Source organism: Streptomyces sp. NPDC031418 (genome assembly GCF_055581605.1).
Genome location: NZ_JBVIJC010000002.1, coordinates 197,267 through 308,784 on the forward strand (window position 1 = coordinate 197,267; position 111,518 = coordinate 308,784).

At 72.6% G+C, this 111,518-nt stretch carries 105 protein-coding genes and 8 tRNA genes; 72 read left to right on the forward strand and 41 right to left on the reverse strand.

What is annotated here, in order from left to right; all coding sequences use genetic code 11:
- Positions 1-425: 425 nt before the first annotated feature.
- Together ACZ5CZ_RS02980 and mycP are read left to right on the forward strand one after the other, a co-directional pair.
- Entirely contained in the window at positions 426-1,223 is a 798-nt protein-coding gene (locus tag ACZ5CZ_RS02980) for a hypothetical protein (protein WP_468938630.1), read from the forward strand.
- Positions 1,220-2,383, forward strand: coding sequence for a type VII secretion-associated serine protease mycosin (gene mycP, locus ACZ5CZ_RS02985; protein WP_385844504.1), 1,164 nt, complete (start codon positions 1,220-1,222; stop codon positions 2,381-2,383). The genes ACZ5CZ_RS02980 and mycP overlap by 4 nt, the downstream gene beginning before the upstream one ends.
- A gap of 25 nt (positions 2,384-2,408) precedes the next feature.
- Here mycP and ACZ5CZ_RS02990 read toward each other — a convergent pair whose 3' ends face one another.
- Positions 2,409-3,590 carry an alpha/beta hydrolase gene (locus tag ACZ5CZ_RS02990; RefSeq protein WP_468938633.1) on the reverse strand — a complete coding sequence of 394 codons (1,182 nt, stop codon included), beginning with the start codon at positions 3,588-3,590 and terminating at the stop codon, positions 2,409-2,411.
- A gap of 163 nt (positions 3,591-3,753) precedes the next feature.
- On the opposite strand from ACZ5CZ_RS02990, the gene ACZ5CZ_RS02995 reads away from it, so the two are divergent.
- Entirely contained in the window at positions 3,754-4,485 is a 732-nt protein-coding gene (locus ACZ5CZ_RS02995; RefSeq protein WP_468938636.1) for an SseB family protein, read from the forward strand.
- Positions 4,486-4,488: 3 nt separating this feature from the next.
- Here the strand turns inward: ACZ5CZ_RS02995 and ACZ5CZ_RS03000 are convergent, their stop codons facing one another.
- Positions 4,489-4,863: a DUF1844 domain-containing protein gene (locus ACZ5CZ_RS03000; RefSeq protein WP_385844501.1), complete on the reverse strand. Its 375-nt coding sequence runs from the start codon at positions 4,861-4,863 to the stop codon at positions 4,489-4,491.
- Positions 4,864-5,218: 355 nt separating this feature from the next.
- Between ACZ5CZ_RS03000 and infC the strand changes: the two genes are divergently transcribed.
- The 10 genes from infC to ACZ5CZ_RS03050 all read left to right on the forward strand — a co-directional run bounded on the left by infC (position 5,219) and on the right by ACZ5CZ_RS03050 (position 15,946).
- Complete coding sequence (gene infC, locus ACZ5CZ_RS03005; RefSeq protein ID WP_030654735.1) at positions 5,219-5,881, forward strand: translation initiation factor IF-3; 663 nt, start codon at positions 5,219-5,221, stop codon at positions 5,879-5,881.
- Positions 5,882-6,005: 124 nt separating this feature from the next.
- Entirely contained in the window at positions 6,006-6,200 is a 195-nt protein-coding gene (rpmI, locus tag ACZ5CZ_RS03010; protein ID WP_004933563.1) for a 50S ribosomal protein L35, read from the forward strand.
- Between the two features lie 97 nt (positions 6,201-6,297).
- The gene (gene rplT / locus ACZ5CZ_RS03015; protein ID WP_003989074.1) at positions 6,298-6,681 is read left to right on the forward strand and encodes a 50S ribosomal protein L20; all 384 of its coding nucleotides are present in this window, start codon (positions 6,298-6,300) and stop codon (positions 6,679-6,681) included.
- A 123-nt stretch (positions 6,682-6,804) separates the two neighbouring features.
- On the forward strand, positions 6,805-7,668 hold the full coding sequence (locus ACZ5CZ_RS03020; protein ID WP_385844583.1) for a TrmH family RNA methyltransferase: 864 nt from the start codon (positions 6,805-6,807) through the stop codon (positions 7,666-7,668).
- 50 nt (positions 7,669-7,718) lie between these two features.
- Positions 7,719-8,873 (forward strand): sensor histidine kinase, encoded by a 1,155-nt coding sequence (locus ACZ5CZ_RS03025; protein ID WP_468938642.1) that lies wholly within the window; start codon positions 7,719-7,721, stop codon positions 8,871-8,873.
- 159 nt (positions 8,874-9,032) lie between these two features.
- Positions 9,033-10,154, forward strand: a complete 1,122-nt coding sequence (gene pheS, locus ACZ5CZ_RS03030) for a phenylalanine--tRNA ligase subunit alpha (protein ID WP_385844499.1) — start codon at positions 9,033-9,035, stop codon at positions 10,152-10,154.
- On the forward strand, positions 10,154-12,667 hold the full coding sequence (gene pheT / locus ACZ5CZ_RS03035; RefSeq protein WP_468938644.1) for a phenylalanine--tRNA ligase subunit beta: 2,514 nt from the start codon (positions 10,154-10,156) through the stop codon (positions 12,665-12,667). Before pheS ends, pheT begins: the two co-directional genes overlap by 1 nt.
- Positions 12,668-12,808: 141 nt before the next feature.
- Positions 12,809-13,903: a PP2C family protein-serine/threonine phosphatase gene (locus ACZ5CZ_RS03040; protein WP_468938647.1), complete on the forward strand. Its 1,095-nt coding sequence runs from the start codon at positions 12,809-12,811 to the stop codon at positions 13,901-13,903.
- Between the two features lie 100 nt (positions 13,904-14,003).
- Positions 14,004-15,344 (forward strand): transcriptional regulator, encoded by a 1,341-nt coding sequence (locus ACZ5CZ_RS03045; RefSeq protein ID WP_468938649.1) that lies wholly within the window; start codon positions 14,004-14,006, stop codon positions 15,342-15,344.
- Between the two features lie 65 nt (positions 15,345-15,409).
- Positions 15,410-15,946, forward strand: a complete 537-nt coding sequence (locus ACZ5CZ_RS03050; protein WP_385844495.1) for an NUDIX hydrolase — start codon at positions 15,410-15,412, stop codon at positions 15,944-15,946.
- Positions 15,947-15,949: 3 nt separating this feature from the next.
- Here the strand turns inward: ACZ5CZ_RS03050 and ACZ5CZ_RS03055 are convergent, their stop codons facing one another.
- Both ACZ5CZ_RS03055 and ACZ5CZ_RS03060 read right to left on the reverse strand, forming a co-directional pair.
- Complete coding sequence (locus ACZ5CZ_RS03055; protein WP_385844494.1) at positions 15,950-16,207, reverse strand: hypothetical protein; 258 nt, start codon at positions 16,205-16,207, stop codon at positions 15,950-15,952.
- Positions 16,208-16,402: 195 nt separating this feature from the next.
- The gene (locus tag ACZ5CZ_RS03060; RefSeq protein WP_385844493.1) at positions 16,403-17,263 is read right to left on the reverse strand and encodes a 3-hydroxybutyryl-CoA dehydrogenase; all 861 of its coding nucleotides are present in this window, start codon (positions 17,261-17,263) and stop codon (positions 16,403-16,405) included.
- A 169-nt stretch (positions 17,264-17,432) separates the two neighbouring features.
- On the opposite strand from ACZ5CZ_RS03060, the gene ACZ5CZ_RS03065 reads away from it, so the two are divergent.
- Positions 17,433-18,656 (forward strand): glycoside hydrolase family 10-like protein, encoded by a 1,224-nt coding sequence (locus ACZ5CZ_RS03065; protein ID WP_468938654.1) that lies wholly within the window; start codon positions 17,433-17,435, stop codon positions 18,654-18,656.
- A 1-nt stretch (position 18,657) separates the two neighbouring features.
- Here ACZ5CZ_RS03065 and ACZ5CZ_RS03070 read toward each other — a convergent pair whose 3' ends face one another.
- Both ACZ5CZ_RS03070 and ACZ5CZ_RS03075 read right to left on the reverse strand, forming a co-directional pair.
- The gene (locus ACZ5CZ_RS03070) at positions 18,658-18,855 is read right to left on the reverse strand and encodes a DUF1918 domain-containing protein (RefSeq protein WP_385844491.1); all 198 of its coding nucleotides are present in this window, start codon (positions 18,853-18,855) and stop codon (positions 18,658-18,660) included.
- Positions 18,856-18,873: 18 nt separating this feature from the next.
- On the reverse strand, positions 18,874-19,785 hold the full coding sequence (locus tag ACZ5CZ_RS03075; protein ID WP_385844490.1) for a DMT family transporter: 912 nt from the start codon (positions 19,783-19,785) through the stop codon (positions 18,874-18,876).
- On the opposite strand from ACZ5CZ_RS03075, the gene ACZ5CZ_RS03080 reads away from it, so the two are divergent.
- Entirely contained in the window at positions 19,784-21,217 is a 1,434-nt protein-coding gene (locus tag ACZ5CZ_RS03080; protein WP_468938657.1) for an aminotransferase-like domain-containing protein, read from the forward strand. The genes ACZ5CZ_RS03075 and ACZ5CZ_RS03080 overlap by 2 nt on opposite strands.
- On the opposite strand, the gene ACZ5CZ_RS03085 is transcribed toward ACZ5CZ_RS03080, so the two are convergent.
- Positions 21,214-21,828 (reverse strand): DUF6461 domain-containing protein, encoded by a 615-nt coding sequence (locus ACZ5CZ_RS03085; protein ID WP_468938660.1) that lies wholly within the window; start codon positions 21,826-21,828, stop codon positions 21,214-21,216. The genes ACZ5CZ_RS03080 and ACZ5CZ_RS03085 overlap by 4 nt on opposite strands.
- Positions 21,829-21,925: 97 nt before the next feature.
- Between ACZ5CZ_RS03085 and ACZ5CZ_RS03090 the strand changes: the two genes are divergently transcribed.
- Entirely contained in the window at positions 21,926-22,519 is a 594-nt protein-coding gene (locus tag ACZ5CZ_RS03090; RefSeq protein ID WP_385844487.1) for a histidine phosphatase family protein, read from the forward strand.
- On the opposite strand, the gene ACZ5CZ_RS03095 is transcribed toward ACZ5CZ_RS03090, so the two are convergent.
- The 3 genes from ACZ5CZ_RS03095 to ACZ5CZ_RS03105 are packed head-to-tail and all read right to left on the reverse strand — an operon-like array spanning position 22,501 to position 23,816.
- The gene (locus tag ACZ5CZ_RS03095) at positions 22,501-22,971 is read right to left on the reverse strand and encodes a DUF6314 family protein (protein ID WP_468938664.1); all 471 of its coding nucleotides are present in this window, start codon (positions 22,969-22,971) and stop codon (positions 22,501-22,503) included. The two genes, ACZ5CZ_RS03090 and ACZ5CZ_RS03095, sit on opposite strands and share 19 nt — an antisense overlap.
- Positions 22,972-22,980: 9 nt before the next feature.
- The gene (locus ACZ5CZ_RS03100) at positions 22,981-23,394 is read right to left on the reverse strand and encodes a carboxymuconolactone decarboxylase family protein (RefSeq protein WP_385844485.1); all 414 of its coding nucleotides are present in this window, start codon (positions 23,392-23,394) and stop codon (positions 22,981-22,983) included.
- A complete protein-coding gene (locus ACZ5CZ_RS03105) occupies positions 23,391-23,816 on the reverse strand; it encodes a MerR family transcriptional regulator (RefSeq protein ID WP_385844484.1) in 426 nt (141 codons plus the stop codon). Before ACZ5CZ_RS03105 ends, ACZ5CZ_RS03100 begins: the two co-directional genes overlap by 4 nt.
- Before the next feature lie 265 nt (positions 23,817-24,081).
- Here ACZ5CZ_RS03105 and ACZ5CZ_RS03110 point away from each other — a divergent pair, with 265 nt between their 5' ends.
- The 10 genes from ACZ5CZ_RS03110 to ACZ5CZ_RS03155 all read left to right on the forward strand — a co-directional run bounded on the left by ACZ5CZ_RS03110 (position 24,082) and on the right by ACZ5CZ_RS03155 (position 34,362).
- Positions 24,082-26,616, forward strand: coding sequence for a YfhO family protein (locus ACZ5CZ_RS03110; protein WP_468938668.1), 2,535 nt, complete (start codon positions 24,082-24,084; stop codon positions 26,614-26,616).
- Between the two features lie 24 nt (positions 26,617-26,640).
- On the forward strand, positions 26,641-27,591 hold the full coding sequence (locus tag ACZ5CZ_RS03115) for a glycosyltransferase family 2 protein (RefSeq protein ID WP_385844482.1): 951 nt from the start codon (positions 26,641-26,643) through the stop codon (positions 27,589-27,591).
- A complete protein-coding gene (locus ACZ5CZ_RS03120; RefSeq protein ID WP_385844481.1) occupies positions 27,588-27,962 on the forward strand; it encodes a GtrA family protein in 375 nt (124 codons plus the stop codon). The genes ACZ5CZ_RS03115 and ACZ5CZ_RS03120 overlap by 4 nt, the downstream gene beginning before the upstream one ends.
- Positions 27,963-28,007: 45 nt before the next feature.
- Positions 28,008-29,036 carry an N-acetyl-gamma-glutamyl-phosphate reductase gene (gene argC, locus ACZ5CZ_RS03125; protein WP_468938671.1) on the forward strand — a complete coding sequence of 343 codons (1,029 nt, stop codon included), beginning with the start codon at positions 28,008-28,010 and terminating at the stop codon, positions 29,034-29,036.
- An 88-nt stretch (positions 29,037-29,124) separates the two neighbouring features.
- Complete coding sequence (gene argJ, locus ACZ5CZ_RS03130; protein ID WP_468938673.1) at positions 29,125-30,276, forward strand: bifunctional glutamate N-acetyltransferase/amino-acid acetyltransferase ArgJ; 1,152 nt, start codon at positions 29,125-29,127, stop codon at positions 30,274-30,276.
- The gene (gene argB, locus ACZ5CZ_RS03135) at positions 30,273-31,178 is read left to right on the forward strand and encodes an acetylglutamate kinase (RefSeq protein ID WP_385844478.1); all 906 of its coding nucleotides are present in this window, start codon (positions 30,273-30,275) and stop codon (positions 31,176-31,178) included. The genes argJ and argB overlap by 4 nt, the downstream gene beginning before the upstream one ends.
- Positions 31,175-32,383: an acetylornithine transaminase gene (locus tag ACZ5CZ_RS03140; RefSeq protein ID WP_468938676.1), complete on the forward strand. Its 1,209-nt coding sequence runs from the start codon at positions 31,175-31,177 to the stop codon at positions 32,381-32,383. Before argB ends, ACZ5CZ_RS03140 begins: the two co-directional genes overlap by 4 nt.
- 7 nt (positions 32,384-32,390) lie before the next feature.
- Entirely contained in the window at positions 32,391-32,936 is a 546-nt protein-coding gene (locus tag ACZ5CZ_RS03145; RefSeq protein ID WP_385844476.1) for an arginine repressor, read from the forward strand.
- Between the two features lie 108 nt (positions 32,937-33,044).
- The gene (locus ACZ5CZ_RS03150) at positions 33,045-33,632 is read left to right on the forward strand and encodes an RNA polymerase sigma factor (RefSeq protein WP_467543742.1); all 588 of its coding nucleotides are present in this window, start codon (positions 33,045-33,047) and stop codon (positions 33,630-33,632) included.
- The gene (locus ACZ5CZ_RS03155; RefSeq protein WP_385844474.1) at positions 33,622-34,362 is read left to right on the forward strand and encodes a zf-HC2 domain-containing protein; all 741 of its coding nucleotides are present in this window, start codon (positions 33,622-33,624) and stop codon (positions 34,360-34,362) included. The genes ACZ5CZ_RS03150 and ACZ5CZ_RS03155 overlap by 11 nt, the downstream gene beginning before the upstream one ends.
- 9 nt (positions 34,363-34,371) lie before the next feature.
- On the opposite strand, the gene ACZ5CZ_RS03160 is transcribed toward ACZ5CZ_RS03155, so the two are convergent.
- From ACZ5CZ_RS03160 to ACZ5CZ_RS03195, 8 genes are all read right to left on the reverse strand, one after another.
- On the reverse strand, positions 34,372-35,211 hold the full coding sequence (locus ACZ5CZ_RS03160; protein WP_468938680.1) for a serine/threonine-protein kinase: 840 nt from the start codon (positions 35,209-35,211) through the stop codon (positions 34,372-34,374).
- Positions 35,208-37,019, reverse strand: coding sequence for an ABC transporter ATP-binding protein (locus tag ACZ5CZ_RS03165; protein ID WP_468938683.1), 1,812 nt, complete (start codon positions 37,017-37,019; stop codon positions 35,208-35,210). Before ACZ5CZ_RS03165 ends, ACZ5CZ_RS03160 begins: the two co-directional genes overlap by 4 nt.
- Before the next feature lie 6 nt (positions 37,020-37,025).
- Entirely contained in the window at positions 37,026-37,172 is a 147-nt protein-coding gene (locus ACZ5CZ_RS03170) for a hypothetical protein (RefSeq protein WP_385844471.1), read from the reverse strand.
- 92 nt (positions 37,173-37,264) lie between these two features.
- Complete coding sequence (locus tag ACZ5CZ_RS03175) at positions 37,265-38,005, reverse strand: FAD:protein FMN transferase (RefSeq protein WP_385844470.1); 741 nt, start codon at positions 38,003-38,005, stop codon at positions 37,265-37,267.
- A 55-nt stretch (positions 38,006-38,060) separates the two neighbouring features.
- Positions 38,061-39,071 (reverse strand): FMN-binding protein, encoded by a 1,011-nt coding sequence (locus tag ACZ5CZ_RS03180; protein ID WP_468938687.1) that lies wholly within the window; start codon positions 39,069-39,071, stop codon positions 38,061-38,063.
- Between the two features lie 17 nt (positions 39,072-39,088).
- Entirely contained in the window at positions 39,089-40,471 is a 1,383-nt protein-coding gene (locus tag ACZ5CZ_RS03185) for a ferredoxin reductase family protein (RefSeq protein WP_468938690.1), read from the reverse strand.
- An 85-nt stretch (positions 40,472-40,556) separates the two neighbouring features.
- Positions 40,557-41,033, reverse strand: a complete 477-nt coding sequence (locus ACZ5CZ_RS03190; protein WP_385844466.1) for an FMN-binding protein — start codon at positions 41,031-41,033, stop codon at positions 40,557-40,559.
- Positions 41,034-41,051: 18 nt separating this feature from the next.
- The gene (locus ACZ5CZ_RS03195) at positions 41,052-42,410 is read right to left on the reverse strand and encodes a ferredoxin reductase family protein (RefSeq protein WP_468938694.1); all 1,359 of its coding nucleotides are present in this window, start codon (positions 42,408-42,410) and stop codon (positions 41,052-41,054) included.
- Positions 42,411-42,617: 207 nt separating this feature from the next.
- Here ACZ5CZ_RS03195 and ACZ5CZ_RS03200 point away from each other — a divergent pair, with 207 nt between their 5' ends.
- Positions 42,618-43,364: a response regulator transcription factor gene (locus ACZ5CZ_RS03200; RefSeq protein ID WP_385844463.1), complete on the forward strand. Its 747-nt coding sequence runs from the start codon at positions 42,618-42,620 to the stop codon at positions 43,362-43,364.
- Entirely contained in the window at positions 43,361-44,866 is a 1,506-nt protein-coding gene (locus ACZ5CZ_RS03205; RefSeq protein ID WP_468938697.1) for a sensor histidine kinase, read from the forward strand. The genes ACZ5CZ_RS03200 and ACZ5CZ_RS03205 overlap by 4 nt, the downstream gene beginning before the upstream one ends.
- A 27-nt stretch (positions 44,867-44,893) precedes the next feature.
- Here ACZ5CZ_RS03205 and ACZ5CZ_RS03210 read toward each other — a convergent pair whose 3' ends face one another.
- The 6 genes from ACZ5CZ_RS03210 to ACZ5CZ_RS03235 all read right to left on the reverse strand — a co-directional run bounded on the left by ACZ5CZ_RS03210 (position 44,894) and on the right by ACZ5CZ_RS03235 (position 53,058).
- On the reverse strand, positions 44,894-45,505 hold the full coding sequence (locus tag ACZ5CZ_RS03210; protein ID WP_468938699.1) for a hypothetical protein: 612 nt from the start codon (positions 45,503-45,505) through the stop codon (positions 44,894-44,896).
- On the reverse strand, positions 45,505-45,870 hold the full coding sequence (locus ACZ5CZ_RS03215) for a hypothetical protein (RefSeq protein ID WP_385844459.1): 366 nt from the start codon (positions 45,868-45,870) through the stop codon (positions 45,505-45,507). The genes ACZ5CZ_RS03210 and ACZ5CZ_RS03215 overlap by 1 nt, the downstream gene beginning before the upstream one ends.
- Entirely contained in the window at positions 45,863-50,767 is a 4,905-nt protein-coding gene (locus tag ACZ5CZ_RS03220) for an HD domain-containing protein (RefSeq protein ID WP_468938702.1), read from the reverse strand. The genes ACZ5CZ_RS03215 and ACZ5CZ_RS03220 overlap by 8 nt, the downstream gene beginning before the upstream one ends.
- Positions 50,768-50,820: 53 nt before the next feature.
- The gene (locus ACZ5CZ_RS03225) at positions 50,821-51,525 is read right to left on the reverse strand and encodes a L,D-transpeptidase family protein (protein WP_468938705.1); all 705 of its coding nucleotides are present in this window, start codon (positions 51,523-51,525) and stop codon (positions 50,821-50,823) included.
- A gap of 3 nt (positions 51,526-51,528) precedes the next feature.
- Positions 51,529-52,116 (reverse strand): pyridoxamine 5'-phosphate oxidase family protein, encoded by a 588-nt coding sequence (locus ACZ5CZ_RS03230; protein WP_468938707.1) that lies wholly within the window; start codon positions 52,114-52,116, stop codon positions 51,529-51,531.
- 108 nt (positions 52,117-52,224) lie between these two features.
- Positions 52,225-53,058, reverse strand: a complete 834-nt coding sequence (locus tag ACZ5CZ_RS03235; RefSeq protein ID WP_468938710.1) for a hypothetical protein — start codon at positions 53,056-53,058, stop codon at positions 52,225-52,227.
- Between the two features lie 203 nt (positions 53,059-53,261).
- On the opposite strand from ACZ5CZ_RS03235, the gene argH reads away from it, so the two are divergent.
- The 4 genes from argH (at position 53,262) to ACZ5CZ_RS03255 (ending at position 58,057) form a co-directional block, all read left to right on the forward strand.
- Positions 53,262-54,695 (forward strand): argininosuccinate lyase, encoded by a 1,434-nt coding sequence (gene argH / locus ACZ5CZ_RS03240; RefSeq protein ID WP_468938712.1) that lies wholly within the window; start codon positions 53,262-53,264, stop codon positions 54,693-54,695.
- A 159-nt stretch (positions 54,696-54,854) separates the two neighbouring features.
- Positions 54,855-55,826 carry an aldo/keto reductase gene (locus ACZ5CZ_RS03245; protein ID WP_468938715.1) on the forward strand — a complete coding sequence of 324 codons (972 nt, stop codon included), beginning with the start codon at positions 54,855-54,857 and terminating at the stop codon, positions 55,824-55,826.
- 86 nt (positions 55,827-55,912) lie between these two features.
- Positions 55,913-56,461: a TetR/AcrR family transcriptional regulator gene (locus ACZ5CZ_RS03250; protein WP_385844449.1), complete on the forward strand. Its 549-nt coding sequence runs from the start codon at positions 55,913-55,915 to the stop codon at positions 56,459-56,461.
- 69 nt (positions 56,462-56,530) lie between these two features.
- Positions 56,531-58,057, forward strand: a complete 1,527-nt coding sequence (locus ACZ5CZ_RS03255; RefSeq protein ID WP_385844447.1) for an MFS transporter — start codon at positions 56,531-56,533, stop codon at positions 58,055-58,057.
- 64 nt (positions 58,058-58,121) lie between these two features.
- Here the strand turns inward: ACZ5CZ_RS03255 and ACZ5CZ_RS03260 are convergent, their stop codons facing one another.
- Positions 58,122-59,750 carry a multicopper oxidase family protein gene (locus tag ACZ5CZ_RS03260; RefSeq protein WP_468938719.1) on the reverse strand — a complete coding sequence of 543 codons (1,629 nt, stop codon included), beginning with the start codon at positions 59,748-59,750 and terminating at the stop codon, positions 58,122-58,124.
- 156 nt (positions 59,751-59,906) lie between these two features.
- Positions 59,907-60,659, reverse strand: coding sequence for a lysophospholipid acyltransferase family protein (locus tag ACZ5CZ_RS03265; RefSeq protein WP_468938721.1), 753 nt, complete (start codon positions 60,657-60,659; stop codon positions 59,907-59,909).
- A gap of 270 nt (positions 60,660-60,929) precedes the next feature.
- On the opposite strand from ACZ5CZ_RS03265, the gene ACZ5CZ_RS03270 reads away from it, so the two are divergent.
- The 3 genes from ACZ5CZ_RS03270 to ACZ5CZ_RS03280 all read left to right on the forward strand — a co-directional run bounded on the left by ACZ5CZ_RS03270 (position 60,930) and on the right by ACZ5CZ_RS03280 (position 63,262).
- Positions 60,930-62,108: a glycerophosphodiester phosphodiesterase gene (locus ACZ5CZ_RS03270; RefSeq protein WP_468938724.1), complete on the forward strand. Its 1,179-nt coding sequence runs from the start codon at positions 60,930-60,932 to the stop codon at positions 62,106-62,108.
- 104 nt (positions 62,109-62,212) lie between these two features.
- On the forward strand, positions 62,213-62,719 hold the full coding sequence (locus tag ACZ5CZ_RS03275) for an RNA polymerase sigma factor (RefSeq protein ID WP_385844444.1): 507 nt from the start codon (positions 62,213-62,215) through the stop codon (positions 62,717-62,719).
- A 45-nt stretch (positions 62,720-62,764) separates the two neighbouring features.
- On the forward strand, positions 62,765-63,262 hold the full coding sequence (locus tag ACZ5CZ_RS03280; protein WP_385844580.1) for a GNAT family N-acetyltransferase: 498 nt from the start codon (positions 62,765-62,767) through the stop codon (positions 63,260-63,262).
- A gap of 28 nt (positions 63,263-63,290) precedes the next feature.
- Here the strand turns inward: ACZ5CZ_RS03280 and ACZ5CZ_RS03285 are convergent, their stop codons facing one another.
- Together ACZ5CZ_RS03285 and ACZ5CZ_RS03290 are read right to left on the reverse strand one after the other, a co-directional pair.
- The gene (locus ACZ5CZ_RS03285) at positions 63,291-63,710 is read right to left on the reverse strand and encodes a hypothetical protein (protein ID WP_385844443.1); all 420 of its coding nucleotides are present in this window, start codon (positions 63,708-63,710) and stop codon (positions 63,291-63,293) included.
- 1 nt (position 63,711) lies between these two features.
- Positions 63,712-64,071: a hypothetical protein gene (locus tag ACZ5CZ_RS03290; RefSeq protein ID WP_385844441.1), complete on the reverse strand. Its 360-nt coding sequence runs from the start codon at positions 64,069-64,071 to the stop codon at positions 63,712-63,714.
- Positions 64,072-64,605: 534 nt separating this feature from the next.
- Here ACZ5CZ_RS03290 and ACZ5CZ_RS03295 point away from each other — a divergent pair.
- The 8 genes from ACZ5CZ_RS03295 to ACZ5CZ_RS03330 all read left to right on the forward strand — a co-directional run bounded on the left by ACZ5CZ_RS03295 (position 64,606) and on the right by ACZ5CZ_RS03330 (position 76,090).
- Positions 64,606-65,640, forward strand: coding sequence for a methionine ABC transporter ATP-binding protein (locus tag ACZ5CZ_RS03295; protein WP_468938729.1), 1,035 nt, complete (start codon positions 64,606-64,608; stop codon positions 65,638-65,640).
- Positions 65,637-66,374, forward strand: coding sequence for a methionine ABC transporter permease (locus tag ACZ5CZ_RS03300; protein WP_385844438.1), 738 nt, complete (start codon positions 65,637-65,639; stop codon positions 66,372-66,374). Before ACZ5CZ_RS03295 ends, ACZ5CZ_RS03300 begins: the two co-directional genes overlap by 4 nt.
- 65 nt (positions 66,375-66,439) lie before the next feature.
- Positions 66,440-67,270 (forward strand): MetQ/NlpA family ABC transporter substrate-binding protein, encoded by an 831-nt coding sequence (locus ACZ5CZ_RS03305; RefSeq protein ID WP_385844436.1) that lies wholly within the window; start codon positions 66,440-66,442, stop codon positions 67,268-67,270.
- Between the two features lie 180 nt (positions 67,271-67,450).
- Positions 67,451-68,089, forward strand: coding sequence for a GNAT family N-acetyltransferase (locus ACZ5CZ_RS03310; RefSeq protein WP_467543777.1), 639 nt, complete (start codon positions 67,451-67,453; stop codon positions 68,087-68,089).
- A 76-nt stretch (positions 68,090-68,165) separates the two neighbouring features.
- Positions 68,166-69,377, forward strand: coding sequence for a precorrin-6y C5,15-methyltransferase (decarboxylating) subunit CbiE (gene cbiE, locus ACZ5CZ_RS03315; RefSeq protein ID WP_385844434.1), 1,212 nt, complete (start codon positions 68,166-68,168; stop codon positions 69,375-69,377).
- Positions 69,378-69,721: 344 nt separating this feature from the next.
- Entirely contained in the window at positions 69,722-73,813 is a 4,092-nt protein-coding gene (gene cobT / locus ACZ5CZ_RS03320) for a nicotinate-nucleotide--dimethylbenzimidazole phosphoribosyltransferase (RefSeq protein ID WP_468938735.1), read from the forward strand.
- A gap of 152 nt (positions 73,814-73,965) precedes the next feature.
- Positions 73,966-75,198 (forward strand): uroporphyrinogen-III C-methyltransferase, encoded by a 1,233-nt coding sequence (gene cobA / locus ACZ5CZ_RS03325; protein WP_385844431.1) that lies wholly within the window; start codon positions 73,966-73,968, stop codon positions 75,196-75,198.
- A 73-nt stretch (positions 75,199-75,271) separates the two neighbouring features.
- Positions 75,272-76,090 (forward strand): TrmH family RNA methyltransferase, encoded by an 819-nt coding sequence (locus ACZ5CZ_RS03330; RefSeq protein ID WP_385844429.1) that lies wholly within the window; start codon positions 75,272-75,274, stop codon positions 76,088-76,090.
- Positions 76,091-76,201: 111 nt separating this feature from the next.
- Here ACZ5CZ_RS03330 and ACZ5CZ_RS03335 read toward each other — a convergent pair whose 3' ends face one another.
- On the reverse strand, positions 76,202-77,632 hold the full coding sequence (locus ACZ5CZ_RS03335) for a serine/threonine-protein kinase (protein WP_468938740.1): 1,431 nt from the start codon (positions 77,630-77,632) through the stop codon (positions 76,202-76,204).
- Between the two features lie 603 nt (positions 77,633-78,235).
- On the opposite strand from ACZ5CZ_RS03335, the gene ACZ5CZ_RS03340 reads away from it, so the two are divergent.
- Positions 78,236-78,412 carry a hypothetical protein gene (locus tag ACZ5CZ_RS03340; RefSeq protein ID WP_023552040.1) on the forward strand — a complete coding sequence of 59 codons (177 nt, stop codon included), beginning with the start codon at positions 78,236-78,238 and terminating at the stop codon, positions 78,410-78,412.
- Positions 78,413-78,601: 189 nt separating this feature from the next.
- On the opposite strand, the gene ACZ5CZ_RS03345 is transcribed toward ACZ5CZ_RS03340, so the two are convergent.
- From ACZ5CZ_RS03345 to ACZ5CZ_RS03370, 6 genes are all read right to left on the reverse strand, one after another.
- Positions 78,602-78,673: transfer RNA gene (locus tag ACZ5CZ_RS03345), tRNA-Val, on the reverse strand.
- A 29-nt stretch (positions 78,674-78,702) separates the two neighbouring features.
- Positions 78,703-78,774: transfer RNA gene (locus tag ACZ5CZ_RS03350), tRNA-Val, on the reverse strand.
- Positions 78,775-78,808: 34 nt separating this feature from the next.
- Positions 78,809-78,880 (reverse strand) — tRNA-Val (locus tag ACZ5CZ_RS03355).
- 10 nt (positions 78,881-78,890) lie between these two features.
- Positions 78,891-78,962, reverse strand: a tRNA-Val gene (locus ACZ5CZ_RS03360).
- Between the two features lies 1 nt (position 78,963).
- Positions 78,964-79,037, reverse strand: a tRNA-Cys gene (locus ACZ5CZ_RS03365).
- A 38-nt stretch (positions 79,038-79,075) separates the two neighbouring features.
- A tRNA-Gly gene (locus ACZ5CZ_RS03370) sits at positions 79,076-79,148 on the reverse strand.
- Positions 79,149-79,325: 177 nt separating this feature from the next.
- Between ACZ5CZ_RS03370 and ACZ5CZ_RS03375 the strand changes: the two genes are divergently transcribed.
- The 3 genes from ACZ5CZ_RS03375 to ACZ5CZ_RS03385 all read left to right on the forward strand — a co-directional run bounded on the left by ACZ5CZ_RS03375 (position 79,326) and on the right by ACZ5CZ_RS03385 (position 82,111).
- A complete protein-coding gene (locus ACZ5CZ_RS03375) occupies positions 79,326-80,393 on the forward strand; it encodes a chorismate-binding protein (RefSeq protein ID WP_468938743.1) in 1,068 nt (355 codons plus the stop codon).
- Entirely contained in the window at positions 80,390-81,211 is an 822-nt protein-coding gene (locus ACZ5CZ_RS03380; protein ID WP_468938746.1) for an aminotransferase class IV, read from the forward strand. The genes ACZ5CZ_RS03375 and ACZ5CZ_RS03380 overlap by 4 nt, the downstream gene beginning before the upstream one ends.
- A 75-nt stretch (positions 81,212-81,286) precedes the next feature.
- On the forward strand, positions 81,287-82,111 hold the full coding sequence (locus tag ACZ5CZ_RS03385) for a GNAT family N-acetyltransferase (protein ID WP_468938750.1): 825 nt from the start codon (positions 81,287-81,289) through the stop codon (positions 82,109-82,111).
- A 41-nt stretch (positions 82,112-82,152) separates the two neighbouring features.
- On the opposite strand, the gene ACZ5CZ_RS03390 is transcribed toward ACZ5CZ_RS03385, so the two are convergent.
- Positions 82,153-82,677, reverse strand: coding sequence for a DsbA family protein (locus tag ACZ5CZ_RS03390; protein WP_467543787.1), 525 nt, complete (start codon positions 82,675-82,677; stop codon positions 82,153-82,155).
- A 287-nt stretch (positions 82,678-82,964) separates the two neighbouring features.
- Here ACZ5CZ_RS03390 and ACZ5CZ_RS03395 point away from each other — a divergent pair, with 287 nt between their 5' ends.
- Both ACZ5CZ_RS03395 and ACZ5CZ_RS03400 read left to right on the forward strand, forming a co-directional pair.
- On the forward strand, positions 82,965-83,399 hold the full coding sequence (locus ACZ5CZ_RS03395; protein ID WP_385844422.1) for a hypothetical protein: 435 nt from the start codon (positions 82,965-82,967) through the stop codon (positions 83,397-83,399).
- A gap of 154 nt (positions 83,400-83,553) precedes the next feature.
- Positions 83,554-83,709 carry a hypothetical protein gene (locus ACZ5CZ_RS03400; RefSeq protein ID WP_385844421.1) on the forward strand — a complete coding sequence of 52 codons (156 nt, stop codon included), beginning with the start codon at positions 83,554-83,556 and terminating at the stop codon, positions 83,707-83,709.
- Positions 83,710-83,831: 122 nt separating this feature from the next.
- On the opposite strand, the gene ACZ5CZ_RS03405 is transcribed toward ACZ5CZ_RS03400, so the two are convergent.
- Together ACZ5CZ_RS03405 and ACZ5CZ_RS03410 are read right to left on the reverse strand one after the other, a co-directional pair.
- A complete protein-coding gene (locus ACZ5CZ_RS03405; RefSeq protein WP_467543790.1) occupies positions 83,832-84,392 on the reverse strand; it encodes a CGNR zinc finger domain-containing protein in 561 nt (186 codons plus the stop codon).
- A 289-nt stretch (positions 84,393-84,681) separates the two neighbouring features.
- Complete coding sequence (locus ACZ5CZ_RS03410) at positions 84,682-85,095, reverse strand: SsgA family sporulation/cell division regulator (RefSeq protein WP_004002642.1); 414 nt, start codon at positions 85,093-85,095, stop codon at positions 84,682-84,684.
- A 191-nt stretch (positions 85,096-85,286) separates the two neighbouring features.
- Between ACZ5CZ_RS03410 and ACZ5CZ_RS03415 the strand changes: the two genes are divergently transcribed.
- From ACZ5CZ_RS03415 to ACZ5CZ_RS03435, 5 genes are all read left to right on the forward strand, one after another.
- A complete protein-coding gene (locus ACZ5CZ_RS03415) occupies positions 85,287-85,814 on the forward strand; it encodes a TIGR02611 family protein (RefSeq protein ID WP_385844418.1) in 528 nt (175 codons plus the stop codon).
- Positions 85,815-85,866: 52 nt separating this feature from the next.
- Positions 85,867-85,938, forward strand: a tRNA-Val gene (locus ACZ5CZ_RS03420).
- A 699-nt stretch (positions 85,939-86,637) separates the two neighbouring features.
- On the forward strand, positions 86,638-87,678 hold the full coding sequence (locus tag ACZ5CZ_RS03425; protein ID WP_468938756.1) for an alpha/beta hydrolase: 1,041 nt from the start codon (positions 86,638-86,640) through the stop codon (positions 87,676-87,678).
- Between the two features lie 225 nt (positions 87,679-87,903).
- Entirely contained in the window at positions 87,904-88,353 is a 450-nt protein-coding gene (locus tag ACZ5CZ_RS03430; RefSeq protein ID WP_385844416.1) for an SRPBCC family protein, read from the forward strand.
- Positions 88,354-88,392: 39 nt separating this feature from the next.
- Positions 88,393-88,464: transfer RNA gene (locus ACZ5CZ_RS03435), tRNA-Val, on the forward strand.
- A gap of 60 nt (positions 88,465-88,524) precedes the next feature.
- Here ACZ5CZ_RS03435 and ACZ5CZ_RS03440 read toward each other — a convergent pair.
- Positions 88,525-89,250, reverse strand: coding sequence for a 3'-5' exonuclease (locus tag ACZ5CZ_RS03440; protein ID WP_450785045.1), 726 nt, complete (start codon positions 89,248-89,250; stop codon positions 88,525-88,527).
- Positions 89,251-89,418: 168 nt separating this feature from the next.
- Between ACZ5CZ_RS03440 and ACZ5CZ_RS03445 the strand changes: the two genes are divergently transcribed.
- The 4 genes from ACZ5CZ_RS03445 to ACZ5CZ_RS03460 all read left to right on the forward strand — a co-directional run bounded on the left by ACZ5CZ_RS03445 (position 89,419) and on the right by ACZ5CZ_RS03460 (position 94,000).
- Complete coding sequence (locus ACZ5CZ_RS03445; protein ID WP_385844413.1) at positions 89,419-89,985, forward strand: DUF4365 domain-containing protein; 567 nt, start codon at positions 89,419-89,421, stop codon at positions 89,983-89,985.
- On the forward strand, positions 89,982-91,214 hold the full coding sequence (locus ACZ5CZ_RS03450) for a hypothetical protein (RefSeq protein ID WP_468938760.1): 1,233 nt from the start codon (positions 89,982-89,984) through the stop codon (positions 91,212-91,214). Before ACZ5CZ_RS03445 ends, ACZ5CZ_RS03450 begins: the two co-directional genes overlap by 4 nt.
- A gap of 98 nt (positions 91,215-91,312) precedes the next feature.
- The gene (gene thrS / locus ACZ5CZ_RS03455) at positions 91,313-93,289 is read left to right on the forward strand and encodes a threonine--tRNA ligase (protein WP_468938762.1); all 1,977 of its coding nucleotides are present in this window, start codon (positions 91,313-91,315) and stop codon (positions 93,287-93,289) included.
- 147 nt (positions 93,290-93,436) lie between these two features.
- Positions 93,437-94,000, forward strand: a complete 564-nt coding sequence (locus ACZ5CZ_RS03460) for an HIT family protein (protein ID WP_385844409.1) — start codon at positions 93,437-93,439, stop codon at positions 93,998-94,000.
- 23 nt (positions 94,001-94,023) lie between these two features.
- On the opposite strand, the gene ACZ5CZ_RS03465 is transcribed toward ACZ5CZ_RS03460, so the two are convergent.
- Both ACZ5CZ_RS03465 and ACZ5CZ_RS03470 read right to left on the reverse strand, forming a co-directional pair.
- A complete protein-coding gene (locus ACZ5CZ_RS03465) occupies positions 94,024-95,670 on the reverse strand; it encodes a hypothetical protein (RefSeq protein ID WP_385844408.1) in 1,647 nt (548 codons plus the stop codon).
- Positions 95,671-95,880: 210 nt separating this feature from the next.
- Positions 95,881-98,082 carry an elongation factor G-like protein EF-G2 gene (locus ACZ5CZ_RS03470; RefSeq protein ID WP_468938766.1) on the reverse strand — a complete coding sequence of 734 codons (2,202 nt, stop codon included), beginning with the start codon at positions 98,080-98,082 and terminating at the stop codon, positions 95,881-95,883.
- 294 nt (positions 98,083-98,376) lie between these two features.
- Between ACZ5CZ_RS03470 and pgsA the strand changes: the two genes are divergently transcribed.
- The 14 genes from pgsA (at position 98,377) to ACZ5CZ_RS03540 (ending at position 111,445) form a co-directional block, all read left to right on the forward strand.
- Positions 98,377-99,042 (forward strand): phosphatidylinositol phosphate synthase, encoded by a 666-nt coding sequence (pgsA, locus tag ACZ5CZ_RS03475; protein WP_468938769.1) that lies wholly within the window; start codon positions 98,377-98,379, stop codon positions 99,040-99,042.
- Positions 99,039-99,947 (forward strand): phosphatidylinositol mannoside acyltransferase, encoded by a 909-nt coding sequence (locus tag ACZ5CZ_RS03480; RefSeq protein ID WP_468938772.1) that lies wholly within the window; start codon positions 99,039-99,041, stop codon positions 99,945-99,947. Before pgsA ends, ACZ5CZ_RS03480 begins: the two co-directional genes overlap by 4 nt.
- Positions 99,944-101,107 carry a glycosyltransferase family 4 protein gene (locus ACZ5CZ_RS03485; RefSeq protein WP_468938774.1) on the forward strand — a complete coding sequence of 388 codons (1,164 nt, stop codon included), beginning with the start codon at positions 99,944-99,946 and terminating at the stop codon, positions 101,105-101,107. The genes ACZ5CZ_RS03480 and ACZ5CZ_RS03485 overlap by 4 nt, the downstream gene beginning before the upstream one ends.
- A 712-nt stretch (positions 101,108-101,819) precedes the next feature.
- Positions 101,820-102,362: a LemA family protein gene (locus tag ACZ5CZ_RS03490; RefSeq protein ID WP_385844401.1), complete on the forward strand. Its 543-nt coding sequence runs from the start codon at positions 101,820-101,822 to the stop codon at positions 102,360-102,362.
- Between the two features lie 114 nt (positions 102,363-102,476).
- Positions 102,477-103,382 (forward strand): pyridoxal 5'-phosphate synthase lyase subunit PdxS, encoded by a 906-nt coding sequence (gene pdxS, locus ACZ5CZ_RS03495; protein WP_360744865.1) that lies wholly within the window; start codon positions 102,477-102,479, stop codon positions 103,380-103,382.
- A gap of 13 nt (positions 103,383-103,395) precedes the next feature.
- Positions 103,396-104,001: a pyridoxal 5'-phosphate synthase glutaminase subunit PdxT gene (pdxT, locus tag ACZ5CZ_RS03500; RefSeq protein ID WP_385844400.1), complete on the forward strand. Its 606-nt coding sequence runs from the start codon at positions 103,396-103,398 to the stop codon at positions 103,999-104,001.
- Between the two features lie 48 nt (positions 104,002-104,049).
- The gene (locus tag ACZ5CZ_RS03505; RefSeq protein WP_385844398.1) at positions 104,050-104,802 is read left to right on the forward strand and encodes a YebC/PmpR family DNA-binding transcriptional regulator; all 753 of its coding nucleotides are present in this window, start codon (positions 104,050-104,052) and stop codon (positions 104,800-104,802) included.
- Between the two features lie 137 nt (positions 104,803-104,939).
- Complete coding sequence (gene ruvC / locus ACZ5CZ_RS03510; protein ID WP_385844397.1) at positions 104,940-105,479, forward strand: crossover junction endodeoxyribonuclease RuvC; 540 nt, start codon at positions 104,940-104,942, stop codon at positions 105,477-105,479.
- Positions 105,476-106,081 (forward strand): Holliday junction branch migration protein RuvA, encoded by a 606-nt coding sequence (ruvA, locus tag ACZ5CZ_RS03515; protein WP_385844396.1) that lies wholly within the window; start codon positions 105,476-105,478, stop codon positions 106,079-106,081. Before ruvC ends, ruvA begins: the two co-directional genes overlap by 4 nt.
- Positions 106,082-106,106: 25 nt before the next feature.
- Entirely contained in the window at positions 106,107-107,177 is a 1,071-nt protein-coding gene (gene ruvB, locus ACZ5CZ_RS03520; RefSeq protein ID WP_385844394.1) for a Holliday junction branch migration DNA helicase RuvB, read from the forward strand.
- Positions 107,178-107,354: 177 nt separating this feature from the next.
- Positions 107,355-107,867 (forward strand): preprotein translocase subunit YajC, encoded by a 513-nt coding sequence (yajC, locus tag ACZ5CZ_RS03525; protein ID WP_385844393.1) that lies wholly within the window; start codon positions 107,355-107,357, stop codon positions 107,865-107,867.
- Between the two features lie 141 nt (positions 107,868-108,008).
- A complete protein-coding gene (gene secD / locus ACZ5CZ_RS03530; protein WP_468938944.1) occupies positions 108,009-109,796 on the forward strand; it encodes a protein translocase subunit SecD in 1,788 nt (595 codons plus the stop codon).
- A gap of 3 nt (positions 109,797-109,799) precedes the next feature.
- Positions 109,800-110,909 carry a protein translocase subunit SecF gene (secF, locus tag ACZ5CZ_RS03535; RefSeq protein WP_385844392.1) on the forward strand — a complete coding sequence of 370 codons (1,110 nt, stop codon included), beginning with the start codon at positions 109,800-109,802 and terminating at the stop codon, positions 110,907-110,909.
- Positions 110,906-111,445, forward strand: a complete 540-nt coding sequence (locus tag ACZ5CZ_RS03540; RefSeq protein ID WP_385844390.1) for an adenine phosphoribosyltransferase — start codon at positions 110,906-110,908, stop codon at positions 111,443-111,445. Before secF ends, ACZ5CZ_RS03540 begins: the two co-directional genes overlap by 4 nt.
- Positions 111,446-111,518 lie beyond the last annotated feature (73 nt).

The window sequence follows — 111,518 nt, forward strand, 5'->3', positions numbered from 1 at the left end:
CCACCCCCGGCAGGGCGCCTGTCGGGCATCCGGCCTCTCCGTCCACCCCCGGTGGTCCGGCTGGCGGACGGTCGGCTTCCGCGGCTGCCCCCGGTACGTCGACAAGCCGTCACCCGGCCTCTCCTGCTGCTGCCCCCGATGCCTCGGCGAGCCGGCACCCGGCCTCTGCTTCCACCCCCGGCAGGGCGCCTGTCGGGCATCCGGCCTCTCCGTCCACCCCCGGTGGTCCGGCTGGCGGACGGTCGGCTTCCGCGGCTGCCCCCGGTGCTCCGGCAAGCCGACACCCCGCCCCTGCTGCCCCCGGCGCTCCGGCAAGCCGACACCCGGCCTCTGCTGCGAGCGTTCCGGGTGAGGCCTGGAGTCCCATGGTCGTGCCGGATCCGGCGTTCGCCTGGGGTGGTGTTGGGCGGCCCGATCGGCCTGTCGTGGTGTTCGCCGAGCCCGAGAGGTTTCGGGAGCGGCCGCGGGCCCGGGTCGCGGCCCGTACCGCCGTGGCCGCCGTATGCCTGATGCTCGGGCTCGGACTCGTCGGCGGGGCCGCGGCCGGGACCTGGCTCACCGAGGACGGCGCGGACGACACGGCCGGCACCGGCTTCGCCGCCGCCGCTCCGCTCTGGCACAGCGTGCCCGTCGACCAGCTCTTCCCGCCCACCGTCCAGGGCCCCGGCGCCGGACCCGGCGGCGCCGACCGCACCTGGACCCGGATCGCCGTCGCCCCGGACAGCGGCTGCACCGGCGCCTTCGACCCGCTGCTGTCCAAGGTGGTGGCCCCCCTCGGCTGCGGCCGGCTGCTGCGCGCCACCTACACCGACGCCACCCAGACCTATGTCACCACCGTCGGCCTGCTGTTCACCAAGGCCGACCCCGCCGCCATGTCCGCGCTCGCCACCCGCTTCCGCCGCGAGCACCTGGACCGGCGCGCCGACCTGATGCCCCGGCCGTACGCCGCGAAGGGCACCGCGGCGGCCGGGTTCGGCAACGGCCAGCGCGCGTCCTGGACCATCTCCGTGCTCACCGACGCCCCCGTCGTCGCCTACGCCGTCTCCGGCTGGGCCGACGGCCGTACGGTCGACAGCCCGCAGCCCGCCGCGGACGCCCTCCGCGCCGGCGCCACCACGGCGCAGGCCCAGGCCGGCCTGGGCAACGAGGCCCAGGGCCTGGCCGACCGCATCGAACGCCGGCTGCGCCAGACCGTGCGCGCGGCCACGGAGAAGCCCTCATGACGCACGCCCGCGCCGCCGCGCTGAGCCTGCTGCTCGCCGGCGCCCTCGCCCTGCTGCCCGCCACCGCCCGGGCCGACGCCATCCGCGCCCAGGAGTGGGGCCTGTCCGCGCTCCACCTGGACCAGGCCTGGCGGACCACCAAGGGCCGGGGAGTCACCGTCGCCGTCCTGGACACCGGGGTCGAGGCCGGCCACCCGGACCTGGCCGGGAACGTCCTGCCCGCCAAGGACATGATCGGCTTCGGCGCCCGGCAGGGCGACCGCACCTGGGCCCGGCACGGCACCGCCATGGCCGGCATCATCGCCGGACACGGTCACGGCCCGGGCCACACCGACGGGGTGACGGGGGTCGCCCCGGAGGCGAAGATCCTGCCCGTACGGGTCATCCTGGAGGACGGCGACCCGGCCCGCGCCAAGGCCCGTACCGCCCGGGGCGACGCCCTCGCCGACGGCATCCGCTGGGCCGCCGACCACGGCGCCGACGTCATCAACCTCTCCCTCGGCGACGACTCCGCCTCCGCGCACCCCGAGCCCAGTGAGGACGAGGCCGTGCAGTACGCCCTGAAGAAGGGGGTGGTCGTCGTCGCCTCCGCGGGCAACGGCGGCGACAAGGGCGACCACGTCTCCTACCCGGCCGCCTATCCGGGGGTCATCGCCGCCACCGCCGTCGACCGCTACGGCACCCGCGCCACCTTCTCCACCCGCCGCTGGTACTCCGCGGTCAGCGCCCCGGGCGTCGACGTCGTCATCGCCGACCCCGATCACAAGTACTACGTGGGCTGGGGCACCTCCGCCGCCTCCGCCTTCGTCTCCGGCGCGGTCGCGCTGATCAGGTCCGCGCACCCCGAGCTGAGCCCGGCCCAGATCAAGACGCTGCTGGAGAAGACCGCCCGGGACGCGCCGGCCGGCGGCCGGGACGACTCCCGCGGCTTCGGCATGATCGACCCGGCCGCGGCGCTGAAGGCGGCCGACCGGATCAAGCCGCAGGCCCTGAGTGCCCCGGCGTACCACAGGGAGTACTTCGGCACCGGCCCGGACGCCCCCAAGGCCACCCCCACCGCCACCGACTGGGCCGGCCCGCTGGCCGGCAGCGTCGGCGGAGTGCTCCTGGTGGCCGGCGGCGTGCTGTGGCGCGGCCGCAGGCAGCCGGAGACCGGCTGAACGCGTCGCGGCCGCGCCGCTGCCGCTATCCGGCGATGTACCCGATCTCCGGGTAGCGCGCCGACGCGCCGCGCAGCAGTCGCCCGGTGTCCGGCCGGCCGCACAGCTGGAGGTCGAAGAAGGCCCGCAGCACGGCCCGTACGGCGGCCACCGCCCTTTCCGCGGGGATCGTGCCCACCTCCAGCCCCTGCCGGACCGGCGCGGGCAGCTGCGGTGCGACGGACACGAGGTCGGTGAAGGAGAGGTGTCCGGCGTCCGCGAGCCGCAGACAGCGCCGCCAGCCGCGCAGGTTCCGCCAGAACTCGGGCCAGTACGGGTCCTTCTCCAGTCCGTCGTGGACCGCGGTGTCCATCAGCAGGAACGGCCGGTCCAGCCCTCGCCCGACCACCGGTCCGAACACCGTGCCGTCCAGGTCGGCGCCGGCCCGCACCCGGTCGTCCAGGTCCATGACGGCCGCCGCCGCGGCACCGCCCCGGGAGTGGCCGAAGGCGCCCACCCGCGCGAGATCGAGGGTGCCGCGCAGTCCGCGGGGGAGCGGGCGCCGTCCGGCGTCGGGGTTGCCGCCCCGGTCCAGGACCGCCAGGCAGTCCAGCACGAACCGCAGGTCGGCGGCGCGCACCGCGACCGCGGCCGCGGGGTCCTCGGTCCCGTCGTTGCGGGTGACCACCACCCGGCCGTCGGGGAACTCCACCTCGCCGGAGTCGTAGGGGTGGTCGACGGTGACCACCGCATGGCCCCACGACACCAGCTCCTCGACCACCAGCGTGTTGAAGGTGCGGTCCGAGCCGGCGCCCGGCGAGTACAGCAGCACCGGCCGGCGGTCCGGGCGGGCCGGGGCGCCGGCCGCCGTGTGTGTCGAGGGCAGCGCGTAGTCGTCCAGCGCACCCCCGTACCGCGCCTTCAGCGCCTGCGCGGCGCCGGCGGGCAGCCAGGGCAGCAGCGGGCGGTCCCGGACGTCGGCCGCCGGATAGGCGAGGGTCGCCATCAGCTCGCGCGGCCCGCCCGACCAGGGGTCGGTCCGCGCCCGGTCGACCAGGTGCAGCTCCACCGCGCCGACGGGCGCCGGCCCGGTCGGTCCGGCCAGGGTGATGGAGAGCAGACCGGCCGCCGACGCGGGCGCGGGCAGGGACAGCGGGACGGCGGCGGCGACCACGGCGCCGAGGCCCCCGGCCAGGAGGGTACGGCGAGTCGGGCGTACGGGAGGCACTGCGCTCCTTCCGCGGCCGGACCCCGGGCCCTCACGGAGGACCCCGTGCCGTCCGGCCTGCTCTGCGTCAACTTCCGCGCAGCCTAGATCACTTGACCGGGGTGGGTGCCCTTCGCCCGGGTGGCCCGCGGGACAGCGGCCCGCGGCCTATAGGGTCGGGACCGTGGCGAACAAGAACATTCCCGACTCCGGCTTCTCCGACGACGACGGCTCCGCCGACCCCCGGCTGAGCGCCGCGCTCGCCGCCTGGGCCGAGGACCGCGGCGCCCTGGGCCCGGTGCTGGCGGCGCTGAAGGGCGCCCGGCTGCTCGTCCCGGTCGTCGCCGTGCTCGGCGAGGTCGAGGAGGACGAGAACGGCTTGCGCCGCGAGAAGACCAGCGACATGGCCGTACCCACCCTGAAGGCCGGCGGCCGGGTCGCGCTGCCCGCGTTCACCTCCACCGAATCCCTGGCCCGCTGGGACCCGGCGGCCCGGCCCGTCGCCGTACCGCTGCACCAGGCGCTCCAGGCGGCCGCCCACGAGAAGGCCGACACGATCGTGCTGGACATGGCCGGACCGGTGCCGTTCGAGCTGACCGGCCCGGTGCTGCTCGCCCTCGCCGAGGGCCGCACCAGCACCGACCCGCTCACCGACCCGGCCGTGCGGGAGGCGGTGCGTACGGCGGTGGCGGCGGAGCCGGCCGTGCTCCGCGCCCACCTCGGGCCCGGGCAGGCCGACGGCACCCTGGCCCTGGTCCTGGACCCGGCCGCGGCGCCCGCCCCGGCCGCCCGCGCGGTCGCCGAGCGGCTCGCCGCCGACGAAACGCTGAGGGCCCGCCTGGTGCGCGGCCTCGACCTGGCACTGCTGCCGGCCGGAACCACGCCCCCGGGCGAGCCCCTGTACGTCCGTGGATAGTGCTCAGCGGGCCTGGCCGTAGACCGGGCCGGTGTACTTCTCGCCCGGCCCCTGGCCCGGCTCGTCCGGCACCAGCGACGCCTCGCGGAACGCCAGCTGGAGCGACTTCAGGCCGTCGCGCAGCGGGGCCGCGTGGAAGGAGCTGACCTCGGTCGCGCTCGCGTCCAGCAGACCGGCGAGGGCGCTGATCAGCTTGCGGGCCTCGTCCAGGTCCTTGTACTGCTCGCCCTCCTCGCTCAGCCCGAGCTTCACGGCGGCGGCGCTCATCAGGTTGACGGCGACCGTCACGATCACTTCGACGGCGGGGACCTCGGCGATGTCGCGGGTCATCGCGTCGAAGTCGGGATTCCCGGGGTTCTCAGGAGGGGTCTCACTCATGCCCCACACCCTAAGCGGTTCCGGGTTACGCCTTTCCGATTAGGCCTTGTCAAGGGGATCCTGCTAGTCTGATTGACGACCGGCCGGACATGCCCTGTGCGAACAGAGCGCCCGGCCCACAAGTGGAGGCTCCGATCTCCCACCCGACCGTCCTCCGGGATGGCGGGTCACCCGGTCAGGCGGCCACCATCGTTCCGTACGGACGATGGAGCCGCCCGATAGCGCCCCGCGGTCTCCGCGGCGGTGCTCCGGTTGTTGTTGGAGCCCCGCCTGTGATCGTCCGGGGCATTTTTTCTGCGCCGGCGCGGTTAGGTCTAACGAACACAGACGTTACGCGGCTGTCCGCCAGACCGCCGTGTGGTGCTACCGAGGAGGATCCATCAGCGCCGAGCCCCGCATCAACGACCGGATTCGCGTTCCCGAGGTGCGACTTGTCGGTCCCAGTGGCGAGCAGGTCGGCATCGTGCCGCTCGCGAAGGCACTGGAGCTTGCTCAGGAGTACGACCTCGACCTGGTCGAGGTAGCGGCGAACGCCCGTCCGCCCGTGTGCAAGCTCATGGACTACGGGAAGTTCAAGTACGAGTCGGCCATGAAGGCCCGTGAGGCGCGCAAGAACCAGGCGCACACGGTCATCAAGGAGATGAAGCTCCGGCCGAAGATCGACCCGCACGACTATGACACCAAGAAGGGTCACGTCGTCCGGTTCCTCAAGCAGGGCGACAAGGTCAAGATCACGATCATGTTCCGTGGTCGCGAGCAGTCCCGGCCCGAGCTGGGCTACCGACTGCTTCAGCGCCTCGCGGAGGACGTCCAGGACCTCGGTTTCGTGGAGTCGAACCCGAAGCAGGACGGCCGCAACATGATCATGGTCCTCGGTCCGCACAAGAAGAAGACCGAGGCGATGGCCGAGGCCCGTCAGGCGCAGGAGGCCCGCAAGGCCGAGGCGAAGGCGAACCCCGGCAAGTCGCAGAACCCTGCCGAGGCTGAGGCGCCCTCCGAGGAGCCCGCCGAGGCGTGATCCCCGGGGGAGGTACGACCTCGTACGTCCCCGTGGATGTAACCGAAAGATCAGAGCGACGCTCCACCGTGCCCGGTTTCGCGACCGGGCACCGGAGCGCCACCGACGAGGAGAGAACGGCGCTATGCCGAAGAACAAGTCGCACAGCGGTGCCAGCAAGCGCTTCAAGGTCACCGGCTCCGGCAAGGTGCTCCGTGAGCGCGCCGGCAAGCGCCACCTGCTCGAGCACAAGTCGTCCCGCGTCACGCGTCGCCTCACCGGCAACGCCGAGATGGCCCCGGGCGACGCCGCGAAGATCAAGAAGCTTCTCGGCAAGTGACCTGCGGCGCCCTCTGAGCGCCGTACGTCTGGACCGGGACCGAATCGTTTCCGGGTCGTGTGAAGACCACCACGACCCCGCTACAAGGAGTTAACAAGTGGCACGCGTCAAGCGGGCAGTCAACGCCCACAAGAAGCGCCGGGCGATCCTCGAGCAGGCCTCCGGCTACCGCGGTCAGCGTTCGCGCCTGTACCGCAAGGCCAAGGAGCAGGTCACCCACTCGCTGGTCTACAACTACAACGACCGCAAGAAGCGCAAGGGCGACTTCCGTCAGCTGTGGATCCAGCGCATCAACGCCGCTGCCCGCGCCAACGGCATGACCTACAACCGCTTCATCCAGGGTCTGAAGGCTGCCAACGTCGAGGTCGACCGCAAGATCCTCGCCGAGCTGGCGGTCAACGACGCCGGTGCGTTCGCCGCGCTGGTCGAGGTGGCCCAGAAGGCGCTGCCGTCGGACGTCAACGCCCCCAAGGCCGCGTGACGCCGCTCCGGCTCTGAGCCGACGCTCACTTCGGGACCCGCAGGCTGTGATGGCTTGCGGGTCCTGCTGTTGCCGCCCGCCGTCCACGCCGCCGTCGACACTCTCCTGAAGGTGAAGAAGAGGATGCCCCCCGCCACCCCCGAGCTGATCTCCCCCCGTTCCGCGCGCGTCCAGGCCGCCCGGCGGCTCGCCAAGCGGAACTTCCGGGGCAAGGACCGGCTGTTCCTCGCGGAGGGACCGCAGGCCGTGCGGGAGGCCGCCGGGCACCGGGGCGCGGACGGCACGGCGACTCTCGTCGAACTCTTCGCCACGGTCGAGGCCGCGGAGCGGTACGCCGACATCGTCGGCGCGGCCCGGGACGCCGGCGCCCGCGTGCACCTCGCCTCCGAGGACGTCATCGCCGACATCTCCACCACCGTCACCCCGCAGGGCCTGGTCGGCGTCTGCCGCTTCCTGGACACCCCCTTCGAGGAGATCCTCGCCGCCCGGCCCGCACTGGTCGCCGTGCTCGCCAACGTCCGCGACCCGGGCAACGCCGGCACCGTGCTGCGCTGCGCGGACGCCGCCGGCGCCGAGGCCGTGGTGCTCACCGACGCCTCCGTCGACCTGTACAACCCCAAGGCCGTACGCGCCTCCGTCGGCTCGCACTTCCATCTGCCCGTCGCCGTCGGCGTCCCCGTCGAGCGGGCCGTCCAGGGGCTGAAGGACGCCGGGGTGCGCATCCTCGCCGCCGACGGGGCCGGCGACCGCGACCTGGACCAGGAGCTGGACAAGGGCACCATGGGCGGGCCGACCGCCTGGGTCTTCGGCAACGAGGCCTGGGGGCTGCCGGAGGAGACCCGCGCCCTCGCCGACGCCGTCGTCCGGGTGCCCATCCACGGCAGGGCCGAGAGCCTGAACCTGGCCACGGCCGCCGCCGTATGTCTGTATGCGTCAGCCCGTGCGCAGCGCGCCTCCGGAGGGTGCCGCTCCGTCACCCACAGCTAGTAGGGTGACCAGCTCGGGGCCCTGCGCCGTCTGAGAGGTGGGGTACGGGGATGAGTGTGGCCGGCAGGAGCACCGCGCCGGAGGAACGGGACGCGCCGCGCACGGCCGTGCCCGGGTACGGCGACCCCGCGGACTGCGACCCCGACCAGCTGCCCGACGGCCTCGTCGTCGCCGACGCGCGCGGCCGGGTCGTCTGCTTCAACCGCGCCGCCGCCCGCATCACCGCCCTGTCCGCCGCCGACGCCCTCGGGCAGCCGCTGGAGAAGGCGCTGCCGCTCGAGGACCTGGAGGGGCGGCGCTGGTGGCAGCTCACCGACCCCTACGGCGGGCTCGCGATCCGCACCCGGCAGCCGGAGCGCAATCTGCTGCTGCCCGGCGGCAGGGAGGTGCTCGTCACCGCGCGGTACGTGCGCGACGAGCCGCTCGGGCCGGTGCGCCGGGTCGTCGTCTCCCTGCGCGACACGGAGGCCCGCCGGCGCACCGAGCGCAGCCACGCCGAGCTGATCGCCACCGTCGCCCACGAGCTGCGCTCCCCGCTGACCTCGGTGAAGGGCTTCACCGCCACCCTGCTCGCCAAGTGGAACCGCTTCACCGACGACCAGAAGCGGCTGATGCTGGAGACCGTCGACGCCGACGCGGACCGGGTCACCCGGCTCATCGCCGAGCTGCTCGACATCTCGCGGATCGACTCCGGGCGGCTCGAGGTGCGCCGGCAGCCGGTGGACATCGGGGCCGCCGTCTCCCGGCACATCCAGGCCTATGTCGCCGCCGGGCAGCCCGCCGACCGCTTCCTGCTCCGCATCGAGCAGCCGCTGCCCGCCCTGTGGGCCGATCCCGACAAGGTCGACCAGGTGCTCAGCAACCTCATCGAAAATGCCGTGCGGCACGGCGAGGGAACCGTCACCATTGACGTCACGCCCACCGCATCCCCGCGCGAGGGCGAGGAAACCGGCACATCCGTCACGGTGAGCGACGAGGGGCCCGGCATCCCGGAGGAGTCCATGAACCGCGTCTTCACTCGCTTCTGGCGAGGCAGCAAGCGCGGTGGCACCGGCCTCGGGCTGTACATCGTCAAGGGCATCGTGGAGGCCCACGGCGGTACGATCACGGTCGGCCGCACCGCGGCCGGCGGCGCCGAGTTCCGATTTACGTTGCCCGTGGCGGCCCCGGCCTTTGTATCGGAGGGGGCGCGCAGCGTCGTATAGGGCGGTGGTGGGCGACGGGCGGGCCTGAGCGCCCCCGCGGGCGCATTCGTCTGTCTCCACCCCGTTAGACTCGGCCTTTGGCACCTTTGTGTCCTTCACACGGCCCGCTACGCCGGTCACCGGGGACCATCCGCCAGCTATTCGGAAGCACGGGAAGAGATGTCGGCACCCAATAAGTCGTACGACCCTGTCGAGGTCGAGGCGTTGAAACCGGAAGAGATCGAGCGCATGCGGGACGAGGCGCTCGCCGCCTTCGCCGCCGCGGACTCCCTCGACGCGCTCCACGAGGCCAAGGTCGCCCACACCGGCCCGGCCTCCCCGCTGGCCCTCGCCAACCGGGAGATCGGCGCCCTGCCGCCGCACGCCAAGGCCGAGGCCGGCAAGCGCGTCGGCATGGCCCGCGGCGCCGTGAACAAGGCGCTCGCCGCCCGCCAGGTGGAGCTGGAGGCCGAGCGGGACGCCCGCGTGCTGGTCGAGGAGGACGTCGACGTCACGCTGCCGTACGACCGCGTCCCGGCCGGTGCCCGGCACCCGCTCACCACGCTGTCCGAGCGCATCGAGGACGTCTTCGTGGCCATGGGCTACGAGGTCGCCGAGGGCCCGGAGGTCGAGGCCGAGTGGTTCAACTTCGACGCCCTCAACATCGGCCCGGACCACCCGGCCCGCGGTGAGGCCGACACCTTCTTCGTGCAGGGCCCCAAGGGCGGCAGCGAGTCCGGTGTCGTGCTGCGCACCCACACCTCGCCGGTCCAGATCCGCTCGCTGCTCGACCGCGAGCTGCCGGTCTATGTGATCTGCCCCGGCCGGGTGTACCGCACCGACGAGCTGGACGCCACCCACACGCCCGTCTTCCACCAGGTCGAGCTGCTCGCCGTGGACGAGGGCCTGACCATGGCGGACCTCAAGGGCACCCTGGACCACATGGTCCAGTCGCTGTTCGGCGAGGGCATGAAGACCCGGCTGCGGCCGAACTTCTTCCCCTTCACCGAGCCGAGCGCCGAGATGGACATGCTCTGCTACGTCTGCAAGGGCGAGTCCGTCGGCAACCCCGACCGGCCCTGCCGCACCTGCTCCAGCGAGGGCTGGATCGAGCTCGGCGGCTGCGGCATGGTCAACCCGCGGGTGCTCACCGCCTGCGGCGTCGACCCGGAGAAGTACAGCGGCTTCGCCTTCGGGTTCGGCATCGAGCGGATGCTGATGTTCCGCCACAACGTCGAAGACATGCGAGACATGGTCGAGGGTGACGTCCGGTTCACCCGGCCGTTCGGGATGGAGATCTGATGCGGGTCCCGCTTTCTTGGCTGCGGGAGTACGTCGAACTGCCGGCGACGGAGACCGGGCGCGACGTCCAGGCCAAGCTCATTTCGGCCGGCCTGGAGGTCGAGACCGTCGAACAGCTCGGCGCGGACCTGACCGGCCCGCTCGTGGTCGGCCAGGTGCTGACCATCGAGGAGCTGACGGACTTCAAGAAGCCCATCCGCTTCTGCACCGTGGACGTCGCCCAGGCCAACGGCACCGGTGAGCCGCAGGAGATCATCTGCGGTGCCCGCAACTTCGCCGTCGGCGACAAGGTCGTCGTGGCGCTGCCCGGCGCCGTGCTGCCCGGCGACTTCCGGATCGCCGAGCGCAAGACCTACGGCCGGATGTCCCGCGGCATGATCTGCTCCAGCGACGAGCTGAACATGGGCGACGACGGCACCCACGGCATCATCGTGCTGCCGCCGGAGACCGAGGTCGGCAAGGACGCCGTCGAACTGCTCGAGCTGGTCGACGAGGTCCTGGACATCGCCGTCACCGCCAACCGCGGCGACTGCCTGTCCATCCGCGGCGTCGCCCGCGAGACCGCCATCGCCTACGGCCTGCCGCTGCGCGACCCCGCCCTGATCGACGTACCGGCGCCGAACGCCTACGGCTACCCGGTCCAGGTCACCGACCCCTCCGGCTGCGACCGCTTCACCGCCCGCACGGTCACCGGCCTGCGCCCCGAGGCCCGCTCCCCGATCTGGCTCCAGCGCCGGCTCCAGAAGGTCGGCATGCGCCCGATCTCGCTCGCCGTCGACGTCACCAACTACGTGATGATGGAGCTGGGCCAGCCGCTGCACGCCTACGACCGCAGCCTGGTCCAGGGCACCATCGGGGTGCGCCGCGCCCAGGAGGGCGAGAAGCTCGTCACCCTGGACGGCGTCGAGCGGACGCTGCACGCCGAGGACCTGGTCATCACCGACGACCGCGGCCCCATCGGCCTCGCCGGGGTCATGGGCGGCGCCAACACCGAGATCGCCGACCACGAGGACGTGGAGAACGCCACGGCCGACGTGGTCATCGAGGCGGCCCACTTCGACGCCGTCGCGATCGCCCGTACCTCCCGCCGCCACAAGCTGATGTCGGAGGCGTCCCGCCGCTTCGAGCGCGGTGTCGACCCGCAGGCCGCCGCTGCCGCCGCGCAGCGCACCGTGGACCTGCTGGTCCTCCTCGCGGGCGGTACGGCGGAGGCCGGCGTCACCGAGATCATCGCGCCCTCGGCCCCGCACACCATCACCATCCCCGCGGACCACCCCGACCGGGTCGCGGGCGTGCACTACGGCCGCGAGACCGTCGTACGCCGTCTCCAGGAGGTCGGCTGCGACGTCTACGGGCAGGACGAGCTGATCGTCACCGTCCCGTCCTGGCGGCCCGACCTGGCCGACCCGAACGACCTCGCCGAAGAGGTCATCCGCCTCGAGGGCTACGAGAACCTGCCCTCCACGCTGCCCAAGCCGCCCGCCGGCCGCGGTCTGACCGCCCGCCAGCGGCTGCACCGCCGGGCCGGCCGGGCCCTGGCCGGGGCCGGCTATGTGGAGGCGCTGAACTACCCCTTCCTCGGCGAGCAGGTCTTCGACCAGCTCGGCCTGGACGCGGACGACCCGGCCCGCCGTGTCGTCAAGCTGGTCAACCCGCTCAGCGACGAGGAGCCCGCGCTCCGTACGACGCTGCTGCCGGGTCTGCTGGGTGCGCTGCGGCGCAACGACGGGCGCGGCTCGCACGACCTGGCCCTGTTCGAGACCGGTCTGGTCTTCCGCCCCCGGGCGGAGCACTCCGCCGCCACCCACCTGCCGGTGGACCGGCGTCCCACCGACGAGGAGATCGCCGCGCTGGACGCCGCGCTGCCGGAGCAGCCGCGGCATGTGGCCGTCGTCCTCGCCGGGGCCCGGGAGCAGGCCGGCTGGTGGGGCGAAGGCCGCCCGGCCGGCTGGGCCGACGCGATCGAGGCCGCGCGCGCACTGGCTCGTGAGGCCGGCGCCGACCTGGTCGTCCGCAAGGGCCAGTACGGCCCCTGGCACCCCGGCCGCTGCGCCGAGCTGGTGGTCTCCGCCGACGGCACGGAGCAGGTCATCGGGCACGCCGGTGAGCTGCACCCGCGGGTGGTCAAGGCCCTGGGTCTGCCCGAGCGCACCTGCGCGATGGAGCTGGACCTGGACCGACTGGAGGAGGTCGGCGAGGGCACCCCGCAGGCGCCGGGCATCTCCGCGTTCCCGGTCGCCACGCAGGACGTCGCCCTCGTGGTCGACCGGCCGGTGCCCTCGGCGGAGGTCGAGGCGGCGCTGCGTGCGGGCGCGGGTGAACTGCTGGAGTCCATCCGGCTGTTCGACGTGTACGAGAACGCCGAGCAGCTCGGCGAGGGCAAGAAGTCCCTCGCGTACGCGCTGCGGTTCCGGGCGCAGGACCGGACGCTGACGGTGGACGAGGCCTCGGCCGCGCGGGACGCGGCGGTCGCGCTCGCCGGCGAGCGCACGGGCGCCGTGCTGAGGGGCTGAGCCCCGCGCCTTCGGTATCACTCTTTTGAGTGGGAACTGTTGGTCACCTGGTCCTCCCGGGCCATGGCGTCGACAGAATCGGACCGGCCTTTCGGGGTCGGTCCGTCTGTCTTTCTGGGCCAGCATGGGGGAACCAGAGGCATGATCCGCATCAAGGCACGGGCGCCCACCGCGCGAGGAGCAGTGCTCCCCACCCTCTGGGGCGCCATGGCGGTCGGCTACAAGTTCGGCTGGCCGCTCGCCCAGCAGAACTCGCTCGGTGCGCGCATCGTCACCAGCGCGGTGTTCTTCGCGGTCGGTACCGGGCTCATATTCCATGTCCGGCGTGCGCTGCTGCGCGAACTCCGGCAGGCGCGCCGGGTGGCGCGGGCGGCGCAGGGCGTCGTGCTGCGGCCGCTGCCCCCGCGCCTCGACGGGCTGAACGTCGCCGCGGCCCAGCTCTCCGCGGACCGGGGCGCGAGCGTCGGCGGGGATCTGTACGAGGTGATCGCCACCGAGTACGGGGTCCGGGTGGTGATGGGCGATGTGCGGGGACATGGGCTGGCCGCCCTCGGGACCGTCGCCGCCCTGCTCGGCAGTTTCCGCGAGGCCGCCCATGACGAACCCGAACTGGGCCGGGTGCTCGGCCGGTTGGAGCGTGCGCTGGCCCGGCATCTGCGGGAGCGGGCCCGAGCCGAACATCCCGCGCACTGTTCCGCCGACCCGGTCCACCCGGTCGCCGAGGAGTTCGTCACCGTCCTGCTCCTGGAGATCGGCGGCGACGGCGAGCTGCGCGCCCTCAACTGCGGTCATCCATGGCCGTACCGGATCAGCGGCACCAGCGTCGAGCCGCTCCCCGGAGCCGAACCGCTGCCCCCGCTCGGGCCGTTCCCGCTGCCCGCCGGACTGGCCGCGGAGCCCTGCGGCCGGTTGCTGCCCGGCGAGTCGCTGGTCCTCTTCACGGACGGTGCCGAGGAGGCCAGGGACTCCCGCGGCCGGTTCTTCTCGCTGCCCGCCATGCTGGAGGAGGTCGTACGCGACGGGCCGGTCTCGCCGCAGTCCGTGCTGCGCACCCTCTTCGCGGCGCTGCTGCACCACACGGCCGGCCGGCCGTCGGACGACATCGCGCTCCTGGTGCTGCGCAACGACCGGACCGGCTCCGCGGCGGCGGGTGGCCAAGCCGCCGCTGTTCGAGGGGGAGCCGGCGGCTTGGCCGGTCTCTCGCGAGGCCCTCAGTCAACCGGTGGAACACCCTGAGCGACACCGTGCACACGCCCCGGATACGCGCACTCCGTTCACACCCCGTGTGAAGGCGGAGCCACTACGCTGAGCGCACCAGGCAACTCGGGGGCCACCCATGCAGCCCAACACTCTGCTCGACGCGATCCTGGACGAGGCGGGGATCTCGCACGCCGGTCTCGCCGCCCATGTCAACCAGGCCGGCCGCAGACGGGGCCTTGCGCTCCGGTACGAACACACCGCGGTCGCCCGCTGGTTGAAGGGGCAGCGGCCGCGCGGTCAGGTCCCCGACCTGATCTGCGAGGTGCTCGCCGCCCGGCTGCACCGCCCCGTCACCCTCGACGACATCGGTCTGGGCGTGCCCGGCGAGCCCGGCGCCGCGCACACCGGTTCGCTGAGCGGCTTCGTGGAGCGGGCCACCGCCCTGTGGCGGTCCGACGAGCAGCAGCGGGCGCATGTGCTGGGCGCTCCGGCCGTCACCGGCACCCCGGCCGTCATGCCGGTGTGGGAGTGGGAGAACCCACCGGAGGACGTGGACGTCTCCCGCGGCGGCCGGAACCGGGTCACCACGGCCGACATCGAGATGCTGCGGGCCGCCCGGACGCACTACGAGCAGATGTACCGCAAGGCCGGCGGGATCGCGACCCGGACCCGGATCGTCGGCTTCCTGAACGCCGAGGCGGCGCCGCTGCTGCGCGGCAGCTACACCGACGCGACCGGCCGCCAACTGCACCGGGCCACCGGCGGGCTGGTGGCCATCGCGGGGATCTGCGCGTACGACTCCGACGCCCATGGACTCGCCCAGCGCTACTTCCACCAGGCGCTGCGACTGGCAAAGGCCAGCGGGGACCGGGGACTCGGGGCGTATGTGATAGCGCTGCTGGTCAACCAGGCGCTGTTCCTGCGGGAGTACCGGCAGGCCGTCGCCTTCGCCGAGGCCGCGCTGCGCGCCGCCGGCCCGCACATCACCCCGGCGCTCGCCTCCGACCTGTACGCGATGCAGGCCAAGGCGTACGCCCATCTCGGCGACGGTGGCAGCGCCCTGTCCTGCATCCGGCGGGCGGAGACCGCCGCCGAGCGGATCCGGCGGGGACACGAGCCCGACGAGACCGGTTACGTCCAGCCGGGCCTGGTCAATGTGCAGGTGGCCGAGGCGCTGCTCAGCCTCGGCGAGCTGGCGGCGGCCCGGGAGCACGCGGCGGCGGCCGTGGACAACCCGGCGCACGACCGGGGGCGGGTGCACCGGCTCGCCATGCTCAGCACCATCGAACTGTGCCAGGGCAACGCCGACCGGGCGGTGGCGATCGCCCTTCAGATGGCCGAGCAGGCGCGCGGGATGGAGTCGCAGCGGCTGCGGGACCGGCTCCGCGCGGTGCGCGACCATCTGGTGCGCTGTGGCTCGGCCGGTACCGCCGAGGCCGCCGAACTCATCGACGGTGCGCTGAGGGTGCCCCTGTAGGACCACTGTGGGTACACCGTCCCTGCTGCCATATTGCCACTTACTCGGCGGAAGGTGGCAGAACCGTGCAGTGGACGAAACAAAGCGAACAAACCGTGTATGAGAACCGCTGGTTCAGCGTCAATCTCGCGGATGTCGAGCTGCCCGACGGACAGCACCTCGACCACTTCCTGATCCGGCTGCGGCCCGTGGCCGTGGCCACCGTGGTCAACGACGCCAACGAGGTGCTGCTGCTGTGGCGGCACCGCTTCATCACCGACAGCTGGGGGTGGGAACTGGCCGCGGGCGTCGTGGAGGACGGCGAGGACATCGCGAGCGCGGCAGCCCGGGAACTGGAGGAGGAGACCGGCTGGCGGCCGGGACCCCTGCACCACCTCATGACCGTGGAGCCGTCCAACGGCCTCACCGACGCCCGGCACCACATCTACTGGTCCGACCGGGGCGAGTACCTCGGACACCCCGTGGACGACTTCGAGTCGGACCGGCGGGAATGGGTGCCCCTCAAAGTCGTCCCCGACCTGATCGCCCGTGGGGAGGTCCCGGCCGCCAACATGGCGGCCGCGTTACTCCTCCTGCACCACCTCAGGCTCGCCCAGGACTAGCGCCTAGCGCCCCAGCGCCTGCCAGGCGGTGACGACGAGTGCGCCCAGGGCCGTGAGCGCCGCGATCGAGGGCAGCGGCCAGCGTGCGTGTTCCAGCGAGATCATGCGGGCGTTCAGCTCGTCCAGCTCCTTGGCGGTCTCCTCGGTGCGGTGCCTGAGCAGGTCCAGCCCGCCCTCGACGCGGACACAGGCCACGTCGAGGCGGCGCCGTAACTCTGCGAGTTCTCCATGGACCACGGGGTGCTCCGGATCGACGGCCACGGGTCCACTCCCTTCGGTAGTCGAAATGGATGGTTCCGCTTCTCTTGCATGCGCATGAGAAGTCAACTCGCCTGGTGGGCGCAGGGGGAGCGTGTGCGCGGTGCATATGCGTGCCCGGCGTGCACACGGGGTGTGAAACGCACGGGCCCGGCACCGTGGTGCGGTGCCGGGCCCGTAGCGCGTCGCTCTTCGTAATCAGCCGTAGGTGTAGAACCCCGACCCGGTCTTCCGTCCCAGCCGGCCCGCCTCGACCATGCGCTGCAGCAGCGGGGGAGCGGCGTAGAGCGGCTCCTTGTACTCGGCGTACATCGAGTTGGCGATGGAGACGATGGTGTCCAGGCCGATCAGGTCGGACAGCTTCAACGGGCCCATCGGGTGGGCGCAGCCCATCTCCATGCCGTTGTCGATGTCCTCGCGGCTCGCGATGCCCGACTCGAACATCCGGATCGCGGAGAGCAGATACGGCACGAGCAGCGCGTTCACCACGAAGCCGGAGCGGTCCTGGGCGCGGATGGCGTGCTTGCCGAGCACCTTCTCGGCGAAGACCTGGGCACGGCTGAGGGTGCCCTCGGAGGTGGTGAGCGCCGGGATCAGCTCGACCAGCTTCTGCACCGGAGCCGGGTTGAAGAAGTGGATGCCGACCACATGGTCGGGGCGGGAGGTGGCGACCGCCAGCTTCACCAGCGGGATGGAGGAGGTGTTGGAGGCCAGGATCGCGTCGGGCCGGGTCATCACCTGGTCGAGCACCTGGAAGATCTCGGTCTTGACCTGCTCGTTCTCGACGACGGCCTCGATCACCAGGTCACGGTCGGCGAACTCGCCGAGGTCCGTGGTGAAGCTCAGCCGCGCCTGGGTGGCGTCCCGCTCCGCCTCGCTGATCTTGCCGCGTTCGGCGGCCTTGGCCAGGGAGTTGAGCAGCCGGGTGCGGCCGAACTCCAGGGCCTCGCCGGTGGTCTCGGCGACCTTCACGTCCAGTCCCGCCCGGGCGCACACCTCGGCGATACCCGCGCCCATCTGGCCGCAGCCCACGACTCCGACGCGCTCGATGTCGGTCACATCGTTCCCTTCGCTGGTTCTGTCGGCTCCTGGCAGGACCCCCGGGTTTCGGCGCCTGCTCCGATCGTGCACGTTACCGCCAAGTATCGATGATCGATCGGCCGGGTGGGGGCATCCTGGGCCCGGAACGATCCGCGACGAGACGGATCCGGAGCGTAGGGATGTGCGGATGGGGCGTCTGTCACGGCGGGCCTTCACCCTGGCGGCGCTGTCGGCCCTGGTCACGGCCGAGGACGCGGCGGCGGCCGGAGGTGCGGCGCGGGCCACGGTCGAGATGCGGGGCGTGTGGGTGGCGACCGTCGGCAACCGGGACTGGCCCGCCGAGCCCGGAAGCACCGCCTCCGCCCAGCGCAAGGAGCTGACCGCACTCCTGGACAAGGCGGTACGCGACCGGCTCAACACGGTGTTCCTCCAGGTGCGGCCCGCGGCCGACGCGCTGTGGCCGTCGCCGTACGAGCCGTGGTCCGAGGTGCTCACCGGCACCCAGGGCAAGGACCCCGGCTGGGACCCGCTGGACACCGCCGTCGCGGAGGCCCACGCCCGGGGGCTGAGTCTGCACGCCTGGTTCAACCCGTACCGGATCGCCAACCACACCGACCCCGGGCGGCTCGCCGCCTCCCACCCGGCCCGCAGGCACCCGGACTGGGTGGTGCCGTACGGCGGGAAGCTCTACTACAACCCCGGTCTGCCCCAGGTCCGGTCCTTCGTCCAGCAGACGATGCTCGACGCGGTCGCCCGCTACCCGGTCGACGGGGTCCACTTCGACGACTACTTCTACCCCTATCCGGTCGCCGGGCAGACCTTCGACGACGACGACGCCTACGACCGCTACGGCGGCGACTTCGGCAGCCGGGCCGCCTGGCGGCGGGACAACATCGACAGGCTGGTGCAGGAGACGGCCGCCGCGGTCCGGCGGATCCGGCCCGGCACCGCGTTCGGGATCAGCCCCTTCGGGGTGTGGCGCAACGCCGCCACCGACTCCCGGGGCTCGGACACCCGGGCGGGCGTGCAGACGTACGACGATCTGTACGCGGACACCCGGAAGTGGGTCCGGAAGAACTGGATCGACTACATCGTCCCGCAGCTGTACTGGCACATCGGCTTCGCCGCCGCCGACTACGCGGAGCTGGTCGACTGGTGGGCGTCGGTCGCGAAGGGCACCGCCACCCGGCTCTACATCGGCGAGGCGCTCTACAAGGCGGGTGCCTCCGGGCAGCCCTCGGCGTGGCAGGACCCGGTCGAGCTGTCCCGCCACCTCACCCTCGCCGCCCGCTACTCCCAGGTGCGCGGGCATGTCTTCTTCGCCGCCAGGGACCTGGCGGCGGACCCTGTCGGGGCGATGGCGCGCGTGGTCGCCGATCACTACGGGCGACCGGCGCCGCCGCCGCGCTGAGCTACCGCTGTGGTTCGCCCTTGTGCTTGACCTGGCAGTCGGGACCGGGGGACATGATCGCCTCGTGCCCGTCCTGGAACCGGACGCGGTAGGGCGGGTTGCCCTCGGGGCCCAGCACCTCGACCACTTCCGAGACCTGGTCGTGCTGTCCGACCACCCTGCCGTGCTGGACCAGCTGGTCCCCCTTGGTAGCACGCATGTCAGGCCCTCCTCACGATCACGACCGTTGCGTGACGGCGATGCACACGAGCACCGCCACAGCGGTCAGCGGGGCGGCCGCCGTGAAGTGCTCGCCCAGCAGCAGCGCCGACCACACCAGTGTGAGCAGCGGCTGGGCCAACTGCAACTGGCTCGCGCGCGGGATGCCGATGGCCGCCATGCCCCGGTACCACACCACCAGGCCGAGGAACTGCGAGCCCGCCGCCAGCCACAGCAGTCCGGCGATGCCGTGCCCGGTGAGGTGGACGGGCTCCTGGGCCAGGGCCACCGCGGCGGCCGGCACGCTCAGCGGCAGGCACATCACCAGCGCCCACCCGATCACCTGCCAGCCCGGCATCACCCGGGCCAGCCGGCCGCCCTCGGTGTACCCGGCCGCGCACACCAGCAGGGCCGCGAACAGACAGCCGTCGGCCGCCGTGACCGCGCCTCCGCTCTGGCTGATCGTGAAGCCGGCCACCGCAGCCGCTCCGGCCAGCGCCGCCAGCCAGAACCGGCGCGAGGGCCGGCTGCCCATGCGCAGGGCCGAGAAGACGGCGGTCGTCAGCGGCAGCAGCCCCACCACGACGGCGGCATGGGCGGTGGTGGAGGTCTGCAAGGCGAGTGTGGTCAGCAGCGGGAAGCCCAGCACCACCCCGGCCCCGACGACGGCCAGCCCCGGCAGATGGCGCCGCTCGGGCAGCCGTACGCCGAGCGCGAGCAGACAGCCGCCCGCGATGAGGGCGGCCAGCACCGCGCGCACGGCCACCAGGGACCAGGGGCCGAAGCTCTCCAGCCCCCAGGCGGTGGCCGGGAAGGTCAGCGAGAAGGAGGCCACGCCCAGGGCGGCCTGGGCGGTGCCGAGGCTACGGTGCTTGGCGGGGACGCTGACTGCTATCGGTGTCGCGGTAGTAGCGCTACTCTGTGTCCTCATGCAGCAGAGTAGCAGTGTGGCTGAACTCGCGGAACAGCTCCGGCGCGAGCTGGACCGCTACTCCCCGGGAGGAAAGCTCCCGTCGAGCCGGGCGCTGGTGGAGCGGTTCCGGGTGAGTCCGGTGACCGTCTCCCGGGCCCTCGCCCAGCTCGCCGCCGAGGGGCTGGTGGTCACCCGCCCCGGCGCCGGCGCCTTCCGGGCCCGGCCGCGGACGGCCCCGACACCGGCCGGGGACACCTCCTGGCAGGAGGTCGCGCTGAGCGCCGACGGCACCGGCGACCTGGTCCCGCGCACGGTGGACGCCTCCGGGGTCACCGTCTCGCTCGCCGTACCGCCGCCCGGGGTGCTGGAGTTCAACGGCGGCTATCTGCACCCCTCGCTCCAGCCCGAGCGGGCCATGGCGGCGGCCCTCGCCCGGGCCGGGCGGCGCCCCGGTGCCTGGGGGAGACCGCCGCTGGAGGGGCTGCCGGAGCTGCGGGAGTGGTTCGCCCGGGGGATCGGCGGGGCCGTCACCGCGGCCGAGGTGCTGATCGCGGCGGGCGGCCAGTCCGCGCTGGCCACCGCCCTGCGCGCGGTCGCCCCGCCCGGCGCCCCGGTGCTCGTCGAGTCGCCGACCTACCCGGGGATGCTCGCCCTCGCCCGGGCGGCCGGGCTGCGGCCGGTGCCGGTCCCGGTGGACCCCGACGGCGTACGGCCCGAGCTGCTCGCCGACGCCTTCCGGGCCAGCGGCGCCCGGGTGTTCGTCTGCCAGCCGCTGTTCCAGAACCCGACCGGTGCGGTCCTCGCCCCGCAGCGGCGCGGCGAGGTGCTGCGCATCGCCCGCGAGGCCGGCGCCTTCGTCATCGAGGACGACTTCGTCCGCCGCCTGGTGCACGCCGACGCCGGACCGCTGCCCCGCCCGCTGGCCGCCGACGACCCGGACGGCGTCGTGGTGCACGTCGGGTCGCTGACCAAGGCCACCTCGCCCAGCTTCCGGGTGAGCGCGCTGGCCGCGCACGGACCGGTGCTGGAGCGGCTGCGCGCCATCCAGGTCGTGGACAGCTTCTTCGTCCCCCGGCCGTTGCAGGAGGCCGCCCTGGAACTCGTCGGCTCCCCGGCCTGGCCCCGCCATCTCCGGGCACTCTCGGCCGCCCTGAAGGACCGCCGCGACGCCATGACCGGCGCGCTCGCGCTGCATGTGCCGGAGCTGACCCTCCCGTACATCCCGTCCGGCGGCTACCACCTCTGGGTGCGCCTGCCCGACGGCGCCGACGAGGCGGCGCTGGCCGCCGCCGCCCTCCGCGCGGGCGTCGCCCTCACCCCCGGCCGCCCCTACTTCAGCGCCGAACCCCCCGCGGCCCACCTCCGCCTGAGCTTCGCGGCGGTCGCCGGGACCGGGGAGATCGCGGAGGGGGTCCGGCGGCTGCGGACGGTCTGCGACGAGGTGCTCTAGGCTCCCGGCACCAAGGCGGTGGTGAACTCCAGGGAGGCGAACAGTTCACGGGTCAGCCGGACGCCCGTGATGCGTTCGGCGAGGGCGAAGGCGGCCTCGGTGTGCAGCTCGATGTCCCGCTCCCCGTCCTCCCGCAGATCGAAGCCGGACTCCCGCATCTGCGGCACGAGTTCGTCCGGGTGGGTGCCGTGGCGCTGGGTCGGGAACAGCGGCTCGAACTGGAGCCGTATCTCGCCGTCCTCGAACCAGTAGAAGTGGTCCACCGCGTTGATGTTCCGGAAGTGCGAGACGGCCGTACGGCCACGGGACACCGGCAGCATCACGTCCGCGAGCGTGCCCAGGAACCCGTTGTACTCGACCATCAGCGTCCAGTCGCCGAGCGCCGCGACACCGACCAGCACGCTCAGGCCGTCGTGCTCGTCCCAGGCGTCGTAGCACGGCTCCTCCAGCTCGGCCACGCCGGTGACGCTGCCCTCCTTCTCCGCCTTCAGCTCCTTCAGCAGCTGCTCGGGCGCGAGCCCCTTCACCAGCGTGACGCAGTAGGCCTCGAGCAGGGGCGCGTGCTCCTCGCGGAGCCACCGGTAGTCCGCGGCCGTCGTGATCTCTGTCATGGCCGCCAGCATGCCACCCCCCACTGACACCCCGTCACGGGTCACTCATCGGTAACACCCCCTTGACCGGTCACCTTCCGCGGCCCACCATCACCGCATGCCACTGAGGGTGACGTTCGTCGCCGCCGCACGCAGCGCACCCCTGCTCGCGGAGCGCTTCGACGACGACCGGCCGCTGGACGGGGCCGGCTGGGACGAGGTGCAGCGGGTCGCCGGAGAGCTGCTGCCGCTGGCCGCGGCCGAGCTGCGCTACTGCTCGCCGACCCCGCGCAGCCGCGCCACCGGCGACGCCCTGGGGTACGCCCCACTGGTGCAGCCGGCGCTGCGCGACTGCGACATGGGCCGCTGGCGCGGGCTGACCCTGGGCGAGGCGATGGCCCGCGAGCCGGAGGCGGTGGACGCCTGGCTGGCCGACCCGCGCGCCACCCCGCACGGCGGCGAGTCGCTGCTGGGCTTCATCTCCCGGGTCGGCGGCTGGCTGGAGACCCGGCCGACCACGGACGGCGGCCGGATCGTGGCGGTCGCCGAGCCGTCCGTGATCCGGGCGGCCCTCGTGTACGCGCTGAAGGCGCCGCCGTCGAGCTACTGGAACATCGATGTCCGGCCGCTGAGCACGAGCACCGTCTCCGGCCGGGGCGGCCGCTGGAACCTCTGCCTCGACGCCGTCCCCGCTCAGCGCACGCGTGTGTAGTCGGTGACGAGCAGCAGGTCCTTCGCCGGGCCGCCGACCCGCCACACCGTGCGCCAGTGGTCGGCGTCCGCGACGGTGAACTCCCCCCGGTAGAGGTCCGCCGCGCACGGGTGCTCGGCGACATACCGCCCGGTGGTCAGGTCCAGCGCGTGGAAGGGGCGGCCGTCGGCGAACCGGACGTCCGCCGTGCCCGGCGCGGACCCCGGCAGGAACCGCAGCGTCCGGCTGGCCGGCCTCGTCACGCCCTGCCAGGTGAAGGTGCCCGACTCCGTGTGCAGCAGCCCGCCCCCGTCCGCCGCGCCGAACTCGGTGCGCCCCTCGAAGCGCCCCTCGTCCCCGCTCGCCAGATCCCGCACACTCCGCTCGACCCGCCAGCACCCGGCCAGGTACGCGAGCACATCCGGGACGGGCCACGGGGCCTGGGGGTCGAGCGGCGGCCGGGGGGTGTCCATGGGCCGAGCTTATGCGTGCTGTCCGAGCGGCAGCAGCCCGCGCTCGGCGAAGACCTTCTTCGCCGCGAAGGTCGCGTTCAGCGCCTTCGGCATGCCGCAGTAGACGGCGGAGTGCAGCAGCGCCTCCACGATCTCCTCCGGCGTGAGCCCCACGTTGAGGGCCGCGTTCACATGCACGTCCAGCTGGGCCTCGCAGCCGCCGAGCGCGGTGAGCATGCCGAGGGTGACCAGCTGGCGGTCGCGCGGGGCCAGCCCGGGCCGGTCGTAGATCTCCCCGAAGGCCCAGGAGACGACCTGGTGGCCCAGCTCCGGGCTGATGTCGGCGAGCGAGTCCACGACTCGCTGCCCGGCCTCCCCGTCGACCCTCTTCAGGACCTCCAGGCCGTGGGCGAAGCGCTCGTCACGGGTGGTGCTCTTGCTCATCTCTCGCCGTCCGTCTCCGGCTGCGGGGCGTCCAGCAGCCGTTCGTAGTGTTCGATCTTGTCGTCCAGCGCGGACGCGTTGCGCCGCAGCGCCCGGATCCGCACGGCCAGCTCGGCGCGGTGCGCCCGGAGCAGCTCCAGCCGCTCGGCGACCGTCGCGTCCCCCGCCGCCCGCAGCCGTGCGAAACGCTGCATGTCGGCGATCGACATGCCGGTCTCGCGCAGCCGCAGCAGGAACTCCAGCCAGAGCAGGTCCGCGGCCTGGTACCGCCGCTGGTTGCCGGTGGTCCGGCCGACCCGCTCGATCAGGCCGGACTTCTCGTAGTAGCGCAGCGTGTCGTGCGACAGGCCAGTGCGCTCGGCCACCTGGGCGATGGTCAGGGAGGTGTCCCGGTCCTGCGGGAGGGGCTGTCCGCTGGTCATGACAAGAACGGTAGAACCTGGAGTGCGCTCCAGGTCAAGCCGCGGGCCGGCGGCCGGCTCCGGCGGTCGCACCGCCCGTACGGCCGGTGTTTTCCGGCGCGTCATTTAATTCACTCCGTGTTTCCCGAATTCCCTGGCTGTCGCACCAATTTTCGGTGAGCGCACAACCAACCGGAATCAGTGCCCGTCTAGGACGGCGAAAAGACCCGGAGATATCTGCCGAGGGGGCGCCGGAAATGCATCGACACCCGGACGGGAACAGGGCGTGAAAGCGGTATCGCGTCCGAAAGGAGCCGCCGCGCTGCTCGCGGCGGCCGTGGCCGTCACGGTGTTCTGCGCCGCCGACGCCCTCGCCCGCAGCTACCCCTTCGGCCCCCGCACCCGCAGCGTCAACGACCTGGGCAACCAGTACGTGCCCTTCCACGCCCACCTCTGGGACCTGCTGCACGGGCGCGCCGACGGCGGTCTCCTCGTCAACTGGCAGTCCGGCTACGGCTCCTCCTTCCTGCCCGACCTCGGCACCTACCTCGGCAGCCCGTTCGCCCCGCTCGTGGCGCTCTTCCCGCGGGACGAGATCGACCTCGCCGTCTACACCGTCACCGTCCTGAAGACCGCCTGCGCCGCGGCCGCCATGGCCTGCCTGCTGCTCACCCTGCGCTCCGGCCGCTGGTGGGCGGCCGCGCTGCTCGGCGCCTCCTACGCGCTGTGCGGCTGGACCGTCGCGGACGCCGACTACAACCCCATGTGGCTCGACGGCCTGATCGCCCTGCCGCTGCTGTGCCTGGCCGGGGAGCGCGCTCTGGCGGGGCGCCGGTGGCTGCCCGGGGTGCCGCTCGTCGCGCTCGCCTGGACCGCCAACTTCTACACCGCGTACATGGCCACCCTGGGCGCCGGTCTGGTCGTCCTGCTGCGTCTGCTGCTCGCCCGGCCGCCCCGCGGGCAGGCACTGCGCGCCGCCGGACGCGCCCTGCTCACCCTCGCCCTCGGCGTCGGCCTGGCCGCCCCGCTCGTCACGGTCGTCTACTTCGGCACCCGGCACGCCTACCCGGGCGCGGTGCGGCAGTTCGGCCCGGTGCCCACCGAGGACCTGCTCGCCCGGCTGCTGCCCACGACCTACGGTTTCGGCTCCCCGGCCCTCTACGTGGGCACCACCGCCCTGCTGCTCGCCCTCGCCCTGCCCTTCCACCGGGCGGTGCCCGCCCGGGTCCGCGCGGGCTGGACCGGGCTGGTGCTCGCGGTGACCCTCTCCCTCCAGTGGGCGCCCACCCACCTCCTCTGGCACGCCTTCGCCACCCCGCAGGGCAGCCCCTACCGGCAGACCTTCGTCCTGTGCGGGCTGCTGGTCCTCGCCGCCTGGCACGCCCTGGCCTACGGCCCGCCGGACCGGCGCGCCCTGGCGGCCGGGACCGCGCTGCTCGTCCTGCTCGCCGCCGTCGCGGCCCGCAGCCCGCTGGTACGGCCGCACACCTGGCCGGTGCTGCTGCTCGCCGCCGCCGGCACCCTCGGCGGCCTCGCCCTGCTGCGCCGCGCCGGGCACCGCACGGCCCTGACCGCCCTGGCCGCCGTCCTCCTGCTCGGCGCGCAGGCCGGGGAGACCGCCGCCACCTCCGCCGTCGCCACCGGGCTGCGGCTGCGCCACCTGGACCACTACGCGCCCTGGGGGCAGCGGCAGGCCCGGCAGGCGGCCGCGGTCGCCGCGGCCGACGACTGGCCCCGCCACCGCACCGACCCCGGCCGCGAACAGACCACCGGCAACGACCCGCTGCTGGTCGGCGGCCAGGGCGCCGCCTACTACAGCAGCCTCACCTCCGACGTCCTCAGCCGCACCCTCACCGCGCTGGGCGGCGGCTGGACCTCGCGCGGGCGCAGCGTGCAGAGCCTGGACAACGCGGTCACGGACGTCCTCTTCTCCGTCGGCGCCCGGGTGCACAGCCCGCCGCCGGGCCAGGCCGGTCCGGTGCGCGTCACCCGCCGGGACGTCCCGCCCCTGGTCACGGTGCGGGCCGCGCCGGAGCGGCGGCCGTTCGGCCGCTCGCCGTACCGCAACCAGGAACTCCTGCTCGGCAGCCGCGTGTACACCGTGCCCCGGCTCACCGTGGCGGACGACACCGGACGGCAGGTGAGGTCCGGCCGGGTCGGCTCGGGTACCGCGGCGGCCCGCCCGGTGGTCACCGCCCGCTGCCCGGCCGGGACCGAGGTGCACCTGTGGGCGCCGTACTACTCCGGGACCGCCCGGCTCGCGCGCGGCGGCGCCGGGCCGGCCCGCTTCCACGCCGCGTATCCGCGCAACCGCGCGGCCATGGCACCGCTGGGCACCGCGCCGGCCTCCGGGCGGGTGCGGATCGAGCTGAGCCCGGACCGGCCCGGCAGTATCCCGTCCGGCGCGGTCGGCTGCCTGGACACCGGGCGGCTGCGCGCCGCCGCCGCCCGGCTGACGGCGGGCGGGGCCACCCGCGTCACCGTCTCGGACGGCACCCTGCGGGCCCGGCTGCCCGCCGGCAGCGCCGGGATCGCGGTCGTCGCGGCCCCCCGGATCGCCGGCTGGCGCTGCGCCACCGGCGCCGGGCCCGAGCGCCCCGCCGGGCGGTACCACGGTCTGATCGCCGTGCCGCTGGAGCCCGGCACCACCACGCTGACCTGCACTTTCCATCCGCCCGGCGAGCGGCTCGGGCTGACCGTCGGGGCCGGTTCGCTGCTCGCCCTCGGGCTGCTCGCGGCGCCCGCCGCGCTCCGCCGCCGACGCGCCCCTGCGCCGCCCGCGACCACACCGCCGCGCGAGCGCCTGACCACCGCCCGCTGACCGCGTCCCTGGGGGGAACCCGCCATGCTGATCTCGATCGTCGCGCCCTGCTACAACGAGGAAGCCGTCCTCGCCCGCTTCCACGAGGAGGTCCAGAAGGTCGCGGAGGAGCTGCTTCCGCTCGGCCACGACATGGAGTTCGTCTACGTCGACGACGGCAGCCGGGACGGCACCCTCGCCGTCCTGGAACGCCTCGCCGGCCTCGACGCCCGCGTCCGGTACGTCTCCTTCAGCCGCAACTTCGGCAAGGAGGCCGCCCTGCTGGCCGGTCTGCGGCACGCTGCCGGCGACTCGGTGATCGTCATGGACGCCGACCTCCAGCACCCGCCGGAGCTGATCAAGCGGATGGTGGCGCTGCGCGAACAGGGCCACGACCAGGTCATCGCCCGCCGCGACCGCACCGGCGACGGCGTCACCCGGACCCTCACCGCGCGGCTGTACTACCGGCTCGTCAACCGCCTGGTCGACGTCGAGCTGGTGGACGGCGTCGGCGACTTCCGGCTGCTGTCGCGCCGGGTGGTGGACGCCGTGCTCGCGCTGACCGAGTACAACCGCTTCTCCAAGGGCCTGTTCGCCTGGGTGGGCTTCCCGAGCGTCACCTTCGACTACCCGAACGCCGCGCGCGAGGGCGGCCGCAGCTCCTGGAACCTGCGCGGCCTGCTCAACTACGGCATCGACGGCCTGCTGTCCTTCAACAACCGCCCGCTGCGCGCCGCCCTCTGGCTCGGCATGGCCCTGCTGCTGTGCGCCGGGCTCTACACGGCCTGGATCGTGGGCGCCGCCCTCGTCCACGGCGTCCAGACACCCGGCTATGTGACCATGATCACCGCCGTGACGGCCCTCGCGGGCGTGCAGATGGTCATGCTGGGAGTGATCGGGGAGTACACGGGACGCATCTACTACGAGGTGAAGGGCCGCCCGCACTTCCTGGTGAAGGCGACCAACGTGGAACGGACGAAAGACCTCATCCCTTGATCCCCAGGCAGATATTCACCTTCGCCGCGGTAGGCGTCGTCAATACGGCCGCCTATTACCTGCTGTACCTGCTGTTCCTCACCTGGCTGCCGTATCTGGCCGCGCATGTGCTGGCCTTCGCGATCAGCATGGTCGGCTCCTTTTTCCTGAACGCGCGCTTCACCTACCGGGTCCGGCCCACCTGGCGGAAGTTCCTGCTGTTCCCGCTGACGAACCTGGCGAACTTCCTGATCACCACCGCGGGGGTCTACGTGATCGTGGACGTCCTGCACGCCGGCAGCCGCTTCGCCCCCCTCGTCGCCTCGGCGGCCGCGATCCCGATCACCTTCCTGGTGTCCCGCTGGGTGATGCTCCCCAAGTCGATTGCATAAACGTGCAGCGATACGTATAGTCATGCCATCCAGAGGAGGGTGGACATGGCGGTACGTGCGGCGGTGGCCGGAGCGAGCGGATACGCGGGTGGAGAGGTCCTGCGCCTGCTCCTCGCGCACCCCGAGGTCGAGATCGGTGCCCTGACCGGCAACACCAACGCCGGCCAGCGGCTCGGCGCGCTCCAGCCGCACCTGCTGCCGCTGGCCGACCGGGTGCTGACCGAGACCACGGCCGAGGCGCTCGCCGGGCACGACGTGGTCTTCCTCGCGCTGCCGCACGGGCAGTCCGCCGCCGTGGCCGAGCAGCTCGGCCCGGACGTCCTCGTGATCGACATGGGCGCCGACTTCCGGCTGAAGGACCCGGCCGACTGGGAGAAGTTCTACGGCTCCCCGCACGCCGGCACCTGGCCCTACGGCCTCCCCGAACTTCCGGGTGCCCGCGCCGCGCTGGAGGGGTCCAGGCGCATCGCGGTACCCGGTTGCTACCCCACCGCCGTCACCCTCGCCCTGTACCCCGCCTACGCGGCCGGACTCGCCGAGCCGGAGGCGGTGATCGTCGCCGCGTCCGGCACCTCCGGCGCGGGCAAGGCACCCAAGCCGCACCTGCTCGGCAGCGAGGTCATGGGCTCCATGTCGCCGTACGGCGTCGGCGGCGGCCACCGGCACACCCCCGAGATGATCCAGAACCTCAGCGGGGCGGCCGGGCAGCGGGTCGCCGTCTCCTTCACGCCGACCCTGGCGCCGATGCCCCGCGGAATCCTGGCCACCTGCAACGCCAAGGCCGTCCCCGGGGTGACGGGGGAGTCGCTGCGCGCCGTCTACCAGAAGGCCTACGCCGACGAGCCCTTCGTGCACCTGCTCCCCGAGGGCCAGTGGCCGGCGACCGCGTCCGTGTACGGCTCCAACGCCGTCCAGGTGCAGGTCGCGTACGACGGGTCCACCGACCGCATCATCGTGATCAGCGCCATCGACAACCTGACCAAGGGCACCGCGGGCGGTGCCGTACAGAGCATGAACATCGCCCTGGGGCTTGACGAGAGCACCGGGCTTTCCACGATCGGAGTCGCTCCGTGAGCGACGCACGTGCAGCCACCGGGCCGCAGACAACGACGAAAGCCGCACCGGCGCGCTGCGCGGGCGGAGAAGCGAACGAGGAGATGCAGTGAGCGTCACGGCAGCCAAGGGATTCGCGGCGGCGGGTATCGCCGCCGGGATCAAGGAGAACGGCAACCCCGACCTGGCCCTCGTGGTCAACAACGGGCCGCGCCGTGCCGCCGCGGGCGTCTTCACCTCCAACCGTGTGAAGGCCGCGCCGGTGCTGTGGTCGGAGCAGGTCCTCAAGAGCGGCCAGGTCTCCGCCGTCGTCCTCAACTCGGGCGGCGCCAACGCCTGTACGGGCCCCCAGGGCTTCCAGGACACCCACGCCACCGCCGAGAAGGTCGCCGAGGTGCTGGGCCGGGGCGCCATCGAGGTGGCCGTCTGCTCCACCGGTCTCATCGGCGTCCTGCTCCCCATGGACAAGGTCCTCACCGGCGTCGAGACGGCCGCCGCCCAGCTGTCCGAGCACGGCGGCGAGAAGGCCGCCATCGCCATCAAGACCACCGACACCGTGCACAAGACGTCCGTCGTCACCAAGGACGGCTGGACCGTCGGCGGCATGGCCAAGGGCGCCGGCATGCTCGCCCCCGGCCTCGCCACCATGCTGGTCGTCCTCACCACCGACGCCGACCTCGACAGCGAGACCCTGGACCGGGCCCTGCGCGCCGCGACCAGGGTCACCTTCGACCGGGTCGACTCCGACGGCTGCATGTCCACCAACGACACCGTCCTGCTGCTCTCCTCCGGAGCCTCCGGCGTCACCCCGGAGTACAGGGAGTTCGCCGAGGCCGTACGCGAGGTCTGCGCCGACCTCGGCCGCCAGCTCATCGGCGACGCCGAGGGCGCCAGCAAGGACATCAAGGTCGAGGTGGTGGGCGCGGCCAGCGAGGAGGACGCCGTCGAGGTGGGCCGCTCGATCGCCCGCAACAACCTCCTCAAGTGCGCGATCCACGGCGAGGACCCCAACTGGGGCCGCGTGCTGTCCGCCATCGGCACCACCTCCGCCGCCTTCGAGCCGGACCAGCTCAACGTGGCCATCAACGGCGTCTGGGTGTGCAAGAACGGCTCCGTCGGCGAGGACCGCGAGCTGGTCGACATGCGCTACCGCGAGGTGCACATCGTCGCCGACCTGGCCGCGGGCACCGAGACCGCGACCATCTGGACCAACGACCTGACCGCCGACTACGTCCACGAGAACAGCGCCTACTCGTCATGAGCACTCGTAAGCACACGGCCCTGCCGAAAGCGCAGATCCTCATCGAGGCGCTGCCCTGGCTGACCCGGCACCACGGCAAGATCGTCGTCATCAAGTTCGGCGGCAACGCCATGGTGAACGAGGAACTGAAGGCCGCCTTCGCCCAGGACGTCGTCTTCCTGCGGCACGCCGGCCTCAAGCCGGTCGTCGTCCACGGCGGCGGCCCGCAGATCAGCGCCGCCCTCGACAAGCACGGCATCGTCAGCGAGTTCAAGGCGGGCCTGCGCGTCACCACCGAGGACGCCATGGACGTCGTACGGATGGTGCTGGCCGGACAGGTCCAGCGCGAACTGGTCGGCCTGCTCAACCAGCACGGCCCGCTCGCCGTCGGTCTGACCGGCGAGGACGCGCACACCATCACCGCCGTCAAGCACCAGCCGGAGATCGACGGCGAACTGGTCGACATCGGCCGGGTCGGCGAGATCACCGGCATCGACACCGGCGCGATCGAGGCGCTGCTGGCCGACGGCCGGATCCCGGTCGTCTCCTCGATCGCCCGCTCCGAGGACGACCACCATGTCTACAACGTCAATGCTGATACGGCGGCTGCGGCACTCGCTGCGGCACTGGGCGCCGAGACCCTCATGGTCCTCACCGACGTGGAGGGCCTCTACGAGGACTGGCCGAACTCCGACGAGGTGATCAGCCGTCTCACCGCCTCCCAGCTGGAGAAGCTGCTGCCGGAGCTCAGTGCCGGCATGGTGCCGAAGATGGAGGGCTGCCTGCACGCCGTGCGCAACGGCGTGACCACCGCCCGGGTGATCGACGGCCGGGTCCAGCACTCGATCCTGCTGGAGATCTTCACCGACGAGGGCATCGGCACCATGGTCGTGCCCGACGAGCACAAGGGGGACGCGCAGTGACGGGCAACCAGGAGCTGACCCAGCGGTGGCAGGGCTCGCTCATGAACAACTACGGCACCCCGCGGCTGCCCCTGGTGCGCGGTGAGGGCACGAAGCTGTGGGACGCCGACGGCCGCGTCTACCTCGACTTCGTCGGCGGTATCGCCACCAACGCCCTCGGCCACGCCCACCCGGCGATCGTCGAGGCCGTCGGCAGGCAGATCGGCTCCCTCGGCCATGTCTCCAACCTCTTCATGGCCGAGCCCACCATCGCCCTCGCCGAGCGGCTGCTGACGCTGTTCGGCCGGGAGGGCCGGGTCTTCTTCTGCAACTCCGGCGCCGAGGCCAACGAGGCCGCCTTCAAGATCGGCCGGCTGACCGGGCGCACCCATATGGTCGCCACCAACGGCGGCTTCCACGGCCGGACCATGGGCGCCCTCGCGCTCACCGGCCAGCCCGGCAAGCAGGAGCCCTTCCTGCCGCTGCCCGGCGAGGTCACCCACGTCCCCTACGGTGACGCCCAGGCCCTGGCCGCCGCCGTCACCGAGGACACCGCCCTCGTCATCATCGAACCCGTCCAGGGCGAGAACGGCGTCGTCGTCCCGCCCGCCGGCTACCTCAAGGCCGCCCGCGCGATCACCGCCGCCACCGGTGCCCTGCTGGTCCTGGACGAGGTGCAGACCGGCATCGGCCGCACCGGCACCTGGTTCGAGTACCAGGCCCACGAGGGCGTCCTGCCCGATGTCGTCACCCTCGCCAAGCAGCTCGGCGGCGGACTCCCGCTCGGTGCGACCGTCGCCTTCGGCCGCGCCGCCGAACTGCTCCAGCCCGGCCAGCACGGGACGACCTTCGGCGGCAACCCGGTCGCCTGCGCGGCCGGCCTGGCGGTGCTCGACACGATCGCGGCCGAGGGACTGCTGGAGAACGTCAAGCGGCAGGGCGAGAAGCTCCGCCAGGGAATCGAGGCCCTGGGCCACCCGCTGATCGATCACGTCCGTGGTGCCGGCCTGCTCCTGGGTATCGTGCTCACCGGGCCGTACGCAGCGCAGGTGCAGCAGACGGCCCAGGAGGCCGGGTTCCTGGTGAACGCGCCCGCCCCCGACGTCGTGCGGCTCATGCCGCCGCTGAACCTCCGCGACGACGAGACGGGCGCGCTGCTCCAGGCACTGCCCGGCATCCTCGACGCAGCGAACCCGGTGGACGGGGACGGACGATCCGGAGAATGAGACGACGATGAGCCAGGCGCAGGACCAGGAGCAGGCGGCGGGGGCCGGACCGGCCGTACCGCAGACCCGCACCGCACGGCACCGCCGGATCGTGGACATCCTCAACCGGCAGCCGGTGCGCTCGCAGAGCCAGCTGGCCAAGCTGCTCGCCGACGACGGGCTGAGCGTCACCCAGGCGACGCTCTCCCGGGACCTCGACGAGCTGAACGCGGTCAAGATCCGCAACAACGACGGCGACCTGATCTACGCGGTGCCGAGCGAGGGCGGCTTCCGCACCCCGCGCGCTCCGCTGGGCGAGTCGGCGAAGGAGGAGCGGATGCGGCGCCTGTCGCAGGAGCTGCTGATCTCCGCGGAGGCCTCCGCCAACCTCGTGGTCCTGCGCACCCCGCCGGGCGCGGCCCAGTTCCTGGCCTCGGCCATCGACCAGGCAGAGCTGCACGACATCCTCGGCACCATCGCCGGTGACGACACCCTGCTGCTGATCAGCCGGAACCCGACCGGCGGCCAGGCGCTGGCGGACCACCTGCTGCGCCTCGCGCAGAACGGGCACTGACCGGCACCGGCACACCCTGCGGGGTACCGCCCGGCGGCGGACGATGAAGAGGTGGTCCTCCGTCGCCGGCGGGCAATCCCCGGGCGGCCGCCGGCCGTATACACAGATGTGTCGGGTTTCCGGTTCCCCGTGGGCCGTCTCCCGGACGAGGCGCTGCTGTCCGGGCTGGCCACCGGCGATCCCGAACTCGCCGTCGTCTTCGTCCGCCGCTTCCAGCACCGGGTCTTCGGCGTCGCCATGGCCGTCACCGGGGACCAGCAGCTCGCCGAGGACGTCGCCCAGCTGACCTTCGAGCGCGCCTGGCGGCACGCGCAGATCTACGACTCGCGCCGTGGCTCGGTCACCACCTGGCTGACGACCATCGCGCACAACCTCGCCGTCGACGCCGTCCGGGCCCGGCGGACGGAGCCCATGGCCCCCGAGGACATCGACGCCCTCCTCGGTGTCGTCACCGAGACGCCCGAGCAGTGGGCCCTGGCCGACGAGGCCTCCACCCAGCTGCGCGCCGCCGTGTCCCGGCTGCCCCGGGAACAGGCCCGGGCCCTGACCATGGCCGGCGTCTACGGCATGACGGCCCGGCAGATCGCCGACGCGGAGCACATCCCGCTGGGCACCGCCAAGACCCGGATCAGGGCGGCCATGGCCAAACTGCGCGGTACCGTCGCGCCGTCCGAGCGAGGCGACCATGACCAGTGAACCGAACTGCGGCAGACTGCGGGAGATCGGCGCCGAGCTGGCGCTGGGCGTACTGCCGGGCCGCGAGCGGGCGGAGGCGGTCGCCCATCTGGACGGGTGCGCGGACTGCCGGGAGTACGTACGGCAGCTGACCCTGGTCGGCGACCGGCTGATCGGCCTGCTGCCGGACGCCGAGCCGCCGCTCGGCTTCGAGACCCGGGTGGCCCGCAGGCTGGCGGCGAGCGCCGGCCGGGCGCCCGGCCGGCGCTTCTCCGGCCGCACCCGCCGCCTCCGGCTGCGGGTCGCGGCGGCCGGGGCCGCGCTGACGGCCGCCGTCGGGTTCACCGGCTGGGCGGTCGGCACCGCCGTCCAGGACCTCACCGCCGCGCCCTCCGCCGCCGTCGAGTCCGAGCCCATGCTGGTCGGGGACATGACCGCGAGCGGCCGCGGCGGCCGGCCGGCCGGCGAGGTCTACGCCCGCCCCGGCAGCCCCGGCTGGATCTTCGTGTCCGTCGCCCTGACAGGCCCGCACGCCCGCTACTCCGGCCCGGTCACCTGTGTCCTGGTGCGCCCCGACGGCACGGCCGTCCGCCTCGGCGCCTTCGCCCTGCACGACGGGCACGGCGACTGGGGCGCGACGGCGGCCGTCGACCCCGCCGCCGTCTCCGGCGCCCGCCTGCTCACCCCGGACGGCACGGTCCTCGCCACCGCCCGCCTCGGCACCGGCCGCGTGGTGGCACCGGAGCACTGAGGTGCCGGTTCACAGGGGACCGGGCGTCGGCACGGACGCCTCCAGAGCGGTGGTGAGTTCGGCGACCGTGGGGCGGGCGGCGGGGTCGGGGCGCAGACAGGCGTCGACCACCTCGGCGAGCGGCCGGGGCAGCCGCCGCCGGGACCCGACCGGCGGGGCGCTCCGCACCGTCTGCGGACACCGGTCCGGCCCGGTGCCGGTGCCGGTCCCCGCGCAGTCGAACGGCGGCCCCCCACAGGCGACCTCGAACAGCGTGATACCGACGCCCCACACATCGGCGGCGGCCGTCAGCGGCCCGGCGCGGGCCTGCTCCGGAGCCAGGTAGCAGGCGGTGCCGAGGCCGGCGGGGGCGGGCCCGGGCGGCCGCGCCACACTCAGGTCCAGCACCTTCGCATGGCCGCGCTCCACCACCACGTTGGACGGCTTGAGATCCAGATGCAGCAGACCCCGGCCGTGCAGATAGTGGACCGCCGAGCACAGCTGCACCCCGAGCAGCGCCACATCACCGGCGGCCGGCCGGCGTTGCAGCCGGCGCACCAGACGCGCGAGCGTCTCCCCGGTGAGCGTCTCCAGGACGACCAGCGGCTCCGGCGCGGCGAAGGTGTCGTAACCGCGCACCAGATGCGGATGGGTGAACTCCCGCAGCCACCGGCCCTCCCGCAGCAGCCGCTCACCGAGCCGCCGCTCGCCCCGGCGGTCCGGGCGCACCGCCTTGAGCACACACCGGCAGGCCCGTTCCGCGCTCCAGGCGTCGTAGACGTCGAGCCAGCCGGTGCGCACCAGATGGCCGAGGACCGTGTAGCCCGGCACCGGTTCGGTGCCCGCCGCCCAGGGCGCGGGGCCGCTCATGACAGCACCGCGCCCGCGTTCAGCCGGTGCAGCCGGGCGTAGGGTCCCGCCCTGCCGAGCAGCTCCGCAGGGGGGCCGTCCTCCACCACCCGGCCGTGGTCGAGCACCACGATCCGCGTGGCGTCCCGCACCGTCAGCAGGTTGTGGGAGATCACCACGGTGGTCCGCCCGGCCATGAGCCGGCGCAACGGCTCCATGATCCGCCGGCCCGACCGCACGTCCAGCCCGGTGGTCGGCTCGTCCAGCAGCAGCACCGGGGCGTCCCGGATCATCGCCCGCGCGATCGCCAGCCGCTGGCACTGGCCGCCGGACAGGGTGCGGCCGCGCTGGCCGACCAGGGTGTCGTAGCCCTCCGGGAGCCGCTCGATGAACTCGGCCGCGTCCGCGGCCCGCGCCGCCGCGACGATGTCCGCCTCACTCGCCCCCGGCCGCCCGTAGGCGATGTTCTCCCGCACGGTGCCATGGAAGACGAGCGTCTCCTGGAGCACCACCGCGATGCCCTCCCGCACCTCGGCGAGCCGCAGCTCCCGCAGATCGGTGCCGTCCAGCCGGACCGCTCCGCGCTCCGGGTCGTAGAACCGCAGCTGGAGCCGGGCGACCGTCGACTTGCCGGCCCCGCTCGCCCCGACCAGCGCGAGCGTCTCCCCGGGCGCCACCCGGAACGACACGTCCGACAGCGCCCAGGACCCGCTGCCGGGGTAGCGGAACCACACGCCGTCGAACTCCACGTGCCCCCGCACCCGGCCCAGCCTTCGGGGCCGGTCCGCCTCCACGACCTGTGGCCGCTGGTCCAGCAGCTCGATGATCCGCTCCGCCGAGGCGGAGGCGCCGTAGAAGGCGGTGCCGAGCCGGGACAGGTCCCGCACCGGGCCGTAGAGCTTGCCGATCAGCGCCAGGAAGACCAGCAGACCGCCCAGCGTCAGCTGGCCCTGGGACAGCTTCCAGGTGCCGAGGCCCATCACCGCGAGGCCCCCGCACACCTCGATCAGCTCCACCACGGGCCGGTACAGGGCACGGACCCGCGCCGCGGCCAGCGCCGCCCGGAACCGGCCCGCGCTCTCCCGCGCGAAGCGGCGCTCCTCCCAGCCCTGCCGGTTGTACGCCTGCACCAGCGCGACATTGCCGAGCGACTCCTCCACGATCGCGCTGATCGAACCGGTGCGCCGCCGGCGCTCCCGGGAGGCGTCCTTGACCAGCCGGGAGAAGTGCCGCGCGGCCCCCCAGAACAGCGGCACGATGACCAGGGCCAGCAGCGTCAGGTCCCAGCGCAGGTAGAACAGCAGGCCCAGGAAGACACCCAGCCGGATCACGTAGTACAGGGCGTCCGCGACCCCCGAGAGCAGGAACGTCTCGACGGCGTCGACATCGCCGGTGATCCGGGACAGCACGTCCCCGAGCCGGCGCCGTTCGAAGAAGCCCAGGGACAGGCCCTGGACATGGCGGAAGACGTCCGCGCGCAGGGCGAGCAGGAAGCGCTCGCCGACCCAGGTGGACGTCATGTCGTCGGCGAACCCCAGCACACCGGAGCACAGCACCAGTCCCACGTAGGCCGGTGCGATCCAGCGGAAGGGGCTCAGGTCGTGGGGGACCAGCACCTGGTCCACGACCGTCTTGAAGAGCCACAGCTCGGCGGCGTCGACGGCGGGGGCGGTCAGACCGAGCAGCAGCACGGGCAGCAGCCAGCGCCGGCCGCCGCGCGTGTAGGGCCAGAACCGCCGGAACACCTCACGCGGCGACACCTGGGGCGCGGCGGGGACGACGGCAGGAGCGGACCGGGGCGGTCGGTCCCCGGTCCGCTCGGCCCTCATCGGTGGTCACCACCGGTGGCCGGAGTGGTCGTCGGTACGACGGTCACGATGCCGCCTGCGGAACATCGTGGTGTCGTCGTGGTGCGAGGTCGTGTCCCTCCTGTCCTTGTCGTGACCGCGGTCGGCGGGCATGAGCCTGCTGAAGATCGCCATGGTTTCCTCCCGAAACATCCGGTATGGGGGATACGTTTCAGAACCGGAATCGGATGGCGTCCCCGGCGTTCCGCGGCGTGCCTTCCGGAAGGTCAGCCGAGCCGCGCGGCCAGCCCCCCGGTGCAGCGCACCTCGTCGCCCGCCGTGATCAGCAGTCCCTCCACCTCCGGCAGCGACTCCAGCCAGGCCAGACCCGCCCGGGAGCCCATCGCGAAGGCCGCCGTGGCCCAGCAGTCCACCCAGGTCAGCCGGGGGCCCACCACGGTCACGGCCACCAGGTCCGTCACCGCCGGCCGGCCGGTGCGCGGATCGACGATGTGCGCGCCCCGCTCGGCCGTGCCGGACGTCGCGACGGACAGCTCGTCCAGCCCCGCACTGGAGATCACCGCCGCCAGCCCGCCCGGCCGGAGCGGGTCCGCGATCCCCACCCGCCACGGCCGCCCGGGCTCCGGCGTACCGAACATCTGCACGTCCCCGCCCCCGTTGACGCTGACCCCGCGCACTCCGGGCACCTCCGCCAGCAGCCGCGCCGCCCGTTCCGCCGCCCAGCCCTTGACGATGCCGGTGGGATCCAGCGCGCCCCGGTAGCGGGTGCTGAACCAGCCGTCGCTCACCCGCTCCGCCTCGTCCGCCAGCCGCAGCACCTCGGCCACCTCGGGCGCGCACTCCGCGGTCTCCAGCTCGCCCCGGGCCAGCCGCGACACCTCGCTGTCCGCGCGGTAGGTGCTGAAGATGCCGTCCGCCCGGTGCAGCCCGGCCACGGCCGTGCCGAGCGCCGCCCGCACCGCACCGGGTTCCCCGCCGCGGACGTCGAAGGAGAAGACCGTCCCCATGACCTCCTCCGCATGACGCACCGCGGCGGGAGCCTGTGCCGACCCGCCCACCGGATCAGCCACCCGCCTGGTCCAGCGCTGATTGCAGCGACTGCCGGTAGCCGGTGCTGGTGTAGGTCGCACCGGAGACGGCGTCGATGCGGGCGTTCCCGGCCATCACGGCCTCCTGGTTCAGCTTGGGCACGGCCAGTGCGGTCTTCTGGTCGCTGAGGCCGCCCTTGGGTGCCTGGACGGCTTCCGCCTTGGTGATCTTGCCGCCGTTGACGGTGATGCGCACCTGGACCGGGCCGTACTGGGTCTGCTCGACGCGCCCGGTGATCGTGCGGGAGGTGGAGGCGCCTGCGGGTGGTAGCTGGTCGAGTGCCGACTGGAGGGACTGTTTGTAGCCGGTGCTGGTGTAGGTGGCTCCGGACACCGAGTCGATACGCGCGCTCTGTGCTGCCACGGCCTCCTGGCCGAGCTTGGGTACGGCCAGTGCGGTCTTCTGGTCGCTGAGGCCGCCCTTGGGTGCCTGGACGGCTTCCGCCTTGGTGATCTTGCCGCCGTTGACGGTGATGCGCACCTGGACCGGGCCGTACTGGGTCTGCTCGACGCGCCCGGTGATCGTGCGGGAGGTGGAGGCGCCTGCGGGTGGTAGCTGGTCGAGTGCCGACTGGAGGGACTGTTTGTAGCCGGTGCTGGTGTAGGTGGCTCCGGACACCGAGTCGATACGCGCGCTCTGTGCTGCCACGGCCTCCTGGCCGAGCTTGGGTACGGCCAGTGCGGTCTTCTGGTCGCTGAGGCCGCCCTTGGGTGCCTGGACGGCCTCGGCCTTGGTGATCTTGCCGCCGTTGACGGTGATCCGCACCTGGACCGGGCCGTACTGGGTCTGCACCACCCGCCCGCTGACCGTGCCCGTACCGCTCTGCGGTGACTGCCGTCCCGCCGCCGTCTGCTGCGGGGCGGCGCCCGCCGCCGACGCCGCGGACGGGTCGGACGCCGGCTTGAACGCCAGCAGCAGCACGACACCGGACACGGTCGCGGCGGTGGCCAGCACGACCCGCCGGAGGGGGTGGTTCTTCCTCATCGTTCTCCCAGCTCCGCTCACATCTCGAACGACTCGTGATGGATGCGGCGGGCGGGAACCCCCGCGCCGCGCAGTGCCTCGTACACCGACTGTGCGAACCCGGGCGGGCCGCACATGAACACGTCGTGCCGGTCGACGTCTGGGATCTTCCGCTGGAGGTTCTCCGCGGAGATGTCCGGACGCTCACCGTCCGGGCTGTTCACCGCGTACATCAGCCGGGCGCCCCGCTCCTCGGCGATCGCCGCCAGCTCGTCCCACAGCGCCAGATCCTGGGTGGTGTTGGCCCGGTAGAGCAGGGTGATGTCCCCGGCCGCGCCGGGCAGCGTCTCGAACAGGGCGCGCATCGGCGTGATGCCGACTCCGCCGGCGATCAGCAGCACCTTGCCCCGGCTGCGGCGCTGCGCGGTCAGCGCGCCGTACGGGCCCTCCGCCCACACCCGGGTGCCCGGCGTCAGCTCGCGCAGCCGTTCACTGTGGTCGCCGATCGCCTTCACCGTGATCCGCAGCATGCCCGGGCGGGGCGCCGCCGACAGGGAGTACGGGTGCGAGCTGAACCGCATGCCCGGCGCGAGGAACCGCCAGCGGAAGAACTGGCCCGCCTCCGCGCCCATCCGGTGCAGCCGCCGCCCGCCGATCAGCACCGACACGATGCCCGGCGCCTCCTCGACGACCGCCTCGACCCGCATCCGGTGCCGGAAGTTGAGCCGGATCGGGGTGAGGATCCGGTACCAGAGCACCAGCGCGGTGACGGCGCCGTACAGGCCGTACCAGAAGGTCTTCGCCGCAGGCGTGACCGCGAAGTCGTTGCCGGTGGTGATCTGGTGCCAGAACGTCAGGAACACCGCCGCGTAGGTCAGCAGATGCACGTGGTACCAGGTGTCGTACGGCAGCCTGCGGCGGATTCCGCCGATCGAGCTGAGCCCGATCAGCAGGAACAGTCCGGTGCCGATGGCCGCCTTGCCCATGTCGGGCAGCTGCTCCACCGAGTCGACCGTCTGCTGCACGATGTCGCCGAGCGACCTGCCCGCCTGGAGCGCGTACCCCCACATGGTGAGGAAGACATGCGCGGCGATCAGACAGAGCGTGTAGCGGCCGCTCATCGCGTGCCAACGGGCCACCCGGTCGGAGCCCACCCGCCGCTCCAGCGCCGGGACGCGGGCCATCTGGAGCACGACCAGCGCCAGCAGATAGCCGGCCAGCAGTCCGGTGATCCGGCCCGCGTTGAGGATCCGGCCGGTGTCGTCGGCGACGGACGGCGTGTCCTGCCACCAGAGCCACAGCACGGCCGCCGCGCCCGCCCACACGGCGAGCAGCAGGGGGACGGCCGGCGAGCGGCGCGGGCGGATGCGCCGCATCGTCTGTCGGCGGGCGGCGCGGCCGCTTGCGAGCGTGGTGGACACGGCTCCTCCGTGGTTCCTCCGTAGGGGACTTGACCCTCGGCCCACAGATACGTGCCGGATACGCCCGGTGTTCAGCGGCCCCGCCTCACAGACCGGCCGAGTCCAGCGCGGACTGGAGGGACTGCTTGTAGCCGGTGCTGGTGTAGGTGGCGCCGGACACCATGTCGATGTCCGCGCTCTGCGCGGCCAGCGCCTCCCGCCGCAGCTGCGGAACGGCGTAGCTGTTGATCTCCTGGTCGCGCGGGTTGTCCGACGGGTACTGCACGGCCGTCACCTCGGTGAGCCGGCCGCTCCTGATCGTCACCCGTACCTGGACCGGACCCCAGCGGGTCTGCACGGTGTCGCCGGTGACGGTCCCGGAAACGGTCGTGGAGCCGGAGCCGTCCTTCGACCCGCTGGAGGGGGACGAACTGCTCGACACCGACGGCGACTTGCCCTCCGCCAGCGCCGGCACCGGAGCCGTGTGCGGCTTCAGCGACAGCAGCAGCACCATCCCGGACACCGTGGCGGCACTCGCCAGCACGATCCGGCGCAGCGGGCGGTTCTTCCTCAACGCGTGCACGTGTCTGCCTCCCGGCTCTCAGAACTCGAACGACTCGTGGTGGATACGGCGGTCCGGCACCCCGGCCGCCCGCAGCGCCTCGTACACGTCCCGCGCGAAGCCGTGCGGCCCGCAGAGGTACACGTCATGACCGGCGAGGCCCGGGAAGCTCGCACGCAGCGACTCCGCGGTGAAGGCGGGCCGCCGCCCGCCGGGCCCGTTGAGCGCGTACAGCACCCGCGCCCCGCGCCACCGGGCGATCGCCTCCAGCTCCGCGCCCAGCGCCAGATCCTCCGCGGACCGCGCCCGGTACAGCAGCGTGACCTCGCCCGGCAGCGTCTCGAACAGCGCCCGCAGCGGGGTGACACCGACACCGGCCGCGATCAGCAGCGAGCGGCGGCCGGTGGCCCGGTCCGCGGTGAGCGAGCCGTACGGCCCCTCCGCCCACACCCGGGTGCCCGGCCGCAGCAGCGCCACCGCCGCACTGTGGTCGCCGAGCGCCTTCACGGTGATCCGCAAGCGGTCCTGGCGGGGCGGCGCGGACAGCGAGTACGGCGTCGACGTCCAGCCCATGCCCTCGCCGAGGAACCTCCAGCGGAAGAACTGGCCCGGCCGCGCGCCCAGCTCCGCCAGGTGCCGGCCGCGCACGACGACCGAGTACACCCCCGGCGCCTCCGGCTGCACCGACTCCACCCGCAGCCGGTGCCGCCGGTTGAGCCGGACCGGCGCGAGGATCCGGAACCACAGCACCAGCGCCGCGACGCCGCCGTACAGCGCGTACCAGGCGCCGGTGGCGAGCGGGTCGCCGGTGAAGTCGCCGCCCAGCGACAGCTGGTGGAAGAAGGCCAGGAACACGGCCGCGTAGGTCAGCAGATGGACGTAGTACCAGAACTCGTAGCCGGTGCGGCGGCGCGCGGCCCGTATCGAGGTGATGCCGACGGCGAACAGGATCACCGTGCCGGCGGTCGCCTTGAGCATGTCCGGGTAGTCCAGGACGACGGTCACCGTCTCGTGCCACAGCGACGCCCGGTCCTGCGCCGCGTACCCGGCGAGGATCAGCACGATGTGCGCGACGAGCAGGCTGATCGTGTACCGGCCGGCCATCGCGTGCCAGCGCGCCACCCGGTCCGAGCCCACCCGGGTCTCCAGCAGCGGAACCCGCGCCATCAGGCCGACCAGCACCGCGCAGGCGTAGCCGCACAGCAGCCCGGCGATCCGCCCGGCGCCGGTCAGCCAGCCCGCGGTACCGACCACGGACCCGGTGTCCGACCACCACAGCGCGACCACGGCCGCCGCCCCGGCCCACAGCACGGCCAGCACCGCACCGGCGGGGGAGCGCCGTGCGGTCCGAGGCAGGGGCACGGGCGGGGCCGCCCGGCCGGTTCCGACGGTCGTCATGAGTGCCGTCCCTTCGTTCGTCCAGCCCGGCCACTGTGCGGGCCGAAGCTCTGAGGGACCTCTGAACACAGGCCCTGCGGGGCCTTTCCGACGGAACTCTCAGGCTTTCCTCATCCAGGCCCCGGGGGAGGGGGGCGGTACTCAGAGAAAACTCAGAGGGGACGGGGTGGGATCCGCCCCGGCGCACGAGCGATGCTGGTAAGCGCGATGAACACCACCCGTTCCGGCCGCCCGGCCCTCACCCGCCCCGACGGCACCGCGCTGCGCGTCCTCGTCGTCGACGACGACCCCGACCTCGCCGAGGTCCTCACCGGCGCCCTGCGCTACGAGGGCTGGGAGGTCCGCGCCGCCGCCGACGGCACCGCGGCCCTCGCCGCCTTCCGCGAGCTGCTGCCCGACGCCGTCGTCCTCGACGTCATGCTCCCCGACACCGACGGCTTCGCCGTGCTGCGGCGGCTGCACGAGGTGAAACCCGACGTGTGCGTGCTCTTCCTCACCGCCCGGGACGCCGTCGAGGACCGTATCGCCGGCATCACGGCGGGCGGCGACGACTATGTCACCAAGCCCTTCAGCCTGGAGGAGGTCGTCGCCCGGCTGCGCGGACTGCTGCGCCGCGCCGGCATGGCCCGCCAGCAGGAGGAGGGCCCCCGGCTGGTCGTCGGCGACCTGATCATGGACGAGGAGGCCCGGGAGGTCACCCGCGCCGGTGAGCTGATCGAGCTGTCGCCGACCGAGTTCGAACTCCTCCGCTTCCTGATGCGCAACCCGCGCCGGGTGCTCAGCAAGACCCAGATCCTCGACCGCGTCTGGTCCTACGACTTCGGCGGCCGGGCCCATGTCGTGGAGCTGTACATCTCCTACCTGCGCAAGAAGATCGACGCGGGCCGCGAGCCCATGATCCACACGGTGCGCGGGGCGGGCTACGTCCTCAAACCGGTCACGGTGACCCCGTGAACCGGGTGCGCGCCGCCCTGCTCCGCGCCCGCCGGCTGCCCCGCCCCCGCACCCTGCGCGCCCGGCTCACCGTCGGGCTGGTGGTGCTGCTCGCGGTGAGCTGCGCCGCCGTCGGCCTCGCCGCGGTCGTCGAGCTGAACGGCTTCCTCACCCAGCGCCTGGACGAACAGCTCACCCAGGTCGGCACCCGCTTCCCGGAGAGCCTGGAACACGGGGGCACGGTGCCGTCGGGAAAGCCCGACGACCACGACGGCGACGAGCACGCCGACACCCGGCGCATGGCCACCGGCACCTTCGGCGCCCGCCTGGTGCGGGGAACCGTCACCCACAAGGGGCTGATCCGCTCCGGCGACCCCTCCGCCGACCTCAACGTCGACCTCACGGCGGCCGACGCCCGGCGGCTGGCCGCGGTCCCCGCCGACGCCCGGCCGCACACCGTCGAACTCTCCTCCCTGGACGACTACCGCGTCATCGCCACCACCGGCCGGGACGGCGACGTCCTGATCGTCGGCCTCCCCCTGGAGCCGGTCCAGGCCACCGTGCACCGCCTGGAACTGGTCGCCGGGATCGTCTTCGGCCTCGCGCTCGTGGTGACCGGCGTGGCCGGCGCCTACTGGGTCCGCTGGTCCCTGCGCCCCCTGCGCCGGGTCACCGCCACCGCCACCCGGGTCAGCGAGCTCCCGCTGGCCAGCGGCGAGGTCACCCTGCCGCCGCGCACCCCGGACGCCGACCCGCACAGCGAGGTCGGCCAGGTCGCCGCGGCCCTGGACCGCATGCTCGGCCATGTCGAGGACGCCCTGACCAAGCGGCACGCCAGCGAGGAGCGGCTGCGCCGGTTCGCCGCCGACGCCAGCCACGAGCTGCGCACCCCGGTCGCCTCCGTCCGCGGCCACGCCGAACTGGCCCTGCTCCACCCCGGCCCGGTGCCCCCGGAGGTCACCCGCGCCCTGGAGCGCATCAGCGCCGAGTCCGCCCGGATGGGCCTGATGGTCGACGACCTGCTGCTGCTCGCCCGGCTCGACGCGGGCCGCCCGCTGGAGCGCCGCCCGGTCGACCTCACCCACCTGGTCCTGGACGCGGTCACCGACGCCCGCGCGGCGGGCCCCGGGCACCGCTGGACCCTGGACCTCCCCGAGGAACCGGTCACGGTCACCGGCGACGCCCACCGCCTGCACCAGGTGCTGGCCAACCTGCTCGCCAACGCCCGCACCCACACACCCGCCGGTACGAAGGTCACGGTGACCCTCGAAGCCTGGGACGACGCGGCCGTCCTCTCCGTCCACGACGACGGCCCCGGTGTCCCGCAGGACGTCCAGCCCGGTGTCTTCGAGCGCTTCACCCGCGCCGAACACCGCCGCCCCGCCGGCACCGGGGGCTCCGGCGCGGGTCTCGGCCTGTCCATCGTGGCGGCGGTGACACAGGCGCACGGCGGCACCGTGGACCTGGACAGCCACCCGGGCTCCACGACGTTCACGGTACGACTGCCCCGGCCGGCCGGCTGAGCAGCTCGCCCGGTACCGGCGGCCTCGTCATCCGCCCCCTGCGCCACACTCCGGCACCGGCGTCACCGACAGGACCGTGCGCGCGGGCAGCACGGTCCGCCCGCTCTCCCCGTCCGGCCGCAGCGCCACCCCGTCCGCCCCCGACCCGAGGAACTCCCCGCACCGCTCGCCGGTGGTCGTGGTGACCCGGACCAGATGGTCCGGCGCCGGCCCGGTGGTCGTCCAGGCCACCACCACCGCGCCGCTCACCAGCACGATCCCCGCCACACAACACACCGAGGCCTGCCGCAGCGCCCCGGTGACCCGCACCGTCTCCGCCTCGGTCCACAGGCGCAGCGCCTGACCGGCGAGCAGCACCCGGCTCCCGGGCCGGCCGTGCGCGGCGCGCACCGCGAGCACCGAGCCGGCGAACAGCAGCACGAACGCGGCCCCCAGCAGCAGCGTGGCCGCCAGCCGGGCGGCGGAGGGCAGCTGGGACAGATCGTCGCGCCCCTTGAGCGTCACCAGTACCGCCAGCAGCGCGGTGAGCCCGGTCAGCCCGTTGCGCCAGCCCTCGGCCTGCCTCCGCAACTCGGCCAGCTGGGAGAACTCCAGCTCACGGGCGAGCTGCGCCCAGCGCCGCGCGGACTGCCCACTCATCACACCGCCCCGATCCGCCAGCTCGCCCCACACCCGGTGAACGGCGCGTTCTCCGGAAGGTCCGGATGCGGATGCCCGCACTCGCAGAAGTGCGTCTCCCGGGTCACGAGACCGGCGTCGGCATCCGGATCGGGCGCGGGCTGCCGACCGCCCAGCCAGGAACGCAACCCCTTGGTGCCGGTGCCGGGCGCGCCGTGCCGGTACTCCGTCGACGTCCGCCCATGACAGCGCGGACATGCACCCTCGACCACGATGCCGAGCCCGTCGGGGGAGGGGGTCCGGGTGAAGGGGGCGGCGGCCAGCCCCATGTCCCGCTCCGCGTAGGCGAGCCCGAAGTCGTGGCCGGGCGGGGAGGGTTCAGTCATCTGCGAGCGCCTCATTCTCGGTCTCGGGGACGCTTAAACCGAACATCCCGGCGTACAGCAGCAGCCGGTCCCTGATCCACTCCACGCTCTCCCGGGTCGCCTCGGCGGCGAGCGCGACATGGCGCCGGGTCACCGTCCCCTCGACGGCGGGGAGCCTGCCGTCGAAGTGCCGGCTGAGCAGCGTGAGGTCCTGCCAGCAGGGGACGGTGTCCGTGGCGGGGGCCGGGGGCAGCGCCGTACGGCCGGGCAGCAGGGGCAGATACGGCGTGATCCGGCGCACGGTCTCGGAGACCGGCTCCCCGAGCCGGGCGGCGATGCTGACGAGGTCCAGGGGGGTGTAGGGGGTGTCGGGGTCGGAGACGCGGTAGGTGGGGGAGAGGGCCTCGATGTCCCACTCGTCGGGCACGTCGGGGGGCAGCGCGGCCAGTTCGTGTGCGGTGAGGGGTGCTACGAGGGCGCCGAGGGGCCGGTAAGCCCTCAACTGCTCGTATGCGGTGATTGGTTGGAGAGCGAAGCGCCGCGCGTAACGGGCCAGCGCCAAAGGGGTCAGGGGTCTCCACTCGCAGGCAGCCGCATTCGCGTGGTTCCGGTCGCCGGCGCCAAGTGCGTCGCAGAGGTCCTCGGAGGGCCGGTGGTGGGCGAGTGCCGGCGGGAGGGGCGGCAGCTGAAGACCGAAGGAGGGGGCGTGCTGGGCGGCGAGACCCCAGACTGAGCTCAGCGATTCCTGAAGGCGCGCGGCGGCGTGGACCAACACGGTCGCGGTCAGCATCGCGGCGGGGTAATTGGAGTCTTCATGGGCGGCGTCGTTGCCGGACAAGGCGTACCGGCTGCGCAGATCCAGAGACTCCCATGAGTCGCTGTCGATCCTGCCCTCGGCTACAGAGACACCCAAGGTGCGCAGGCCGATGATTTCCTCCTTCGAGAGATCGAAGAGGTAGATGTCTCTCAGATCGAGACCGCTCTCAAGGCCGATGCCTCCCTCCGCCAGGAGGTATTCGAAGATCTCGATGTCATCGGGGGAGGGCACCACCGTGCCGTCCATCTGCCCGTCGCCGTAGCGGGGTTCGTGCACCAGCCCGAGTGTGCTTGCGATCTCTGCTACGCGACGCTCGGCTTCGGCCAGGGAAACACCGAAGAAGCCGGCCGCGAAGATGGTGGCGGACCAGTCCAGCCGGAAGCGTCCGTCCGGCAGCAGGGAGACGCGGTCCATCACGATGGAGCAGCTGTCGGTGTCCAGCTCCAGCCAGGGAGCCATCTCGGCCGGTGACGGGAGCGTCCAACCGAGCCAGCTGAACCCCGCCAGATAGTCGAGTGTCCTGGAAGCCCCGGGTCTGCGGGACCGGGCAAAGATGTCGGCGGGGCCTGCCACACGTCGAAACGGCGGGAACGTCGTGGCCAGGAACAGAGCGGCGATCTCGTCCTGGGTGCAGATGTGGTGCGCATGATGGTCCGGCGGCGTCGGCACGGTCAGGCCATGGAGCGGACTGAGGCGAGCCAGCCGTTCGGTGAGTTCTCCCAGCGGCGTCTTCAGTTTCGCCGAGACCAGAACCAGGCCGCCGAGGTCGTCGATGCGCTTCCCTATGCCGGCGGTGGGCAGGGAATCGAAGGGTGAGTTCGCGGACCTGCCCCGAAGAGCGTCGGCCAGGACGGCGTCCTGCTCGGAGGGGATCCACGCGAGTCCGTCGTTGCCGTCGGTGGGGGGCGGTGAGAGGTCCGGGTCCACGATCCGCAGCTTTCGCATGCGGTACAGCAGGTCGCTCAGGGGAAGCCCGTTTCGGGCAGCATGGACGACGACATCGTGCCACGAATCGAAGTCGCCGGCCGCGACTCCTGCATCGCCGGGCGAAGGTACGGGGTAGCCGGCGAGGCTTTGGGGCCATGCGGGGTAGTAACGCAGGTGAGGGCGGCTGAGCACGGAATCGCGCCATGACCGGATCCGTCCACCCCTGTCGGGAAGGCCGTGCTCGTCATGGGGGAACCACCCCACCTCGTCCAGTGACAGCGCCTCGCCGTCCTCCCCGGCCACCGTGACGCCCTTCCCCCGCCACTCCTCGTCCAGCACCTGGGCCACGCGCAGGCTCTTCTCCTCCAGGTCCGCCGTCCATTTCAGCGTCAGCCCAGGCCACTGCGCCAACGCCGCGGCCCCTCGCCGGAACTGCCGCTCCGCCCACTCCCGGTCATAGTCCTGCAACTCCGTCCGGCTGACGCTGAGCCTTCCCGCGTGCGGCCCGGTCAGGTTCAGCACATAGCCGAAGGGCTTCTGATCGGTCGCGATCCCGTCGCACAGGACGGCCCCCTCACCGTCGACCCACCACAGCACATCCGGAACGGCGGCCAGGGCCTCCGGGACCTGCAACTCCCCGGCCTCCCAACGGTGTCCGGCCCCCTGACCGTCCACCGCCTCCAGCGCGAACTCGCCGACCCGCACCAGATCCCGCAGCACCCGGGTGCACGACAGCCCGGCGCCGACCGCGTCGTCCCGGAGATAGAGCCGTACCCGGGTGCCGCCTTCCGCCAGCCCGTCCTCCGGGCCGGTGTGCCGGCGGATGCGGAACAGGCTGGCACTGCTGGGGATGTCGACGCGCAGGGCGTGCTCGGCGGGGATGCCGTCCGCGCTGACCTGGCGGGTCACGATCGTCATCTCGTCGGCCAGCATGAAGTAGCTGAACACGCCGATGCCGAAACGGCTGTTGGGATACAGCCTGAGATTGCGGTCGTGCCGCAGCCAGCGCGACTGCTCCCGGCGGAACGCCTTGGACCGCTCGAAGCGGCTGCCGGCCCGGGTGAACGTGTGGGTGAGCAGCTCCGCGCTCATGCCCACGCCGTTGTCCCGGCACTCGACGTACCGGCCGCGCTCGTCCTCGCCCTGGGTGAAGGTGATCCGCCCGCTCCAGTCGGCGGGCCGCGCCCCGCGCCCGCGCAGATACGTCCACCGCATCGCCCGGTACCGGCAGGCGTCCATCGCGTTCTGGTACAGCTCCCGCAGCGCGAGGGTCGGATCTCCGCCGTACAGCTGCTCGCCCATCAGCAGTTCCCGCACCTCGGACTGGGAGAGGTGGAACCGCAGCAGCGGCACGTCGTACGGCTCGTCCGCGCCGCCGGTGCGGGCCGGGCGCAGCTCGCGTGCGGTGACCCGCTGCGGTACGGCCGCGAGCAGTTCCGTCTCCGCGCCCGGCAGGTCGGCGGCCCGGTCCAGGAGCTGTGCGACGAGCTGGTCCGCCTCCTCGGCGACCTCGGCGAGGGCGGCGTGCACCGCCTGGTGCGGGCAGGGGGCGTCCAGGTGGAGTGCCGGGCCCTCGCGCTCCCAGCTCAGGCCGTGGGCGATGGCGACGACCTGCTGCGGCAGGACCGGGTCGGTCACGGCGAGATGTTCCGCGACGACCTCGGGGAAGGTCCGTACGTCCACCGAGAGGACCGCCGCGAGCCGTAGCAGTGCGGCCAGCGGGCGGACGCGCAGCGGTTGCGGGCCGCCGGGCAGCACCACCTTGCCGGGCAGCCGCCCGGACAGCCGCTCGGGCGGCTCGTCCAGGCCGAGGGCAGAGGCCGCCCCGCACAGCAGCTCCGCCACCTCGTGCACCCGGTCGGGCGGTACGCCGAGCGCCGCGACCAGCTTCTGGGCCGGGCTCGCCGGTACGGGCTCGTCGTCGGTCTCGAACCGGTCGGTGATCCAGCGGTGCACCAGCCACATGACGACGGCGGTCTCGTCCTCCGTGCGGTCGCGGGCCCGGCACTGGGCCGCTTTGCGTACGATCCGCGCGTGCTGGTCGCCGACCTGCTCGAAGTGTCTGCGGTGGGCGTCCGCACCCGGCTGCCGGTCGGGGTGGTACGGATCGATCTCGGCGGCCTGGCTCAGCCGGTCGGCCCAGGCGGCCTCCCGCAGGAACGGCGCCGCGACCAGGAACGCCGCCTCGACGGCGGACAGCGGCCGGTCCTCGGGCAGCACCTGGGGCAGCCGCCGGGTGACCAGGCGGACCGGGAAGTCCTCGTCGGACCAGGGGTCGGGGCGCGGCAGCCGGCCCTGCGCCAGATGCAGGGTGCGGGCGCACCGCTCGACGAAGGCGGCCAGGCACTCGGTGAAGCCGGGCACCGAGGCCTGGTCCTCGGGGCGCACCCGCTCCCACAGCGGTGTCCCGCGCACCGCCCCCAGCCAGGTCTCCAGCAGCGGCCGGCCCTCGCAGATCTCCGTCTTTTCGGTCACCTCCCTGGCGTGGGTGCCGTAGTCGATCCGGGCCGTCTGGGTCAGCCCGTGCCGGCGTGCCGTGGCGGCCGTGCGCGCCCGGGCCAGCTCGAAGACCTCCGCGACGGTCCGGGCGGGGGTCAACGGGCCGAGCGCGTCCGCCAGTCCACGGGTGAAGAAGCTGCCCTCGGCCGTGTAGCCGCTGCGCTCGCCGGCCGAGCAGGCGGTGAGTACGGCGAAGCCGCCGCTCGGCGGGCCCTTGAGGATGGCGTTGCCGAACGGCACGGCGTCGTCGCCGAGTTCCGTGCGGCACGCGTCGATCAGCCAGAGCACCGTGCCGGCCTTGCACTCGGCCAGCAGCGGGCTGATGTTCGCGTCCAGCAGCGAACCCAGGTACGGCTCCCGCCAGCCGCCCTCCCGTGGCGGCCGCGCGTCGGCCGGGACCAGGTAGTCGGTGCCGCCGGCCCGGACGCCGTGTCCGGTGAAGTACACCAGCAGGGTGCCGTCGGCCGGCATGTCGCTCGCCGTCTCGTACAGGCGGGTGCGGATCAGGCTGAGGTCCGCGTCGCGCAGGACGTCCACCTCGTACCCGGCCCCGTCCAGCACCGAGGCCAGCAGCCGCAGATCGGCCGTGACGGCCTCGTCCAGCGGTTCCAGCAGTCCTTCGGTGGCGGTTGCCTGCCCGATCCCGATCAGCAGCGCCCTGCGGGCTCGTTCCATGTGGCCTCCCCGCAGGACATCATGGCACCGCCCACTGACAGTGCGGGCGGCTCTCAGTAACGGGTGATCGCGGTCGCCCCGCCCGTCGTGCCGATGGCGATGTGCGGTGCGCGCGCGGGGTCGGCCCAGCGCAGGATTCGCCGCATGTCCTCCTCGGGCACCGACACGCAACCCGCCGTGGCGGCAGCGCCGTTGACGTGCAGGAAGATTCCGGCGCCGCGCCCGCGCACCGGGTGGTCGTAGTTGAAGCCGATGACCAGGCCGTACGCGTACTGGGTGCCGTAGGAGACCAGGTGCTCGGACTCCGAGGCGCGGCAGTCGGCCGGCAGCGGGTCGGTCCAGCGGTTGTACGACGCCGAGTCGTTGTCCTCGCACCACCAGGAACCGTCCCGCACCGCGCGGTAGCCGGTGCGGGTGCCGGCCGGCGCCGGCTGGATGCCGAAGGCGAAGGGGAGGCCGTACAGCCCGGTCGGGGTGGTTTTCGTGCCCTGGACGCGGGTGGTGCCCGCGACGAGGCCGTGCGCGCCGAACCGCGCCGGTGCCGAGCCGGTTTCGGTCCAGCGGCCGTCGAGCAGGTCCCACCAGGTCAGCGTGCCGGTGGTGGAGTCGGTGTCCGGCGCCTCGGCGGTGATCAGCTGGCTGCCGCCGCCCGGGTCCGCCATCCGCGCGGGCAGCGGCACCGGGCCGGGAGCCGGTGGGGTGCCCGGCAGGGCCAGCCAGGCGGTGGATGCCAGGGCGAGGAGGACACCGGGGTGCATGGTTCAGACGGTAGACGGGGGCAGTGGGAGCGGCAGCCCGGGTAGTCCGTCCAGGCTCGTCGCCACGTGCTCCTTCTTCTCGAAGTACGCGCTCAGCGAGGCGTCGTCCTCGCGCGCGAACCGCTTGCTGTGCAGGTCGCGGTCCTCCTCGTACGCCATGTGGGGGACGGCGTATCCGCAGGTGTCACGGACCAGTTCGGCGTGCACGACGATGACGGCCCGCAGGCCGTGCGGGGTCGGGTCGATGTCCGGGAAGTGGGTGAGCAGCTCGGGGAAGCGCGGGTCGTCGCGGAAGACCGGCTCGCCCCGGCCGTGCACGCGGACGATGTTCGGCGGGCCCTGGAAGGCGCACCACATCAGGGTGATCCGCCCGTTCTCCCGCAGATGCGCGATGGTCTCGGCGTTGGAACCGGCGAAGTCCAGGTAGGCGACGGTGTGTTCGTCGATGACGGCGAAGGAGCCCTTGAGGCCCTTGGGGGAGAGGTTGACCGTGCCGTCACCGGCGAGCGGGGCGGTCGCGGTGAAGAAGAGGGGCTGCTCCTCGATGAAGGTGCGGAGTCTGCCGTCTATGCGCTCATAGGTCTTTCCCATGGTCGGTGATTATCGACGGAAATAGTTCGCCTGTCTAACGAATTGTCGCTGCGGGGGCCTGCGGCCGGCGCCCGCCGAGGGCGCCGGCCGGGATGGACGTCCGTCGGCTCACTTGGTGAGCGTGCAGGCGGCCAGGGTGTTGAGTCCGGTGGGTTTGGTGGTGGTGCGGCCGATGGCGAGGGCGATGCGGTCGATGGTGGAGTTCCGCTTGTCCTTGAGGGGTCCGAGGATGGCGTTGTCGACGAAGTGGGGTCCGCCCTGGCCGACGGTGTTCTGGAGGCGCTTGTCGGCTTCCTGGATCTGGGTCTGGAGGAGGGCGAGGTTGCGGTCGACCTCGGCCTTGGCGGACGCGGGGATGGCCGGGAGCCGGGAGGCGACGTCGGGGCAGCTGATCGTGCCCGCCCCGGTGTTCCGGCCGGCCGTCGTGCCCGCGTTGCTGCCGGACTGCCGGCCCGGCGCGGTGCCCGCGTCCGTGCCCGGTGCCGTGCCGCCGCCGGCGTTCAGCGTGCAGGCGGCCAGGGTGTTGAGTCCGGTGGGTTTGGTGGTGGTGCGGCCGATGGCGAGGGCGATGCGGTCGATGGTGGAGTTCCGCTTGTCCTTGAGGGGTCCGAGGATGGCGTTGTCGACGAAGTGGGGTCCGCCCTGGCCGACGGTGTTCTGGAGGCGCTTGTCGGCTTCCTGGATCTGGGTCTGGAGGAGGGTGAGGTTGCGGTCGACCTCGGCCTTGGCGGACGCGGGGATCGCGGGGAGCCGGGAGGCGACGTCGGGGCAGCTGATCGTGCCGGGGCTCGCGAGGGTGCGGGCGTTCACCGCGCCGCCGCTCTGACCGGGCGTCCCGGCGAGGGCCGTACCGGCGATCACCGCCCCGGACAACAGGACGGCGGCAGCGCCTCCGATGACCGCCACGCGACGCTTGTCGTACTTCGGAAGAGCCCTGGACATACGGGTGCCTCACTTGGGTCGGGAGTGTCGTCGTCGGACGAACGCGGCGCCTGCGCTCGGCGGGAAGTACGAGAAAGCGGTTGCCGATGTTCAAGCCCGCTCGTTCCCTATGGGGGGCACCCCGGAGATTGACGAATCATGCAGACCTCTGCATACTCATGCATGCCAACGGTCGTCCATCACATCCCCTAGGAGCAGAGCAAGTGAGCAGCAACAGCGGTGACGTACGGCTCTGGGGCGCCCGTTTCGCCGACGGTCCCGCCGAGGCCCTGGCGAAGCTGTCCGCGTCCGTCCACTTCGACTGGCGGCTCGCGCCGTACGACATCGCCGGTTCCCGCGCCCACGCGCGCGTGCTGCACAAGGCCGGACTCCTCAGCGCGGACGAGCTGGAGCGGATGATCGCCGGCCTCGACCAGCTGGAGGCCGACGTCGCGTCCGGGGAGTTCACGGGCACCCTCGCCGACGAGGACGTGCACACCGCCCTGGAGCGCGGCCTGCTGGAGCGCCTCGGCCCCGAGCTGGGCGGCAAGCTGCGCGCGGGCCGGTCGCGGAACGACCAGGTGGCCACCCTGTTCCGGATGTACCTCCGGGACCACGCCCGTACGATCGCCGGTCTGATCGCCGACCTCCAGGACGCGCTGATCGGCCTGGCCGAGGCCCACCCGGACGTCGCGATGCCCGGCCGCACCCACCTCCAGCACGCCCAGCCGGTGCTCTTCGCCCACCACATCCTCGCCCATGTCCACCCCCTGGCCCGGGACGCCGAGCGGCTGCGCCAGTGGGACGAGCGCACCGCCGTCTCCCCCTACGGCTCCGGCGCCCTGGCCGGCTCCTCCCTCGGCCTGGACCCGGAGGCGGTCGCGCAGGACCTCGGCTTCGAGCACGGCAGCGTGGGCAACTCCATCGACGGCACGGCCTCCCGTGACTTCGTCGCCGAGTTCCTCTTCATCACCGCGATGATCGGCGTCAACCTCTCCCGGATCGCCGAGGAGATCATCATCTGGAACACGAAGGAGTTCTCCTTCGTGACCCTGCACGACGCCTTCTCCACCGGCTCGTCGATCATGCCGCAGAAGAAGAACCCGGACATCGCCGAGCTGGCGCGCGGCAAGTCCGGCCGTCTCATCGGCAACCTGACCGGGCTCCTGGCCACCCTCAAGGCCATGCCGCTCGCCTACAACCGCGACCTCCAGGAGGACAAGGAGCCGGTCTTCGACGCCTGCGACCAGCTGGAGCTGCTGCTGCCCGCCTTCACCGGCATGATGGCCACCCTCACGATCCACCGCGAGCGCATGGAGGAGCTGGCCCCGGCCGGCTTCTCGCTCGCCACGGACATCGCCGAGTGGCTGGTCAAGCAGGGCGTGCCGTTCCGGGTCGCGCACGAGGTGGCCGGCGAGTGCGTCAAGGTCGCCGAGGCCGAGGGCAAGGAGCTGGACGAGCTCACGGACGAGCAGTTCGCGAAGATCTCCCCGCACCTCACCCCGGAGGTCCGCTCCGTCCTCAACGTCCCGGGCGCCCTCGCCTCCCGGAGCGGACGCGGCGGTACGGCACCGAGCGCGGTCGCCGTCCAGCTGGCGGAGGCCAAGGCGGACGTGGCGGCCCAGCACGCATGGGCCGAGGCCAAGCGGCAGGGCTGAGTCCGCCGCCCCCGAAAGGGGCACGGGGAGCCGTGACCGGCCGCCGCACCACGCGGTCGCCGGACCGGCGCACACCCCGGGCCGTAGGGCGATCACAACAGGGCGTCGCGGGTTACGTTGGTCGGAAGTCCCACCGGAGCCGACCGAACGGAGCCCGCGATGCCCTTCGCCCGTCTCGCGCACGCCACGACCCCGACCTGCCACATCGGCCTCGGTCTGGCCGCCGTCGGCCGCCCCGGTTACATCAACCTCGGCCGCGACGAGGACCTCGGCGGGAACCGCAGCGTCGACGCCCTCCGGGACCGCACCCACGACCTCCTCGACGCCGCCTACGCCCAGGGCGTGCGCTATGTCGACGTCGCCCGTTCCTACGGCCGTTCCGAGGAGTTCCTCGCCGACTGGCTGAACGCCCGCCCCGACATCGACGACGTGGTCGTCGGCAGCAAGTGGGGCTACACCTACACCGCCGGCTGGTCCACCGACGCCGCACAGCACGAGGTCAAGGACCACACCGTGGCGACCTACGAGCGGCAGCGCGCGGAGACCGAGGCCCTGCTCGGCGACCGGCTCGACCTGTACCAGATCCACTCGGTGACCCCGGACAGCCCGGCTCTCACCGACAAGGACCTGCACGCGAAGCTCGCCGAGGCCGCCGCCCAGGGCCTCACCATCGGCTTCTCCACCAGCGGCCCCGCCCAGGCGGACGCGATCCGCGCCGCCCTCGCCGTCACGGTGGAGGGCGAGCCCCTCTTCCGTACCGTCCAGTCCACCTACAACGTGCTGGAGACCTCGGCCGCTCCCGCGCTCGCCGAGGCCCACGACGCCGGGCTCACCGTGATCGTCAAGGAGGGCATGGCCAACGGCCGGCTCGCCGCGCCGCACGCCCCGGACGTCCTGAAGGCCGTCGCCGAGGAGACCGAGCTGGGCTGTGACGCCGTGGCCCTCGCCTGGATCCTGCGCCAGCCGTGGGCCGGGGTGATCCTCTCCGGCGCGGCCACCGTCACCCAGCTGGGCTCCAACCTGCACGCCCCCGCCGTGGATCTCGACGCCGACCAGCTGACCCGGCTCGCCACACTGGCCGAGGACCCGCGCGCCTACTGGGAGCGGCGCGCGCAGCTGCCCTGGCACTGATCACCCGCGCGCTCCGGCCGCCAGGTCGGTGATGCACTCATGCCCGATGTGAGACAAAGATGTCTCATGTGGGTTACTCTTGTCTCATGGCCCTGGATCGTGACCATGTGCTGCGCAGCGCAGCCGCCCTGCTGACCCGTAAATCCACCGCGACCATGGACGAGGTCGCCAAGGCCGCCGGGATCAGCCGGGCCACGCTGCACCGCCACTTCGCCGGGCGCGACGCGCTCGTGCGGGCGCTGGAGGCGCTCGGCATCGCGGAGTGCGAGGCGGCGCTGGACGCGGCCCGCCTGGACGACGGCCCGGCGGGCGAGGCCGTGCACCGCCTGGTCCGGGCGATCGAACCGGCGGCCGGTCTGCTCGCCTTCCTCTACACCGAGAACCAGCTCTTCGAGGGCGAGGAGCAGAACCAGGGCTGGGCCCGCATCGACGAGCGCCTCACGGCCCTGTTCCGGCGCGGCCAGGAGAGCGGCGAGTTCCGTATCGACCTCACCCCGGCCTGGCTCACCGAGGCGCTGTACGGCCTGCTGGCCTCCGGCGCCTGGGCGGTGGCCGAGGGCCGGGTGGCCGCCAAGGACTTCAGCTACATGATCGTCGAGCTGCTGCTCGGCGGCGCACGGCGCACGCACGCGTGACGCGGCGACGCACGCCGGAAGAGACCCGCGTGCGACGCACAAGAAGAGACGCGCAAGAAGAGAGGAATCATGACCAGCACCTTGCAGCCGGCGCGCGCGACGGAGGCGGAGAGGCGTCCGGGCCGCTGGCTCGCCCTGTCCGTCCTCGTCCTGGCCGTGCTGCTGGTGGCCGTCGACGCCACCGTCCTCGGCCTGGCGACCCCTTACATCAGCGAAGACCTCAACCCCTCCGGCACCCAGCTGCTGTGGATCGGCGACGTCTACTCCTTCGTCATCGCCGGTCTGCTGGTCTCCATGGGCAGCCTCGGCGACCGCATCGGCCGCAAGCGGATCCTGCTCGTCGGCGCCACGGCGTTCGGCGCGGTCTCCGTCCTCAACGCCTATGCGACGACACCCGAACTGATGATCCTGGCGCGGGCGCTGCTCGGTGTCGCGGGCGCGACCCTGATGCCCGCCACCCTCGCCCTGATCCGCAACATCTTCCACGACCCGCACGAGCGCAGCCTGGCCGTCGGCATCTGGGGCGCGACCGCCTCGGCCGGCACGGCCGTCGGCCCGATCGCGGGTGGCTTCCTCCTCGAACACTTCTGGTGGGGCTCGGTCTTCCTGATCAACCTGCCGGTGATGGCGGTCCTGGTCCTGGTCGGCATCCGCACGCTCCCCGAGTCCCGCAACCCGAACCCGGGCCCCTGGGACCTGGCCGGCGTCCTGTTGTCCCTGGTCGGTGTGATCGCCCTGGTGTACGCGGTCAAGGAGGCCGCGACCCACGGGTTCACCTGGGCCGTGCTCGGCGCGGCGCTGCTCGGTGCGGCGGCGCTCTACGGCTTCGTCCACCGCCAGCTCACCCGGCCGGCCCCGCTGCTGGACATGCGGCTGTTCAGGAACCGAGGGTTCAGCGGTGCGGTGCTGGCCGACCTGCTGACCGTGCTCGGCATGTCCGGGCTGGTGTTCTTCCTCTCCCAGTACCTGCAACTCGTCCAGGGCAGGCACCCGTTCGAGGCCGGCCTCGCCGAACTGCCCGCCGCCGTCGGCGCGGTGGCGGCCGGCCTGGTCGCCGGCCGCGCGGCCCGGCGCTGCTCGGTCCGCGCGGTCGTCAGTGCGGGCCTGGCGGCCGTCGGTGCCGCCCTCGCCGCGCTGACGACCCTCGGGCAGTCCACCGGCTACCCGGTGCTGGGCGCCGCCCTGCTCGTGGTGGGCGTCGGCGCGGGCTTCTCCTTCACGGTCACCGCCGATGTCATCCTCTCCAGCGTGCCCAAGGAGCAGGCGGGCGCCGCATCCGCGGTCTCCGAGACGGCCTACGAACTCGGTGCGGCCCTGGGCATCGCCCTGCTGGGCTCCGTCGTCACCGGCGTCTACCGCGACTTCACGGGCCCGGCCGGCACCCCGGCGGCGGCCCATGAGTCACTGGGCGCCGCGGTGCAGGCGGCGGACCACCTGCCCCCGCAGGCCGCGGCATCGCTGCTGACCGCGGCCCGCGACTCCTTCGTCCACGGCCTCCACCTGGCCTCGGGCCTCGGAGCGGCGGTGCTGCTCGCCACGGCGGCGGTGTCCTGGTTCCTGCTGAAGGGCCAGAAGCTGGAGAACGCGGGGGAGTGACCCGCCCCGGGGGCGCGGGCGGCCACGGCTCACCCGCGCCCGCAGGACGACCGCGCACCGGCCCTCACCGCTGGTAACCCAGCACCGTCATCATCCCGCTCTCCGAGTGGTACTGGTTGTGGCAGTGCAGCATCCACAGGCCGGGATTGTCGGCGTCGAACTCGACCACCAGCTTGCGGTGCGGCAGCACGATCGCGGTGTCCTTCCGCGTCCCCACCGCGTTCTCCCCGGTGAGCGCGAACGTGTGGCCGTGCAGGTGCAGCGGGTGCCACATGCCGGTCGCGTTGATGAGCGACAGCCGTACCCGCTCACCGGCGCGGACCGGGTGCCGCCGGCGCACGGAGTAGGACTGGTGGTCGAACCCCCAGTCGTACTTCGCCATGCTGCCGGTGACCTTGATCCGCAGCTCCCGGTCGGGCTTGCGGTCGTCCAGCGCCACCGCGTCGTCCGGCACCAGGCGCCGCGCCGGGACGGTCTTGCCGTCCAGCTCGTCCGGGCGGACATCGGCGGCGGGCAGGCTTCTCCCCTTGTCGGTACGGAGCACGGCAAGGGCCTGTCCCTGCTTGCCCTCCGCGAGCGCCACCAGCGGGAACACCCCGTCCTGGGCGGTGACCAGGACGTCGTACCGCTCCGCCATGCCGACCAGCAGCGCGTCGGTCCTCTTGTGCGCCACGGGATAGCCGTCGGTGTGGGTGACGGTCATGGTGTGGTCGCCCAGCGCCACCCGGAACGCGGTGTCGGAACCGGCGTTGATGATGCGCAGCCGGATCCGGTCGCCGGGCCGGCAGCGGAACACCGAGGGGCTGCCGGGCAGCCGCCCGTTGGCCAGGTAGTACGGGTAGTCGACGCTGCCGCCGTCCCCGTGCAGCATGCGGCTGTGGGAGCCGCGCAGCACCCGCGAGGGACCTCCGGACGGCCCGGAGTGCGACGGGCTCGCGCTCGCCGGGCGACCGGGACCCTGGCTGCCGTGGCCGGGGCCCATCGCCATGCCCCCCGCCTGAGCGGACTCGCCGCCCGGCCGGAGCTGGCCGAGGACCTGCTCGGGGGTGGAGCCGGCCACGCCGTCGAGCCAGTCGTCCAGGACGACGACCCACTCCTTGTCGTAGGAGAGGGGCTCGCGGGGATCGTCCACGATGAGCGGCGCGTACAGGGCGCGGTCGGCCTGGAGGCCCTGGTGGGAGTGGAGCAGATAGGTGCCCGGGTGGGCGACGGTGAAGCGGTAGCCGAAGTCCGTCCCGGCCGGGATGGCATCCTGGGTCAGCCCCGGGGTGCCGTCCATGTCGCAGCGCAGCCGCACCCCGTGGGAGTGCAGCGTGGTGGCGGCGGGCAGCCGGTTGGCGAGGCCGAGGTCGAGGACGTCGCCGGCGGTGACGCGGACCAGGGGCCCCGGGACGGTCTCGTTGTAGGCCCAGGTGTGCACGGTGCGGCCGCCCAGGTCCACCGTGGCCGCGGCGGCGGTGAATCGGACCCGGCGCACGCGGCCCGAGCCGCGCCGCCGCTCGGCGGCGAGTACCTCCGGATCCGACGGATTGACGTACCCCTTGGGCCCCGGGGGCACGAACGCCCCCAGGGCGCCGGTGTGTCCGGGACCGGGGCGGGGTGCGGAGCCGGAATCGGTGCAGGCCGCCAGGAGCCCCGCGCCGGCAGCCGCGATCGGGGTACGGAGCAGGGTACGCCGGGAAGGTTTGTACATATCTGAATAAGACATGTTGTGTGGTCATATGGCCGGTAACTGCCGCCGATCCGGCGCTGTGTCGGGGCCAGATTCCACCGGCAGGCGGACCCAAGCGGAAGGCGGACGGACGCGGCGCGCGTCCGTCCGCCTTCCGCGTCCGTTCGGGTCCTACCTTCAGGCGGCCTTCGCCTTCGTGGCGTACATGTCCACGTACTCCTGTCCCGACAGCCGCATGACCTCGGCCATCACGGAGTCGGTGACGGCCCGCAGCACATAGCGGTCCCGGTCCATCCCCTCGTACCGGGAGAACTCCATGGCCTCGCCGAACCGGACGGTCACCCGGCCGGGCCGCGGAATGCCCCGGCCGCCCGGCTGGAGCTTGTCCGTGCCGATCATCGCGAAGGGAACCACCGGCGCGCCGGTCATCAGCGTCAGCCGCGCGATACCGGTACGGCCCCGGTAGAGCCGGCCGTCGGGCGAGCGCGTGCCCTCGGGGTAGATGCCGAAGACCTTGCCCTCCTCCAGGACACGCCGGCCGGTCATCAGCGCGGCCACACCACCGTTCGCGCCGTCCCGGTCCACCGGGATCATGCCGACGCCGGTGAAGAACCACGCCATCAGCCGGCCCTTGAAGCCCTTGCCGGTGACGTACTCGTCCTTGCCGATGAAGTACACCGGCCGCTTGGTGACCACCGGCAGCACGATCGAGTCGATGAAGGTGAGGTGGTTGCCGGCCAGGATGACCGGGCCGTCCCCTGGGATGTTCTCCGCACCCTCCACCTGTGGGCGGAACATCAGGCGCATGATCGGTCCGAGCACTGCCTTGATGAGCGCGAAGCGGGACAACGGGTCCTCCGGTGCCGAGGGTGTGCGATATGAGTCTGTGCAGGTGAGGACATTACTCGCGGGCCGGTGGGTAGCGCACATCGGATGTGGCCGGTTCACCGAGGTCTTACGAACAGTTGACGCTGGTTTACCTGCGGTGGCGTCCCGGAAACGGTCCGTCGCACCGGAGTGCCCGATGTGACGGAGATCGCCCGGGCAGCGGCCGCCGGGGCGACGGGCCGTCATCTCCCGCCGCCCACCGGCCACCCGGCGTCAGTCGTGTGTTCGACGCCGGGTCTCCCGTCCGTCATGTGGACACCCCTACGATCGCCCGGCAGTGAAGAGCAGCGGAGCGGACGGCAGGAGGCGCTCATGGACGGCGACCGGGCGGACGAGCGGACACACGGGACGGGACGGCGGGCGCTGCTCGGCGCCGCGGTGCTGGGCGCGGGCGGAGCGGTCCTCGGACTGCCGGGCGCGGCCCAGGCGGCGGGGGCCCAGGCGGCAGGCCGCCGCACGGGCGGCGGGCTGAAGGGCCTGCCGGTGCCGACGATCATCGGCCACCGCGGAGCCAGCGGTTACCGGCCCGAGCACACCTTCGGCTCCTACAACCTGGCCCTGGACCTGGGCGCGGACGTCGTCGAGGCCGGTGACCTGGTGCCCACCAAGGACGGCCATCTGGTCTGCCGTCACGAACCGGAGATCGGCGGCACCACGGACGTCGCCGAGCACCCCGAGTTCGCCGGCCGCAAGACCACCAAGGTGATCGACGGCACCACGGTGACCGGCTGGTTCACCGAGGACTTCACGCTCGCGGAGCTGAAGACGCTGCGCGCCGTCGAGCGCATCCCCGCCAACCGGCCGCACAACACCCTCTACAACGGGCGCTGGGAGATCCCCACGTTCGAAGAGGTGCTGAAGTGGCAGGACGAGCAGACCCGCAGGCGCGGCAAGCAGGTCTGGATCTACCCCGAGACCAAGCACCCGACCTACTTCCGCAAACTGGGCCTCGGCCTGGAGGAGCGGGTGGCGAAGCTGCTGCGCCGATACGGCAAGGACGGCCGGAACGCGCCGGTCATCCTCCAGTCCTTCGAGCCCGGCAGCATCCAGAGGCTCAACCAGCTGGTCGACAACCCGCTCGTGGTGCTGCTGTCCTCCGCCGACAGCCGCCCCTACGACTTCGTCGAGGCGGGCGACCCGCGCACCGTCGCCGACCTGATCACCCCCAAGGGGCTGCGGGAGATCGCCGGTTACGCGCAGGGCATCGGCCCTACGCTGGACCTGGTCGTGCCCAAGAACGCGGACGGCACCCTGGGCGAGCCCACCACCCTGGTCTCCGACGCGCACAAGGTGGGCCTGGTGCTGCACCCCTGGACCCTGCGCAACGAGAACCCCTTCCTGCCGGCGGAGTACCGCAAGGGCAGCGCGGCCGACGGCTACGGCGACCCCTTCGGCGCCTTCCGGACGTACTTCGCGACCGGCATCGACGGCGTCTTCACCGACAACGCCGACACCGGCGTCCTGGCCCGCGCCGACTTCCTGGCGGGCTGAGCCCGCCCGGGCCCTTCGTCAACGGTTCGACCCGTCGCGCCTCGTTCGGAGTGACTCCGCGCCGCCCCGGAAACCCGTCCCCGGGGCGGCGCGTCGTTCCGCATATGACGCCCGACCTGGTAGCCACACTCCATCCCCTGCTCACCGCCGAGGCCTCGGCCGAGGCATATGCGGCCGGGAGCGAGCCGGGCGACCTGGAACAGGCGGTGTGGCTCCGGCTGCTGGAGCGGCTCCAGACGCACGGGCCACCGCTCGATCCGCAGGGCTGGCTGCGCAGGGCCGTCCGGGCCGAGGTGCGCCGCAGCCGCCGTACCGCCCGACTCGAACGGCCGTACGGCACCGAGCCGGCCGACGACGCGCTGCCCGGGCCCGAACAGGCCGTGCTCACGGCCGCCGGGCACCGGGCGCTGCGGGACACCGTGCGCCGGCTGCCCGGCCGCTGCCCCCGCCTCCTGGAGGCCCTGCTCTCCCCACGGGACCTGACATACCGGGAGATCGCACGGGAGTTGGGTATCTCACAGGGGAGTCTCGGTCCGGAACGCTCCAGATGTCTGGCATGTCTGCGCCGATTGCTCACACCGGAGGTTGCGGCCCGCGAACTGCGGGGATAGGAGTGGGGGACGACAGGTGATCAGGTGAGCGGGAGGCATGCGCACATGGGCATGAGCGTGACCATCTCGGAGGCGACCGAGCAGGACGCGGAGCAGATCTTCAAGCTCCAGTACCTGTGCTTCCAGGGCGAGGCGGCGCTGTACGGCAACTACCGCATCGACCCCCTCGTCCAAACCCTCGACTCGGTCCGCCAGGAGGTCGCCAGCGACTGCGTCTTCGTCGCCCGGCTCGGCGACGAGGTGGTCGGCTCGGTGCGCGGCAAGGTCAACGAGGACGGCACGGCCGCGATCGGCAGGCTCTGCGTCCACCCCCGCCTCCAGGGGCACGGCATCGGCGCCCGGCTGCTGCGCGCGGCCGAGGGCGCGCTGGCCCAGGAGCGCGGCGCCACCCGCTTCCGCCTCTTCACCGGCCACCGCAGCGAGGGCAACCTGCGCCTGTACCGCCGCGTCGGCTACGAGGCCGTCGGCCGCTCGAAGGGCACCGACGGGGTCGAGATGATCATCCTGGAGAAGCAGGCGGGAGCGTACGCGGCCACGGCGTGACGCCGGGCGGGGGCGCGGGGCGCGAGCCTCAGGCGCCCCGCTCCTTCCGCGCCCTGCGCAGCCAGTACATCGCGGACAGCGGCAGCAGCACCGGGATGAAGACGTATCCCATGCCGTAGTCGGACCAGACCGTCGCGTCCGGGAACGCCGACCGGTCGACCAGCGTCCACGTGCCCACGATCAGCACGCCCGCCAGCTCGACGGCACAGCACACCAGCGCCGCCCGCCGCGCCGTTTCCCCGCCCCGGACCAGCGTGTACGTGATGAACCCGTACACCACACCGGCCACCGCCGACAGCGAGTAGGCGAGCGGTGCCCGCTGGAAGTCCGTGCTGATCTGGTACGCCGAACGCGACACCGCGCCGACCACCATCACGCCGTAGAACCACACCAGCAGCATGCCCGGCCCGCTGATCAGCCGGGTCGGCTTCTCCTCCACCGCCGTCATCTCAGCCTCCCCAGATGTCGTAGAGCCGTACCTCGAGAACGGCCAGCACCACGCCGCCCGCCGCGACCGTCACCGAACCCCAGCGGGTGCGCTCGGCCAGTGACATGAAACCCGCCGCCGGAACGCACGCGAACGCGCCCAGCAGATACGCCACGAAGATCGTCGTGCCCTGCTCCGGCTTCTCGCCCCGCGCCAGCAGCACGATCCCGGCCACCAGCTGGATCAGGGCCAGCAGCGACACCACGGCCATGCCGATGAAGTGCCAGTCCTTGGTCGGCTGGTCGCGGTGGGCGGCCCAGCCGCACCAGGCGGCGAGCAGCAGCGCGGCGACCCCGGTCACCAGCGTCAGGACAGTGAGCATGCGGTGACCCTATTACGGCCGAAACGGACGCCCGCCGCCGACCCCGCCGTACGCGGCCGCCGTGGCGTTGGCCACAGCCCCTCGTGCGGAGGGGCGGGAGGCGATCCGGCGGTGGCGGAGCCGTGGGCTCTGTCCGCGCTGGTCACCAGAGGGGGAGCAGGGCTCGTGGGCCGCGGCCGACTTCTCGGCCTGCAGTGTCCGCCGCTGTCCACTATGCGGACAGTTCCGACCGGTCAGCAGTGTCCGTCTGGTTTACTGATCGCATGACCACGACGAGCTGCCGCACCCTTGCGACCGAGGCGACCACGACGCCCGGTGCTCGTTGTATGTGTCGCGTGATGCGCCGAATGTGCGCCTTCTAGAGGGCCCCCGCATCACCTGAGCCTCGCGCCCCGAAGCGAGAGCCGCGGCAACTCCGTGCGCCACGAGCCGTACCGGACGCACATCTTCCGCTGTGCCGCCTCCATGCCAGAACCGCATGCATCCGTGCCCGGGCACACCCACGCCCGCGCACTCGACAGTGACGGAAATCCAGTGATCACCACATCGGGCCTGACCAAGGTCTACCGCTCCCGCGGCCGCGAGGTCACCGCCCTCGACGGCGTCGATCTCCACGTCCGCGAAGGCGAGGTCTACGGCGTCATCGGCCAGTCCGGCGCCGGCAAGTCCTCCCTCATCCGCTGCGTCAACCTGCTGGAGCGCCCCACCTCCGGCACCGTGACCGTCGACGGGCAGGACCTCACCGCCCTCGCCGGACGCGGCCCGCGCGCGGGCCGGGAACTGCGCCGGGCGCGCAACCGGATCGGCATGGTCTTCCAGCACTTCAACCTGCTGTCCTCGCGGACCGTGCAGGACAACGTCGAACTGCCGCTGGAGATCCTCGGCGCGTCCGGCAAGGAGCGCTCCCGCAAGGCGCTGGAACTGCTCGACCTGGTCGGTCTCGCCGACAAGGCGCGGGCCTACCCGGCCCAGCTCTCCGGCGGCCAGAAGCAGCGCGTCGGCATCGCCCGCGCCCTCGCCGGCGACCCCAAGGTGCTCCTCTCCGACGAGGCCACCAGCGCCCTCGACCCGGACACCACCCGCTCCATCCTCCAGCTGCTGCGCGACCTGAACCAACAGCTGGGCCTCACCGTCCTGCTCATCACCCACGAGATGGACGTGGTGAAGTCGGTCTGCGACTCCGCCGCCCTGATGGAGCGGGGCCGGATCGTGGAGTCCGGCACCGTCAGCGAGCTGCTGGCCACCCCCGGCTCCGAGCTGGCCGCCGCCCTGTTCCCGGTGAGCGGCGAGCGGACCGGCGCCGACCGGACCGTCCTCGACGTGACCTTCCACGGCGAGGCCGCCACCCAGCCGGTCATCTCCCAGCTCTCGCGCACCTACAACATCGACATCTCGATCCTCGGCGCCGCCATCGACACCGTCGGCGGCCTCCAGATCGGCCGGATGCGCCTCGAACTCCCCGGCCGCTACGAGGAGAACGTGGTGCCCATCGGCTTCCTGCGCGAGCAGGGACTCCAGATCGACGTGGTGGGCCAGGAGGCCGTACTGGTGAAGGAAGGTGCCAAGTGACCTGGTCCGAGATGCAGCCGCTGCTCTCCGAGGCGTGTTCCGAGACGTTCCAGATGGTGCTCTGGTCCACGCTGATCGCCGTCGCCGCCGGGCTCCCGCTCGGCCTCCTCCTCGTCCTCACCGACCGCGGCGGCCTGCTCCAGAACATCGTCGCCAACAAGGTGATCGGCCAGATCGTGAACGTCGGCCGGTCCATGCCCTTCATCATCCTGATGGTCGCGCTGATGACCTTCACCCGCTGGGTCACCGGGACCACCATCGGCACGACCGCCGCGATCGTGCCGCTCGCCATCGGCGGCATCCCGTTCTTCGCCCGCCTGGTCGAGACGGCCGTCCGCGAAGTGGACCACGGGCTGGTCGAGGCCGTGCAGTCCATGGGCGGCAACACCTGGACGATCGTCCGCAAGGTGCTCGTCCCCGAGGCGCTGCCCTCGCTGATCGCCTCCACCACCACCACGGTCATCGCCCTCATCGGCTACTCCGCCATGGCCGGCACGGTCGGCGGCGGCGGCCTCGGCGACCTCGCCGTCCGCTACGGCTACCAGCGCTTCGAGACCCAGCTGATGTGGATCACCGTCGCGATCCTCGCCGTCGTCATCTCCCTCATCCAGTTCGCCGGCGACCTCGCCGCCCGCTCGCTGCACAGCCGCGGCGGCCGCTCCGGCCCGGCACCCCGGCTCCGCCTGCTCAAGGCCAAGGAGCCGGCGGCGGCCGACGTCGACAAGGCCGCCTGAGCCCCCCAGGACTCCCCGTTCACCCGTACACGGGGTCGCACCACCCTTAAGGAAAGGCACTTTTCGTGCGTAACACCGCCAAGCTCACCACCGCCGTCCTCGCCGCCGGAGCCCTCACCTTCGGGCTGACCGCCTGCGGCTCCGGCAAGGACTCCGCCTCCACGGACTACAGCGGCCCGCTGGTCGTCGCCGCCAGCCCGACCCCGCACGCCGAGATCCTGGACTTCGTCAAGAAGAACCTGGCGAAGAAGGCCGGCCTCGACCTCGAGGTCAAGGAGTTCACCGACTACATCACGCCGAACACGGCGACCGAGGACGGCTCGGTGGACGCCAACTACTTCCAGAACCAGCCGTACCTGGACGACTTCAACAGCAAGCGCGGCACCCACATCGTGCCCGTCGTCACGGTGCACCTGGAGCCGCTCGGCCTGTACTCCCACAAGGTCAAGAAGGCCGACGCCCTCAAGAGCGGTGCGACCATCGCCGTCCCCAACGACGCCGTCAACGAGGCCCGCGCGCTGAAGCTGCTCGCGGACAACGGGCTCATCACCCTCAAGGCCGGCGCCGGCAACGAGGCGACCCCGCAGGACATCACCAAGAACCCCAAGAACCTCAAGTTCAAGGAGGTCGAGGCGGCCCAGACCCCGCGCTCCCTGGACGACGTGGACGCCGCGGTCGTCAACGGCAACTACGCCATCTCCGCCGGTCTGAAGCCCGCGAAGGACGCGATCGTCCTGGAGTCCGCGAAGAACAACCCGTACGGCAACTTCCTCGCCGTGAAGAAGGGCAACGAGAAGGACCCGCGGGTCAAGAAGCTCGCCAAGCTCCTCACCTCGCCCGAGGTCAAGAAGTTCATCGAGGACAAGTACCAGGGTTCGGTCATCCCGTCCTTCTGACCGTCCTCCCGGCCGTCCCTCCCGGGTTCGGCTCGCACACCCGCGGGGTCCGCTCCTTCACAGGGAGTGGACCCCGTTGTGCGGTTCAGTGGTTTCATGCTGCATGCTGGGCAGTTCAGCGGGCCCGTCTCGGTCCTGACGGTGCCTCAAGGTTTTTCAGCGAAGGTTACGGAGCGGCGCATGACGAGCACCTTCCCCAACATCTCCATCAGCACGGAGCGGTTGGTGCTGCGGCCCCTCGACGAGGACGACGTGCCCGCCCTGACCGAGATGATGAACGACGAGCAGGTCGGCGCCTGGACCGGCGTACCCCAGCCCTACACCGAGGACCGGGCCCGCCACTGGATCACCCGGGACGCCCCCGCCGAACGCCTCGCGGGCCGCGGCCTCGACCTCGCCGTCGCCGAGTTCCTCACCCAGCGCCTGGTCGGCGTCGTCCGGCTCGCCCGGACCAACTGGCACGTGCGCTCCACCGAGATGTCGTACGTCATCGCCCCCTGGGCCCGCGGCGAGGGGTACGCCTCCGAGGCCGCGCTCGCCACCGCCCACTGGCTCTTCGGCGACCAGCGCTTCGAGCGCATCGAGCTGCGCACCGCGGCCGACAACACCGCCTCCCAGCAGGTCGCGCAGAAGATCGGCTGCATCAGCGAGGGCGTCCTGCGCAACGCCTGCATAGTCCACGTCCGCGCGGAGGACGGCACCTGGACCGAGGCCCGCTCCGACTACATCGTCTGGAGCCTGCTCCCGGAGGACCTGGAGGGCGCCGACGGGCAGCTCGCCGACACCGGCGGCTTCGCCTCCTACTCCGACTGGAACTGAGCCCCTGCACCGCCCCGGGGTACGCTCAGGGAGCCCGCACCCCTGACGACCTGCGAAGACCTGGAGAGAAACGACGATGGCCGACCGGGTCACGGTGATCGGCTGGGACGGCTCGCCGCTGACCGCCGCGGCACGCTCCGCCCTCGGCGCCGCCACGCTCGTGGCAGGCGCGGCCCACCACCTGGCACTGCCCGAGATCCCGCCCGCCGCCGAGCGCATCCGCCTGGGCAGCCTCACGCTCGCCGCCCGCCGCATCGCCGGCCACCGCGGCACCGCCGTGGTCCTCGCCGACGGCGACCCCGGCTTCTTCGGCGTGGTACGGACCCTGCGCGCCCCCGAGTACGGCCTGGAGGTCGAGGTCGTCCCCGCCGTCTCCGCGGTGGCCGCCGCCTTCGCCCGCGCCGGCATGCCCTGGGACGACGCCCAGGTCGTCGTCGCCCACCCGCGCACCCTGCGCCGGGCCGTGAACGTCTGCCGCGCCCACACCAAGGTCGCCGTCCTCACCGCACCGGGCGCCGGCCCGGCCGAACTCGGCCTGCTGCTGGAGGGCGTGCACCGCACCTTCGTCATCTGCGAGGAACTGGGCACCGAACGCGAGCAGGTGACCGTCGTCACCTCCGAGCGGGCCGCCGACCACAGCTGGCGCGACCCCAACGTCGTCATCGTCATCGGCGGCCCGGCCGGCGCCGCCGACAGCGGCGGCTGGATCGCCGGCCGCGACCCCGGCGCCGGCCCGCGCGGCTGGGTCCAGCCCGACGAGGTGTACGGCCCCGATCCGGGCGAAGGCGAGACCGGACTGCTGCGCGCCGCCCAACTCGCCCGCCTCGGGCCCCGGGTCGGCGACCTCGTCTGGGACATCGGCTGCGGCAGCGGCGCGTTCGCCACCGAGGCCGCGCGCGCCGGAGCCGCCGTCATCGCCGTCGACGGCGACCCGCGCGCCTGCGCCCGCACCGACAGCGCCGCACGCCGCTTCGGCGTCCAGCTCCAGGTGGTGCACGGCAGCGCCCCGCAGGTCCTGGAGAACCTGCCGGAACCGGACGTCGTACGGGTCGGCGGCGGGGGAGCGGCCGTCGTCTCCGCGGTCGCCGACCGGCGCCCGCAGCGCATCGTCACCCACGCGGCCACCCGCGACGCGGCCGAACTCGTCGGCCGCGACCTGACCGAGCACGGCTACCGCGTCGAGTGCGCCCTGCTCCAGTCCGTCGAACTGGACACCCGGGCCTGGACGGAGACCGAGCGGAACGTTGCGTTCCTGCTCAGCGGGGTTCTGCCGGATCGCGCCCCGTGATCCTGTTGTCGTACCGCGCGGGGTAGGCTGGCCGATCGTTGTACCGCACCGGCGGCCCGGAACTTCGTTCGCCAATGTCCGGAACGCACGCCCGTCTTGGGGTGGGTGTGGTACGGCAGAACCCGAGGACGCGCAACGTGGCGCAGTCCACAGCGGGCTGTCGCGGATCATGCTGTCGCGACGGCGGAACGGCCGGGACAATGCCACTGAATGGCTTTGTCGCCTTTTCCGGCGGCTCGTTCGTGCCGCTGGGCACGGACGCTCGTTCTTCACTGCGGGGCGGTCGGTGCGCCGTCCCGGGTGAGCTGGTCGTAGAAGCACTAACCGATGGGCGAGGGGTACGCATGACGGACACCGGCCAGGTCCCGGGCGAGGGGCAGCCGGAGAGCGCAGGCATGGTGGAGCAGCCGGGCGTCCCCGCGCACGGTGCGTACACCTACCTCTCCGAGGCACCCGCCGAGGACGAGGAGCTGCTGCTGCCGGGTGCCCAGGGCGCGTGGGGCAACGAAGTGCCGCCACCGGCCCCGGAACCGGTGCTGGAGGCCCTGCACGAGCCCGGCCCGCACGAGACGGCCGGCCGCGACAGCGGCTCGGTGGACCTCAGCGGTGTCCGGCTGCCGAACCCCAACTCGGGCCCCGCGTCCGTGCCGCCGTCGCCCATCCTCTCGGCGCCGCACGACGCGACGGCCGCCGCGCAGCCGCCGCGCCGCCCGCTGCACCTCGGGCCGCCGATCCCCGACGCCTCCGCCAGCCCGGTCCGCTCCCTCGCCGACCGCGGCCCCGCCGGCGCGCCGGTACGGCAGCCCGGCCCGGCCGGCCCCGAGTACCTCGACGTACAGCCGCAGTCGCTGCACGACATGGCCCCGCAGAGCGCCGCCCCCTGGGGCGCGCCCCCGGCCGCCCCCGCACCGGCGGGCGAGCAGCCGCACGCCACCCCGGCGCAGGCCGATGCGCAGGCGCCGGTCGCCCCGGTGCAGGCCGATGTGCAGACCGATGTGCAGGCACAGCCCGACGTGGTGGCGCAGACCGAAGCGCAGCCGCAGGTCGCCGCGGTGGCCCAGGCCGATGCCCAGGCACCGGCTGCCGAAACGGTTGACCCCGCCGCCGTTCCCGCGCCGGAGGCCGCCGCGGATCCGTCCGGTGCCGCCCAGGCCGCCGTCGCCCGCCTCGCGACCCAGGCGGTCGCCCAGCAGCCGGCCCCCGCCCAGCCGGAGTACGGCCACGACGGCGTGCAGCCGGTGCCCGGCCAGGACGCGGAGTACGCCGTACCGGCCGGCCAGGGCCCGGAGGACATGCAGCAGCCCGGCGCGGAAACCGGCCTGCCGGCCGAGGGCGCCCCGGCGATGGCGGGCGGCCCGGACGCCGCGCCGCCCGCCGACGCGTCCGGCCAGGAGACCGCGGTTCCCCAGGAGCAGCAGGCGGCTCCGGTGCAGGATGCGGCGCCCGTGGACGCTGGAGCCGTGCAGGAGGCCGTGGCCGAGGCGGCCGTGGTCCCGGAGACCGTGGCGCAGGAGGCCGTGGTCGCCGACGCGCCGGGCGAGGTGACGCCCGGCCCGGTGGCCGAGGAGGCACCGGCCACGGACGGCGCCGAGGTGCCCGCGCCCGCCCAGCCGGCCGCTGACGCGCAGCTCGCCGACCCCGCGCAGGCACCGGTGCCCGCAGCGGAACCCGTGGCCGCCGAGCCGGTGCCCGGAACGGCGGACGCGGTTGCCGCCGAGGCCGTCGAGGTTGCCACCGAGACCGTCGCCGTTCCCGCCGAGGCCGCTGTGGTTCCCCCGGAGGGCGTCGCGGTCGAGGCCGCCCCCGCGCAGGACGCGCCTGCCCAGGACGCCCCCGCTCAGCTTGTACCGGAAGCGGCCGTGGAACAGCAGACGGCTGCCGAGCCGGCGGTGACCGCCCCGGAGCCGGTCGCGGTGGCCGCTCCCGTCGACGTACCGGTGCAGGTCGCGCCGGAGGCCGGTGCCGAGCAGCCCGTCGCCTCCGAGGACGTGCCGCAGCCCGACCCCGCGGCGGTCCCGGTCCAGCCGCAGGACGCCCCCGCCGTCGAGGCGGAGCCGGTCGCCGTCGCCGTACCGGACGCTCCCGCCGCCGCCCCCGCCCCGGAGGCCGAACTCGCTCCGGAGGCCGAGGTCCTCATGGTCGCGCCCGCGGTGAACGCCGTACCGGAGCAGCCCGCCGCCGATGGCACCGCCGCGGCGGAACCGCACCAGCCGCAGGGCCCCCAGCTGGCCGCCCCCGTCGCCCCGCAGCCCGAGCCGGCGGCCGTGGCCGCCGAGCCCCTCCCCGCGAGCGCACCCGTGGCCGCGCCGGACGGTTTGGCGCCCCCCGCGCAGCCGGAGGCGCTGCCCGTGGAGCCCGCGGCCGAGCAGCCCGCTCCGGCCGCCGCGGGGGCACCGCTGCCCGCCGCGGAGCCGCAGCCGGAGCAGCCGCTCGCCCAGTCCGCGCCCGTGGACGCTCAGCCGGCGGACCCGCAGCCGGTCCCCGCCCAGCCGCAGCCCGGCACAGAGCCCACGCCGGACGCGCAGGAGCAGGCGGGGCAGCCGGAGCCGGTGGCCACCGTCCCCGCGCCGCGCGAGGCCGAGCCGGACGCGCCGGCCGCCGAGCAGGCCCCCGTCGTCGTACAGCAGGCGGAGGACCTCCAGACCCGGGCCGCCGAGCAGGAAGAGGGCCCGGCCGACGCGGCGGAGGCACAGCACTCCACCGGTCCGGCCGCGCCGCCCTACGACGACGCCGAGCGCGCGGCCGTCCTGAAGGTCATGCGCGAGCGCCGCGACATCCGCAACGGCTTCCGCAACGACCCGATCCCGCACGAGGTGCTGCTGCGCGTCCTGGAGGCCGCCCACACGGCACCCTCCGTGGGCCACTCGCAGCCCTGGGACTTCGTCGTCATCCGCTCCGCCGACACCCGGCGCACGATGCACGAACTGGCGATGCGGCAGCGGGAGGCGTACGCCAAGTCGCTGCCCAAGGGCCGGGCCAAGCAGTTCAAGGAACTGAAGATCGAGGCCATCCTCGACACCCCGGTCAACATCGTCGTCACCGCCGACCCCACCCGCGGCGGCCGGCACACCCTCGGCCGGTACACCCAGCCGCAGATGGCGCCGTACTCCGCCGCTCTCGCCGTCGAGAACCTCTGGCTCGCGGCCCGCGCCGAAGGCCTCGGCGTCGGCTGGGTCAGCTTCTTCGACGAGCGGGAGATGGTCCGCGCGCTCGGCCTGCCCGAGCACCTGGAGGTCATCGCCTACCTGTGTGTCGGGTACGTCGACGAGTTCCCGGACGAGCCCGAGCTGATGCAGGCCGGCTGGTCCAAGCGACGCCCCCTGTCCTGGGTGGTGCACGAGGAGACGTACGGCCGCCGCGCCCTGCCCGGAGAGGAACCCCACGACCTGCTTGCCGAGACCGTCGCACAGATCCGCCCGCTCGACGCCAAGGCGCTCGGCGAGGCGTGGGAGCGCCAGAAGCGCATGACCAAGCCGGCCGGCGCGCTGGGCATGCTGGAGATCATCTCCGCCCAGCTGTCCGGGCTGTCCCGGCAGTGCCCGCCGCCGATCCCGGAGCCCGCCGCCGTCGCGATCTTCGCCGGTGACCACGGCGTGCACGCCCAGGGCGTCACCCCCTGGCCGCAGGAGGTCACCGCCCAGATGGTGGCCAACTTCCTGGGCGGGGGAGCGGTCTGCAACGCCTTCGCCAACCAGGTCGGCGCCGAGGTGTGCGTCGTGGACGTCGGCGTCGCCGCCGACCTGCCCGCCACCCCCGGCCTGCTGCCCCGCAAGATCCGCGGGGGCACGTCCGACATGACCACCGGCCCCGCCATGACCCGCGAGGAGGCCAAGGCGGCCATCGAGGTGGGCATCGAGACCGCCCGCGACCTGGTGGCGGCCGGCAACAGGGCGCTGCTCACCGGTGAGATGGGCATCGCCAACACCACGGCGTCCGCCGCGCTCATCTCCGTCTTCACCGGCGCCGACCCGGCCGAGGTGACCGGCCGCGGCACCGGCATCAACGACGAGACGCTGGCCCGCAAGACCGAGGTCGTGCGGCGCGCCCTGGACCTGCACAAGCCGGACCCGGCCGACCCCATCGGGGTACTCGCGGCCCTCGGCGGCTTCGAGCACGCGGCCATGGTCGGCCTGCTCCTCGGCGGCGCCTCGCTGCGTACGCCGGTGATCCTGGACGGCGTCAGCGCGGGCGCGGCCGCTCTGGTGGCCCGCGCGATCGCCCCCGAGGTCCTCGCGGCCTGCATCGCCGGTCACCGCAGCGCCGAGCCCGGCCATGTGGCCGCCCTCAACAAGCTCGGCCTGCGCCCCCTGGTCGACCTCGACCTCCGCCTCGGCGAGGGCACGGGCGCGCTGCTGGCCCTGCCCCTGGTGCAGAGCGCGGCCCGGGCGATGCACGAGGTGGCGACGTTCGACTCGGCCGGAGTCACCGAGAAGTAGAGGCCACGGGGTCACAACAGGGGTGGTCCGGCGTTCCAGCAGCCGGACCACCCCGTGCCCGCACCCCCGTCCACAGCTAAAATCCGCACGTCAGGGCCGCTCCGACGCCGCAGCGCGCCCACCGCACCGCCCTGCACGAGGAGCCGCCCCTCATGGCCGAACACCCCGCCTACCCCGTAGGCCTCCGCCTCGCCGGCCGCCGCGTGGTCGTCCTCGGCGCCGGCACGGTGGCCCAGCGCCGTCTCCCGGCACTCATCGCGGCCGGCGCGGACATCCTCGTCGTGTCCCCCGAGGCGACCCCCTCCGTCGAGGCCATGGCGGAAGCGGGTGAGATCACCTGGGCCCGGCGGCCGTACCAGGACGGCGATCTCGCCGAGGCCTGGTACGCCCTCATCGCCACCAGCGACCCCGGGACCAACGCAGCCGCCTCCGCCGAGGCGGAGCGGCACCGCGTCTGGTGCGTGCGCTCGGACGACGCCGACCAGGCCACCGCCTGGACCCCGGCGACCGGCCACAGCGAGGGCGTCACCGTCGCGGTGCTCACCACGGACGCGCGCGGCCGCGACCCCCGCCACACCGCCGCCATCCGGGACGCGGTCGTCGAGGGCCTGCGCGACGGCACCCTGGTGGCCCCCCACCACCGCACCCGCACCCCGGGCGTCGCCCTGGTCGGCGGCGGCCCCGGCGACCCCGACCTGATCACGGTCCGCGGCCGGCGGCTGCTCGCCGAGGCGGACGTCGTCATCGCCGACCGGCTCGGCCCGCGCGACCTGCTCGCCGAACTCCCGCCGCACGTCGAGGTCATCGACGCGGCGAAGATCCCGTACGGCCGTTTCATGGCCCAGGAGGCCATCAACAACGCGCTGATCGAGCACGCCAAGCAGGGCAAGTCGGTGGTACGGCTCAAGGGCGGCGACCCCTATGTCTTCGGCCGGGGCATGGAGGAGGTCCAGGCGCTCGCCGAGGCCGGCATCCCGTGCACGGTCGTCCCGGGCATCTCCAGCTCGATCTCGGTGCCGGGCGCGGCCGGCATCCCGGTCACGCACCGGGGCGTCGCCCATGAGTTCACCGTGGTCAGCGGCCATGTCGCCCCGGACGACGAGCGCTCGCTGGTGGACTGGCCCGCGCTGGCCAAGCTCACCGGCACGCTGGTGGTCCTCATGGGCGTCGACAAGATCGGCAAGATCGCCGAGACGCTCGTCGCGCACGGCAGGTCGCCCGAGACCCCGGTCGCGCTGGTCCAGGAGGGTACGACGGCCGCGCAGCGCCGTGTCGACGCCACCCTCGCCACGGTCGCCGAGACCGTCCGGACCGAGGACGTGAAGCCGCCGGCGGTGATCGTCATCGGCGCGGTCGTCCAGGTCGGTCCGGAACCGACCGCTTGATCATGTGTAACCCGGGGTAACACACCTCTACCCAGCCGTTGGCACCACACCCAGGACAAGGCAGTATCACCCCGTGGCCGATCTCATCACCGTCGAGGACCCCGACGACCCGCGCCTGCGTGACTACACGGGCCTGACCGACGTCGAGCTGCGCCGCAAGCGCGAGCCGGCCGAAGGCCTGTTCATCGCGGAGGGCGAGAAGGTCATCCGCAGGGCCAAGGAAGCCGGCTACGAGATGCGCTCCATGCTGCTCTCGGCCAAGTGGGTCGACGTCATGCGCGACGTCATCGACGAACTCCCGGCCCCCGTCTACGCGGTGAGCCCCGAGCTGGCCGAGCAGGTCACCGGCTACCACGTGCACCGCGGCGCCCTCGCCTCCATGCAGCGCAAGCCGCTGCCGACGGCGGCGGAGCTGCTGCGCACGGCCCGCCGGGTGGTGATCATGGAGTCGGTCAACGACCACACCAACATCGGCGCGATCTTCCGCTCGGCCGCCGCCCTCGGCATGGACGCGGTGCTGCTCTCCCCCGACTGCGCCGACCCGCTGTACCGCCGGAGCGTCAAGGTCTCCATGGGCGCGGTGTTCTCGGTGCCGTACGCCCGGCTGGAGACGTGGCCCAAGGGGCTGGAGCAGGTCCGCGAGGCCGGCTTCACCCTCCTCGCGCTCACCCCGGACGACAAGGCCCGCAGCCTGGACGAAGCGGCCCCGCACCGGATGGACCGGGTGGCCCTGATGCTCGGCGCCGAAGGGGACGGGCTGTCCACCCAGGCGCTGGTCGCGGCCGACGAGTGGGTGCGTATCCCGATGTCCCACGGCGTCGACTCGCTCAACGTGGGCGCGGCGGCAGCGGTGGCCTTCTACGCGGTCGCCACCGGCCGCCCGGAGTCCTGACCCACCCTCTCGGGCGGTAGGTGCCGGGACCGGGGCTCGGCTGTGAGAAAAGAGTCCGGCCCCTCGTCCGGCCCCTCGTCCGGCCCCTCGTCCGGCCCCTCGTCCGGATCCTCAGCCGAGGCGGGCGGGGGCCGGTGCCTTCGGCTGGGCGGAGGCGGCGCGGCTCGTCCCGGGCGTCGGCGGAGCCTCCTCGCCCAGCGCTCCGTCCTCCCTCGCCGTGCGGACCGGCTGCGCATGCCGCTGCGGACGGCCGTCGTCGCCGCCCAGCCCCCGCGCCGGGCCCTCGCAGCCCTGCGCCAGCGCGATGCCGAGCGCCACGAGCAGCGTCACCACCACGAACACGAACAGCCGCTGCCGCAGCAGCCGCGGATTGGCCGGCCGCAGCCGCGTACCCGTCGTACGCTGCGCCGGCCGCCCGGAGCCGCTGCGCGGAGCCGGCCGGGCACCGCCGGCCGAGCTCCGGTCGCCGCCGCGCGGCACCGGGGTCGGCCGCGCCGCGCCCGGCCGGCCGCCGGTACCCGCGCCCCGCGGGCCGCTGCCGCCCCGTGACGGCACGGCCCCCCGGGACGGGGCACCACCCCGCGGCAACGGCGTGCCGGGGGAGGTCCGCCGCTGGCTGCGCTGCTGCTCGGGATAGGTGTCCACGAGCCGCCCGGTGGGCCGGTCCGCCTCCGCGGCGCGCGGCGCGGGCGGCCGTACGTCGCCGCCCAGGTCCTGTGCCTCCCGGGCGGCGATCTCCTTGAGCCGCAGCGACAGTTGCAGGGTGCTGGGCCGGTCCTCGGGGTCCTTGGCCAGACAGGCCCGGATCAGCGGGGCGAGCGCGTCCGGTACGCCGTACAGCTGGGGCTCCTCGTGCACCACCCGGTACAGCATCACCTCGGAACTGCCGTGCCCGAAGGGGGAGTCGCCGGTCGAGGCGTACGCCAGGGTCGCGCCCAGCGAGAAGACGTCCGTCGCCGGGGTGACCATCGCGCCGCGCACCTGTTCGGGGGCGAGGAAGCCGGGGGAGCCGACCGCGGTGCCGACGTGCGTGAGGGTGGAGGCACCGGTGGCCCAGGCGATGCCGAAGTCGATGATCCGCGGTCCCTTGGGGGACAGCAGGATGTTGGAGGGCTTCAGGTCCCGGTGCACGACACCGGCCTCGTGCACGGCGACCAGCCCCTCGGAGAGGGCCGCGCCGACGGCCGCGGTCTCGGCCGCGCCGAGTGGGCCCTCGTCGGCGACCTTGTCATGCAGCGAGGGGCCGGGCACGTACTGGGTCGCGAACCACGGCCGCTCGGCCTCCAGGTCCGCCGCGACCAGCCGGGCCGTGCAGCCGCCCCGGATCCGCCGGGCCGCCGAGACCTCCCGGGCGAACCGCGACCGGAACTCCTGGTCCTCCGCGAGATCGGGCCGGATCACCTTCAGTGCGACCCGCTGCCCCTTCTTGTCGGAGCCGAGGTAGACCACGCCCATACCGCCCGCGCCGAGCCGTCGGTGAAGCCTGAACGAGCCGACGACGCGCGGGTCCTCGCGCCTCAGGCGCATCATCGCCATGTTCATCCCCGCTGCCCGGTCCCTGTGACGTGGCACAGCTTACGTTTCCCACGCCGCCTGCGCGCAGAGGCCGCGCCCTCCGGCCCGTACGGATTGTGTGTGCCGCCCGGACGAGGTGAAACGCGGTCAGGAAGCCACCCGCAGCGGCACCTTTGGGCCGCGAGCAGCCCCAACCATGCGGCAGGGCAGGGTGGTTGGGCTCGTCACCGGCTCACCCCGACCGGACGCCGCCCGCGTCGGACGCCCGCCCGGGACGGCCCGCGGGCCCGCCCGCGCGTCGCTTGCGATGCGGCGTACGGCGCACCCCGCACCCCCGCTTGGAGTGATCGAAGTCACTCCCTCCGGCCCCGGGGACGCTTCGGAAATGGCCGGACACGGCGGGCACCCCCTCCGGGATGACCCCGATGTGCGCGCCCGCGTCTCCACCCAGGGGAGTACGTCGCAGGTCATGGCTCATCCTCCGGGAGGCCCGCCAATCGGTACGAGGGCATGACGCCCGCCGCCCGCTCCGCGCCTAGATTTGAGGTCAAGCGGCGGGTGCAGCACTCGTCCCCCGAGGTCAGGCGCCCGCCGCTGTTGACAACAACCGAGACGGTCGGGAGAGGGACCATGGCCCACACGGCACCGCGACGTACCACGTTCGCCCCGCGCCGGACGGGCCGCCGCCACCCCCTGGTGGCGACGCTCATGGCCCTTCCCCTGGCGGCCCTGCTCCTGCTGGTCTTCGACGGCTGGGAGACGGTGGCCACACAGGCGTCGTCCGTGGGTGCGATGCTGGGGCGCTGAGCGGCGACCCCAGGCCCGGAAGAGCGGTCCGGGCGGGGACATCCATCCATGAAACCCCGTGGGGACGGGGGTGCGACGGACGGCACGAATGCCGGCGCAGCTGGGGAGCTGCGCCGGCATTACCCCTTTGCGCGGGCCCACGCGCAACGACAGAGCCCCCGGTCCGAAGACCGGGGGCTCTGTGCCGTGTGGACGATACTGGGATTGAACCAGTGACCTCTTCCGTGTCAGGGAAGCGCTCTCCCGCTGAGCTAATCGTCCGGGATTGGTGACCAAAGGGTCACGGAGCGTGCGCGATACTGGGATTGAACCAGTGACCTCTTCCGTGTCAGGGAAGCGCTCTCCCGCTGAGCTAATCGCGCGAGGGATCCAAGGATCCACGATCCGAAGATCGAGTGGACGATACTGGGATTGAACCAGTGACCTCTTCCGTGTCAGGGAAGCGCTCTCCCGCTGAGCTAATCGTCCTCGGGACGCGTGGACGATACTGGGATTGAACCAGTGACCTCTTCCGTGTCAGGGAAGCGCTCTCCCGCTGAGCTAATCGTCCTTGGAGGTGGAGACGGGATTTGAACCCGTGTAGACGGCTTTGCAGGCCGTTGCCTCGCCTCTCGGCCACTCCACCAGGAGTGTAGGGGATCGGGATGACCCCTTCTTCCTTCGAGCGGACGACGAGGCTCGAACTCGCGACCTCAACCTTGGCAAGGTTGCGCTCTACCAACTGAGCTACGTCCGCTTGTCGTTTCGGTCCGCTTCCGCGTCCCGGCGACGTGTTGAACTCTAGCGGATTCCTGGGCCAGCACAAAAACGCGTTTGCGCAGCGTGCTGCGGTGCGTCCGGCGAAGGCCGTGGTCAGGACCCCTCCAGGACATCCCCGGGTCATCCGCCGGACACCGGACCTAGACTCGAGCACGTGCTCGACCACCCCGCGAAACCCCTCCTGGCGCTCCCTCCCCTGGCCCGCTTCGGCGACCGCGTCGCCACCGGCCTCCTCGACGTCACCAGCGACCCCGCCGCCCTGGACTCCTCCGGCTTCTGGGCGGTCAGCGCCGACTTCGAGGGCCGTCTGACCTGCGCACGCTTCGCACACGTACGACAGGAGCCGGTGCCCGCGCCGGTGCCCGGCCGCTGGCGGGGCCCGGCGGAGGCGGACTGGACCAGTTCCCTGGACCAGGCCGCCTACACCGCGGGCGTCCGCCGGATCCGCGAGCACATCGCGGCCGGCGAGGTCTACCAGGCCAACCTCTGCCGCGTGCTGAGCGCGCCGGTCGCCGCCGACGCCGACGTGGACGCCCTGACCGCGCTGCTCGCCCGCGGCAACCCGGCGCCGTACGCCGGGACGATCCGGCTGCCGGAGCACGGCGTGGAGATCGCCACCGCCTCGCCCGAGCTGTTCCTGCGCCGGGACGGCCGGATGGTGGAGTCGGGCCCGATCAAGGGCACCGGGCGCACCGAGGCGGACCTCCTGGAGAAGGACTACGCCGAGAACGTGATGATCGTGGACCTGGTCCGCAACGACATCGGGCGCGTCTGCGCGACCGGCAGCGTGACCGTCCCCGACCTGTGCGTGGTGGAGAAGCACCCCGGCCTGGTCCACCTGGTCTCCACGGTCCGCGGCGAGCTGCGCCCCGGCGCCGGCTGGCCGGAGCTGCTCACGGCCGCCTTCCCGCCCGGCTCGGTCACCGGCGCGCCCAAGCAGAGCGCCCTGCGGATCATCGAGGCACTGGAGACTGCTCCGCGCGGCCCCTACTGCGGGGGCATCGGCTGGGTGGACGCCGACCGGGGCACCGCCGAGCTGGCGGTCGGCATCCGCACCTTCTGGATCGACCGCGCCGAAGGCGTCCTGCGGTTCGGCACCGGAGCCGGCATCACCTGGGGGTCCGACCCGGAGGGGGAGTGGCGGGAGACCGAGCTGAAGGCGTCCCGGCTGCTCGCGGTAGCGTCGGGGGCGTACGAGCACAGCGGAGGGGCGTTGTCATGAAGATCTGGCTGGACGGCGGACTGCGGGACGCGGAGTCCGCCCATGTCTCCGTCTTCGACCACGGGCTGACGGTCGGCGACGGCGTCTTCGAGACGGTGAAGGCGCAGAACGGCAAGCCGTTCGCGCTCTCCCGGCACCTCGAGCGGCTGACCCGCTCGGCCCGGGGTCTCGGTCTGCCCGACCCCGACCACGACGAGGTCCGCCAGGCCTGCGCGGCGGTCCTGGCGGCCAACCCGATGCCGCTCGGCCGGCTGCGGATCACCTACACCGGCGGCCACGGGCCGCTGGGCTCCGACCGCGGCGAGCACGGCCCGACCCTGGTGGTCGCCCTCGGCGAGACCACCCGCCGCCCGGACACCACCGCGGTGATCACCGTCCCCTGGACGCGGAACGAGCGCGGCGCCCTCACCGGCCTGAAGACCACCTCGTACGCCGAGAACGTCGTCGCCCTGGCCCGCGCCCACCAGCACGGCGCCTCCGAGGCGCTGTTCGGCAACACGGTCGGACAGCTCTGCGAGGGCACCGGCTCGAACGTCTTCGTCGTCCTGGACGGCGAGATCCACACCCCGCCGGTCGCCTCCGGCTGCCTCCCGGGCATCACCCGGGCCCTCGCCGTCGAGTGGACGGGCGCCCGGGAGACCGACCTGCCGCTGGACGTGCTGGAACGCGCCGACGAGGTCTTCCTGACCTCCACCCTGCGGGACGTCCAGGCCGTGCACCGGGTCGACGGCCGCGAGCTGCCCGGTACGCCCGGGCCGGTGACCGCCAAGGCGATGCGGATCTTCGACGAGCGGTCCGGCCAGGATCTGGACCCCTGAGCCGGGAGCCCGGGCGGAGGGCGCCTCGGGGAAACAGGCTGACGCGGTGGGGCCGCCGTGGGTAGAACACCTGTGATGACCACGACCCTGCGGCCGGCCGAGCCGCTCCAGGAGCACCCCGACGGAACCCGCTCGCGCCGCTACCGGGTGTGCGTCAACAGCCGTCCCGTGGGCGAGATCCACCTCGGCACCTCGCCGTCCCTGGGCGCCTCGGTGGCGCGCGTGATCGACCTGCGGGTCGAGGAGCCGTTCCGCCGGCGCGGCCGGGGCACGGTGGCCGCGCTCGCCGCGGAGGAGGTGGCGCGCGGCTGGGGCTGCCGGCAGATCGAGACCGTCGTCCCCGCCGAGGCGGACGCCGCCCTGCGGCTCTTCGGCACGCTCGGCTACACGCCGCGCAACCGCGCCATGGTGAAACGCCTCGGCACCGTCCCGCCCGACCTGCCGCCGGGCAGCCGCGCCCGGCCCATGACCGCGCCCGAGTACGCGGCGTGGCAGGACGGGGAGAGCGAGCGCTACGCGCGCACCTGGCTCGAGCTCGGCGTCCCCGAGGCCGCCGCCCGGGCCAAGGCCCACGACGACCACGCCCGGCTGCTGCCGCACGGCCTGGCCACCGACGGCATGCTCTTCAGCGTCCTGGAGCACGAGGGCGCCAGGGTGGGCACGCTGTGGCTGGCCCTGAAGGACGACAGCGCCTTCGTGTTCGACGTGCAGACCGATCCGGACCGCCGGGGCCGCGGACACGGCCGTACGCTCATGCGGCTGGCGGAGCGGCAGGCGATCGAGGCCGGCCGGCCGGTCCTCGGCCTCAACGTCTTCGCGGGCAACACCCCCGCCGAGCGGCTCTACGCGTCACTGGGCTACGAGACGACGTCCCTCAGCCTCGCCAAGCCGCTGCTGTAGGCGGGTGGGAGCGTTGTCCGTACGGCGGGGCCCCGCGCCGGTCAGGCCTCCCGCTCGGCGAGCAGCCGGTCCGCGATCTCCTCGATCCGCTCGCGCAGCCCCTCCTGGCTCTTCCCGCCGTCGAGGCGTTCGCCGCCGATGACGTACGTCGGCGTGCCGGTGACCCCGATCGCCTTGCCCTCGGCCTGGTCGGCGTCGACGATCAGGATGTGCCGGCCGTCGATCAGCGCGGTGTCGAACTCCTCGGCGTCCAGGCCCAGTTCGCGGGCCGTCTCGACAAGGAAGGACTCGCCCCGGCGGTCCAGCTCCTCGACCCGCCCGAGCACGGCCTCCACGTACGGCCAGCCGTTGCCCTGCTCCAGCGCCTCCTCGGCGGCCTGCGCGGCGGCGAAGGAGTGCTGGTGCTTCTCCAGCGGGAAGTGCCGAAGCCGCACCTCCAGCCGGTCGCCGTAGCGGGCGCGCAGGGCGCGGACGTCGTCCAGGGCGGTACGGCAGTCGGGGCACTGGAGTTCGCACCACACGTCGAGGACCAGGGCGTCGGTGGGTGCGGGGGAGGAGTCGCTCATGCGCACCAGTCTTCCAGGCGGGACGCGCGCGACCCAATCGGGAGTGCGGCCGCCGCGGACCGCCTCCGGGTGGGACAGGTGCCGGCGGCGGAACCGGTACCCGCGGAGGAGACGCCCTGGGGGAGACCCGGAGAAGTCCCTGATGTCCGGCCGGGAGCATGGCATCGCGGGGACCGGGCGGTGCAGGATGGAGGGGACGAAGCGCGCCTCGTCGGTGTGGAGCGCCGTTCGCCGGGGTGGGGTGCCCGCCTCCGGTGTCACCCGACCGAGCCCGCCAGGAGGACCGGATGATTGCCGAGACCGTCTGCTCCGCCGTGTCCGCGGCGGGCCTGGGCATCGCGGTGGTCACCGCCTACCGCAAGCGCTTCCTGGCGGCGGCCCGCATCGCGGCCTACGCGCTGGTCCCCGTGGCCCTGGTGATGACCGGCGTCGTCGGCTGGCTCGCCGACACCGCCTTCAGCCCCACCGCATGGGCGGGCTTCGGCGTCCTGGGCGCGGCCTGGCTGCTCTTCGCCGGCACCCGCGCGGTGGAGCGCCGGCGCGGCGGCACCCGGGCCGAGCGCAAGGCCGCCAAGGCGGCGGCGGGCCGGGCCGCGATGGCGCCAGGCGCCTCGGCGCCGTCCCTGGGCGGTGCTTCCGGGACCGGGTCCGCGGCGCAGGGGCCCGGCGCGGCCGACGACTTCAGCGACATCGAGGCGATCCTGAAGAAGCGCGGCATATGACAGTCGTACGACTCCCTGAAACGACACAGTACGTCCGCTGACGTCCGGAAACGTTCACCGGTCGAAGCGAGCCGAACGAGAGATCGCGGTATTCGGCAAGATCCCTGTGGTGGATCGCGGGTGGGGTGCCGGGTAGGCCATCATCGGCCGCGAGATGCTGGACACGACGACCCAGAGCGAGGCCACGCCGCCCCAGGACGAGCCTCGCGGGTGCCTCTTCGCCCTTTCCCAGCCACCGCTGATGATCTTCCTTGCGGTGATCGGGTGTCTGCTCCTCATGGCTGCACTGCACGATCTGCTGTTGCTGTGAGCCGTACACGTCGGTCCCGGCGTCACCCGCCGGGACGGACGTCACCCGCAGGACGGGCGTCACCCGCAGGACGGGCGCCTTCCGTCAGGACGGGAGCCTCTCGCCAGGACGGAGGGTCGCGATCAGCCGGCCGCTTCCTTGCGCCGGGCCCGGTAGGCCGCCACATGCAGCCGGTTTCCGCAGGTGCGGCTGTCGCAGTAGCGGCGCGAGCGATTGCGGGAGGAGTCCACGAACGCGCGCCGGCAGTCCGGTGCCTCGCAGCGCCGCAGCCGCTCCTGCTCCCCGGCCACCACGAAGAAGGCGAGCGCCATCCCGCAGTCCGCGGCGAGATGGTCGGCCACCGAGGCGCCCGGCGCGAAGTAGTGCACATGCCAGTCATAGCCGTCGTGGTCGGTCAGGCGCGGAGTGGTGCCCGCCGCTGCCACCAGCTCGTTGATCACCCCGGCGGCGGACCGGGCGTCCGGCGCCGCGAAGACCGCCGCGAACCGGCTCCGGATCCGGCGCACCGCCGCGAGGTCCAGCTCCGACAGCGCCCCGACATCGCTGACCTGGTGACTTCGTACGAACTCCGTCAGAGCCGGGACGTCGGGCAGTCCGTCCGTCGCCGTCTCGTCCTCCGGCGCGGTGTTCACCAGATCCACCACGGTGTCGAGGGCGCACCGGGTGTCGTGGGTGATCAGCACGTTTCGCTCCCTGGCCTGAGGGTCGGGCGGGCGCCCGCCGATGCTGGCCGATGGTAGCGACATCCGCGCCCACCGCACCGGCCCCACCGAACGCGCCCGCTCTGGAAGAACGCCTCCGGACCGCCAGGGGTTCCCGGAAGCGGACGCACGGTCGCGCCGGACGCACACAGGGCGACGCCGCCCCGTGCGGGAGCACGGCGGCGGCGTCGGCGGTGCCGTATGCGGTTGTCTTCGCCCGAGCCGTCTCCCCGAGTGGACGGCGCCGGGCTGCTTTCGAGGGGGCCGAGGCCTAGCTCTCCGCCAGGATGTGGGACAGCTCCTGATCCAGGTCGAAATGGCGGTGCTCCGTGCCGGGCGGCACGGCGGCGTCGGTTCGCTTCAGGAAGGACTCCAGGGCCCGCGCCGGGGCCTCGAGCAGCGCCTCCCCCTCCGGGGAACTGAGGGCGATGCACACGACGCCCTGACCGTGGCTGCGGGAGGGCCAGACGCGGACGTCGCCGGTACCGGTGGGCCGGTGGAGCCCCTCGGCGAGGAGGTCGCGGGCGAACACCCACTCGACGGTCTCCTCGGCTCCGGTGTGGAAGGTGGCGTGCACGGCGTAGGGGTCGGCCGTGTCGTACCGCAGGCCTGCGGGGACAGGCAGGGAGGACTCGCTCGACACAACGAGGCGCAGGTGCAGCTCGCAGCTGACCGTGGTGTTCATAAGCGCCAGGGCCTTTCGCTCAGTGTGCGCTCGGGGATTCGCACGTCGGCGAAATCGACATGCCACCTACGGTGCCGTTGTAAACCCCTCTGAGGGTTTTGCGTGCCTTTACGTAACTCTTCCGGCCGAGAACTCGTACCAGATCTACGACCATTTCAGTGACCTGAATCACTCCGCTAGGGTTTGTCTGTATGAATACGGGGAGTGACGACAGGGGCGAGGTCGCTGTGGCGACGGACAAGACCGACGGGGCGATGAACAAGACGGCGGACGAGACGGCGAGGGAGACGGCGGGCGAGGCGAAGGCGAAGGCGGACGAGCGCGTGGGCGAGGACGGGAGCGGGTCGGGGCTCGGCTCCCGGGCGCCGGAATTCATCAAGGCGCGCCGAGCCCTGCACCTCAGCTGGCAGGTCGGCGTCTTCGTGGTGGGCCTGGCGGTCGTCGGCGCCGGCATCGTCATGCTGCCGCTGCCCGGACCCGGCTGGGTCGTGATCTTCGCCGGCATGGCGATCTGGGCGACCGAGTTCGTCTGGGCCCAGCTCGTGCTGCGCTGGACCAAGCGCAAGGTCACCGAGGCCGCCCAGCGAGCGCTCGACCCCAGGGTGCGGCGCCGCAACATCACCCTCACCGTGATCGGACTGGTGATCGTGGCGGTGCTGGCGGGGATCTACCTGTGGAAGTTCGGCCTCGTCATGCCCTGGAACATCCGGCACCAGTGACGCCCGTGGTCTCAGGCACCCCCTGACATGGGGTAATGTTCTTCCTGCGCCCGGGCGATTAGCTCAGTGGGAGAGCGCTTCGTTCACACCGAAGAGGTCACTGGTTCGAACCCAGTATCGCCCACCCGGACCGACGGCCCACCTGCACCAGCAGGTGGGCCGTCGGCGTTCCCGCCCCCGGTGCGAGTGCCTGCGAGCCCAGCTGCTCCGGCAGCGAAACGCGGCGAACCACACGAAGGGCCTCGAGGCCGCCGACCTGACCACATCGCCCCCACCCGTGCGGTGCAGGCCTCAGCCCTTAAGGGCGGCTGAGGCTGTGCGGCCGTCGGCGTCGAGGGCGGCTGGGGCTGTGGCGGCTGGCGTGGGGCTGCTCTCGCGGTTGCGGTGGCCGGGGGGATGCTCCGGCCCTCCCGGCTCCATTCTGGGGGCGGGGGCACCGCGGCCGTCGCCCGGATCGAGGGGGCCTCTGAACCGCGTCCGAGGGACCCCTGCCCCGCCCTGTGACCCTGGCGCGCGGCAGAGCCACCCCGGGCCCCAGGCGTCCCGGCCCGCAGCACTGGCCCCCCACTGAGCAGCCCCGGCCCGCAGCACTGGCCCCCCGACTGGCACCCCGTCCCGCGGCCGGCGGTGTTTTGCCGGAACGGCAATAACGCTCGTGTCCTCGCGGCTCCTCCCCGGAGCATGGGCCCCAGCCGGTCGTGACCGGTGTTCCCACAGACCAGGCCGACGCGGCGGTCGGCAACAGGGGGTCGCAATCCGGCGGGCCCCTGCCCCAAGGCTCCTCGGTCCGTCCGCCGCCGTAGGCCCCGCCTCAGGAGGCCCCATGCCGCAGAAACACCGTCTGGTGCGCTCGCCCGCCGGCCGCGTCCACCTCGTGGAGGAGGGCCGCGGCCCGCTGGTGCTGCTGCTCCACGGCTTCCCGGAGTGCTGGTACAGCTGGCGCCACCAGCTGCCCGCGCTGGCCGCCGCCGGCTACCGCGCCGTGGCCGTCGACGTCCGCGGCTACGGCCGATCCTCCCGGCCGACGGCCGTGGACGCGTACCGCATGCTCGAGCTGGTGGCGGACAACGTCGCCGTGGTCGAGGCGCTGGGGGAGCGGTCGGCGGTGGTCGTCGGGCACGACTGGGGTGCCACGATCGCCGCCACCTCCGCGCTGACCAGGCCCGACGTCTTCCACGCGGTGGGTCTGCTGAGCGTGCCGTACACCCCGCCCGGTGGACCGCGGCCCAGTGAGGTGTTCGCGCGGATGGGCGGGGAGGAGGAGTTCTACGTCTCCCGTTTCCAGCAGCCCGGCCGCGCGGAGGCGGAGATCGAGCCCGATGTCCGCGGCTGGCTCGCCAGCTTCTACGCGGCCCTCTCCCCGGAGACCGTTCCGATGCCCCTCGACAACGGCACCGACACCGACGTCCACATGGCCATCGACGTCGACACAGCCACCGCCCCGAGCCCCTACTTCGCCCACCCCCACCGCACCCTGCGCGAACGCTTCCCCGCGGGGCGCCGGCCCGTCTGGCTCAGCGAGCGCGACCTGGACGTCTTCGCCGGTGAGTTCGAGCGGACCGGGATGACCGGAGCGCTGAACCGGTACCGCTCCATGGACCGGGACTGGGCGGACCTCGCGCCCCACCGGGGTGCCCCGCTCACCCAGCCGTCACTGTTCGTCGCCGGCGCCCAGGACGCGTCCCTCGGCTGGCTGGCCGACGCCGTACGGGCGTTCCCCGACACCCTGCCGGGCCTGCTCGGCTCGCACCTGCTGGACGGCTGCGGCCACTTCGTCCAGCAGGAACGCCCGGACGAGACGAATCGAATCCTCGTCGACTGGCTCGCCACCCTGCCCGCCCGGTCCTGCTCACCCCGCCAGTGACGATCCGTTACTACTGGTGGGGTCTTCGAGACGTATCTGTCGTTCTGGGAGAAGTTGCCGACGCAGGCCGCGGGTGGAAATCCACCGGACGTTTTCCAAAACACCGTCACATTTCTTCGGAAGTACGACAAGCGTGGAATTCCTCTCGCCCTCAAGTCCCCGGCACAGACAGGCAATCTGACCCCGGATCACTTCCGTGCGCCGTCGCGCGGGCAGACTCCGTCCATGGACTGGATGCACTACCGCTTCCTCAGCCGATGGCCCCTGCCCGCCACCACGCCGGACACCGTGTACGCCGTACTCGAGCGGCCCGAGGACTATCCGCGCTGGTGGCCACAGGTCCGGTCGGTCACCAGGCTGGACGCCGACACCGGCGTGATCACCATCCGCTCCGCGCTGCCCTACGCCATGACCTGCACCCTGCGCACCGCCCGCCGCGACCCCGCCACCGGGACCCTGGAGGTCACCCTGTCCGGCGACATCGAAGGCTGGGCACGCTGGACGGTCACCCCCGACGGCACCGGCACCCTCGTCCGGTACGAGCAGGAGGTCGACGTCCGCAAGCCCCTGCTCAGACGGCTCGCCGTGCCCGGGCGGCCCCTCTTCCGCCTCAACCACCGGCTGATGATGCGGGCCGGACACCGCGGACTGCTGCGCCATCTGCGGGCGGTTTGAACGAACGGCGCCCGGACCTGTATTGTTCAGTGCGTTCCCGGGCGATTAGCTCAGTGGGAGAGCGCTTCGTTCACACCGAAGAGGTCACTGGTTCGAACCCAGTATCGCCCACCGGGAGAGAGCCGGTCCGCAGCAGCGGACCGGCTCTTCTGCTGCCCGGCCGCTCCACCCTTACGCCGCCGCCGGCAGCTCCGGCCGCAGCGGCCACTCCGTGCTGACCGTCTCCTCCGAACCGCTGCGCGCGAACCACGCCTGGAGCCCCCGCGCCTGCGCCGCATGCCAGCCGGCCTGGAGCGTGTGCAGCTCGCCGGGGGACAGCCTCTCCAGCCGGGTCGCGAAACGCCGGCCCAGCGCCCGTACGACCTCCAGCGCGGCCAGCGCGTCCGCGCCCGCGTCATGCGCGCCCTCCAGCGCCACCCCGTAGTGCTCGCACAGGTCGGTCAGCGTGCGCCGCCCCTTGCGGTACCGGTCCAGGTGCTTGTCCAGCACCCGCGGGTCCAGCACCCGCAACGGCACCGACCGGAACCAGCGGTCCAGCGAGGACGCCCGGTGCCGGCGCAACTCCCGGTCCAGCAGCGTCAGATCGAACGGCGCGTTCATCACCACCAGCGGACGGCCCAGCGCCGCGTGCTCCGCCAGCTGCTCGGCTATCTCGTACATGACCGGCGCCGGCCAGCGGCCGTTGCGCGCCAGGTGTTCCTCCGTCAGCCCGTGCACGTCCGTCGCAGCCTGGGGCACCGGCACACCCGGGTTCACCAGCCAGCGGGACACCCGGGGCCGGGTCCCCGGCGCATCCTGGACGACGACGGCGGCCGACACGATCCGGTCGGTCTCGACGTCGACGCCCGTCGTCTCCGTGTCGAAGGCGGCCAACGGCCCCTCGTACCAGGTCGTCATCGCAACCCAACTCCTCGTTCACCCACGGCAGATGGCGTTCCGTCTTCTGCCCGTTTGGTGATACCCGGGCCGTTTGCGCCGTACGCCGGAAGGAGACAACAGGAGTACGGGTCTTTGCAGTTCAGCGGCCCTCAGCGGGGAAACACTTGGCTTGGAAGGCTGTTGGTCATGGCCATAGCGCAGCCCGAGCGGGGCGGGCTGCTGCCCGATCGCACGGGCACCCTTCGCGGCACGCTCGCCACCACCGCCTGCATGGAGACCTTGCAGGTCGGCTATCTGCACGCGGTCGCCGCCGCGGCCGGCTGCTCGCTGTCCCAGCCCTTCCCAGACAACGGCATCGACTGGCACGTCAGCCACAGCGCCCCCGGCCACACCGTCGACGACGAGGTCACGATCAAGGTCCAGCTGAAGGCCACGTACCAGGTCGCCCCCCGCCCTCCGGGGCCCTCCTTCTCCTTCACCCTCGACAACGACCACCTGCGCAAGCTCGCCCGCACCCCGGTCACGGTCCACAAGATCCTGGTCGTCATGATCGTCCCGCGCTCGCAGGACCAGTGGCTGCGCGCCGGACACGACCGGCTCGACCTCAGGCACTGCTGCTACTGGGTCAACCTCGCCGGCCACCCGGTCACCGGCCGGCAGCGGACCACCGTGCGGATCCCGACCTCGCGCATCTTCGACGACCGCGCGCTCTGCGAGATCATGACGCGGGTCGGGACGGGAGGCAGGCCATGACAAGCCGTCCGTACGGGCAACCGCCCCGCCAGGCCCGCCCGCACCCCGACGACCCGCCCTGGAACAGCCCGCCCGAGCCCGCCGGGGTCGACCCCGCCGTACTCGGCGCCCTGCTGCGCCGGCACGGCTGGCAGCGGCGCGGCGGAGCCCCCGGACGGTACGGCCGCTGGACCCCGCCCGGCCCGGCCGGCCACGCCACCAGCCTGCTCGTCCCCGAGAACCGTGCCTTCCCCGACAGCGACGACCTGCTCGGCGAGGCCCTCGACGCCCTCGCCCGCAGCGACACCCCCGCCGCACGCGAGGTGCTGATCTCCCTCGCCGTACCCAGCGACGAGATCCGCTGGTGGCGCCAGACCCCGAGCGGACCCGCCGGCACCGCGCCCTGGGCGGCCGACGAGCAACTGCACACCGCCGCCCGGCAGATGCTGCTCGCCGCCGCCCTCGCCACCCGCGCCCGGGCCGGCTACCACGGCGCCCGCCACCGCCGCCCCGCGGCCGCCCTCCTGGAACACCTCCTCGTCGGCCCCGCCACCGACGGCCACCGCCTCACCGTCTTCGCCCCCGTACCCACCGCCCGCCCCCTCGCCGTCCGCCTCCACCAGGCCCTGTACGCCGCCCGCGAGGCCATCGACTACCGGCGGGCCACCGGCGGCATGGACGCCTTCGACGGCGCGGTCCAGGCCGGGGTCAGCCGGGAACTCACCGAAGCGCTCACCACCCTCGTACGGGGCACCGAGGGCGCCCGGATCGCGGTCGCCTGGGCGCCCGGCGCCGGCGTCCCCGAGGGCTGCGCCGCCTCCGCCGAGCCCGTCGAGTTCTCGCCCGGCGACCTGCCCGCCCTGCGCGAGGCCGCCGCCCGCTATCTGCACGCGGAACCCTCCGTACCGGTCCGGATCACCGGCGCCGTGGTCCGCATGCGCCGCGCCGGCCCCGGCGGCCCGGGCACGGTCCGGCTGCGCGTCCTCGCCGGAGCCGAGGTCCCGCACGTCCGCGTCACCCTGGACGAGGAGGACTACCGCATCGCGGGCCACGCCCACCTCGTCGGGCTGCCGGTGCGCATACACGGCCGGCTGGAGCGCCGCGGCGGCTTCCGCCGGCTCACCGGCGCCTCCGGCGTCGTCCCCGTCCAGGTGGACGAGGCCGAGCGGGACCGGCTGATGAAGTCCCTGCACGAGAACCTCGACTTCTTCGAGGAGGCATGTGGCGAGGCGTACGGGGACGGGGACTGAGGGTGACCGTTTCGCGGTCGGTGCCGAGGGGTCGGTACGATCGCCTGTGCGCGCGCTCCTGGTATGGCGCCGCACCCACCTTCAGTCAGGAGAGACCGGTGTCAGACGTCCGTGTGATCATCCAACGCGATTCCGAGCGGGAAGAACGCGTGGTGACGACGGGCACTACGGCCGCCGACCTCTTCGCGGGCGAGCGCTCGATCATCGCCGCGCGCGTGGGCGGCGAGCTGAAGGACCTCACGTACGCACTGTCCGACGGTGACGAGGTCGAGGGCGTCGAGATCTCGTCCGAGGACGGCCTGAACATCCTGCGCCACTCCACCGCGCACGTCATGGCGCAGGCCGTGCAGGAGCTGTTCCCCGAGGCCAAGCTGGGCATCGGCCCGCCGGTCAAGGACGGCTTCTACTACGACTTCGACGTCGAGAAGCCGTTCACGCCCGAGGATCTCAAGGCCATCGAGAAGAAGATGCAGGAGATCCAGAAGCGCGGGCAGAAGTTCGCCCGTCGCGTGGTCACCGACGAGGCGGCCCGCGAGGAGCTGGCGGACGAGCCGTACAAGCTGGAGCTGATCGGCCTCAAGGGCTCGGCGTCGCACGACGACGGCGCGGACGTCGAGGTCGGCGCCGGCGAGCTGACGATCTACGACAACCTGGACGCCAAGACCGGCGAGCTGTGCTGGAAGGACCTCTGCCGGGGTCCGCACCTGCCCTCGACCCGTCTCATCCCGGCGTTCAAGCTGATGCGCAACGCGGCCGCCTACTGGCGCGGCAGCGAGAAGAACCCGATGCTCCAGCGCATCTACGGCACCGCCTGGCCGTCCAAGGACGAGCTGAAGGCGTACCTGGACTTCCTCGCCGAGGCCGAGAAGCGCGACCACCGCAAGCTGGGCAGCGAGCTCGACCTGTTCTCCATCCCGGAGCAGATCGGCTCCGGCCTCGCCGTCTTCCACCCCAAGGGCGGCATCATCCGCCGGGTCATGGAGGACTACTCGCGGCGCCGCCACGAGGAAGAGGGCTACGAGTTCGTCTACACCCCGCACGCGACGAAGGGGAAGCTCTTCGAGACCTCGGGCCACCTGGACTGGTACGCCGACGGCATGTACCCGCCCATGCAGCTCGACGAGGGCGTGGACTACTACCTCAAGCCCATGAACTGCCCGATGCACAACCTGATCTTCGACGCGCGCGGCCGCTCCTACCGCGAACTGCCGCTGCGCCTCTTCGAGTTCGGGACCGTGTACCGGTACGAGAAGTCCGGCGTCGTGCACGGCCTCACCCGCGCCCGCGGCTTCACCCAGGACGACGCGCACATCTACTGCACCCGTGAGCAGATGTCCGAGGAGCTGGACAAGACGCTCACCTTCGTCCTCGGCCTGCTGCGCGACTACGGTCTGACCGACTTCTACCTGGAGCTGTCGACCAAGGACCCGGAGAAGTTCGTCGGCTCCGACGAGGTCTGGGAGGAGGCGACCGAGACACTGCGCCAGGTCGCCGAGAAGCAGGGCCTGCCGCTGGTCCCGGACCCGGGCGGCGCCGCCTTCTACGGCCCGAAGATCTCCGTCCAGGCCAAGGACGCGATCGGCCGCACCTGGCAGATGTCGACCATCCAGCTCGACTTCAACCTGCCCGAGCGGTTCAACCTGGAGTACACCGGCCCGGACGGCTCCAAGCAGCGCCCGGTCATGATCCACCGCGCGCTGTTCGGCTCCATCGAGCGGTTCTTCGCGGTGCTGCTGGAGCACTACGCGGGCGCCTTCCCGGCGTGGCTGGCGCCGGTCCAGGCGGTTGGTATTCCGGTGGGTGACGCCCACGTCGAGTACCTGGACAGGTTCGCCGCCGACGCCAGGAAGAAGGGACTGCGGGTCGAGGTCGACTCCTCCTCGGACCGTATGCAGAAGAAGATCAGGACGGCGCAGAAGCAGAAGGTGCCGTTCATGATCATTGTCGGCGACGACGACATGAACGCAGGCACGGTGTCCTTCCGCTACCGCGACGGTTCGCAGGAGAACGGCATTCCGCGTGACGAGGCGATCGCGAAGCTCGTTGATGTGGTGGAGCGTCGCGTACAGGTGTGATGGGTCCCCGCGCATGCGGGGGTGATCCCAAGATTCGCAAGGCCCACACGCACAAGGTGCTCTGCTCCCCGCCGACGCGGGGGTCGGCCCCCGGTGACTGACTTGATCTCGCCGGGGGCCCTGCCCTGTACCTCACCCGGACGCCATATGCTGCCTAGCATGACGAGTGAGCCGGAGCAGCAGATCGGAGTCGGGACGCAGGATGCGTTCCAGCGCCTGTGGACCCCCCACCGCATGGCCTACATCCAGGGGGAGAACAAGCCGAGCGGTCCCGGAGCCGAGGACGGCTGCCCCTTCTGCTCGATTCCGGCCAAGTCCGACGAGGACACGCTGATCGTCCGCCGCGGCGAGCATGTCTACGCCGTCCTCAACCTCTACCCGTACAACGGCGGCCATCTGATGACCGTGCCCTACCGTCATGTGGCCGACTACACGGATCTGACCGGCCCGGAGACCGCCGAGCTGGCCGAGCTGACCAAGCAGGCGATGACGGCGCTGCGCACCGCGTCCGGCGCGCACGGTTTCAACATCGGCATGAACCAGGGGTCCGTGGCGGGTGCCGGCATCGCCGCCCACCTGCACCAGCACATCGTCCCGCGCTGGGGCGGCGACACGAACTTCATGCCGGTGGTGGGCCACACCAAGGTGCTGCCGCAGCTCCTGGCGGACACCAGGAAGATGCTGGCGGAGGCGTGGCCCGCCTCGGCGTGAGCGCCTGAGCCGGCCGCCGGGGCTCACGCGTCGTAGAGGTCGGCCTTCTTCGGCATCGGGTCCTGCACCTGGGAGCTGAGGAACGCCGACCGGGTGCCGAACTTCTCGGTGTCCACGCCATGGTCCGCGAGCACCTTGAGCGCGGCGGAGTGCACCACCCGCAGGACCGGTGTGGCCGCGCGCAGCGCGTCGTCGGCCATGAAGCGGTGCCGCCAGGGCTGGTCGGCCCAGGCGTGCCGCAGGCCGAACGGCTCGGGCAGGCCGAGTGAGCCGCCGAGCCAGTTGAGGAGCGGCGGGTACCAGGTCAGCGGGGCGCGTGCGGCGAGTCGTACCACCTCGTCGGCGGTGACCAGCGGCAGCATGATCTTGCGGGTCTCCCAGGGCTTGAGGGTCTTGGCGACCTCCTTGCTCGGGGCTTCCGGCTTGGTGGTGAACAGGGAGTTCACCGGGCCGAGGGCGTGCCCGGTGACCTCGATGCGCAGGGTCTGGTGCAGCACGGTGACCGTGATCAGCATGGTGATGACCAGCTGTCCGTCCCACAGGGTCCACTGCACGCCGAGGTAGTGCCGGTCGCCGCTGCCGAACTGCTGCTTGTTGCAGATGTCCTGTATGGCGTGCGGCTTGACCTGGAAGGCCTCGACGTCGGCGCCCTCGGGGCGGGACACGGCGGTGGCTCCCTCGCCGATGGGGGTGACGATCCAGTGCCGTATGGAGGGCTTGGGGAAGCCGCCGGTGTTCAGCGGGCCGCGTTCCAGCAGGGACAGCTGGTCGTGGATCGCGCGGATCACGTCCCAGCTGCGGAAGGGGTGGATCTCGCGGGTGGGGTCGGCGGACAGCAAGTCTTCGGCGAGTTGCCAGGAGCCCCAGCGGGTGCCCATGCCGAGTATGCCCTTGGGGCCGGCGTAGAAGACCGAGTTGGACTGCTGTTCGGCGCTGAGCCGGGCCAGGGACTGGCGCAGTTCCTCGGCCGCGGTCTCGCCGGGGGCGCGGGGTACGGCTTCCGGGACCTTGGCGCCGACGCTGGTCCCGGACAGCAGGCCGTCCCAGCGGGCCCGCAGGTCGTGGGCGGTGCGTTCGCAGATCCGCTTGGCCAGGAACCAGCCCAGTACGGGCAGGGCGACGGCCGCGCGTGCGTACCAGGCCCAGAAGCCGGTGAACGGCATCTTGATCAGGAAGAGTGCGGCGAGCAGGCCGACGCCGAGGAGCAGTGCCGTGGCGAGGGGACCGGCTCGTCTGTCGTCGCGTTTGGCGACGAACGTGCGCAGCTGGAAGACGAGCAGCCAGGCGAGGAGTCCGGGCAGGAACAGCAGGCCGCACAGGACGGTGACGGCGGTCAGCCGGTTGTCGCGCTCGCGGCGGATGTTGTTGGCGGCCAGGCAGTGTTCGACGACGAACTGCGGTTCTGAGCCGAAGGACTGGATGAGGGGCTTGCGGCCGGGCGCGAGCATGCGGTCGACGACGGCCCGCGCGTAGGCCTCGCCGAGGTTCGGCCGGAACAGCTTGATCCGGCCGGGTTTGACGGCCGACTGGTGCCATTCGTTGTCGGCCTTCTTGATCTCCTCGATCGGGCTGTCCCGGTACGCCGCGGAGGCCAGCGCGGCCGTCGCCGCCTGACTTCCGTCGCCCGAGACGGGCACCTGGGGTCCGTCCCACTCCGTTCCAAACGACATTCCCGCCCCCATCGCCGCCGGTGTCGCTGTTCCGGCCTTCCCGAGTTCCTTGCTCCGCACACCTGTTGGACCGGTCGTGCTGCCGATTCCGGACGACTACCGGACGGTTGCGGCACGACGTGATCAGGTGATCAGCGTATCCGCCGCCACCGACAGGGCGGGGGCGGACGGCCGAAGCCGTCCGCCCCGCACCGGGTGGCGCGCGGTGAACTAGGCGCGGTCTCCGGACTGTTCCCGGATGCGCTCCGCGACCTGGGGCGGCATCGGTTCGTGCCGGGCGTAGGTGCGGTCGAAGCGGGCGGTGCCGTGCGAGAGGGAGCGGAGGTCGACGGCGTACCGGCCGATCTCGAACTCGGGTACCTCGGCCCGGATCAGGGTCCGTCCGGAGCCCACCTGTTCGGTGCCGAGTACGCGGCCGCGCCGGCTGGACAGGTCGCTCATGACGGTGCCCACGTAGTCGTCGCCGACCAGCACGGTCACCTCGGCGACCGGCTCCAGCAGGTGGATCTTCGCGTCGGCCGCGGCCTCGCGCAGTGCGAGCGCGCCCGCGGTCTGGAAGGCGGCGTCGGAGGAGTCCACCGAGTGGGCCTTGCCGTCCAGCAGTGTGACCCGTACGTCCACGAGCGGATATCCGGCGGCGACGCCCTTGGCGGCCTGTGCGCGTACGCCCTTTTCCACGGACGGGATGAACTGCCGGGGTACGGCGCCGCCGACCACCTTGTCGACGAACTCGATGCCGGAGCCGCCGGGCAGCGGTTCGACCTCGATCTCGCAGATGGCGTACTGGCCGTGTCCGCCGGACTGCTTGACATGGCGGCCGCGGCCGGTGGCCCTGGTCGCGAAGGTCTCGCGGAGGGAGACCTTGTGCGGGACGACGTCGACCTGGACGCCGTAGCGGCTGCGCAGCCGTTCCAGGGCGACGTCCGCGTGTGCCTCGCCGAGGCACCACAGGACGACCTGGTGGGTGTTCTGGTTCTGCTCCAGGCGCATGGTGGGGTCCTCGGCGACCAGCCGGGACAGGCCCTGGGAGAGTTTGTCCTCGTCGGCCTTGCTGTGTGCCTGGATGGCGAGGGGCAGCAGCGGGTCCGGCATCTGCCAGGGCTCCATCAGCAGCGGGTCGTCCTTCGCGGAGAGGGTGTCGCCGGTCTCGGCGCGGCCGAGTTTGGCGACGCAGACCAGGTCGCCGGCGACGGCGTGGGATACCGGGCGCTGCTGTTTGCCGAAGGGCATGGACAGGGCGCCGACCTTCTCGTCGACGTCGTGGTCCTCGTGTCCGCGGTCGGTGAGGCCGTGTCCGGAGACGTGCACGGTCTGGTCGGGGCGCAGGGTGCCGGAGAAGACCCGGACCAGTGAGATGCGGCCGACGTAGGGGTCGGAGGCGGTCTTGACGACCTCGGCGACCAGCGGACCGCTGATGTCGCACGGCTTCAGCTCGCGCGGCTTGCCGTCGATGGTGGTGACGCCCGGCAAGGGATGCTCGAACGGTGTCGGGAAGCCGCCGGTGACCAGTTCGAGCAGCTCGACCGTGCCGAGGCCCTGGCGTGCGCCCTCGGCGGCGGGGGCGGCCGCGAGGACGGGGAAGAAGCTGCCGCGTGCGACGGCTCGCTCGAGGTCCTGGACCAGTGTGTCGAGGTCGACCTGTTCGCCGCCGAGGTAGCGGTCCATGAGGGTTTCGTCCTCGCTCTCGGCGATGATCCCCTCGATGAGCCGGTTGCGGGCCTCCTCGATGCCGGGCAGCTGGTCGGCGTCGGGTTCGGACTCCTTGCGTTCGCCGGTCGAGTAGTCGAAGAGCTTCTGTGTCAGCAGTCCGACCAGTCCGGTCACGGGCGCGTGTCCGTCGGGCCCCTCGGGGCCGCGCAGCGGCAGGTACAGCGGGAGCACGGCGTCGGGGTCGTCGCCGCCGAACACCTCCGCGCAGGTGCGGGTCATCTCCTCGAAGTCCGCGCGGGCGGCTTCCAGGTGGGTGATCACGATGGCGCGGGGCATGCCGACGGCCGCGCACTCCTCCCACACCATGCGGGTCGAGCCGTCCACGCCGTCGGAGGCGGAGACGACGAAGAGGGCCGCGTCCGCCGCCCGCAGGCCGGCTCGCAGTTCCCCGACGAAGTCGGCGTAGCCGGGGGTGTCCAGGAGGTTGATCTTGATGCCGTTCCATTCGACCGGCACCAGGGAGAGCTGTACGGAGCGCTGCTGCCGGTGCTCGATGTCGTCGTAGTCCGAGACGGTGCCGCCGTCCTCCACGCGGCCTGCCCGGTTCACCGCCCCCGCGGTCAGTGCGAGGGCCTCCACCAGGGTTGTCTTGCCCGAACCGGAGTGGCCGACCAGCACCACGTTCCGTACCGACGAGGGCTGGTCGGCCGTCAGAGCACTGCCGGCGGCCCCGGGGTGGTGTGTCTGTGTCTTGTCGCCCATGATCCTGCCTCCCGTACACGGTGAGGTCACTGTGGGCGCGGTCGCGCGGGACCCGCGTGCACTGGCGGCTCCGGCGACGCCCGCGGTTATTCGAGCTTTCCACTCCCGTCACGTGGCGTCCATACGAACGACGTCCGCCCACCGTGATCGCGCCACGCGCGCCCGCGCGTGTGCCGGTGCACACCGGCACACGGCACGGCTGCGGGTGCCCACCCGTCACAGACGCACGCGCGTGGCTACGATGGGCCAGCCGGAGGCCACCAGGGCTACGGCGAGACGACCGTCGGGAAGGCCATGCTGAACAAGTACGCGCGTGCATTCTTCACGCGTGTCCTCACACCGTTCGCCGCGTTTCTCATCCGGAGGGGCGTGAGCCCCGACACGGTGACGCTCATCGGCACGGCCGGGGTCGTCGCGGGTGCGCTGGTCTTCTACCCCCGGGGCGAGTTCTTCTGGGGCACGGTCGTGATCACCCTCTTCGTCTTCTCCGACCTGGTCGACGGCAACATGGCCCGTCAGCTGGGCCGCTCCAGCCGCTGGGGCGCCTTCCTGGACTCCACTCTGGACCGGGTGGCCGACGGCGCGATCTTCGGCGGGTTCGCGCTCTGGTACGCGGGCCAGGGCAATGACAACGCCCTGTGCGCGGTCTCGATCTTCTGTCTGGCCAGCGGCCAGGTGGTGTCGTACACCAAGGCGCGCGGCGAGTCGATCGGGCTGCCGGTCGCCGTCAACGGGCTGGTCGAGCGCGCCGAGCGGCTGGTGATCTCGCTGGTCGCGGCCGGTCTCGCGGGCCTGCACACGTTCGGGGTGCCGGGCATCCAGTGGCTGCTGCCGGTCGCTCTGTGGATCGTCGCCGTGGGCAGTCTCGTCACGCTGGTCCAGCGGGTCGTCACCGTCCGCCGCGAGTCCGCCGAGGCGGAGGCGGCAGCGCGGCAGGGTGCCGGAGAGGCCGCGCAGTGAGCGCCGCCGAACGGCTCACCGACGCGCTGTACGGGCTCGGCTGGAGCACCGTCAGGAGGCTCCCCGAACCCGTGGCGGTCCGTCTCGGCCGCGGCATCGCCGACCTGGCCTGGAAGCGGCGCGGCAAGGGCGTACGGCGGCTGGAGGCCAACTACGCGCGCGTGGTGCCCGACGCCACGCCCGAACGCCTCGCCGAGCTGTCGCGTGCGGGCATGCGCTCGTACCTGCGCTACTGGATGGAGTCCTTCCGGCTGCCCGCCTGGAGCCCGGAGCGCGTCAGGGCGGGCTTCGACCCGAAGGACCTGCACCATCTGACGGACGGGCTGGCCTCGGGCCGGGGTGTGATCCTGGCGCTGCCCCATCTGGCCAACTGGGACCTGGCCGGTGCCTGGGTCACCACCAAGCTGGAGACGCCGTTCACGACGGTCGCCGAGCGGCTGCGGCCCGAGACGCTGTACGACCGCTTCGTCGCCTACCGCGAGAGCCTCGGCATGGAGGTCCTGCCGCACAGCGGCGGCTCCGCCTTCGGCACGCTGGCCCGGCGGCTGCGCGACGGCGGTCTGGTCTGCCTGGTCGCCGACCGTGACCTGTCCGCCTCCGGCGTGGAGGTCGACTTCTTCGGCGAGAAGGCCCGGATGCCCGCGGGCCCGGCCCTGCTCGCCCAGCAGACCGGCGCGCTGCTGCTGCCGGTCACCCTCTGGTACGACGACTCGCCCGTCCTCCAGGGCCGGGTGCATCCGCCGGTCGAGGTGCCCGAGTCGGGCAGCCGGGCCGAGAAGACGTCTGTCATGACACAGGCGCTGGCCGACGCCTTCGCCTCCGGCATCGCCGACCACCCGGAGGACTGGCACATGCTCCAGCGGCTGTGGCTCGCCGACCTCGACCCCGCGAAGGGACCCTCGTGAGAATCGGGATCGTCTGCCCGTACTCCTGGGACGTGCCCGGTGGCGTCCAGTTCCACATCCGCGACCTCGCCGAGTACTTCATCCGGCTGGGCCACGAGGTCTCCGTGCTCGCCCCGGCCGACGACGACACCCCGCTGCCGCCGTACGTCGTCTCCGCCGGCCGTGCCGTGCCGGTGCCGTACAACGGCTCGGTGGCCCGGCTGAACTTCGGGTTCCTGTCCGCCGCGCGGGTCCGGCGCTGGCTGCACGACGGCGCCTTCGACGTGGTCCACATCCACGAGCCGACCTCGCCCTCGCTGGGGCTGCTGACCTGCTGGGCGGCTTCCGGTCCGATCGTGGCCACCTTCCACACGTCCAACCCGCGTTCGCGCGCCATGATCGCCGCGTACTCGATCCTCCAGGCGGCCCTGGAGAAGATCAGCGCGCGGATAGCGGTCAGTGAGTACGCCCGCCGCACCCTGGTCGAGCACCTGGGCGGGGACGCGGTGGTCATCCCCAACGGCGTCGACGTCGACTTCTTCGCCAGGGCCGAGCCCAGGGCGGAGTGGCAGGGGGACACCATCGGCTTCATCGGCCGTATCGACGAGCCGCGCAAGGGCCTGCCGGTGCTGATGAAGGCGCTGCCGGAGATCCTCGCGGCGCGGCCGGGGGCCCGCCTCCTGGTCGCGGGGCGTGGCGACGAGGAGGCCGCCGTCGAGGAGCTGCCGCGGGAGCTGCGCGCGCGGGTGGAGTTCCTCGGCATGATCAGCGACGAGGACAAGGCCCGCCTGCTGCGCAGCGTCGACCTGTACGTCGCTCCCAACACCGGTGGCGAGAGCTTCGGCATCATCCTCGTCGAGGCGATGTCCGCGGGCGCCCCCGTGCTCGCCTCCGACCTGGACGCCTTCGTGCAGGTCCTGGACCAGGGTGAGGCGGGCGAGGTGTTCCCGGTCGAGGACGCCGACGCGCTCGCCAAGGCGGCCGTACGGCTGCTGGCGGACCCGGACCGGCGCGCGGCGCTGCGCGAGCGGGGCAGCGCGCATGTGCGGCGCTTCGACTGGTCGACGGTCGGCGCGGACATCCTCTCCGTCTACGAGACCGTGACGGCCGGCGCGGCGGCGGTCGCGACCGACGACCGCCCCCCAGGCCTACGAGCCCGCTTCGGCCTGGCCCGCGACTGACCCGCGTCCCGGCCCCGCACCGCCTCCGAGCCGATCGACGGGGCGGGGTCGGTAGGGGAGTGCGGGTGGGCTTCGGGCGTGTGCGAGGGGCGCGGGCCGCGACGGCTTTCGGGTTCGGCTTCGGACGGACGGCGGGCCGTTACGGCTTTCGGGCCGGGCTTCGGACGGACGGCGGGCCGTTATGGCATTCCGGCTCGGCTTCGGGCAAGTGGCGGGCTGTTGCGGTTTTCGGGCTTGGCTTCGGACAGACGGCGGGCGGTTATGGCTTTCGGGCTCGGCTTCGGGTAAGTGGCGGGCCGTTGCGGCTTTCCGGCTCGGCTTCGGACAGACGGCGGGCCGATACGGCCTTCCGGGTCGGGCCGGCTCCGGGCCGTGACCGCTTTCGGGTCGGGTTTGCGGGTGGCGCTGGGCCGCGGCCGCTTTCTGGACGGGTTTCCCGGCGGCGTCGGGCCGTGACCGTTTTCGGGATGGAATTGAGGGCGGCTCCGGGCCCCGACCGCGTTTGGGTCGGGTTTCCGGGTGGCGCTGGGCCGTGACCGCTTTCGGGACGGGATTGCGGGCGGCTCCGGGCTCCGACCGCGTTTGGGTCGGGATTGCGGGCGGCTCCGGGCCATGGCGCTTTCTGGACGGGATTCCGGGCCCCGGAGCATGACCGCGGCGCCGGGCTGGCCGGTGGCCGGGGTGCGGCCGGGTGGGCCGATAGCCTTCGGCCGTGACCGCAACCCTCATCTGGATCCTTGTCGCCCTGGTCGCGATCGGCGTGTACCTGAGCTGGACCGCCGGCCGGCTGGACCGGCTGCATGTGCGGATGGACGCCGCGCGCGCGGCGCTCGACGCCCAGCTGCTGCGGCGGGCCTCCGTGACCCAGGAACTGGCGACCTCGGGTGTGCTCGACCCGGCCGCCTCGATCGTGCTGTACGAGGCCGCGCACGGGGCCCGGCAGGCCGAGGAGGAGCAGCGGGAGGTCGCCGAGAGCGAGCTGAGCCAGGCGCTGCGCGCGGTCTTCGCGGACCCGGCGCAGGTGGAGGCCGTACGGGAGGCCCCGGGCGGCGAGGAGGCCGCCCGGGAGCTGGCGGAGGCCGTCCGCAGGGTGCCGATGGCGCGCCGCTTCCACAACGACGCCGTCGGAGCCGCCCGCCGGCTGCGCGAGCACCGCAAGGTCCGCTGGTTCCGGCTGGCCGGACACGCGCCGTTTCCGCTGGCCTTCGAGATGGACGACGAGCCGCCCGCGGCCCTGGTGGAACGGGTGAGCTGAGCCCGCCGAGCCGAAAAGGATCCACCTGCTTGCCATTGGCCCTTGCTGTGGCCTGCTCCACTCACGTTTCCTCGGGGAAGCAGAAACCTTCTTTTCCCATGAGTGAGGTCATCCGTGTCCACCATCGAGAACCAGGCTCCCGAGACCGGCACCGCGCGCGTGAAGCGTGGCATGGCCGAGCAGCTCAAGGGCGGCGTGATCATGGACGTCGTCACGCCGGAGCAGGCGAAGATCGCCGAGGACGCGGGCGCCGTCGCCGTCATGGCCCTGGAGCGGGTCCCGGCCGACATCCGCAAGGACGGCGGTGTGGCCCGGATGTCCGACCCGGACATGATCGAGGGCATCATCGACGCCGTCTCCATCCCGGTCATGGCCAAGTCCCGCATCGGCCACTTCGTCGAGGCCCAGGTCCTCCAGTCCCTCGGCGTCGACTACATCGACGAGTCCGAGGTCCTCACCCCGGCCGACGAGGTCAATCACTCGGACAAGTGGTCCTTCACCACCCCCTTCGTGTGCGGTGCCACCAACCTGGGCGAGGCCCTGCGCCGCATCGCCGAGGGCGCCGCGATGATCCGCTCCAAGGGCGAGGCCGGCACCGGCAACGTGGTCGAGGCCGTCCGCCACCTGCGTCAGATCAAGGGCGACATCGCCCGCCTGCGCGGCCTGGACAACCACGAGCTGTACGCCGCCGCCAAGGAGCTGCGCGCCCCGTACGAGCTGGTCAAGGAGGTCGCCGAGCTGGGCAAGCTCCCGGTGGTGCTGTTCTCCGCCGGCGGTGTGGCCACCCCGGCCGACGCGGCCCTGATGCGCCAGCTCGGCGCCGAGGGCGTGTTCGTCGGCTCCGGCATCTTCAAGTCCGGCGACCCGGCCAAGCGCGCCGCGGCCATCGTCAAGGCCACCACCTTCTACGACGACCCGAAGATCATCGCGGACGCCTCCCGCAACCTCGGCGAGGCCATGGTCGGCATCAACTGCGACATCCTCCCCGAGTCCGAGCGCTACGCGAACCGCGGCTGGTAAGGCACTGCATCACATGAACACCCCCGTCATAGGCGTCCTGGCCCTCCAGGGCGACGTACGGGAGCACCTCATCGCCCTGGCCGCGGCCGACGCCGTGGCCAGGCCGGTGCGGCGCCCCGAGGAACTCGCCGAGGTCGACGGTCTCGTGCTGCCCGGCGGCGAGTCCACCACCATCTCCAAGCTGGCCGTCCTCTTCGGGCTGATGGAGCCCCTCCGCGCGCGCGTGCGCAGCGGCATGCCCGTCTACGGCACCTGCGCCGGCATGATCATGCTCGCCGACAAGATCCTCGACCCGCGCTCGGGCCAGGAGACCATCGGCGGCATCGACATGATCGTGCGCCGCAACGCCTTCGGCCGCCAGAACGAGTCCTTCGAGGCCGCGCTCGACGTCCGGGGCATCCCGGGCGATCCTGTGGAGGGCGTCTTCATCCGCGCCCCCTGGGTGGAGTCCGTCGGCGTCGGCACCGAGGTGCTCGCCGAGCACGAGGGCCACATCGTCGCCGTCCGCCAGGGCAACGCGCTCGCCACGTCGTTCCACCCGGAACTGACCGGCGACCACCGGGTGCACTCCCTCTTCGTCGACATGGTGCGCGCCAACGGGGCGGCGGAGTCCTTGTAGGATCTCTGGCGTTCGTTATGTAGATGGTTACGCGAAGGAGACAGGCAGATGTCCGGCCACTCTAAATGGGCTACGACGAAGCACAAGAAGGCCGTGATCGACGCCAAGCGCGGCAAGCTCTTCGCGAAGCTGATCAAGAACATCGAGGTCGCGGCGCGCATGGGCGGCGTCGACCTCGACGGTAACCCGACACTGTACGACGCCGTCCAGAAGGCCAAGAAGCAGTCGGTCCCGAACAAGAACATCGACTCCGCGATCAAGCGCGGTGGCGGTCTCGAGGCCGGCGGCGCCGACTACGAGACGATCATGTACGAGGGTTACGGCCCCAACGGTGTCGCGGTGCTCATCGAGTGCCTCACCGACAACCGCAACCGCGCCGCCTCCGACGTCCGTGTCGCCATGACCCGCAACGGTGGCTCCATGGCCGACCCGGGCTCCGTGTCGTACATGTTCAGCCGCAAGGGCGTCGTCATCGTCCCCAAGGGCGAGCTGACCGAGGACGACGTGCTCGGCGCCGTCCTGGACGCCGGTGCCGAGGAGGTCAACGACCTCGGCGAGACCTTCGAGGTCATCAGCGAGGCCTCCGACCTGGTCGCGGTCCGCACCGCCCTCCAGGAGGCCGGCATCGACTACGACTCCGCCGACTCCAGCTTCGTGCCGTCCGTCCAGGTCGAGCTGGACGAGGAGGGCGCGAAGAAGATCTTCAAGCTGATCGACGCGCTCGAGGACAGCGACGACGTGCAGAACGTCTTCGCGAACTTCGACGTGAGCGACGAGATCATGGCGAAGGTCGACGCGTAACGCGTACGGCTGGCTGACCGGGCCGACGGGACACCCCCCGTCGGCCCGTCGCGTTCCCGGCGTCGGTGCGGGGCGTTGTCAGTGGCACCCGATAGCCTGCACAAACAGGTGATCGAGCCGGCAGAGGGAGGGGCGCGGTGCGTGTTCTGGGGGTGGACCCCGGCCTGACGCGATGTGGCGTCGGTGTCGTCGAGGGGGTCGCGGGGCGCCCGCTCACCATGATCGGCGTCGGGGTCGTACGCACCCCGGTGGACGCCGACCTCAGCCACCGGCTGCTCGCCGTCGAGCAGGGCCTCGAGGAGTGGCTGGACGAACACCGGCCCGAGTTCGTCGCGGTGGAACGCGTCTTCAGCCAGCACAACGTCCGCACCGTCATGGGCACCGCCCAGGCCAGCGCCGTCGCCATGTTGTGCGCCGCCCGGCGCGGCATCCCCGTCGCCCTGCACACCCCCAGCGAGGTCAAGGCTGCCGTGACCGGCACCGGTCGTGCCGACAAGGCGCAGGTCGGCGCCATGGTCACCCGGCTGCTGCGGCTCGCCGCACCCCCGAAGCCGGCCGACGCCGCCGACGCCCTCGCCCTCGCCATCTGCCACATCTGGCGCGCCCCCGCGCAGAACCGGCTCCAGCAGGCCGTCGCCCGGCAGCAGATCCACGCAACGAAAGGCCGTACGGCATGATCGCCTTCGTCAGCGGCACGGTCGCCGCGCTCGCCCCCGACGCCGCGGTCGTCGAGGTCGGCGGTGTCGGCATGGCCGTCCAGTGCACGCCGAACACGCTGTCCACGCTCCGTCTCGGCCAGCCCGCCAAGCTGCACACCTCCCTGGTCGTGCGCGAGGACTCCCTCACCCTGTACGGCTTCGCCGACGACGACGAGCGCCAGGTCTTCGAGCTGCTCCAGACCGCGAGCGGGGTCGGCCCGCGCCTCGCCCAGGCGATGCTCGCCGTGCACACCCCGGACGCGCTGCGCCGGGCCGTCGCCACCGCCGACGAGAAGGCGCTCACCGCCGTCCCCGGCATCGGCAAGAAGGGCGCCCAGAAGCTGCTGCTGGAGCTGAAGGACCGCCTCGGCGAGCCCGTCGGCGCCCCCGCGGTCGGCGCCCCGGTCAGCCAGGGCTGGCGCGACCAGCTGCACGCGGCCCTGATCGGCCTCGGCTACGCCACCCGCGAGGCGGACGAGGCCGTGACCGCCGTGGCCCCCCAGGCGGAGGCGGCCGGCGGCACCCCGCAGGTGGGGCAGCTGCTCAAGGCGGCCCTCCAGACCCTGAACCGCGCCCGCTGACCCGACGACCATCGAGGCACATCACATGAACTGGGACGACACGGCCGACCCCGCCGCCGCCGAGCGGCTCGTCGGCGCGTCCGCCGACCGGGAGGACCAGGCCGTCGAGGCCGCGCTGCGCCCGAAGGACCTCGGCGAGTTCATCGGCCAGGAGAAGGTCCGCGAACAGCTCGATCTCGTCCTGCGGGCCGCACGCGCGCGCGGCGCCACCGCCGACCATGTACTCCTGTCCGGCGCGCCCGGTCTCGGCAAGACCACCCTGTCGATGATCATCGCGGCCGAGATGGGCGCCCCCATCCGGATCACCTCCGGCCCCGCCATCCAGCACGCCGGCGACCTCGCCGCGATCCTCTCCTCCCTCCAGGAGGGCGAGGTCCTCTTCCTCGACGAGATCCACCGCATGTCCCGGCCCGCCGAGGAGATGCTGTACATGGCGATGGAGGACTTCCGCGTCGACGTCATCGTCGGCAAGGGCCCCGGCGCCACCGCGATCCCGCTGGAACTGCCCCCCTTCACCCTGGTGGGCGCCACCACGCGCGCGGGTCTGCTGCCGCCCCCGCTGCGCGACCGGTTCGGCTTCACCGCGCACATGGAGTTCTACGAGCCGCGCGAGCTGGAGCGGGTCGTGCACCGCTCGGCGCACCTGCTGGACGTCGGGATCGAGCCGGACGGCGCCGCCGAGATCGCCGGCCGCTCCCGCGGCACGCCCCGTATCGCCAACCGTCTGCTGCGCCGCGTCCGCGACTACGCGCAGGTCAAGGCGGACGGCCTGATCACCCGGGAGATCGCGGCCGCGGCGCTCGCCGTGTACGAGGTCGACGCGCGCGGCCTGGACCGGCTCGACCGTGCCGTTCTGGAGGCGCTGCTGAAGCTGTTCGGCGGCGGCCCGGTCGGCCTGTCCACGCTCGCGGTCGCGGTGGGGGAGGAGCGCGAGACCGTGGAAGAGGTCGCCGAACCGTTCCTGGTCCGGGAGGGTCTGCTGGCCCGCACACCGCGCGGCCGGGTCGCCACCCCGGCGGCCTGGGAGCACCTGGGCCTGACCCCGCCCAGGTCGTCGGCGGGGGGCAGCGGACAGCAGGATCTGTTCGGGACGTGACGGGCCGGCGGCGGCGAGGGCATTGGCCCACGCAGGAACCCAGGTGCCATGCTGAGCGTTGTTCCATGCATGCGGACTCGCTTAGACTCCGCCGATGCCGCTCTTGCGGGCGGCGCCGACCACACCCCCATCAATAGGCCGCTCACACGCGCGGTCGCGCGAAGGAAATTCCGTCCCGTGAATGCCTTTACCCTTCTCCCGTTCATCGTGCTCATCGCGGCCATGTTCCTGATGACGCGCTCGGCCAAGAAGAAGCAGCAGCAGGCTGCCCAGATGCGGAACGAGATGCAGCCCGGCTCCGGTGTCCGCACGATCGGGGGGATCTACGCGACGGTCAAGGAGGTCAACGAGGAGACCGTCCTCCTCGACGCCGGCCCCGGCGTCGAGCTCCTCTTCGCCAAGAACGCGATCGGCGCCGTCCTCACCGACGACGAGTACAACCGCATCGTCCACGGCATCGAGCACGACCTGAAGTCCGACGCCGACATCGTCCCCGACGACGCCTCCTCCCTCACCGAGACCGACGAGACCGACGGATCTGCCGCCGCTGCCGCCGCCTCCGACGACAAGATCGACCTCGGTAAGAAGGACGCCGACGCCGCCGGGGACGGCACCGACGCGGCCGAGGCCGCCAAGGCCAAGGCGGAGGACGAGCCGAAGAAGACCGACGGCGACTCCGACGCGAAGTAGTCATGCCCCGGTGGTGCGCAAGGCGGCATAATCACGCCCCGCGCACCACCGGGCGCGTCTGTTCCCGTAGGGGAGCCCGACACCATGTCATGGCCGACCGCGCCGACCGGGCGCGAGCGGCCCGAGAGGGAGTACGAGAAGGTGGCAGCACCTAAGAGGGGCCGGAGCGCGAGCGCCCAGAGCAAGCCAGGGCGCTTGCTGGCCCTCATCCTGATCGCCATCGTGGCGCTCACCGGAGGGATGTTCGCCTCCGGGCACAAAACTCCGCGTCTCGGCATCGACCTCGCCGGTGGTACGAGCATCACGCTCAAGGCGAAGGCCGACCAGGGGTCCGCGATCAACAAGGCCAACATGGACACCGCGGTCGACATCATGAACCGGCGTGTCAACGGCCTGGGCGTCTCCGAGGCGGAGGTGCAGACCCAGGGGACCGACAACATCATCGTCAACATCCCCAAGGGCACCAACTCCAAGGAAGCCCAGCAGCAGGTGGGCACCACCGCCAAGCTGTACTTCCGCCCGGTCCTGGCCAGCGAGCCCAGCGGTACGGCCGCGCCGAGCCCCTCGCCGAGCACCTCCTCCAGCGGCGGCTCCAAGCCGAGCACCAGCCCGAGCCCCTCCGCGAGCGCCTCCGGGCAGCAGAAGGCCTCCTCGTCCTCCTCCGCGTCCCCCTCGGCATCGGCGACCTCCCAGGGCCGCGCCGTCACGGACGCGCTGAAGGCCGGCTCCACCCCGTCGCCGAGCGCCTCCGCGAGCGGCAACGGCAAGCCGTCGGCCAGCCCGTCGGCGTCCGCTTCCGGCAACCCGGGCACCGCCGCGCTCCAGGCCCAGTACACGGGCCTGAACTGCGCCAAGCCCGCCGATCGCGCCAACGCCGGCAAGAAGGCCAAGCCCGGTGAGCCCACCGTGGCCTGCGGCGAGATCAACAAGGTCTGGTACAAGTACCTGCTCGGCCCGGTCGCCGTGGACGGCACCGAGGTGAAGAAGGCGCAGGCCGTCTTCGACACCCAGGGCGCCTCCGGCTGGCAGGTCCAGATGAACTTCAACTCCAGCGGTTCGAAGAAGTTCGCGGACATCACCGACAAGCTGTCCAAGAACCAGCAGCCGCAGAACGAGTTCGCCATCGTCCTCGACGGCGACGTCGTCTCCAGCCCGTACGTCCAGCAGGCCATCACCGGCGGCCAGGCGGAGATCTCCGGCAGCTTCACGCAGACCGAGGCGCAGAGCCTCGCCAACATGCTGTCGTACGGTGCCCTGCCGCTCTCCTTCCAGGAGCAGTCCGTCACCACCGTGACCGCCGCGCTCGGCGGTGAGCAGCTGCACGCCGGTCTGCTGGCCGGCGCCATCGGCCTCGCCCTGGTCGTGATCTACCTGGTGGTCTACTACCGCGGTCTGTCGCTGGTCGCCATGGCCTCGCTGCTGGTCTCCGCGATCCTCACCTACGTGATCATGTCGCTGCTCGGCCCGGCCATCGGCTTCGCGCTGAACCTGCCGGCCGTCTGCGGTGCCATCGTCGCCATCGGTATCACCGCGGACTCGTTCATCGTGTACTTCGAACGCATCCGGGACGAGATCCGCGAGGGCCGCTCCCTGCGCCCCGCCGTCGAGCGGGCCTGGCCGCGCGCCCGGCGCACCATCCTGGTCTCCGACTTCGTGTCCTTCCTCGCCGCCGCCGTGCTGTTCGTCGTGACCGTCGGCAAGGTCCAGGGCTTCGCGTTCACGCTCGGCCTGACCACCGTGCTCGACGTGGTCGTCGTCTTCCTCTTCACCAAGCCGCTCATGACTCTCCTCGCCCGCCGCAAGTTCTTCGCGGACGGCCACAAGTGGTCCGGACTCGACCCGAAGGGCCTGGGCGCCAAGGCCCCGCTGCGCCGCACCCGCCGTCCCGCCGGTCCCGCCACCGGCCCTGCCGACCCGAAGGAGGCGTGAGCGATGTCGAAACTCGGCAACCTCGGCGCTCGACTGCACCGCGGCGAGATCTCCTACGACTTCGTCGGCAAGCGCAAGATCTGGTACGGCATCTCCATCCTGATCACCATCACGGCCATCCTCGGCCTGGCGGTGCGCGGGCTGAACATGGGCATCGAGTTCAAGGGCGGCGCGGTCTTCACCACGCCCACCCACATGAGCACCTCGGTCGGCCAGGCGGAGACGTACGCCAAGGACGCCTCCGGTCATGACGCGATCGTGCAGAAGCTCGGCAACGGCAGCCTGCGCATCCAGATCGCCGGCATCGACACCGGCCAGTCCGACAAGATCAAGCAGGACCTGGCCAAGGACCTGAACCTCAACCCCGAGAAGCTCGCCGCCGACCTGGTCGGCCCGAGCTGGGGCCAGCAGATCGCCAACAAGGCCTGGGAGGGCCTGGCGATCTTCATGGTGCTGGTCGTGATCTATCTGGCGATCGCCTTCGAGTGGCGCATGGCCGTCGCGGCGCTGGTCGCGCTGATCCACGACATCACCATCACCACCGGTGTCTACGCCCTCGTCGGCTTCGAGGTCACGCCCGGTACGGTCATCGGTCTGCTGACGATCCTCGGTTACTCGCTCTACGACACGGTCGTCGTCTTCGACAGCCTCAAGGAGCAGACGAAGGACATCACCAAGCAGACCCGCTGGACCTACAGCGAGATCGCCAACCGGTCGATCAACGGCACGCTGGTGCGTTCCATCAACACCACGGTCGTCGCTCTGCTGCCGGTCGCCGGTCTGCTCTTCATCGGCGGCGGCTTCCTCGGCGCCGGCACGCTGAACGACATCTCGCTGTCGCTGTTCGTCGGCCTCGCGGCCGGCGCGTACTCCTCGATCTTCATCGCCACGCCGCTCGTCGCGGACCTCAAGGAGCGCGAGCCCGCGATGAAGGCCCTCACCAAGCGGATCACGGCCAAGCGTGCCCAGGCCGCCGCCGGGGAGGATCTCCCCGACGCCCGCGCCGGGCTGGACGAGGACTCCGACGACGCGGCCCCCGCTGTGGTGGGCCCGCGCGACCAGTCCGCGTCCCGCAGCCGGGGCCGCGGCCGAACCTCCGGGAAGCGCCGATGACCGACATCCAGGAGCTGCTGCTCAGCCGTATCCGCGATGTCGCGGACTACCCGGAGCCGGGCGTGATGTTCAAGGACATCACCCCGCTGCTGGCGGACCCGGCGGCCTTCACGGCGCTCACCGACGCGCTCGCCGAGATCGCCGCCGGCACCGGCGCCACCAAGATCGTCGGCCTGGAGGCCCGCGGCTTCATCCTCGGCGCCCCGGTCGCCGTCCGCGCGGGCCTGGGGTTCATCCCGGTCCGCAAGGCGGGCAAGCTGCCGGGAGCCACCCTGCGGCAGGCGTACGACCTCGAGTACGGCTCGGCCGAGATCGAGGTGCACGCCGAGGACCTGACCTCCGGTGACCGGATCCTGATCGTGGACGACGTCCTGGCCACGGGCGGTACGGCCGAGGCGGCGATCCAGCTGATCGAGCGGGCCGGCGCCCAGGTCTCCGGCCTCGCGGTGCTGATGGAACTCGGCTTCCTCGGGGGCCGTACCCGTCTGGAGCCCGCGCTCGGCGGCGCGCCGCTGGAGGCACTGCTCCAGGTCTGAGCGCGTATCTGCGGACACACGAGCGGCCCCGGCTTCGCCGGAGGCCGCTTCGTGTTTTCCACGCAGCCGGCAG

Excerpts from the sequence above, each read along its gene's own strand:
- ACZ5CZ_RS03065 (WP_468938654.1), top strand. The coding sequence starts at position 17,433 with ATGGGGCGTCTGTCACGGCGGGCCTTCACCCTGGCGGCGCTGTCGGCC.
- ACZ5CZ_RS03335 (WP_468938740.1), bottom strand. The coding sequence starts at position 77,632 with ATGAACATGGCGATGATGCGCCTGAGGCGCGAGGACCCGCGCGTCGTC.
- ACZ5CZ_RS03380 (WP_468938746.1), top strand. The coding sequence starts at position 80,390 with ATGAAGATCTGGCTGGACGGCGGACTGCGGGACGCGGAGTCCGCCCAT.
- ACZ5CZ_RS03045 (WP_468938649.1), top strand. The coding sequence starts at position 14,004 with ATGCAGCCCAACACTCTGCTCGACGCGATCCTGGACGAGGCGGGGATC.
- cbiE (WP_385844434.1), top strand. The coding sequence starts at position 68,166 with ATGGCCGACCGGGTCACGGTGATCGGCTGGGACGGCTCGCCGCTGACC.
- ACZ5CZ_RS03285 (WP_385844443.1), bottom strand. The coding sequence starts at position 63,710 with ATGACGGCGGTGGAGGAGAAGCCGACCCGGCTGATCAGCGGGCCGGGC.
- ACZ5CZ_RS03200 (WP_385844463.1), top strand. The coding sequence starts at position 42,618 with ATGAACACCACCCGTTCCGGCCGCCCGGCCCTCACCCGCCCCGACGGC.
- ACZ5CZ_RS03385 (WP_468938750.1), top strand. The coding sequence starts at position 81,287 with ATGACCACGACCCTGCGGCCGGCCGAGCCGCTCCAGGAGCACCCCGAC.
- ACZ5CZ_RS03085 (WP_468938660.1), bottom strand. The coding sequence starts at position 21,828 with ATGACAGAGATCACGACGGCCGCGGACTACCGGTGGCTCCGCGAGGAG.
- ACZ5CZ_RS03145 (WP_385844476.1), top strand. The coding sequence starts at position 32,391 with ATGAGCCAGGCGCAGGACCAGGAGCAGGCGGCGGGGGCCGGACCGGCC.
- ACZ5CZ_RS03095 (WP_468938664.1), bottom strand. The coding sequence starts at position 22,971 with ATGGACACCCCCCGGCCGCCGCTCGACCCCCAGGCCCCGTGGCCCGTC.
- ACZ5CZ_RS03210 (WP_468938699.1), bottom strand. The coding sequence starts at position 45,505 with ATGAGTGGGCAGTCCGCGCGGCGCTGGGCGCAGCTCGCCCGTGAGCTG.
- ACZ5CZ_RS03280 (WP_385844580.1), top strand. The coding sequence starts at position 62,765 with ATGGGCATGAGCGTGACCATCTCGGAGGCGACCGAGCAGGACGCGGAG.
- ACZ5CZ_RS03425 (WP_468938756.1), top strand. The coding sequence starts at position 86,638 with ATGCCGCAGAAACACCGTCTGGTGCGCTCGCCCGCCGGCCGCGTCCAC.
- ACZ5CZ_RS03465 (WP_385844408.1), bottom strand. The coding sequence starts at position 95,670 with ATGTCGTTTGGAACGGAGTGGGACGGACCCCAGGTGCCCGTCTCGGGC.
- ACZ5CZ_RS03445 (WP_385844413.1), top strand. The coding sequence starts at position 89,419 with ATGGCCATAGCGCAGCCCGAGCGGGGCGGGCTGCTGCCCGATCGCACG.
- ACZ5CZ_RS03470 (WP_468938766.1), bottom strand. The coding sequence starts at position 98,082 with ATGGGCGACAAGACACAGACACACCACCCCGGGGCCGCCGGCAGTGCT.
- ruvB (WP_385844394.1), top strand. The coding sequence starts at position 106,107 with ATGAACTGGGACGACACGGCCGACCCCGCCGCCGCCGAGCGGCTCGTC.
- ACZ5CZ_RS03430 (WP_385844416.1), top strand. The coding sequence starts at position 87,904 with ATGGACTGGATGCACTACCGCTTCCTCAGCCGATGGCCCCTGCCCGCC.
- cobT (WP_468938735.1), top strand. The coding sequence starts at position 69,722 with ATGACGGACACCGGCCAGGTCCCGGGCGAGGGGCAGCCGGAGAGCGCA.
- ACZ5CZ_RS03290 (WP_385844441.1), bottom strand. The coding sequence starts at position 64,071 with ATGCTCACTGTCCTGACGCTGGTGACCGGGGTCGCCGCGCTGCTGCTC.
- argB (WP_385844478.1), top strand. The coding sequence starts at position 30,273 with ATGAGCACTCGTAAGCACACGGCCCTGCCGAAAGCGCAGATCCTCATC.
- ACZ5CZ_RS03340 (WP_023552040.1), top strand. The coding sequence starts at position 78,236 with ATGGCCCACACGGCACCGCGACGTACCACGTTCGCCCCGCGCCGGACG.
- ACZ5CZ_RS03025 (WP_468938642.1), top strand. The coding sequence starts at position 7,719 with ATGAGTGTGGCCGGCAGGAGCACCGCGCCGGAGGAACGGGACGCGCCG.
- rpmI (WP_004933563.1), top strand. The coding sequence starts at position 6,006 with ATGCCGAAGAACAAGTCGCACAGCGGTGCCAGCAAGCGCTTCAAGGTC.
- ACZ5CZ_RS03450 (WP_468938760.1), top strand. The coding sequence starts at position 89,982 with ATGACAAGCCGTCCGTACGGGCAACCGCCCCGCCAGGCCCGCCCGCAC.
- pdxT (WP_385844400.1), top strand. The coding sequence starts at position 103,396 with ATGAACACCCCCGTCATAGGCGTCCTGGCCCTCCAGGGCGACGTACGG.
- ACZ5CZ_RS03220 (WP_468938702.1), bottom strand. The coding sequence starts at position 50,767 with ATGGAACGAGCCCGCAGGGCGCTGCTGATCGGGATCGGGCAGGCAACC.
- ACZ5CZ_RS03180 (WP_468938687.1), bottom strand. The coding sequence starts at position 39,071 with ATGAGGAAGAACCACCCCCTCCGGCGGGTCGTGCTGGCCACCGCCGCG.
- ACZ5CZ_RS03460 (WP_385844409.1), top strand. The coding sequence starts at position 93,437 with ATGCTGCCTAGCATGACGAGTGAGCCGGAGCAGCAGATCGGAGTCGGG.
- ACZ5CZ_RS03395 (WP_385844422.1), top strand. The coding sequence starts at position 82,965 with ATGATTGCCGAGACCGTCTGCTCCGCCGTGTCCGCGGCGGGCCTGGGC.
- ACZ5CZ_RS03540 (WP_385844390.1), top strand. The coding sequence starts at position 110,906 with ATGACCGACATCCAGGAGCTGCTGCTCAGCCGTATCCGCGATGTCGCG.
- ACZ5CZ_RS03505 (WP_385844398.1), top strand. The coding sequence starts at position 104,050 with ATGTCCGGCCACTCTAAATGGGCTACGACGAAGCACAAGAAGGCCGTG.
- ACZ5CZ_RS03260 (WP_468938719.1), bottom strand. The coding sequence starts at position 59,750 with ATGTACAAACCTTCCCGGCGTACCCTGCTCCGTACCCCGATCGCGGCT.
- ACZ5CZ_RS03105 (WP_385844484.1), bottom strand. The coding sequence starts at position 23,816 with ATGACCAGCGGACAGCCCCTCCCGCAGGACCGGGACACCTCCCTGACC.
- ACZ5CZ_RS03020 (WP_385844583.1), top strand. The coding sequence starts at position 6,805 with ATGCCCCCCGCCACCCCCGAGCTGATCTCCCCCCGTTCCGCGCGCGTC.
- ACZ5CZ_RS03175 (WP_385844470.1), bottom strand. The coding sequence starts at position 38,005 with ATGGGGACGGTCTTCTCCTTCGACGTCCGCGGCGGGGAACCCGGTGCG.
- ACZ5CZ_RS03115 (WP_385844482.1), top strand. The coding sequence starts at position 26,641 with ATGCTGATCTCGATCGTCGCGCCCTGCTACAACGAGGAAGCCGTCCTC.
- ACZ5CZ_RS03155 (WP_385844474.1), top strand. The coding sequence starts at position 33,622 with ATGACCAGTGAACCGAACTGCGGCAGACTGCGGGAGATCGGCGCCGAG.
- ACZ5CZ_RS03165 (WP_468938683.1), bottom strand. The coding sequence starts at position 37,019 with ATGAGGGCCGAGCGGACCGGGGACCGACCGCCCCGGTCCGCTCCTGCC.
- ACZ5CZ_RS03410 (WP_004002642.1), bottom strand. The coding sequence starts at position 85,095 with ATGAACACCACGGTCAGCTGCGAGCTGCACCTGCGCCTCGTTGTGTCG.
- ACZ5CZ_RS03070 (WP_385844491.1), bottom strand. The coding sequence starts at position 18,855 with ATGCGTGCTACCAAGGGGGACCAGCTGGTCCAGCACGGCAGGGTGGTC.
- ACZ5CZ_RS03275 (WP_385844444.1), top strand. The coding sequence starts at position 62,213 with ATGACGCCCGACCTGGTAGCCACACTCCATCCCCTGCTCACCGCCGAG.
- mycP (WP_385844504.1), top strand. The coding sequence starts at position 1,220 with ATGACGCACGCCCGCGCCGCCGCGCTGAGCCTGCTGCTCGCCGGCGCC.
- ACZ5CZ_RS03000 (WP_385844501.1), bottom strand. The coding sequence starts at position 4,863 with ATGAGTGAGACCCCTCCTGAGAACCCCGGGAATCCCGACTTCGACGCG.
- ACZ5CZ_RS03415 (WP_385844418.1), top strand. The coding sequence starts at position 85,287 with ATGAATACGGGGAGTGACGACAGGGGCGAGGTCGCTGTGGCGACGGAC.
- ACZ5CZ_RS03080 (WP_468938657.1), top strand. The coding sequence starts at position 19,784 with ATGCAGCAGAGTAGCAGTGTGGCTGAACTCGCGGAACAGCTCCGGCGC.
- secF (WP_385844392.1), top strand. The coding sequence starts at position 109,800 with ATGTCGAAACTCGGCAACCTCGGCGCTCGACTGCACCGCGGCGAGATC.
- ACZ5CZ_RS03040 (WP_468938647.1), top strand. The coding sequence starts at position 12,809 with ATGATCCGCATCAAGGCACGGGCGCCCACCGCGCGAGGAGCAGTGCTC.
- ACZ5CZ_RS03270 (WP_468938724.1), top strand. The coding sequence starts at position 60,930 with ATGGACGGCGACCGGGCGGACGAGCGGACACACGGGACGGGACGGCGG.
- ACZ5CZ_RS03100 (WP_385844485.1), bottom strand. The coding sequence starts at position 23,394 with ATGAGCAAGAGCACCACCCGTGACGAGCGCTTCGCCCACGGCCTGGAG.
- ACZ5CZ_RS03195 (WP_468938694.1), bottom strand. The coding sequence starts at position 42,410 with ATGACGACCGTCGGAACCGGCCGGGCGGCCCCGCCCGTGCCCCTGCCT.
- ACZ5CZ_RS03160 (WP_468938680.1), bottom strand. The coding sequence starts at position 35,211 with ATGAGCGGCCCCGCGCCCTGGGCGGCGGGCACCGAACCGGTGCCGGGC.
- cobA (WP_385844431.1), top strand. The coding sequence starts at position 73,966 with ATGGCCGAACACCCCGCCTACCCCGTAGGCCTCCGCCTCGCCGGCCGC.
- ACZ5CZ_RS03390 (WP_467543787.1), bottom strand. The coding sequence starts at position 82,677 with ATGAGCGACTCCTCCCCCGCACCCACCGACGCCCTGGTCCTCGACGTG.
- ACZ5CZ_RS03170 (WP_385844471.1), bottom strand. The coding sequence starts at position 37,172 with ATGGCGATCTTCAGCAGGCTCATGCCCGCCGACCGCGGTCACGACAAG.
- ACZ5CZ_RS03400 (WP_385844421.1), top strand. The coding sequence starts at position 83,554 with ATGCTGGACACGACGACCCAGAGCGAGGCCACGCCGCCCCAGGACGAG.
- ACZ5CZ_RS03245 (WP_468938715.1), top strand. The coding sequence starts at position 54,855 with ATGCCCTTCGCCCGTCTCGCGCACGCCACGACCCCGACCTGCCACATC.
- pheT (WP_468938644.1), top strand. The coding sequence starts at position 10,154 with ATGCGGGTCCCGCTTTCTTGGCTGCGGGAGTACGTCGAACTGCCGGCG.
- ACZ5CZ_RS03075 (WP_385844490.1), bottom strand. The coding sequence starts at position 19,785 with ATGAGGACACAGAGTAGCGCTACTACCGCGACACCGATAGCAGTCAGC.
- ACZ5CZ_RS03225 (WP_468938705.1), bottom strand. The coding sequence starts at position 51,525 with ATGCACCCCGGTGTCCTCCTCGCCCTGGCATCCACCGCCTGGCTGGCC.
- ACZ5CZ_RS03255 (WP_385844447.1), top strand. The coding sequence starts at position 56,531 with ATGACCAGCACCTTGCAGCCGGCGCGCGCGACGGAGGCGGAGAGGCGT.
- pgsA (WP_468938769.1), top strand. The coding sequence starts at position 98,377 with ATGCTGAACAAGTACGCGCGTGCATTCTTCACGCGTGTCCTCACACCG.
- ACZ5CZ_RS03215 (WP_385844459.1), bottom strand. The coding sequence starts at position 45,870 with ATGACTGAACCCTCCCCGCCCGGCCACGACTTCGGGCTCGCCTACGCG.
- ACZ5CZ_RS03265 (WP_468938721.1), bottom strand. The coding sequence starts at position 60,659 with ATGTGCGCTACCCACCGGCCCGCGAGTAATGTCCTCACCTGCACAGAC.
- argC (WP_468938671.1), top strand. The coding sequence starts at position 28,008 with ATGGCGGTACGTGCGGCGGTGGCCGGAGCGAGCGGATACGCGGGTGGA.
- ACZ5CZ_RS03250 (WP_385844449.1), top strand. The coding sequence starts at position 55,913 with ATGGCCCTGGATCGTGACCATGTGCTGCGCAGCGCAGCCGCCCTGCTG.
- ruvA (WP_385844396.1), top strand. The coding sequence starts at position 105,476 with ATGATCGCCTTCGTCAGCGGCACGGTCGCCGCGCTCGCCCCCGACGCC.
- ACZ5CZ_RS03090 (WP_385844487.1), top strand. The coding sequence starts at position 21,926 with ATGCCACTGAGGGTGACGTTCGTCGCCGCCGCACGCAGCGCACCCCTG.
- pheS (WP_385844499.1), top strand. The coding sequence starts at position 9,033 with ATGTCGGCACCCAATAAGTCGTACGACCCTGTCGAGGTCGAGGCGTTG.
- ACZ5CZ_RS03230 (WP_468938707.1), bottom strand. The coding sequence starts at position 52,116 with ATGGGAAAGACCTATGAGCGCATAGACGGCAGACTCCGCACCTTCATC.
- ACZ5CZ_RS03440 (WP_450785045.1), bottom strand. The coding sequence starts at position 89,250 with ATGACGACCTGGTACGAGGGGCCGTTGGCCGCCTTCGACACGGAGACG.
- ACZ5CZ_RS03310 (WP_467543777.1), top strand. The coding sequence starts at position 67,451 with ATGACGAGCACCTTCCCCAACATCTCCATCAGCACGGAGCGGTTGGTG.
- ACZ5CZ_RS03235 (WP_468938710.1), bottom strand. The coding sequence starts at position 53,058 with ATGTCCAGGGCTCTTCCGAAGTACGACAAGCGTCGCGTGGCGGTCATC.